We start from the raw sequence: 115343 nt of genomic DNA on the forward strand, positions 1-115343 counted from the left end.
GCGAACCGGAGTCGGCTTGTAACCGTGACGCTTTTCAAAAGATTCAATTTCTTTTGATTTCATTGCGCGACTCATAGGACCGAAGTTTGAGGTACCTTCGGTTAAAGCTGGAGGCGCGGTTGAAGAACCTGCCGCCTGCACCTGAATGTTCACACTTGGATAGTTGCGCTTAAACTCTTCACTCCAGAAGGTCACCATATTAGCTAAGGTATCAGAACCAACTGAAGATAAATTGCCTGATAAACCGCTGACTTTTTCGTATTCTGGTAAATCGTCAGTTGCCGCAGCTAACGAACTAAACGCCAGCGAACCTGCAACAACCAAACCGGTTAATGTTTTGTTCAAAGTTGATTGAAACATAGTGTATTCACCTCTAAGGGTTATTGAACTGTTTTCGAATTGTGGTCAGTTTAAGACGGTTATGTGACAACTTTATGACAATATGAAAATTTTATGACTAACTGACTAATAGCCCGCTCGGTATACGAAATGAGAAACGGCTGCCCTTTTCCAGCGAGCTATTAATGTCTAGTTGCGAGTTGTGATGTTCTATTGCGTGCTTCACTATCGACAGCCCCAACCCGGTGCCACCACTGGCACTGTTGCGATCATCCTCAACCCGGTAGAAACGTTCGGTAAGGCGCGGCAAGTGTTCTGCAGCAATACCTTTACCGTTATCTTTAACACTGAACTCAACACCACCGGCTACGGTTTTCCAGGTGACTTTTATTTCACCGCCGTCGGGTGTGTAATTAATAGCATTGGTTATTAAATTCTGCATCGCACTGCGCAGCAGGTTTTCCTTGCCGTAAATTCGCACGGGCGCAACGTCAAACTCAATTTTATGTTGTTTCACTTCATTTAAACGCTTCGCTTCAGACTCTAACTGTTCCAGCAAAGCTGGCATATCCACTTCGTGATCAAAGACATCATTACTTGGCGTTTCCATGCGCGACAGGGTGAGTAACTGATCTACCAGATTAGCCATACGAGTGCTTTGCGCATTCATGTTCTCGACCGCTTTTTTCAGCATAGCCGGTGGCGTCTGCTGCGGCTCATCCATCATTTCCAGATAACCCTGTAATACTGTCAGCGGCGTTTTCAGTTCATGAGACACGTTAGCCACAAACTCACGACGTAAGTTCTCAAGGCGTTTTACCTGAGTGACGTCACGGGCAACCAGAAGAAACTGGTCTTCGCTGTAAGGCATAATGCGAATTTCAATGTCCAGGCTTTCGCGAATGGGTGAAGGAATCGTCAGTTCTTCGTCAAAATTACCGGCGTTCAGGTAGGCATAGAATTCAGGATGCCGAATCAGGTTCGATAACCGCTGTCCGGCATCGTCCGGCCAACGCAAACCAAAATAGAACTGCGCCAGCTTGTTACTCCACAACAACGCGCCGTCAGCACGGAACACAATAGCAGCGTCAGGCAAAGCTTCAGCCGCTTCACGAAAACGGCGTAATAAGCGCGCTAAAGCCTTACGACGTTTTTGGCTGCGCCGCTGCGAGCGATAAATACCGTCGTAAATATACGACCAACTGCCCGGCGCGGAAGGCGGCATTAAGGTACGGCTTTGCCATAACCACTTAATAAGCTTTTGCTGGTAGTAATAGTGCCAGCAAACCAGTCCTAATAGGGCCAGAGCCGTTACCGGCCAGAACAGGTCAAACAGCCAGCCAATAAATAAAAACGGCAGCAGGAATAAGGCAAGACTGGTCAGTGACTGCCAGTTGGAGTAGTTCCTGTCCATACTAAATCAGCCTGCGCTTAGCGACTTGAAAAACGATAGCCAACTCCCCGAACCGTTTGAATCAAACGGTCATAACCATGTTCGGTCAGGGCTTTACGCAAACGGCGAATATGAACATCAACAGTTCGGTCTTCCACATACACGTTGGTGCCCCAAACGTGGTCCAGCAGCTGTTCACGACTGTATACCCGCTCCGGGTGTGTCATAAAAAAGTGCAGTAGTTTGAACTCTGTCGGGCCCATATCAATGCCTTTGTCATCGACCGAAATACGGTGCGATACCGGATCAAGTTTTAAGCCTTCAACTTCCAGCGGTTCGTCGAGCACGGTTGGCGCAACGCGGCGAAAAACGGCGCGCATGCGGGCCATAAGCTCTTTTGGGGAAAAAGGTTTGGTAATATAGTCATCAGCACCCACTTCCAGGCCTTTAACTTTATCTTCTTCTTCGCCTCTTGCGGTGAGCATGATGATAGGAATATTACGGGTAAAATCATCGCCTTTAATTTTTTTAGCCAGCTGCAGACCTGAGCCGCCCGGAAGCATCCAGTCCAGTAACACCATATCCGGATAGGGTTCGGCAATTTTATCGACAGCAGCGTCAAAGTCGTTGGCTTCCACAGCTTGATAACCGTGTTGTTCCATAACAAAGCTCAACATCTCACGAATAGGCGCTTCATCTTCAACAATTAGAATTCTACGTGACATGCATTGTTTCCCTAATATGAACTGATGGTTCAATTATTACTAAAGAATATGACACTTTTATGAATCTAGACACATCTCTGTCAAATTTCTTATATCAATGCGCAGAGAGCAACTGCAATAATTGGTAAACAATGGGCAAGGAAACAAAGGCAAACAAGATACCGTAACCGACCATAGCCGCCGACAAACGCGGCGCCAGCCCAGCCATAATAGCCACTGCTCCTGCTGTGATCATAGGCGGCATAGCACTTTCAAAAATAGTCACCTGAACCAGGGTGCTGTCAAAACCGAAACCATACAATAAGCCAACGGTAATCAGGGGCATTAGAACCAGTTTCGTCAATAAACCTATCGTTAATGGTGTTTTACTGCCCTTAGGCAGGCGAAATTTCAACTGAAAACCCACGGCTATCATAATAACCGGCACTAAAGTCACCGCCAACGAGTCAATAAGCCGCTGAAAAACTTCCGGATAAACCAGAGATTTCGTTAACAACGCAATAATGAGCGCGATAAAAGGCGGGAATGTCACAATTTGACGGGTAACACTGGCCACTGTGGGTTTATTGTCCTGCTCGCGATACAGGGCGATAACAATGGTCGAGTAAATTGCCAGACCAAAAAAGGAACCGAACTGATCGTATAACAGGCCATAGACAATAGCGTCACTGCCATAAAAGGCTTCTATCATCGGAAAGCCAAAGAACGAAGTATTGCCCAGTGGCACACAGATAAGTAACGCGCCAACCACTTCCCGGGGCCATTTAAAAGCTCGCCCTAACAACCATATGAAAACAGCACTAAAGGCTAAGAGAACCCAGGGAATAACAACCGGAATTAGCAGATCAGTGGAAAACTCCAGAGCCGGAACTTTACTGAAAATAACGCCAGGTAAGGCAGCGTAAATAACATAGAGATTAAGAACTTGCGCGCTGTTTTCCGGGCACTTGCCGGTACGCTTGAGGATAAAACCAATAAGTAAATAGAGCCCCAATACGGCGAGGTTGATCATAGCGTACAGATAGGTTGAGAGTGACCGCTATAGTGTAGCCTGACAAAGAGTGTCAGGCTACTTTTGTGTTTTTCTGCAGAGGAAACGCTTACCAGGAAAAGTCGTGGCGAATGCCGACTGCAACAAAGTCCTGCTCAATACCTGGCGTTGCGCCGCAACCCTTGGTTGAGTACAAGCTGATGTCGCACTCACGACCCGTGTACCAGGCATAAACACGAGTATCGCCACTGAAGAAGTAATCGGCACCGACAGATAATGAAGCGTCGTTATCGGTGTCATCATCTATTGCCTGATACTGTGCTTTAAAAACCCAGTTTGCATAAGGATGAGCAGCGCTGATTAAGTAACCGTCAGAATCATTTGAGCCATTAATAGTTTCAAATTGCTGCAAAACCACACCGACTCGGGTTTTGCCAAACTTAGTAGCGCCGGTTAATTGGGTTACGTCATAACCATTCACATCACGATCAAAAGCTAACGCAGCATAATAATTGGTTTTCTTCAGCTTACTGTCACCGTACAACAGACCAAAGGAAAGACCGTCGTCAACATTGTCATTTTCTGACGCTATATAAGTAACCCCGAAACTAAAGCCTTTATAAGAAGGTGAGTAATAGGTCAAGGTGTTGTCTGGACGGTTTTCACCCTTGAATAAACTTTTCAAGTCGGCTTCAAAGTCTTTAAACTCATCAACCGAGCCTTGAGAATCCTTTAAAAAAGTATCATAACGGCCAATCATCACTTCGCCAAAATTGCCGCGCAGGCCGACAACTTGGTTTCGATTCGTTACGGCGTCTTCTTCATCATCAGAGTCGGCTAAATCAACGCCAAACTCTATTTGATAAAAGACTTCTAAATCGGACTCCAGTTCGCTGGCACCTTTAAAACCGAAACGTGATGAATTACTTACCACCTCAGTTTCTGAACCAAAACCATAGTCATTACTTTGAAACGAAACATTTGCCCGGCCGTAAACCGTTAAACTGTCATCATTATTAGCGAAAGCCGAAAAGCTGGCTGCAGTGGCAGCAATCATTAACGGAACCGAGTACTTTGTCATCATTATCCTCACAAAAAAACAAAACCTGTATAAATTTCGCGCACATTATAATGAATGAAAAAATTATTACAGTTTTTTTTCGTTTTTTAGTCAATCACATGACATTATTGTTAGGATACAGTTATAAATACTCGCTTATTATAAGTTTGCCATTTGCTGTTGCTGCTTATACTGACTTTTCGCGTATTTAAGCCATTGTTTTGCAGAGCGTTCCGCCCCTTCAATTTCTGCAGCCTGCTCAAAAGACTCAATAGCCTGCTCATAACGTTTCAAGTTCAGTAACGCCATTCCTTCAGCCAGATACAAATTACCCTCGTTGTCCAGCTCACCTTTGCTAAAGGCCTGTTTCGCGTATTCTACTGCCTTTTCATTATTATCCAGTGCCAGATACAGCTGAGCTATTTGCGCCGCAAAGTTTCCGTGCTCAACCTTTTCTGACGCTTTCATATAGGCACTAATGGCTTTTTCATTTTCTTTTGCCTGAGTATAGGCCTGAGCAACAAATTTCAGGTTATCGACAGAGGCATCAACTTTGCCTTTAGACATGGCTTCCTGCATGGTTTCTGCCGCTTTGTACGGCAATTCATTAAAGTAATAAGCCTGAGCTAACTGCCTCCACTCACTGCCTGTTTCGATATACCCCTGTTGATGCGCGGCTTCCAGTACCGCCAGCTGTTTCTCGTCCTGTTCCAACTGCGCGTAAACACCAGCCAGTTGTACCCAATACTCCGGCTTGCTGTAACTGGTCACTAAACGCTCCATGACTTTGGCAACCTGCTCTGGCTGCTCCAGCTCGTAGTGCAATGCACGTTTTAAAATCAACCAGTTTTCATCTGGTATTTTGTTTTCTGCATCGACAGCTGCAATGGCTTTATCAATTAGAGACAAAGCTTCCTGGTATTTATCAGCCTGGTAATAAGCCTGTGCTTTTAACACCCAGGCTTTACCCATCTCACCTTCTTCCGCAAGGCCTTCCCATTGGTCTAAAAAGCTAATTGCGCGCTGGAACTGGCCATCACTTAAGGCAAGTTGAGCCAGGCTGTACAGCGTGCTTTTTTCCAAAGATTCAGGAATAGGCGACTCTTTTACAACCTTTTCAAAGTAGTTAATAGCCTCTTTGGTATTGCCCTGCTCGTAATACATGAAACCGTAAAAGTTCCACATCATGGCGCGCTCGTAGCTGTTCATGCTATCCGCTTTTTCCGCCACTTCGCCCAGTATCGAAATGCCCTCGGCGAGGTTACCGTTATCGGCTTGTTCCTGCGCCCGCGCCAGTTGTCCGTAAACTTTTTCCCGTAACGCCGGCACTCGTTCAGTCTGTTGTGCCAACACCGGGTGGGCAAAGGCCAGCCAGCAACTACAAGCCGCAAAAGTAATGAATTTAAATTTCATAAGTCACCCAATCAGTTCATTTCAAAGGTCATGCGGTTGCGGACACCATCCACTTCCACCGCTTCGCCATCAATAACCCGAGGTTTGTATTTAAACTTCAGTACGGCATCCATTGCGGCCTGATCAAAAATACCTTCCGGTTCTGCCTGGACAACCACCGGATCTCGCACCGACCCTTGTTTTGTCACCGTAAACTCCACCACCACGTAACCTTCTATGCCGCGCTGCAAAGCCCGGCGCGGATATGCAGCCTGAACCTTCACAATAGGCAGATACTCGCCGTCGCTTGCCTGCAGTGACATACCACTGCCAATGTCTGCACCGCTGTCCATATTGGCCGAAAAGTCATAACCTGATCCGCCGTCAGTATCCGCAATATCATTATTCATTTGCGGCTGGGGCAAATCTTCAGGTGGCTGCTCAGGCTCTGGGGGGCGTTCAGGCTTGCGCTCCTTCTCCTGAACTTCTTCAGGCTCAGGCGTGCGCACAAAGTCCAGCACGCTGCCCCGGGGCGGTTCGCTCATTGCGCCCTCGCCACCACTGATCAAGGACTGCATCAGGTAAAACAAACCAATGGTGACAAAAGCTGCAACCAGTAATGCTGCCAGGAATCTCATCATTTACTCTTCATCCGTTGCTACAGAAACGTCGTAAACCCCCGCTGAGCGGGCTGCATCCATTACCTTAATTAACACCCGGGTGTTTGACTCCTGGTCCGCCTGAATCACCACAGACCCTTGCGGATTTTCCGCGTACAAACGTTCGATGTTAGCTTGCACTGCCCGCACATCCACCTGGCGCTTATCAATCCAGATTTCGTTGCTTTCACTTATCGCAATTAAGATGTTGGCACGGTCTTTTTGCACTGCGGTGGCCGCATCCGGGCGGTTCACATCAATACCGGCTTCCTTCACGAAAGACGCCGTGACAATGAAGAAAATCAACATAATGAACACCACGTCCAGCATGGGTGTCATATCGATAGCACTTTCTTCTTCTTCAATTAAATTGGCAAAATGCTGCTTCATAATCCTGTCCTCGACATCACCTTAGTGACGCTCCAATAAAATTTTATCTTCCAGCTTCATGCGCTCACGGCGAGTCGTACGTTGCAGCCAGGTTGCGGCAAATACACCTGACAAGGCGCCAACCATACCCGCCATGGTCGGAATAGTGGCTTTAGAGACACCCGACGCCATTGAGCGCGCACTACCGGTTCCGGTTACCGCCATGACATCGAACACTTCAATCATGCCGGTTACGGTACCCATCAGCCCCAGCAGCGGACACAAGGCCACCAGCGCCTTAATAATCGGTAAGTTTCCGCCTAACGCCAAACTGACCCGCGAAATCATCGCCTGCCGAATTTGCTCTGCATTCCACGACGATTTATCTTCCCGCTGCTGCCAACGTTGCCGCGTTTCTTTCACATTTTTACGGTGCCCGTTGAAGTAATAAAAAATGCGTTCAAGAATCATCAGCCACATGGTAAAAATGAGGATTCCGATGACCAGCAGAACGTGTCCGCCGGACTCGATGAAATCTCTAATCGCATTACTGAATTCAATGAGGAATAACACGGTTACTCTCCTCGCTCAGACCGCTCCGCGATAATGCCGGATGCTTGTTCCTGCAGTATATGAATCAGGTTTTTACTACGCGTGTGTAACGTCGCGAACAGTAACGTCATGGGAATCGCAACCACCAGGCCCAGTACCGTCGTTACCAGGGCTTGTGAAATACCACCTGCCATCAGTTTCGGGTCACCCGTACCAAACAAGGTAATTGCCTGGAAGGTGTTGATCATACCAGTGACCGTTCCCAGCAGACCCATTAGCGGTGCGACCACTGAAATAATTTTAATGAACGTCAGGTTGCGGGTAATCTTCGGCACTTCACGCAAAATCCCTTCACTCAGCTTCAATTCCAGGGTTTCAGTGTCAGCCTGCGGATACTTGTCTTTCAGCAACATCACTCGGCCCAGCGGGTTATCATCGCTCGGCTTATCTTTTTTCAGCTGACGCTTCACTTTATTGCCCAGCAGCATCAGCGAAACAAAGCGTTCCAGTGCAAACAGCAGGCCAATAGCACCCAGTGCTAAAATGATGTAACCAACGGTTCCGCCCTGATCAATACGCTCACTCAGGCTTGGCGCCTGAACTAACAGACTCAGAATTGAACCACCAGTGGGGTCAAGACCAAAAGTCACAATGCCGCTGTCGGTTTGCTGAATCTCTTCTGCGGTACTCAGGTAGCGGCCTGCTGGCTGACGTACCAGTTCGGCAACCGAACCGGTTTCACCCACTCGTTCCAGATATTTACCGTCTGCAACCAGGTTGAATGCACCGACACGAACCACTTCTTTTTCTGACTTGTCGCCGTTTGCCGCGGTAACCTGAGTGGTAAATTCAGCAACTTTACCGGATTCCGTCATTTCCTGTTGCAAGGCAAACCAGACGCTTTCTATGTCTTCAATAGAGGCCAGCTTAGACGACGAGCCCATACGTTCAGCCAGTTCCGATAAATTCTCGGCACGCCCGGGATACTGAGCAGAAATAACCGAGTTATCAAAGTTACTTGAGGCGTCGTTAGCCACCTGCTGCAAAACACCGAACAGCTCTTTCAGTGAGCCCATGCGCTGCGTTAAAGTATCGCTCAAGTTACCCAAATCAACTTCATTCTGCTCGAACTGAGTTTCCAGTTGCTCTGCGCGCTGCTCCAGACGATTGCGCTCGGCAATGGCGTCTTCCAGCATAGCTTTTTGTTCTTGCTCTCTTTCACGAAAACGCTGTTCACGTTCTTTGTTGTTCTCTGACTGCGAGAACTTGCCCTGCTGCAACTGCTGCAGAAGCTCATCTAAATTAATGGGTTCCTGCGGAACCGGTGCCGCCAAAGCTGCGGAAGAAGTGATGGCCAGTAGCGTTACTGAGAACCATTTTGCAATCTGCTTACTTAATCTCATGGCTATCATTCCTTATTGGCCGCTGCCGTTGTTAGAAGAACTGGTCGATTTATTCGCGAACAGCGGCATCATCAGTAAATCTGGCGCCAGTTGTTTTCTGGCAATACGAATGGCTTCGTCAATTTCTGGTAAGTGCTTACTATCAAGCTCTTCCCAGCTGCGCGTTTGCTGGTTCCATAATCCCAGATGCTGACCGTCGCGGGTTTTGTAAATCAAAGCGACACGGCCAACACGCAGGAAGGTGACGTCTTGTTGCTGACCATCAATTTCGTGTTCAGCGGTATAAGCTTCAATGTTGCGGCCGTAGTCAGCTTCTATCTGGTAAGCTTCCATAACCCGACGGAACTTCTCAGAGACATCGACGTTGGCTCTTTCCATCAAGTCATTCAGCTGCTGTAAGCGTTCACTTCGCTCGGTCTGCAGAAACGGGGCGTCTAATTCAACAAAAGACTCAAGCGAGTCAATCATCCGCAACATTAGTGGAGTAATTTGGCGTTCGACATAACTGACCTGATCAATAGAGTTATTAATGTCGCTTTTTTCACTTTCCTGGCTATCGATTTGCTGCTCGACTTGCGCGGTATAAACCTTTAATCCATCAATTTCTTTCATGATGCGTTTATACTGTTGCAGTCGTTCCTGCATATCATCGGAAATCTGGTCTATAGTCAGTTGCGACTGACGGGCAGATTCATTAATAGAGGATGCCTGCTCAACCACAGGTTCCAGTGTGTCCTGTTGCGAATAAGCCGGAGCCGCAACTAAGGCTGCAACAGCTAAAGCGCCAGCAGAAGTAATTAACTTCATAAATTATGACCTTTGTGAATTAATTTGTGGCGACTTTAGTCACTTTTCGTGACAGCTTAATGACTGTAATATGTCATTTTTGTGTCAGTGCTTTTTATTGGCGGGATTGCTTTATTGCGTTATTTCAGTCAATGAATTAGTTTATCCCTATCTGTACAACTCGTTGACCTCAGTCTATGGCAATCAAAAGTATTTCATCCTCCTTATTAACTCGCGTGCTTTCCGTCTACTTTTTGTTGACGTTAATTGTGACCGCGATACAAATTGGAGCTGAATATTTTGATACCAAACGAGTACTGATTGCCGAACTACAGAACCAGCAAAGCACATTTAATGGCTCCCTGACGCGTTCGCTTTGGGAGTTCAACAGCAACCAGATTGATACCATTGCCGACGGCCTTATTAGTATTCCCGCTATTGCCGGTGTTCTTATCCGCGACGATGCCGGTAATATTTTGGTGCAGCTGGGCGAAACCACAGAAATGAGCGACTTGCCCGACGACAATAGCGAAGGAGCGTTGCTACCTGAACGTAACGGTATTTTTGGCTACTACGATTCACTCATATTTGAATTTTCGGGCCACTCCACCAAAGTGGGTGATGTCAGCCTGTTTTCGACCCGCGACATTGCCATTGACCGTATTAAAGTGAGCCTTGGCTTTATTATCGGTAACGCCATTATTAAAAGTATCTTCCTTATTGTGCTTTTCACTATTGCCTTTAACCGCATGCTGAACCGGCCACTAAGTGACTTAACTCAGCAAATTAAAGGGTTCCGGCTGGATAACTTAGAGCGCTCCAGAATTCGCTTAGACGACCAGCACAACAATGAACTGGTGCTGGTCGAGCAGGCCTATAACCAGCTGCTGGACAATATTGAAGAATATCAGTCGGATCTGGACCGTACCCAAAAGAAACTTAAAGCCGCTAACCGCCAGCTGGATGAACAAAATGCCATACTTGAACAGGAAGTGGCGCGCAAAACATCCAGTTTAAGTCAGGTTATGCTTGACCTTGAGCAACGCAAGAACGAGCTGGAAATGCGCCAGGAAAAACTGGAGCGCGAAGTTGGCCAGCGCCGTGCAATTGAAAACACATTGCGCCAGTCTAACCAGCGGCTGGAGTCCTCCCTTAATAACCTGCGGGAAACTCAGCAACAACTTATTGAATCGGAAAAAATGGCGTCGTTGGGTGGGCTGGTTGCCGGTATTACGCACGACGTGAATACGCCCATAGGTATTAGCGTTACGGCGTCTTCTTACTTACGCGAAAAACTCGACACTCTGGATCAGTCGCTGCTTAATAAAGAACTGACGCAAACGCAACTGAAGAAGTTTATAGAAGAAGGCCGCGAAAGCCTTAACTTACTGGACAGCAACCTGCACCGCGCGTCCGATCTTATTAGCAGCTTTAAACAAGTGGCTGTCGACCAGGCGTCGGACGCTATCCGCGACATTAACCTGAAAAGTTATATCGAAGACTTAGTTCAGTCTTTGCAGCCTCATCTTAAAAAGACCAACCACCAGGTGCGTCTTGAATGTGCCGATGACATTTTCATACGCTGCCCGGCCGGCGCTTTATCGCAAATTTTCACGAATCTGATTCTTAACTCGCTACGCCACGCCTTTGACGGGATTAGTGAAGGCCTTATGATCATTTCTATCCGGCTTGATGGCGAAACTCTTCAGGTGCACTATTCTGACAATGGTAATGGTTTATCCGAAGCTCAACTTAAGCGGTTATTCGACCCCTTCTTTACCACGAAAAGAGACCAGGGTGGCAGCGGCCTGGGTACGCATATTGTCAGAAACCTGGTCACTCAGACACTGTCTGGTGAAATCAGCGCTGAGAGCGAACCCGGTAAAGGTTTAAGCTATTTCTTTTCATTTTCTGTACAGGTTTTAAACTGACAGCTCAGCCCTAACGGGCTACAATCTCTGCCCTTATTTTTGTTTTATTTGTTGCGACAGGAACAGCTTACCTATGTGGTTTAAAAATCTTCGTTTTTATCAATTCAGCGAAACCTTTTCCCTGCCTGATGATTTCTCTGAGCAATTATCTGAGCACAGCTTTCACCCCTGTTCGCGCTCGGACCAAAGCTCATTTGGCTGGTCTTCGCCTTTTGGCGCAGACAATGAAGTACTGACTCACAGCCTGGGTAATTGCTGGTTGCTGTGTGCCAAACGAGAAGAAAAAGTACTTCCCAGCACGGTTGTTAACGCCCAGCTAGATGAAAAGGTACGCCAGATCAGTGAAGCTGAAGGCCGTTCGGTGCCGCGCAAAGAAAAACAAAACTTAAAAGAAGATTTAATACACCAGCTTCTGCCACAGGCATTCAGCCGTTTTCGCCAAAGCTGGGGTTACATCGACCTCGACCGCCAAATTATTGCTATTGATGAATCAGCAGCCAATAAAGCCGAAGACTTTTTAGGTTTGTTGCGTGGTTCGGTCGGCTCGTTACCTGTGCGCCCGGTAAGCCCTAGTGACGCAGTTGAAACTTACCTGACGGCCTGGTTACAAAGTGCTGAATTACCAAACCCATTCGAGTTTGGCGATGAAGCCGAACTGCGTTCGCCACAAGCTGACGGTGGCATTATTCGTTGCAAGCAGGAAGACTTAACCCGTGAGGACATTCAGGCACACTTAGCCGGTGGCAAGCAAGTCACTCGTTTAGGTCTGGTATGGCAGGAAAATTTAGAATTCATTATTGAGTCGGATATGGCGTTGAAACGAGTTAAGCCGACAGACCGTCTGCTCGACGCCAAAGATGATTTGGTTGACCCTAGTCCGGAAGAAAAAATCGACGCCGACTTTGCACTGGTTAGTGCCGAAGTCGGGCTTCTATTTGACGATTTAAAGAGAGCTTTTGGCTAAGAGAGCAAGTCCAGCATTTGGCGGTAGGATTTCTGCACAGACTCCTGCTGCCAAAAATCGTCGGTCTTAATTACCCCCAGCATTTGATACTCAACCAAAGTCACACTGTCCTTATTAGGTTTCACGTTTCCGGTTAACAAGCCAGCCAAATGCACAATGTCACAATAGTTCACGGTTATCGCATCGTTTAAGGTCATTCTGCCGTTGTAATAGCACAGCGGTACCTGCACCAGATTTGGCGTAAATTGCCAGTAGCTGAGAATATTACTGCCTAAAGTCGAGCTAAACTGGGTAATACACTCTTTAATAAAAGAAGGGTTGGCGAAACTGTCTTCAAATTCATTCGCCATATGCAAAATTGGGGCAACGCCAATGCGCGACACCATACCAGCTAACAATGCAACGTCCTGATGCAGCCGGTGCCCAATTCCTCTGTGTTGTAAGTCTTCGGTTATAACAACGGCTGCCGCCGCAATTTCTCTGCTTTCAACAATAAACTGCTGAGAAAACATCTGTACTATGTCATTGTCCGGCTTAAACACCTGCTCCATTGCCATTGCCAATGCCAGTGTCCGAATGCGCCGCATACCAATACGAGTTAACGCCTGCATTAAGCTCTCGGCTTTGTTTCTGCCGCCAAGGTACGCACTATTCGCCAGGCGAATAAGCCGTGCTGTCAACGCGGTATCTTGCTGAATAATATGACAGAGATCGTGCAGGTTGCAGTCCGGATCCATGGCTGCGTTGCGCACTTGCTCTGCCGTTTCAGGTAAGCCGGGAAGTTTTAATTCATCACGTCTGAGTCGCTCGTCAATTAGCATGTATAGTGCATTTTGCGATGACATTTTATTTCCTTATTATTATGGTTTTCTTGCTTCTGAAAAAGCTTGGAAGTAGATTAACAGAACTTTACAACAACTCAATTTCTAGAAACGTCATATTATGAAAAAAACACTTTTTAGCTTAGCACCACTAGCACTGGTTTTAATGGGTTGCAGCGAGCCACAAACCACCACACAAAACCCTGATAGCGGACAACAAAATAACTACGAATTAGTTGAGGGGGCAGAACAAAGACTTGATATCTACACACCCTACCAACTAAAAACGGACCTGTCGCATTTATCAAACGAGCAGAAAAAAATGGTCGGTTTACTCATAGACGCGTCAAAAATTATGGACAACCTATTTTGGCAACAAGCGTTTCCGGGTGATAAACAAAAACTTTTAAACCAAGTGGAAGAAAAAGCCCGTGAGTTTACTGTTATTAACTACGGACCATGGGATAGGCTAAACAATAACCAGCCCTTCTTAACCGGTTTCGAAGACAAACCTGCAGGCGCCAACTTTTACCCTGCCGACATGACCAAAACGGAATTTGAAAACGCCGAGCTTGCGAACAAAGACAGTTTATATACGTTGTTGCGTCGCAACGATGAAGGCGAATTGAAAACAGTAGCCTACTCAGAGGCTTATAAAGAGTCTTTAACTAAAGCCGCTGATTTACTCCGCCAGGCTGCCGATTTAGCAGAAAACAAAGATTTTTCAGAGTACCTGCGTTTGCGCGCCGATGCTTTTTTAAGCAATGAATACCAACCTTCCGATATGGCCTGGATGGACATGACAGGTAACGATATTGATGTGGTTATCGGTCCTATTGAAAATTATGAGGACCATTTATTTGGTTACAAAACCGCTTTTGAGTCTTACGTGTTAATAAAAGATAAGGCCTGGAGCCAGCGTCTGGAAAAGTATGCGGAGTATCTGCCGCAGTTACAGGAAGGTTTACCGGTTGAGCCCGCTTACAAAGCAGAAAAACCCGGCGCTAACGCTCAGCTAAACGCATACGATGTTGTTTACTACGCAGGCCATTCAAATGCTGGCAGCAAAACCATTGCCATTAACCTGCCTAATGACGAAGAAGTTCAGTTAGAAAAAGGCACACGTCGTTTGCAGCTTAAAAATGCCATGCAAGCTAAGTTCGATAAAATACTAGTACCAATTGCCGCGCAGCTCATTGTGCCAGAGCAACGTGAAGACATTACCTTTAACGCCTTTTTCGCTAACACCATGTTCCACGAAGTGGCTCACGGCTTAGGCATTAAAAATACCCTGAATGACAAAGGCACCGTACGTTCAGCATTAAAAGAGCACGCTTCTGCTTTAGAAGAAGGAAAAGCGGATATTCTGGGCCTGTACATGGTGACTCAGTTATTTGAGCAAGGCGTTTTAGCCGAAGGCGAACTGAAAGACTACTACACCACCTTTATGGCCAGTATTTTCCGCTCAGTTCGTTTTGGTGCCTCAAGTGCACACGGCAAAGCCAACATGATCCGCTTTAATTACTTCGCCGACGCAGGCGCTTTCGATCGTAACGCCAGCGGTCAATACGCCATTAATATGGACAAAATGCGCGAAGCCATGAACAGCCTGTCAGAAAAAATACTGACACTGCAGGGCGACGGCGACTACAACGGCGTAGCTGAACTGGTTGCAACGCTAGGCGTTGTCAGCCCGCAACTAAAAGCCGACCTGGACAAACTAACCGACGCCGGCATACCGGTTGACGTCACCTTTGACCAGGGCAAAGAGGTGCTTGGGCTTTAACTGGCATCGCGATACGTAGCCTGACATTTATGTCAGGTGGGATGTTGAACCAAGAGCGCTGAGGCTACAGGAGCTACTGTGGAGGACGCCCGTGAATACATCCCTGTAGGGCTTGGGCAGCGCCATCCATGGCGCTGCACACCTCCACAGTAGCTCCCGTAGCCGTCGGGCGCGCTCGTGGCTTAACATCCCACCCAACACCAGTGGCAGATAGGGCCGGTTGCTCACTTGTTTCGCTTGAGTGTTGAATCTCCTGTGGCGGAGTGTCGAAGGCCAAGGATGGCCTTCGTCAAGCGTTCATGGATGAACTCGTAGCGTCTCCGCCACAGGAGGTTCAATGCTCAAGCGAAACAAGTGACAACCGGCCCCTTCTCACTGTTGCACCTTCTACATATTCGATCTACCATATATATGAAATATCGAATATGTGATGATGCCCATGACCAAGAAGGTTCTGTTTCTCTGTACCGCCAACTCGGCTCGCTCTTTAATGGCCGAAGCCATTTTGCGACAGTTTGGTAATGATGAGCTGGAAGTTTACAGTGCAGGCACTGAACCAACCCAGCCTGAACCTAAAGCTCTTGAAGCGCTGCAAGCCCTCGGGGTTAGTACCGAAGGGTTAAGCTCAAAGGCCGTTTCAGATTTAAGCATCGATGAATTTGATTACGTTATCAGCTTATGCGACCGCGCCCGCTCTGAATGCCAGCTACAATACAAAGAGAACCACTTTATAGCCTGGGACTTTCCCGACCCGGTAAGCAGCAAAAAAACCAATGCCTTTAAGAAGACCGCTCATGAGTTAAGTGACCGCATTAAGATGTTTTTGCTCATTTTGCGCAAGAACAGTGACAAGCCACATTTATTTAATGCACCGGAAGACTTCTTCAAGATCATGGCAGACCCGCTACGCTTAACCATGATAAGCCTGTTAGCCAAGCACAAAGAGCTGTGTGTGTGCGAGTTTGTTGATGCTACCGCCATGTCGCAGCCTAAAGTGTCGCGCCACCTGGCTCAACTGCGCGAATATGGGCTGCTGATTGACCGCAAAGACCAGCGCTGGGTTTACTACCAGCTGAATCCGGCACTACCTGACTGGATGCGTAAAATCATTATTACCACCGCCGACTATAACCCCCAACTGATAAAGGATATCGATAATGGGTGTGTTTGAACGTTTTCTCTCTGCCTGGGTAGCCTTAGCTATTATTGCAGGAACGGCCCTGGGGAGCTTATTTCCAAGCGCTTTCGAATGGCTTTCAGCTTTTGAGTTTGCTCAGGTTAATTTAATTATTGCGGTACTTATCTGGCTGATGATTTACCCCGTCATGGTGCAGGTTAACTTTGCTGCTATCACACAAATAGCGAAAGAGCCCAAAGGTTTAATTCTGACGGTTGTTATTAACTGGCTGGTGAAACCTTTTACCATGGCGTTGGTAGGCTGGTTATTCTTCAAAGGTATATTTGCCGACTTTATTGAACCCGAAACCGCAAACGAATACCTGGCCGGAGTCATTCTATTAGGCGTTGCACCCTGTACTGCCATGGTTTTTATCTGGAGCCAGCTGACCAAAGGCGATGCTAACTACACGCTGGTACAGGTGTCGGTTAACGATATTATTATGATTTTCGCGTTCGCGCCCATTGCAGCCTTGTTACTTGGTGTTACCGATATCATTGTGCCCTGGCAAACCCTGCTATTAAGCGTTGGCCTTTACGTTATTGCTCCGCTTATTGCCGGGTTTATAACGCGCCGGTACATCACCCGCTCAAATTCAGACAGCGATAATGACAACAATAAAGCGCTGACCAATTTCGACCAGACTATGAAACCCTGGTCAATTGTGGGCCTGCTTCTTACTGTAGTGCTGTTATTTGGTTTTCAGGCTGAGGTTTTGCTGACCCGTCCGCTGGATATCGCCATGATTGCTACGCCATTATTGGTACAGACGTACGGCATTTTTGCTATTACCTTTATTATTGCGTTATTAATTAAGCTGCCTTACCGCATTGCGGCTCCGGCCTGCTTAATTGGTACCTCAAACTTTTTCGAGTTAGCAGTAGCCGTAGCTATTTCACTATTTGGTTTGCAGTCCGGCGCAGCGCTAGCCACGGTTGTTGGCGTGCTGGTAGAAGTACCGGTAATGCTCTCATTAGTCTGGTTCGCGAATAAAACCAAACACTGGTTTGCATCAAGTTAAGGCGTGGAGTGATGAGCGCAAAAAACCTTTAGATATGGGAGGGGGAGTTTGTTGTCTTGTAAGCGTTATGAGTGTTGCGCCCCCTATGGTGGAGTGTCGAAGGCCAAGGATGGCCTTCGTCAAGCCCTCATGGATGAGCTTGTAGCGTCTCCGCCATAGGGGGCGCAATGCTCAAGCGAAACAAGACAGCAAACTCCCCCCCAAGCCCAAAAGCAGGCAGGTAAGAGATACACAAAAGGAGTCTTTTATGACGATTAAGGTTGGAATTAACGGTTTGGGTCGTATTGGTCGTTTGGCGCTTCGCGTGGCATGGGAAAACCCTGACCTGGAAATTGTTCAGGTGAATGACCCGGGTGCTGATGCGGCTACTTTTGCACACTTGCTGAATTTTGACTCGGTGCATGGTCGCTGGGGTTATGAAGCCGAAGCTCAGGACAACGCCATTCAAATTGGTGATGAACGCATAGCTTTCACTCAACACAAAACCATTGCCGAGAACGACTGGAGTGGTTGTGATGTGGTTTTAGAAGCCTCCGGCAAGATGAAAACCGTGAAGGTGCTTAACGACTACCTGTCGCAGGGCGTTAAACGTGTGGTGGTATCAGCTCCGGTCAAAGAACCCGGCGCGCTGAACATTGTTTTGGGCGTTAACGACCACCTTTACGATCCGGAAAAGCATCAGATACTCACCGCCGCGTCCTGCACCACCAACTGTCTGGCACCTGTGGTCAAAGTACTGCAGGACAAAATTGGTATTAAGCACGCGTCAATTACCACCATTCACGATTTAACCAACACCCAGACCATTCTGGATGCACCACACAAAGACTTACGCCGTGCCCGTGCCTGCGGCATGAGCTTAATTCCTACATCTACCGGTTCAGCAACGGCCATTGTGGAAATTTTCCCGGAGCTGAAGGATAAAATCGACGGCCACGCAGTACGTGTACCTTTAGCAAACGCGTCATTAACCGACTGCGTGTTCGAAGTGAAGAAATCCACCAGCGTGGAGGAAATTAATGGCTGGATGAAAGAGGCCGCCGAAGGCGAACTCAAAGGCATTCTGGGATATGAAGAGCGTCCGTTAGTATCAATAGATTACAAAACCGACCCTCGCTCAAGCATAGTCGATGCTCTGTCGACTAAGGTTATTAACGGCACGCACGTGAAAATTTATGCCTGGTACGACAATGAATGGGGTTATGCCAACCGCGCAGTTGAACTGGTGGAAAAAGTCGGCTAATGCTCAGTCAGCTGTCGCCGGCTATACGCCAATACTTAATTGTTACGGGTAACTACTGGGCTTTTACCCTGACTGATGGCGCGCTGCGCATGCTGGTGGTGCTGCACTTCCACCAGTTGGGTTACAGTGCGCTGGAAGTGGCTATGCTGTTTCTGTTCTACGAGTTTTTCGGCATAGTCACTAACTTATTTGGTGGCTGGCTGGGCGCTCGTTGGGGGCTCAACAGAACCATGAATATTGGGCTTGGCATACAGATTGTGGCGCTTGCCATGCTGCTGGTACCGGGTTCTATGCTCACCGTCATTTGGGTGATGGCCGCCCAGGCGTTGTCTGGCATTGCCAAAGATCTCAATAAAATGAGCGCCAAAAGCACCATTAAGCTACTGGTGCCTGACGACAAACAAGGTCAGCTGTATAAATGGGTCGCGATACTCACCGGCTCAAAAAACACCTTAAAAGGCGTTGGCTTTTTCCTTGGTGGACTCCTGCTTACCTTAATGGGTTTTCAGGGCGCGGTACTGGCTATGGCAATAGTGCTGGCGGTTGTGTGGACAGGCAGTCTTATTTTCCTGAAAAAAGAGTCGGGCAAAGCTAAGTTCAAACCCAAGTTTAAAGACATTTTATCCAAAAGCCGGCCTATCAATATTTTATCGGGTGCCCGTTTTCTGCTCTTTGGTGCCCGCGACGTCTGGTTTGTGGTGGCCTTGCCGGTGTTCTTAGCCAGCCAGCTTAACTGGAACCACTGGCAAGTCGGCTGTTTTCTCGCACTTTGGGTTATTGGCTATGGCTTTGTACAAAGTGTTGCGCCTAAATTCACAAAAACGGGCAATGATGTACCGAAAACTCAGACTGTTGTATGGAATGCGCTACTGACTCTTAGCCCTCTAGCACTTGCTCTGGCGCTTTGGCAGGGCTTACCCGTTACCCAGAGCATTATTATTGGCTTAGGGCTGTTCGGCATTCTGTTTGCCATTAATTCGTCGCTGCACAGTTACCTTATTGTCTCTTACTCACGCGCCGACGGGGTATCTTTGGACGTTGGTTTTTACTACATGGCCAACGCAGCCGGGCGTCTAATGGGTACCGTTTTATCCGGCTGGGTGTATCAGCAATGGGGGCTGGTCGCTTGCCTAATGATATCAACACTGTTATTGCTATTATCCACGGCTGCAATTAGCTTTTTGCCCGAGCGGGAACAGCATCGCGTCTGATAAGTCGTAGTCTGACATTCATGTCAGGTGCGATATCTGACCTGACGTAAATGTCAGGCTACTATTAAGGAACCACAATGAAATATTTAGTGTTTTTAGGTACGGTACGTGACAGTACGCCACCCAAGCCAGCCAGATTGGGCGAACGTGTGGCAAAGGCCTGCGTTAATTACCTGGAACAAAGCTTCGATAACGCAGAAGTAGAACTTATTGACCCTTTAGATTACCCATTTGAGGATGTTTTTAAGCCACATTTTTCATACCATGAAAAAGACGTTCCCGAACAGTTAGACGCTCTGGCTAAAAAGATTGAAGCCGCCGATGCTTACGTTATGGTAAGCCCTGAGTACAACCACTCCATGAGTCCGGCTTTAGCAAATTTACTGAACCACTTCGGTGCGTCGTTGTACTCCTATAAACCCAGTGCCATTGTGACTTATTCGGCTGGTCAGTGGGGTGGCGTTCGCGCTGCGGTTAACATGCGCACCTTCCTGTCTGAATTAGGCTGCCTGCCGGTATCCGCTATGATCCACGTGCCTAAAGCGCAAACAGTATTTGAGGAAAACGGCAAATTCACTCAGGAGGTTGAGGACACTGAGCGCTGGATCCAGTATTTCGGGCGCACTCTGAATCAGCTATGCTGGTGGGCCGAGGCGGCACAAAAGCAACGCGAAGCACTGAACCCGCACAAGCTGGTCAGCGACTTTAAAAGTGACCCGTCACAACGCAATGCGCCAGACAGCGACCGAAAATAATTTTTCGGTTGTAGTTGGCACATTTTATGCTAAAATTCGCGCTCTTTTTTTGACCAGCCTCAAACCATAAGGAGCCACCTACGTGCTGACGCGTATTACGCCACCCTAGCCGTCACTTTCCTGTCACAGGTGCGCAGTAGGCTGTTCTCTGCTTTTCTGGCCATTCCGGCCGCTTTATATTTACGATTAAAATTTGGTGTTATCTATCTATGTTGAAGTCTATCCAGCAGAACTGGTTTTCTAATATACGTGGTGATTTGTTGTCAGGTATTGTGGTCGCTTTAGCGCTTATTCCTGAAGCCATCGCATTCTCTATCATCGCCGGCGTTGACCCTAAAGTGGGCCTGTATGCCTCTTTCTGTATTGCCGTTGTTATTGCTTTTACCGGCGGTCGTCCGGGGATGATATCTGCCGCAACCGCCGCCATGGCCTTGCTTATGGCGTCGCTGGTCAAAGAGCATGGGCTTGAGTACTTGTTAGCGGCCACCTTACTGACCGGGTTGCTGCAAATTGCTGCCGGCTACCTTAAACTGGACGAGCTGATGCGCTTTGTGTCGCGCTCGGTGGTCACCGGTTTTGTGAACGCGCTGGCCATTCTCATTTTTATGGCACAGCTGCCGGAGCTGACAAACGTCACCTGGCATGTCTACGCAATGACAGCTGCTGGCTTAACCATTATTTATGGCTTTCCTTACATACCTTTCATTGGAAGAATACTGCCGTCGCCGCTCATCTGTATTGTCACTTTGACCGTTGTTGCGGTTTTCTTAGAAATGGACATTCGCACCGTTGGTGATATGGGTAAATTGCCGGACACCTTGCCTATTTTCCTATGGCCTGACGTTCCGTTAAACTTCGAAACCTTAGCTATTATCTTCCCTTACTCGGCGGCACTTGCGGTTGTGGGCATTCTGGAGTCATTAATGACAGCGACTATCGTTGACGACCTAACCGATACCCCCAGCGATAAAAACCGCGAATGTAAAGGTCAGGGCGTTGCGAATATCGGCGCAGGTCTGTTAGGCGGAATGGCTGGTTGCGCCATGATTGGTCAGTCTATTATTAATGTGAAATCGGGCGGTCGTACACGGTTGTCTACATTAACTGCCGGTATCTTCCTGCTGATTATGGTTCTGGTTCTGGACAAACTGCTGGTGCAAATTCCTATGGCCGCACTGGTTGCCGTAATGATCATGGTCTCTATTGGTACCTTCAGTTGGAGTTCCATTAAGAACTTAAAGAAACATCCGCTGTCCACCAATATTGTCATGGTTGCAACAGTTGCGGTCGTTGTCGCAACACATAACCTGGCTTATGGTGTATTGGTTGGTGTGCTGTTGGCCGCTATGTTCTTTGCGAACAAAATTGGGCATTACCTGTACATTAAGTCAGAGATTGACTCTGACGGCATAAAACGCACTTATCGGGTCATTGGTCAGGTATTTTTCAGCTCATCTGAAAAGTTTCTTGGCGCATTTGATTTCAAAGAAGGGGTTGAGCAGGTTGTCATCGACCTCAGTCAGGCCCATTTCTGGGATATCACCGCCGTCGATGCACTTGACCGTGCTGTAGTAAAATTCCGCCGTGAAGGTGCTGAAGTGGAAGTTATAGGGCTTAATGAAGCCAGCGCGACCATCGTTGATCGCTTTGGCGTACATGACAAACCCGACGCTGTCGATAAGCTGATGGGCGGGCACTAATGGAAAAGGATTTAATAATGAAACATGTTGTTGCTTGTATTGATGGTTCTGCGTCAACTCAATCTGTCTGTGATTACGCCAGTTGGGCAGCATTACGCTTACAAACGCCATTAACGCTTTTTCATGTTCTGGACGAAGCGCGTTACCCCACCGAGACTAATATGACAGGTAACATCGGCTTAGGTAGCAGAGAGGCTCTGCTCGAGCAGTTAGCCGAGCTTGATCAGCAGCGCAGCAAGTTAGCCTTAGAGCAAGGCCACCACATGCTGGAAAGTGCCAAATTACGCGCGACACAAAGTGGCGTCGAACATATCAACTTACGCCAACGACACGGCGACCTGGCAGAATCCTTATTAGAAGTTGAGGATTCAATGAGACTGCTTGTTATGGGTCTCCACGGCGAAGAGACGACCCGTACGAACCGCGTTGGCAGCCAACTGGAAACCGTTGTAAGAACAATGCACAGACCTATTCTGATTGCGCCTGAAGAGTTTACAGAACCTAAAAATGTGATGTTAGCATTCGACGGCAGTGATTCTTCCCGTAAAGGTATTCGCATGCTTGCGGAAAGCCCTATTTTCAGAGGCCTTCCGTTACATTTGGTTATGGTCGGAGCTGATACCAACGACAGTCGCGCGTCCATCGAAGCAGCATCTAACCACTTGCGGGAGCTGGGACATAATGCGCGATTTGAAATACGCTCAGGCGAAGTTGAGCCTGCACTTCATGCGTACCAGGAAGAGCACAATATTGACCTTCTGGTGATGGGAGCTTATGGTCACTCGCGTATTCGTCAGTTTTTAGTAGGCAGCACCACAACTAGCCTGCTACAGACAACTAACTCCGCTTTATTGCTGCTACGTTAATTGCAGCAAACAAGACGATTTCAAGGAAAATAACATGACGCCAGACTGGGAAGAGTTTGATCTCGATGACCGCTTAATTGCGGTTCTTCGCGATGCTGAACTGAACAAACCAGCAAAAGTACAACAACAGAGTATTCCTGCCGCCCTGGATGGTCGCGACTTACTTATTAGTGCACCGACCGGAACAGGTAAAACTTTGGCTTTCCTGCTGCCGGCACTGCAACATTTGCTGGATTTCCCGCGTCAACAACCGGGACCAGCTCGTATACTGGTGTTGGCTCCAACCCGCGAACTGGCTGAACAAATCCATGAACAGGCTAAACAGTTTGAGGCCAAAACCGGGTTAACCTCTGTGGTTGTCACCGGAGGCATCAACTATGGTTCGCAGCTGTCGGTATTAGAGAAGACACACGACATACTGGTTGCGACACCGGGTCGACTAATGGACTTACTTGAAGCCGAACAGTACAACCTGGAAGGCATTGAGTGGCTGATTATTGATGAAGCCGACCGAATGCTGGATATGGGTTTTGCCGCAACGGTAAAAGAAATGGCTCTGCAGGCACGTCATCGTCAGCAGTCCTTGCTACTGTCAGCAACGCTGAATAGCTCCGGCGTGATTAAGTTTTCCCGCGAGTTATTAACCGAACCCGAGTACATTGATGTGCAGCCTCCCAAACGTGAGCGCGGTAAAATTCTTCAGTGGGTTCATTTAGCGGATACCGACGAACATAAGCGTAAACTGTTAATGAGCGTGCTTCAGGCGCACCCCGGGCGGCAGTTTGTCTTTGTCAGAACACGTGAACGCGTAGAGCTTATTGCAAACTTTCTGCGCAGCCAGTTTGGTACCGGCCGTAAAATTGTGACACTGCGGGGCGATATGCCGCAAAGTGATCGTCAGCGCATTATGAACGAGCTTAAACAAACGACGGAAATTACCTTAGTTGCTACTGATATTGCAGCGCGAGGGCTGGATGTAGACGACATCACTTTGGTGGTTAATTATGACCTTCCTAAGCAAGCTGATGTTTATCTGCACCGAATTGGGCGCACAGCCCGCGGCGGACAAAAAGGAACGGCCGTATCGCTGGTAGAAGCACATGATGCTTTACTACTGGGCCGTGTCGAGCGTTACCTGGACGCCAAACTAGACAGACGAACTATTGAAGGGTTAAAACCTCAATATAAGTTTCCGTCGACAGAAAAGTCCCGCTCGAAGAAAAAAGTGAAGAAGAAAACGGATAAAAAGAAGAAGTCGCGTTAACGCGACTTCTTGCTTAGTAAATGGTGCAAAATAAAATAAGCTACAACGCCACTGGCATCCGCTAACCAATCGTAAACATCGGCACTACGGCCAGGCGCATAAGACTGGGCTATTTCTATTAAAAAGCCGTAGCAAACTAAAATCAGTAACGACAGTTTAGCCGACAACGCAAAAGCTCTGTGAAACGTCAGTGCTAAGACAAAAAAGATTCCAAAGTGAACCAACTTATCCAGATGCGGAATGCTCTGAGCTCCGGTACTTGGAAACTGCCACAAAAACAGAAAGGTGGCTGTCGATAACACAACAAAAAATAGGGCTCTTGCCAGCATAGTTTACTTCTCTCTAAATTAGGGCTTATAAACCGATACGTTGTTATAACCATTTTCGTGCAATAACAAAGCCTGCATCCGGCTCATAATTCCTTGATCACAGTACAGCAAGTATTCCCGGCTTTGATCCAGTTCAGCAAACTGAGAGGCTAACTTGAAAAATGGAATTTCAATAACCTCAACTTCTACTGACAAGGGTGCTGCTTCAATTTCTTCATCGTTTCGAATATCTATGATGGTTGTGTCGGTACTGAGTTCCGTTGTGGTATCCGGCAGCGCCAGTTCTGCGTCTGTTTGCGTCGCTATATCCTGCATGCTCAGTACGTTTGACGCCCGTACCACCTGATCGAGTAAATCTTTGTTAAGCTTCGCTTCTTCGGCTTCGATAACCGCCGGAATGGCTTTAACCGTGGGCTTATTAGAAATAACGCCACAATATTCAGGAATGGATTTAGCCAATGGTTCGGTGCCAATACGCTTTGCCTCGTCCACAATTTCCTGTTTGTCTTTGGTTATTAGCGGGCGTAAAACTAATGCCGATGTAGCTTGATCGATCACCCTCAGATTAGACAGGGTCTGACTGGATACCTGCCCCATAGCTTCACCCGTTACCAGCGCCTGCGCTTTCACATAACGAGCGACTTTATCCGCAGCCCGCAGCATTTGCCGTTTTAGCACAACACCCATCTGGCCGTTATCGACATTTGTCAGAATGTCATCAACAATAGGGGCAAAATCAACACTAATAAACTTAATGGGGTGCGAGGAGCTGTAGCGCTTCCACAAATAATAGGCTATTTGACGCACCGCCACTTCATGGGCGTCGCCGCCTAAATTAAAAAAGCAAAAGTGAGTCCGCGCGCCGCGCCGGATAAAATCATAGGTTGCAACGCCAGAATCAAAACCACCACTTAACAATGACAGTACGGTTTCCTGAGTAGGAATAGGAAAACCACCTAAGCCATTCACTCGCTCCCCAACCAAGTGAACAATCTGATTAGTAATTTGCAGCGCAATGTCCAGGTCCGGATTAGAAAGGTTTACAGAAGTATCCGGAACACGCTCCAGCAAATAGCCACCAACATAGCGTTCTAACTGCTGTGAATTAAACTCGTGGTTACCTTTACGTTTAACCCGCATAGCAAAACTTTTTCCCGGTAAACGCTTTAACCAGTGCTCACCAACTAACTCGGCAATAGCATCAAAATCGGTTAGCGACCGCTCTATAACTTCGGCAAACCAGGAAATACCGGGGGTGTTTTGCAGAATCTCTTTGATTTCACTACGCACCTGAGAGTCGTCGCCATCAGCAGAAACTTCGATGCGATCCCACAGCCATTTGACGTATATCGAGTCATCGACCGGAGCCAGAATTTTACGCAGGTTATTGGTCAGTACTTTACCGTAACGCTTACGAACAGAACGGCTTTTAATGGTAATTTCAGCGTGCAGGCGAACAACAAACTTCATAGCTAAATCGTCAAGTCTTTAGGAAAGTGGGCAATTATACGTGTCCTGCCCGGCAGAAACCAGCGCTCAGTCTATTACATCAACCGGGTCAGATTCTGCCGCTTTACCTTGCATTATCGATATTTCAACACGACGGTTTCGCTTGCGGTTTTCTTCCGAGTTATTCGGCACCAATGGCTTAGTATCCGAGTAACCCATAACCACCAGACGATCTTCGCTAAAGTCATCCACTTTCAGCATTTCTTCTGCAACCGCAACCGCTCGCTTACTGGAGAGATCCCAGTCCGATGAGTAGATTTCCGATACCAGTTTTTCATTATCACTGTGGCCAGAAATAGTGACCTCACCCGGAATATCTTTCAATGCCCCGGCAACCTGCTGAATAATAGGCCGGAACTGCGGCTGTAAAAATGCCGAACCTTCAGGAAATGAGCCTTGTTCACGTATGCGAATAATAATTTGCTGACCGTGCTGCTCAAGCTCAATAGTGCCAGCTTTAATCTCATTCTCAAGCTGCCGCTCGATACGACGCATAAGCTCCTTAGATACCTGCGTCATAGCTTCAGTATTTTCCGCTTCTGCCTCTTTTTGGTCATCCGCGCTGTCGGACTCCTGACCGCCCCGCTCGGTTTGCTGACCACCGGCAAAGTCGGACTCACCTTCCTGAAATTCCAGCATCTGCTGCGTCATTTCTACGGTCTGCTGCTGGATAGTTTCAATGGGCGTTGGCTCTGGCCGCCCGGGACGGAACTCCTGAGCGATAACACTGGTACCCTTAGGAATGTCTTTCACTTCAATTTTATTTTGCACACCTAAAGCGTACTTCATTGAACCGGCTATTTGCTTAAACTTCAGCACGTCCATTTCGGAGAAAGCCAATAACAGCACGAAGAAGCACATGAGCAAGGTCATGAGATCGGCAAAGGTTGCCATCCACATAGGCAATCCCGGGGGCGGGCAATTGCAGTCCTCTTGTTCTTCGTCTCTGACTTTCTCTGAGGCCATAACTACTCGTCCTCATCCTCGTTACCAATACGCTTAGATTCAGCTAAGTAATTACGTAAAATACCTTCAATGACACGAGGGTTCTGACCGTCCTGAATACCTAAAATGGCGTCCAGTATCAGTTGCCGGTTCAGCTTTTCCTGTTCGGCCCGTAGCAATAACTTATTCGCGATAGGAATGGCAATAACGTTGGCTAAAAAGGCACCATAAAGGGTGGTTAACAAAGCAACGGCCATGGCTGGGCCTATCGCTTTGGGGTCATCCATATTAGACAGCATCGCAACCAGACCAATCAGGGTACCAATCATACCCATAGCCGGTGATACATCGCTCAGTATTTTGAATACCCGGGCGCCCTCTTCATGGCGGGCAAAGCTCATTTTTATATCTTTCGACAAGGTTTGGCGGACAACTTCGGCATCGTGACCGTCAACCAGCATGTCTACGCCTTTACGAAAGAATTTGTTCGGAATTTCCGCTTCTTCAAGCGCCAGAAAGCCACCTTTACGCGCCGAGTCAGCCATCTCAACAGCCGTATCGATAAGCTCTTGTGGATGTTCAATTTTAAAGAAAAACGCCTTAACGACCACTTTCCCCGTGCCCAGAAACTGGCCCAGAGAAAAGTTCGCTAAGGTTATAAATAATGAACCGCCGAAGACGATAAAGAACGATTGGGTATCTAAAAACAGGGTTATGTCCCCACCCAGAACCATAGCAACGACGACAAAGCCGATGGCCCCTATAATTCCTAAGAGCGTTGCTATATCCACTCAGCCTTCCTCCCCGATTTGAGTTTTCATTTATGCTGTTGTGCTCATTCTTAAACAATCGCGTCGCGCTTACAAGCGACATCTGTTCATCTTACACAGGAATAATGAGATCATCGGCTGACATTCAGGATTCTTTATCGGATAATTAACTTTCATTCTATTAGCAATGCGGCTCATAACAGATTTTAAGGCAGACTTAGCTATGGCAGACGAACAGAAACAGCAATCTTTCGAACAGGCTCTGGAGCAGCTAGAGCAACTGGTTAATGAACTGGAACAAGGCGACTTACCGCTTGAGCAATCGCTGAAAAAATTCGAACAAGCCATTGCCTTGTCACGTTCCAGCCAGCAACAATTGCAGCAGGCTGAGCAAAAAGTGACAACTTTGTTGGCTGAACAGCAATCTGGAAATGATGAAAGCAATGGAGAACTGATGTGACGATTAACTCGTTAACAGCAGCAACACGAGAACAAGTCGATTCATTCTTAAAGCAAGCGCTCGCGCAGTTAACCCTGAACCCGCGTCTGAACCAGGCCATGCAGCACGGAGTGTTAATGGGCGGAAAACGTATTCGCCCCTATCTGCTGGTGACCGTTGCCGATATTTGTGGCGCCAATAAGAATGACGCTCTGCAAGCCGCTGCCGCTGTTGAGTTGATACATGCTTATTCTTTAATTCATGACGACTTGCCAGCAATGGATGATGACGATTTACGCCGTGGTCAGCCGACTTGCCACATTGCTTACGACGAGGCGACAGCGATTTTAGCCGGAGATGCGCTACAGACACTGGCTTTCGAAGTCTTAACCGAAAACCGTATGGAACAATTACCCAGTGAACGACAGCTGCAATTAGTTCAGGTACTGGCTAAAGCCAGCGGTGCCCGCGGCATGTGTGCAGGTCAGGCAATAGACTTACAGGCAACAGCTAAAATCGTCACTGAAGACGCACTAGAGCAAATGCATTTAAGTAAAACCGGCGCGTTGATAACCGCCGCCGCCACTATGGGTGTATTGTGTGGTAATGACAATGCGCAACAATGGCGGGAAAAGTTTGAGCAGTTCGCTCATTATCTGGGGCTGGCATTTCAAGTACAGGATGATATCCTCGACGTAACAGGTAATACTGAAGCTCTGGGCAAACCTCAGGGGTCAGATACCGCGTCTGAAAAATCAACTTACGTGCGTTTGCTCGGTATTGAAGGTGCTCAGCAACGCCTGCAAAACTTACACCATAAAGCACTACAGTCGTTAAGCGATATCCCTTACAATACAGACAGACTTGAACAATTTTCCGACTTGCTGTTAAAGCGGGACCACTAACTGAATGACTCAACAATATCCGTTACTTGATAAAATTAACTCCCCCGCTGACCTGCGCCGTTTACCGCGGACGCAATTGCCGGAACTGTGCGCAGAAATTAGACAGTTTTTATTAACCTCAGTGAGCCAAAGCAGCGGCCACCTCGCGTCAGGTTTAGGCACCGTAGAGCTTACGGTTGCCCTGCATTATGTGTATCACACACCAGAAGATAAGCTGGTTTGGGACGTTGGCCATCAGGCTTACCCACATAAAATTCTGACCGGGCGTAAACAACGGTTGCACTCTATTCGTCAAAAAGACGGGCTTCACCCTTTTCCCTGGCGCGAAGAGAGTGAATACGATGTGCTCTCAGTCGGGCATTCAAGTACGTCTATATCAGCAGCGTTAGGCATGGCGGTAGCAGCGCAAAGGCAAAGTCTACGACAAAAAGTCGTCTCTATTATCGGCGACGGTGCAATGACCGCCGGTATGGCATTTGAAGCCATGAATCATGCTGGTGATATAAAACCAGATATGTTGGTGGTGCTGAACGACAATGACATGTCTATTTCAGAAAACGTTGGTGCTCTGAACCATCATTTCGCCCGCCTTTTATCTGGTCGTTTTTATACCTCGCTGCGGGAAGGCAGCAAAAAATTACTCAGCCCGCTGCCTCATATTCGTCATTTTGCCAGCCGTGCCGAAGAGCACATGAAGGGCATGATGGCACCGGGCACTATTTTTGAAGAGCTGGGATTCAATTACATAGGCCCGATAGACGGCCATGATGTTGATACTCTGGTTGATACGTTATCGAACATGCGCAGTTTAGGCGGTCCGCAGTTGCTGCACATTGTGACGCAAAAAGGCAAAGGTTACCGACCTGCAGAGAGAGATCCTATTGGTTACCATGGCGTGCCAAAGTTTGATCCCAAAGAGTCCAGCCTGCCTGAGAAAGCACCGGGTATTCCCAGCTATTCTGAAATTTTTGGCCAATGGCTGTGCGATACCGCAAGTAATGACAAGTCGCTAATGGCAATAACACCGGCGATGCGTGAAGGTTCCGGTATGGTGACGTTTTCACAGCAATATCCACAACAGTACTTTGACGTGGCTATAGCTGAACAGCACAGTGTGACTTACGCAGCGGGCCTGGCTATTTCAGGACTGAAACCGGTTGTCGCCATTTACTCCACCTTTTTACAGCGCGGTTATGATCAGCTCATTCACGATGTCGCTCTGCAAAACCTTGATGTGCTCTTCGCCATTGACCGTGCCGGTATTGTCGGTGCCGATGGCCCCACTCACCAGGGCGCATTTGACTTAAGTTACCTTCGTTGCATACCTAATATGGTGGTAATGGCTCCCAGTAATGAACAAGAGTGTCTGGACATGCTAACCACCGGGTATCAGTACAAAGGTCCGGCAGCAGTTCGTTATCCCCGTGGAGCCGGTGTTGGTCTGGAGCTTCGTAAGGGTAAAGTTATTGATATAGGAAAAGCTCAAACCCTTACTGAGGGGCAGAATATTGCTTTCCTTAATTTTGGTACCCTGCTGCCGGAAGTGGAAGCAGCGGCAGCCAAATTTAATGCCACCGTTGTCGATATGCGTTTCATAAAACCTCTGGACACAGCTTGTCTGGACCAGTTAATGACAACCCATTCAGTGCTGGTAACTGTAGAGGAAAATGTCATAGCAGGCGGCGCAGGCGGTGCCGTGAGCGAATACGTAGCCCAACACAAAGCAAGCCCGCAAGTGTTAACAATAGGCTTACCGGACGAGTTTATTAAACATGGTTCGCAAGGTGAAGTTCGTGCCGAACTGGGTCTGGATGCCGCAGGTATTGAGCGGCAGGTGAATGACTTTATAAAAAAAAGCTGAAGTATATGGCAAGGTCAGGTTTGCTTTAGCCCAGCAGACCTGACAACCACCAACCTAAATGCAGTAATACTGCCGAGAAAATACCCGCCAGCACGTCATCCATCATAATACCGTTACCGCCACTTAGCTTTTTATCTGCCCAGCCAATTGGACCTGGTTTCCAGATATCAAAAATGCGGAACAACACAAACGCCGCCAGCAACCAAAATGGCTCTACAGGCAGTGCGAACATGGCAACGGCATAGCCAACTATTTCATCCCAGACAATTGAAGGGTGGTCGTGTTCCCCCATTGCCTTAGCGGTATACTGGCATATCCAAATACCGGCCAGCGTCATTACCACCAGAGCCAGCAAATATTCCCACCAGTTAAGTGGAGCTAATAAAAAAACGGCCGGAATACCAATAAGTGTTCCAAAGGTACCCGGCGCTTTAGGAGCAAGACCGGAGCCAAAACCCAACGCAAGCCAATGTATGGGGTTAAACCATGAAAGTTTCGCATGAGACATGGACTAGTGGCTCCTTAAATCTCTTATTTACTGGCTTCGTTCTGCGGAAAGTGATTAAAGCTACTATAACCCTCAGCCAGTAACCAGTCTTCGCCATTATAGCGCAACTGAATGTCACCGGATTCACCGTTCGCTACGCGACCAATACATACCGGTCGGGTCTTAAGGTGCGTGGTTAAGGTTTCCATACGCCCCCGATGTTCCTCGGGCAAGGTAAAGCAAAGCTCGTAGTCGTCTCCGGCGGTCAAAGCCAAAGCAAGTGCGTCATCCACCTGAAGTGTTTCGGTTAACGCCAGTGACAGCGGCAGCTTTTCCAGTTCCAGTTGCGCCTGAGTGCCGGCTTCTGTCATTAAATGCCGTAAATCGGCCAGCAGACCGTCAGAAATATCAATGCAGGAACTTGCTACGCCTCGCAGACTTTGCCCTAAAGCGACTCTGGGGGTGGGGTAATGCAGGCGCTCTATCACCTGCTGCAAATGTCGTCCGGTTGTGCTCACTTTATTTTGCGTAACCTGCAAGCCTAGGCCAGCATCACCTAAAGAGCCGCTGACATAAATCCAGTCGCCCGCCTTTGCCCCGGAACGCGGTATCGCGCTGCCCGAAGGCAGTTGTCCATGAGCTGTAATAGTTATTGTCAGCGGGCCTTTGGTTGTGTCGCCGCCAATTAACTGGCAATCGTAATAACTGCAAATTTCATCCAGGCCACCACTAAATTCCTGTAGCCAGTCTTCGTCCATACGAGGAAGCGTCAAAGCCAGACTGATCCAGCACGGCTGAGCGCCCATAGCCGCTAAGTCGCTTAAGTTCACGGCAACACTTTTATGACCAATAGCACGGGGTGGCGTGGTCATATCAAAATGCACACCTTCAACCAGAGTATCGGTAACAATGACCAGGTCATGCTCAGGCATTGGCCGGACAACAGCGCCGTCATCTCCAATGCCCATAGCAACATCGCCCCGTTTTGCGGAGCGATGAGTGAAGTATTCATTAATTAGCGAAAATTCATCGCGGGGCATAAGTTACTGCCTGGTTGGGCGGAAAGTGTCTACTGCTTTATCGAGTACGCCGTTGACAAAACGATGGCTTTCATCGGCACCAAAAGATTTAGCCAGCTCTATTGCTTCGTTGATAGCCACTTTATAGGGTACATCAACGCGTTCACGCAACTCATAAGCCGCCAGTCGAAGAACAGCCAGTTCAATAGGGTCAAGCTCTTTAATCGGTCTGTCTAAAAAAGGTTCCAGCGCTTCATCCAGTGTCCGGTAATGCCCGCCAACACCACGGACTAACTCTAAAAAGTAGTCAACGTCCACTTTGCTGGTGTCATTTTCCGTTAAAAATTGAGCCTCAATATCGCTAAAGCTGTTTTGCGATAGCTGCCATGAGTAAATTGCTTGCACGGCCAACTTGCGGGCCTTTCTTCTTGCTGCGGGTTTCATTTGAAGTATCTCAGAGTTGTTTCAGTACATTGACCATTTCAAGCGCGCTTAATGCGGCTTCCGAGCCTTTATTTCCGGCTTTAGAACCACTGCGCTCAATGGCTTGTTCCAGCGTATCGGTAGTGATAACACCAAATGCGACAGGTAAATCAAACTCGGTCGCAACCCGGCCTAAACCACTATTACATTCACCGGCAACAAACTCGAAGTGTGGTGTTCCACCGCGAATAACCGCACCGACCGCAATAATTGCGTCATACTTACCAGAGCTGGCCAGACGTTTCGCCGTTACCGGCATTTCATAAGCACCGGGAACACGCACAACGGTTATATCGTCGTCCGCTACTTCGCCATAATGCTTTAATGTCTGCACAGCACCGTCTAATAAGCTTTCAACCATAAAATGGTTAAAGCGAGAAACGATAATGGCAAACTTTTTACCAGCCGCGTTTATTCCACCTTCAATTACCTGCATGAGTTTTCCTTATTAACCGTTCGTTAATTGCGCGCGATCATAGCACAATGTGGGGCTATTTGCGTGAAATTGAGTAGGAGAAATACCTTTCCTGGGCATCTAAGTCACGACCCAGCGAGCGGGCACTACTGCTTTCCAGTAGCTGCAAAGCCGTTTCGTTATTTTCTGATACCGGAAACAGCACTTGCCGCCAGGGCCAACTTGCTTCCAGCCAGTCTTTTAAAAGCACAAAAAAATCGTTATGCAAGTTATCGTCAATGGCCGATTCTAAAAGCCACCAACTGACCTCAGCATTATAAGCACTGCGTGAAATGCCGTTTCTTTCTTGTCTACTGGCAGCCACCGGTACCATATAAACGGCTCCAATAATGGACTTATCTGCCTTATCAATCACCAAATAAGTAAAAGCTGTTTGCGCTTTTGCCTGCTCCAAGTGGTAATTCACCATGGTTTCGTTTTGCTGAAGAGTGCTTTTTTCAGATGGCCAGGACCATCCCAGTCGCTTATAAAGCCACTTCTGCGACGTCATATAGCTGTGAAAGAAACGCTCGGCATCGGAGCTTTTAAGAGGACGAATAATTAAGCTATTACCTTCGGCATATTCGGGGACAACCCATTCTTTTTGCCAGAAGTCTGCTGCTACTGCCACATTAAATAGCGGCAGTATTAACAGGAGCAGAAAACTACGAAAAAGCGTTCTCAACACGCTTCTCCATGCTTACCGTGCGCATGCTCAAAATAAGATTTAACCCGGGCGAGCTCTTTTTCCAGTTCATCGCCAATCATCAGCGCGGGGCCTATATCGATAGCTTTACGTGCATAGTCAAAAGCTATGGGGACAACAGGTACACGAGCTTGCTGTGCCATATGTAAAAAGCCTTTTTTCCACTCTTTTACACGCTTTCTTGTGCCTTCAGGAGTTATCACTAGAATCAGTTCATTTTTCTCCCGAAACTCCCTCACCATATTTCCAACAACACCATTTGCGCTGCTTCTGTCTATGGGGAGACCGCCCAGTTTGGTTAACAAACCTTTCAGCGGAAAACGGAACAGACTGCTCTTAGCTAAATAATTCAGCTTTAACCCCATAGCTAGCATGACGCAGGCTCCAACCGGGAAGTCCCAGTTAGATGTGTGCGGCGCAACCGGAAGAATCGCCTTTCTCACGTGAGGCATTTCGCCATTAATTTTCCAGCCGCCCAGTACACGTAAGCCCAAACGACCTACCCAGCGCAAAAACCGGTTATGGCTAACAGGGAATTCGCCTTTAACAAATTCCGGAATTACTTGTTTATCGGTCATAAAATTACTGTAGTACCCGTCTTATCTCGCGTAATTTTTCTTTCACTCGCTTAATGTTTTCAGGGCCCATGCGAATCAGTTGTTTCTGCGCTGCAGGCAATGACTCATAAGACTCGTTAGCAAAAGTATACATAACGCTGTCGTCTTTTACCTGAACCAATCCCTCCGGAACCGGAGTATCAAGCATAACATTAATGGCTTCTATCAAGGTGTCATCAAAGTCTGACTCCGGATAGCCAATTTCTGCGTAGGCTTCTTGCACTAAAGGCTTAAATAACTCATAGTTTTCTGCCAGTGCGTCAGGTTGCAAACTTACAAACCAGTCAACTAAAGCGTCGTATCGGCGATAGCTGCTTTCATCAATATAGAGTTCACCATCTACCTCCAGCACACTAAAACGACCGTCGGGACGCTGAACAATAGTACGTTCACGAACAATGCTGCCGTTGCTGATATTGTCCATCAGCACAACTGCGTCACGAATAATCTGAGAGCTTTTTAATGGACGAATGTTAACGTCGGTTGAGTCAAGATTCTGAAGCACCGTTGGTGTGCTATTGTCCAGCTCTGGCAAGGCAATAGGTTCGGGCTCAGGTTCAGCAGGCTCTTGTTCCGGTTCAGATTCTGGTTCGGTTGGAATCGGTTCTGGCTCAATTTCAGGCTCAGGTTCTTCAGACTCTTGTTCATAACCCTCAACCTGAACTTCTGTTGATTGCTGCTGATCAACCTCTACCGTTTCGGTTTGTTGCTTCTTGTCTTCAGAAGCCGGCAGCCACCACCATACTATGGCAGCGATAACCGCCAGCACAATAAGCGTAACAACAACCCAAGTCGTTTTGCGACTCGCTTCTTCTGTTGCCGTTGATGTTTCAACCTGATCGTCACTCATTGTGCGCTCCTTTATTTTTGCTCAGCACGACAAAAAACCAATTGTTTATCGCTGGACATAGCTTCATTGAAACTATAGCCATTTGCATCGAATTCTTTTAGATCAGACACGGATTTTGGCTTTTGGTTCAGGATAAATCGCGCCATTAGTCCCCGCGCCTTCTTGGCATAAAAACTGATGACTTTATATTGACCATTTTTTTCATCTTTAAACACTGGAGTAATAATATCTGCATTAAGCACTTTTGGCTTGACCGCCGAGAAATACTCATTAGAAGCTAAGTTCACTAAAGTTGAGCTACCCAGCTCAGCTAAGTCTTTATTGAGCATCTGCGTAATGCTATCGCCCCAGTATTCATATAGGTTTTTGCCCTTTGGATTATCCAACTTGGTACCCATTTCTAATCGGTAAGGCTGCATCAAATCCAGTGGCCGTAAAACACCATAAAGACCAGACAAAATCCGCAATTGTTTTTGTGCCGTACCTATGGCCTCTGAATTCAGGCTGGCAGCATCTAATCCGGTATAAACATCACCGTTAAATGCATACATAGCCGGGCGTGCATTGTTTTCATTAAAAGGCCGTTGCCATTCCTCAAAGCGAGCCGCATTCAAACCCGCCAGCTTGTCGCTAATTTTCATTAGCGACCCGAGTTGTTGCGGGCTTAATTGCCGACAAACCTCAACCAGTTCTTCGGCGTTATCCAGCAACCGTGGCTGAGTAACATTCAGTTCCGGTAAATCACTTTCGTAATCCAGGTTTTTAGCAGGTGAAACAACGGCCAACATGTCTATGCACTCCATTCAAATTATACCGTAAGACTAACCCAGCGGATCTTGATCCGCGCCTTCTTTTTCCACTTCTGGCGGCATTAAGTCGTCTCGGCTAACACCAAATTTCAGGGCCACAGAACTTGCGATATAAATGGATGAATAAGTACCAATAACCACACCAAATAATAACGCTGTAGCAAAACCATGAATTAATGGCCCACCCAGGAAGAACAAGGTCAATAACACCAGTATCGTTGTTATTGAAGTAATTAACGTTCGACTCAGCGTATCGGTTAATGCCCGGTTAACAGTTTGCACTGGGGTTAACTTAGCAAACTTACGGAAAGTTTCCCTAATTCGGTCGCAAACCACCACCGTATCGTTAATTGAGTAACCAATAACTGCCAGCAAGGCCGCTAAAACCGTTAGGTCAAACTCTAACTGCAATATGGAGAACAGCCCTAAGGTTAAAATGACATCGTGCGCTAACGCTGCCACAGCACCTACCGCTAAACGCCATTCAAAACGCATCGCAATGTAAAGTAGAATACAGATTAAAGCGGTTAGCATAGCCAACCCGCCCTGCTCTATAAATTCGTCGCCCACATTTGGGCCAACAAATTCTATACGACGCATTTCAACGGTTTGGTCAAACTCGGTGCGCAGAGATTCAAGTATTGTGGTACCCAGCTGCTCCGCTTTTACTCCTTCCCGAGGCTCCAGACGAATCAGTATCTCTTCCTGCGAGCCGTAGTTTTGAACTACTGCGTCACTGAACCCTTCTTCATCTAATGCACCACGAACACGACTTAAATCTGCCGCGCTATCAAAGCCAACTTCAAGTAAGGTTCCGCCAGTAAAGTCCAACCCAAAGTTGAGCTTATTGACTGACAACGAAACTATGGAAGCCACTACCAGTACTGCACTGATAATGCCCATAATTCCGCGGAAGCGCATGAAGGGAAGTCGTTCATCGGTTTTAATTATCTCTTGCATGGCTCCCCCTAAATAGACAGTTTAGACAGCTTTTTGCCGCCCCAAACTGAGTTAACAATGGCACGGGTTCCGACTATCGCAGTAAACATGGACGTTATAATCCCGATAGCAAGAGTGATAGCAAAGCCTTTAATAGGGCCATTACCAATAGCAAACAAGATAAGCGCCGCAATCAGCGTGGTTACGTTCGCATCGGCAATGGTCGACAAGGCACTGTCATAGCCGTGATGAATTGCCTGTTGAGGGCTTCGTTTGGCTTTTATTTCTTCGCGTATGCGCTCGAAAATAAGCACATTAGCATCTACTGCCATACCAACTGTCAGTACAATACCGGCCATACCCGGTAAGGTCAGCGTTGCTCCCGGAATCATCGACATCACGCCAATAATAAGCACCAGGTTTGCTGCCAGAGCACAGTTGGCAACCAGACCAAACTTTTTGTAGTACAACAACATGAAGGCAAGAACTAAAACAAAGCCCCAAAAAATAGCCTGAGTACCAGCATCAATGTTCTGCTGACCTAAGCTTGGCCCGACGGTACGTTCTTCGACAATTTGAATAGGGGCAATCAATGCGCCAGCGCGTAATAGTAACGCCAAATTTTGAGCTTCGTTTGCGCCCACACCAGTAATACGGAAGTTACTCCCCAACCGCGATTGAATAGTCGCAACGTTAATCACTTCGGCATTTTTAGTGAACTGTAAGTTACCTTCTGCGTCGCGCTCATCTGTTGCTTTATATTCAATAAAGACCGTTGCCATCGGCTGACCAACATTGTCTTTAGTTGCTAACGACATCTTGTTACCACCAGCACCATCCAGGGTAATATTAACCTGCGGGCGGTTGTATTCGTCGTAACCAACACCTGCGTTAACAATATGGTCACCAGTCAGAATAACGTCTTCTTTCAGCAATTGAGCTGGACCGTCGCGCATTGGCATTAACTCGCTACCAAAAGGTACCCGACCGTTCTGGGCGTCGCGCACATCGTTCTCGGAATCAACCATACGGAACTCCAGCGTTGCTGTAGCCCCTAAAATCTCTTTCGCTCTTGCTGTATCCTGCACACCAGGTAATTCCACCACAATGCGGTTTGAGCCCTGACGCTGGATAACCGGCTCGGCAACACCTAATTCGTTAACCCGGTTACGCATAATGGTAATATTTTGAGATACCGCGTAATCGCGTGTTTCAGCAAGCTTCTGCTCGCTCATCTGTAGTTGCAGCAGTTGGTTTTCATCGTCTTCCAGAAGCGTATACCCCTGATAACGACCATCCAGATAGTTGGCAGCTTCTGCATAAGCTTCTTCATTACGAAGCTCAATTTCAACCGTCGTGTCATTAACACGAACAGCGCTGTAACGAATACGTTCTTCACGCAGTTCGGCACGAATCGTGTCCTTCATACCATCGACAATTTTACGAACGGCTTCGTCCATGTCGATTTCCATCAAGAAGTGTACACCGCCACGTAAATCCAGCCCCAGTTTCATTGGCTGAGCACCAACACTCTTCAACCACTCAGGAGTTGCGGGAGCAAGGTTCAGAGCGACTATGTAGTTATCACCTAAACTCTCCAGGATACTTTCCCGGGCTTTTAACTGCTCATCATCGGAATTCAGTCGAACTAAAAGCTGCTCTTCTTCTAAAGCTATACTTTTAGCTTGTATGCCAACGTTTTCCAGGCTGCTCTTTACGCGATCCATGGTGCTGGTATCGATGGTCGCATTTCGGTTTGCGGAAATTTGAACTGCTGGATCTTCGCCGTAAATGTTTGGCAGCGCATAAAGCGCTGCCACCAATACGACCAAAATAACCAGCAGGTTTTTCCACAACGGGTATTTATTTAACACGTCGTGCCCCTGTTTCTAATGTCAGAGATTAGAGAGACTTCATTGTTCCTTTCGGAAGAACGGAAGTCACAGAACCTTTCTGAATGGTTACTTCAAGCTCGTCAGTCAAAGCAATAACGAGAAAGTCTTTGTCTTCGCTTACTTTAGTGATTTTGCCGACCAAACCACCTTGAGTCAGCACTTCATCACCCTTGCTCAAAGCACCCATCAGCTCTTTATGCTGCTTGACACGTTTTGCTTGTGGACGATAAATCATGAAGTAAAAAATTAACGCAAACATGACCAGCATGAAAATCAGTTCCATACCACCACTGCCTTGGCCGCCAGCGTCTTGCGCGTATGCTGAGCTAATAAAAAAGTCCATAAAATTCCCTCAGTTAATTTAAATTTATTATTAAATTTCGGATAACCATCTCACGATATGGGGACAGTTACTCCAGAATGCAATTCAATTTTTCTAAGGCGGCTATACTATCAGAAAGTTTAACGCCGCTCAGTATTATCAAATATCATATCCCAAACTTTTAAGCCGACGCCGTAAACCTATTTGAGACACTTGCAAATCCCACATCATTTTTTCAGTATCGGAACGGTTCTGTTCATAACTCTTTTTAATCTCTTCTTCGGATAAATCCTGCGCTGTACGAACCCCTTCAAAGCGCTGAATAAGCTGATATACCGATGCCCGTGAGATGCCCAGAGCTTTTGCTGTAGCCTGTAGCTCAAACCGGCAGCTACGCAAGGTTTCCAGTAACTCATCTCGACTAACACTGTTGGGCTTACGATGAACGCTGGTTTCATCTTCCCAATGCCCGGGGTTGCTCGGCTTAAGCATAGATAAAAGTTGCGGGTCAAGGTGCAGTTGCTCTTGCTCACGGCTATCAATAACGACCTGCCGCGCTACGTTGCGCAACTGTCGTACATTACCCGGCCAATGAAAGGTCAGCAGCTGGCTCATCAATTCACCAGGAATTTTGACATCATGAGAGCGGTCAGCGTAAAGCTTACGCCACTGCTCACGTACAAAATAGTCGAATAACAAACCAATATCTTCGCGACGTTCGGTTAATGGCGGGATGAACAACTGATAAGCTGAAAGCTTTTCAATTAGCATGGACAGCGTTGAATTCTCTTCAAAGCCACGAGAGTCCTGATGACTGGTCAGCATAATACGGCAAGTAATTGGCAGCGTTTCCTCTGTACCAACAGGTACTACGGATTTACTTTGTAGAACGGTATAAAGCAAACGATGTAAGCCCGGCGAGGCATCCTCGATGTCTTCCAGCACAATAGTACCGCTACCGGCTTGCTCAAAATAGCCAGGTTGCCGGCTACCGCCTCGATAGCTACCAAATAATTCAGCTTCTGCGACTGCATCATGTATGGCAGCCAGATTAACACTAATAAAAGGTTGTTCCCGACGTTCGCTGGCCTGATGAATTGCGTAGGCCGCCTGTTGTTTACCCACTCCGGCAGCACCTCTAATCATAACAGGCAAGTCCATCCCGGCCAGTTGAGCAACGCGATTCCGAATGGCACGAATATCCGAGCTAATACCAAACAGCACATCGTTGTCATCTACCGAGGAGTCTTGCAGCGGCAATAACTTTAAAAGTAAAACGATGCGGTGGTTTAAGCCAATAACGACACCGTTATCCAAGTCACTTTCTTTTAGAATATATTCGTCCTGAGCACCACGTCCGGCAATAGTTACTGTTGTTTTGGTGCTATGCGCCTTTAGCTTAATACGGCCGCCTGATTCGCGCTGAAAAATGATTGGAGAACGGCTGATAAATTCATCAAGCAATGCTCTGCCAGCATTACCATTTTTGGCAAACTCAGGCTTTATCCTGCTTAGGTAGTCACTTCCTTCATTGTACAAATCCATTAACGCTGCGCGTTCACCAATCCGCGACCGATCAGGATGCGCTGCGATCACTAACATTGGAACTCGCTGATAGCTACTAACGAGATCGTCAACTACATGTTTTGTCGTGTATTCGGTTGCACTCATTTTGCTGTTCCTTAGCCCAACAGCAGCTTTTAAATTGGTGCCATCATAAAATTATGACGTCTAAATAGCCAATCAATTTGTGCTGGGAATCCATAAAGGTTAATGACAAACTAAGCCATACCATTGCTACTTTTTGATGACTCATGGAATTAATATTTTACTGGACAGACCATGCCGGTGTCGCGGTTTTTGCGGTAGCCGGTACGTTATTAGCGTTTCGCAAAAAGATGGATGGTTTTGGTGTACTCGTTTTAGCCTCAGCAACAGCAATTGGCGGCGGTACAACGCGCGACCTCATTCTTGGGTTACCGGTTTTCTGGACACATGACCCTGTCTATCTGTACACCATAATTGTCGCCGCCCTGCTCACTATTATATGGCTGCGGTTCAGAGCCTATATTCCTATGAACACACTAATGGTTGCAGATGCTATTGGTCTGTCGTTTTTTGCGACTATGGGCGCGGAGAAAACGCTATCAGCGGGGTTTCCGCCCTTTATCGCTATCATCATGGGCACTATATCGGCCTGTTTTGGCGGCATGTTGCGTGATGTTCTGGCACGCGATATTCCAATGGTCTTAAAAAGCGAACTGTACGCCACCACCTGTATTATCGGCGCTACCGTTTATGTCCTGATTGTGCCCTATCAACCTTTAATAGCATTAGCTGCGGGCATGACCTCAACTTTGCTCATTAGACTTGGAGCAATCAAGTTTAACTGGTCACTGCCCGTGTTCCGGGATCATCAGGACCATTAGTTATGTTGAGTATTGAAGTCACCGTTTTTGCTGCAATTGCTTATTTAACGATTCTATTCAGCATTGCCTATCGCGGTGACCGCGGCGCATCAAACCGAGTAAGGCCTTATCGTTACTCATTAGCCCAAGGGGTGCATTGTACTTCTTGGGCTTTTTTTGGAACCATCACTCAGTCTGCTTATTATGGCTGGGCTTTTGCGCCGACTTATGTTGGCGCTATTATCGTGTTTATTCTGCTCCACAGCTTACAGTTGAAACTTCTCAACTACTGTAAACACCAGAATATCACGTCAATCGCTGATCTTATTGGAACACGCTATGGCAAGTCTCCCGTGTTGGCTGGAGTTGTCGCTATTACAGCCTTTATTGCTGTGGTGCCGTATATTTCTCTACAACTCCGAGCGGTAACCTCAAGCTTTGCCACTGTTACGGGCTTTGATACTAACCCTTCATGGATATTTGACTTATCATTTCTGGTTGCCTTAACCATGATTGGTTTCGGGTTTCTCTTCGGTACACGTCGTTTGAGCCTGGCAGAACAACACTCCGGCTTAATGGATGCCATTGCTTTCGAATCTCTGGTGAAACTAGCGGCTTTCATTATTGTGGGTTTATTCGCCAGCTATACTGTGTTTGATGGCCTGGCAGACCTTTTTCAAAAAAGCTTCGAAACACAGCATACTCAAGACGTTTTAGCAGGACGAGAATACGGTGGTTATGTCTTCGCCGTGCACATGTTATTGGGTGGCCTATCGATGTTTTCTCTACCACGTCAATTTCACGTTGGTTATGTCGAAAACACACATTCAGATGAATTGAAAACTGCCCGTTGGGCTTTTCCTTTATATCTCTTCGCGATTAACTTTTTTATATTACCTTTGTCTTTAAGCGCCTTACATCTGGCTCCGGAGCTAGCAAATCAAGATACTTTCATGCTGGTAATACCCTTGATGATGGATCGCCCGGATATAACCCTTATTGCTTTTATTGGTGGGTTATCAGCCGCCACTAGTATGGTTATTATTGCCTTACTGGCATTGAGTATTATGGTTTCAAACGATGTTGTCATGCCCATTTGGCTGCGTATGACCCGGCAGAAACTACGGCAATTCAGTTTCACCCCAACCCGAATCCTCTCCATTAGAAGGATGACGATGGTTGTGGTCATGTTTATGGCGTACTTATACTATCAAGCCACCATTGAATCTATGCCATTAGTGAATTCCGGTCTTTTATCTCTAGCTTTATTAACCCAACTTACACCAGCGATACTCGCCACCGTATTATGGCGTAGTGCAACTCAAACCGGAGTATTAGTGGGACTGGTAGTTGGCACTGCGCTCTGGGTCATACTATTACTCGTTCCATCTATTGGACTACAACCACAAGTTACCGATATAGATATTGCCAATGGCGTGCTGATAAGCCTGGGCGCAAACCTCATCTGCTTTTGGTTGTTTTCTTTAATTAGTAAGAACGTTCAGACTGACCTACAAAGCATTCAAAGCAGCGACGACTATGAACAGCAACCCAGCCTCACTTGGGCCCGGTTACGCTCACTCTTGTCCAGGTTTTATGACGACCGGCAATTAGCTGCTATTCAACGGCGTTTAAGAATGGATCTATTAACTCCGGAAGGTCAGTCTATGGTGCCAGCCCCTATGTTAGTGCGTATCGAACGCGAACTATCGGCTGTCATCGGAACTTCGGCCAGCCGCTTGTTACTGGATACCGTATCTGAGCAACAAGAATTTCCAGTATCCCGTGTGGTTGACTGGGCCACAGAAGCTTCCAAACTCTATCAGTTTAATCGCGAACTGTTACAAGCTTCGGTAGAAAACATTCCGCAAGGTATCAGCGTCGTAGATCAAAAGCTCAGATTAGTCGCCTGGAATAGACGGTATCTGGAAATATTTGATTACCCCGATGGTTTAGTTCGTGCCGGTATGCCGGTTGAAGAACTATTGCGTTATAACGCCCGCCGCGGTCTGCTGAGTAACTCACAAAATACTGATGTAGAGGCAGAAATTCAAAAGCGTCTTAATTTTTTGCGTACTGGCAGTACCTATCATTATCAGCGTCAACAAGGTGAGTTAACTGTCGAACTGCAGGGAAGTCCAATGCCAGGTGGCGGCTTTGTTACAACCTACAGTGACATCACTGAGCGAGTGGAAGCACAAAGGCAGTTGCAAAAAATCAATCAGGAGCTTGAAGAACGAGTTGATGAACGCACACAGCAACTATTGTCAGCTAAAGAAGCAGAAGAAAAAGCTCATGAAAGTAAATCTCGCTTTTTCGCAGCAGTCAGTCACGACTTAATGCAGCCGTTTAATGCCGCCAGTCTATTTTGTGAAATGCTGCAATCCCGATTACCTAACGAATATCTACCCTTAGCAGTCAATATTCAACGTTCTCTTGATCACGCCGAAGAGTTGCTCACCATGCTGCTCGATATGACAAAACTCGATGCGGGAAATCTGAAACCTGATTATCAGGAATTCTCTATTGATCAGGCGCTCTTACCCTTGGTTGAGCGTTATCAGGCTATGGCAAAAGAAAAACAACTGCGTTTTCACTACCACAAAAGTTCCGCTTTAGTAAAAACCGACAGGAAACTGCTCAACCGCATTATTCAAAATCTCCTTTCTAACGCTTTGCGTTATACTCAGCATGGCCGCATTGTCTTGGGCTTCCGCCGACACCAGCAACACTTAACAATATGCATTATCGATACCGGTTCAGGTATTCCTGAACATAAGCAAACAGAAATATTCCGAGAGTTTCATCAATTGCAGTCCAGCGGAGACAATCCAGGCCTAGGGCTTGGCCTTTCTATTGTTGAGCGTATGTGCAGGCTGTTGAGAATTGACTTGAGTTTGTCCTCCACGCTGGATAAAGGAACTGCTTTCAGCCTAACTTTGCCTGTAATCGGCTGGCAAAAGGAACCTCAGCCAGTCGTTATAAAAAACGACTCAGTTGACGAAAAACTATTGAAAGATATGCGAGTTTTAGTCATTGATAACGATCCCGGTGTATTAAAAGCAACCGCAGGTTTATTGACCGACTGGGGTGCCGAAACGATGACCGCAAGCAGCTTTGATCAAGCCAGGAAGCACCCACCCTGCGATCTTATTTTGGCCGACTATCATTTAGACAATGGTAATACAGGAATTGAATTAGTCGTTAGCATCAGAAAACTATGGAACAGCAATACGCCAGCTATCATCAACTCAGCTGACCCCGATGAGCTATTACGGGAGCAAGCATTAGAGGCCAATGCTTACTTTATTCCCAAACCCCTGAAAAGTGGAGCTCTCAAACGGTTACTCAAGCGTATCCGGCGTATCTAGCATTTGACGAAAAAGAATACCCGCCTGAGTGCGGTTAACGCATTTAAGTTTACGTAAGATAGCCGATGCATGTTGCTTAATCGTCGTTTCCTGAACTCCAAGCTCATAAGCTATTTGCTTGTTCAACAAGCCGTCTGCGATACATTGTAAAACTTTAAACTGCTGCGGCGTCAATTGCTCTAGCTTATTGGCGAAGTCGCTCATTTCAACATCTGGCTCGGTTAAACTTACGGTACGCATAGATTCCGGTAACCAGTTATCTCCCGATAAAACGGTCGTCACTGCCGTTTGCCATTCAGGCAATGGAACCGATTTGGGGATATAGCCGCTGGCTCCCAGTGCCATAGCTTGACGTATGACTCGGGTATCTTCGTTAGCAGAAACAATAACAACCAGAATATCAGGGAATTGACTTCGTAAAACGCTAAGGCCAGTTAATCCCCGGTTGCCAGGCATAGAGAGATCGAGGAAAACCAATTCAATTTGAGGAAATTGTTGCAGTTGCTGCTCTAGCTGGGAGAAACTAGATGCTTCAATAATATCACTTTCTAAACTCTCACTTAGAGCCTGTTTCATTGCTGCCCTGAAAAGTGGGTGGTCGTCAGCGATAATTGCTCTGGCCATACTTCCTGCCGCGGTTAATTGATGTCTCATAACCATGCTATCGACTTAAGCAAAAAAAGCCAGCGTTACCGGTCAATCTAGTAACGCCGGCAAGGCAGTTAGAAACGATAACCGACTGAAAGCGATACGGTACGCGGATTACCGTAATACCCCGTCACAATATTTTCTCCAAAGGTCGAGCCAAAGTTATACCCTGATAAACGGTACTCTTTATCAAATACATTTTTTGCATGGAGACCAACCGTCCAGTTCGACGAACTTGAATACCACACTAGACTGGTGTTCACTAATGAATAAGATTCTTCATCTAATGGGGAAGGCTCTTCAAATATTTGAGTTTCATCACGATAGGATACAGCGCCTGACCAAACAAGCGCTCCACCTGACAACATGAATTCCTGATTAAAGCCCAGATTAGCGGTTAGCTCCGGAGTATTGGGAAATGACCAACGGTTTGAAACATCTTCAACCTGCTGAGTGTTTGGATTAAAGAATGCCACTTCATCGAACTCGGCGTTGATGTAGCCAACGGACCCAGTAAAGTTCAGCGTTGATGTTGCAGCAAAACTACCTTCAAACTCAACCCCTTTCACAGTTGAATCCGCTGCATTCAATACCTGTGAAGCCACACCATTAGAAACCGCGCGCTGTACCGTAACTTGCATATCCTGATAATCGGAATAGAAAGTCGAAGCGTTTAACCTTAAACGCCCATCAAGTAATTCACTTTTGACTCCAAGCTCGAAGGTATCAACAACTTCGGGGTCATAGGGGTTCTCAGCATCCGGGTTTAGTGATACATCAGCACGCATATCGACTCCACCCGATTTGAAGCCATTGCTGTAACTTGCATAAAACATCAAGTTTGGATCCATTTGATAACGGATACTGGCGTGCGGAGAGAACTTGCTCCAGTCGGCTTTTGTACTGAAATCTGAATTCACGGCAATGGGATCAGCTGAGTAATCGCCCCGATCTAAAAATTTAACCCCTGCATAGGTGTAACGGAAAACATCGGCATCTTTCTCATCTCGAGTATAGCGTCCGCCCAGGGTCAAAGCCCAATGATCATCTATTTGGTAAGTTCCCTGACCGAATAAAGCCGCACTTGAGGTATCAACGCAACCGCCGTTATCAATAGTTAAGTTCAGTAAGCCGAGTACGGTACCAAAAACTCCGCAAGCTTCGCCTTCATAGAAGTACAGACCACTGATAAAGTTGAATCGGGCGCTGCTGTAGTTAAGTTGAAACTCCTGCGTGGTCTGCTCATCTTCATAAACAGCAGGTACCAGCAGAACCGGATTCACCGTAGAATCAAAATCAATATTCGTGTCGGTATTACCTTCCCGATACGCCGTTACCGATTTAAATGCCCAGGCATTATCAATATCCCAGTCGACAGTTACTGAGTACCCTTCGGTTTCAACGCTGTTGTCGGTTGGCATTGCAGTGTAAGAATCAAACACATCGTCCAATGCAGGCTCTGTGCTTAATAGGCTCGGTTGTAAGCGATGACCACCTCTTGCATTCGAATCATCCTGCGTCCAGTCTGCCGCAAACTTCACGGAAACATCTTTGGAAGCCAGCCATTTAGCATTAATACGCCCAGTCATTAACTCTTTATTATAGTTTTCAGCACCGGTATTAACGAACTCACCAAAACCATCACGATTAAGAGTCGCAAATGCACCACCAATATAGAAGTTATCTGCTAAGGCTGTTTGCCCCGATACTTTCAAATCGCGCTGATTATGAGTACCGACCGTGCCTTTAACCTCAAATTCGTTGTAGCCCGTGAGCTCTCTGGTCACGTACTTCATGGCTCCGCCAATGGTATTTTTACCATATAAGGTGCCCTGAGGGCCTCGCAGAACCTCCACACGCTGTACATCCAGAACTTCTAATACAGCGCCCTGTGGACGGGCAACATATACATCGTCGATATAGATGCCAACGCCCGGTTCAAAGCCCCAAAGGGGATCTTGCTGACCAATACCGCGAATATAAGCGGTTAACGTAGAGTTAGTACCCCGGCTTACCTGAAAAGTGGTGTTCGGCATTTTGAACTGAAGCTCAGTAATGTCTTCAATTCCCCCCTGTTCCAGCTCTTTTTCGCCAAAAGCACTGACTGAAACCGGCACTTCCTGCAAACTTTCGGTGGTGCGGCGTGCAGTGACTTCAATTCGTTCTAACTTACTATCATCAGCTGTCGCGTTGTCATTTTGTTGCGCCAAAGCAGCAGGAGTTGCCAGAAAAGTGGTTACCGCTACTGCAATCAGTGATTTCTGAAAGTTGGGTTGTTTCATTGTTGTTCCCCTGACAAGTTATGTCATTTGTATTTGTTATTTCCGTTTACAGCAATTTAACGGTTCAGAGTCATGGTTGCTTAATAACCTAGCGCAAATTGTTAAGATTGTGATCTGTACCATAGTACTATAGGGACAAATTCCTTTATCACGCACAATACATCCATGCAGCGATTCAGAGCATGGCCCGTTTTCTTTTCGTTGCGAGGTAACTCATGTTAAGTATGATTGGTTTGGTTGGCGGCCTTGTGTTGCTTATCGTACTCACTTTAAGAGGGATGAACCTGTTTATCAGTGCCCCTCTATGCGCTGTTATAGTCGCTTTATGCAGCGGCGTTCCATTACTCACAGGTGATGTGAATTTTGTCAGTGCCTACATGGACGGCTTTGCCAGCTTTGTCGCCGCTTGGTTTTTTATGTTTTTACTCGGCTCAATGTTTGGCAAATTTATGGAGGATACCGGCGCTGCCGACAGTGTCGCCCGTTGGATCATCAACAAGCTAGGCCGTAAACAGGCAGTACTCGCGGTCGTTCTTGCTTGCGCCATTTTAACCTATGGTGGTGTCAGCGTTTTCGTTGTCGCGTTTTCGGTTTACCCAATGGCACTTAGCTTATTTAAAGACGCTAACCTACCTCGTCGTTTCATTCCGGCGGCGCTGGCTTTTGGCTCCGTCACGTTTACCATGACTTCAGCCGGTTCACCGGAAATCCAGAACTGGATCCCCGTAAAATACCTCGGCACTTCGCCTTATGCGGCCTGGGAAGTCAGTTTGGTGGTCGCAGTATTAATGGCAACCTTTGGCTACTGGTGGTTAAGAAAGATTATTAACCGCGCCATAGCTAATGGTGAGAAGTTTGAAGCACGTGAAGGCGACCCGATATTGCTGGAGCGGAAATTGCCCTCACCCATTAGTGGCTTAATTCCACTGTTAGTTGTTCTGGGGCTCTCTTTTACCTTTCACGACACCTTGCAACAAAACGCCCTGATAGTCGCTTTGCTGGGCGGTGTAATTGCTATTGCCGTTATTAACTTTAAGCATTTTCACAAACCCCAAACCGCCATTCATGAAGCTACCACAGGGGCTTTAGTGGCTATTGGTAATACCGCGGCAGTGGTTGGCTTTGGCAGTATCGCCAAGATTACGCCTGCCTTTGATGCCGCCGTTACTGCCATGACCAGCTTGCCAGGCAATGAGTTGGTCGGCGCAGCGGTTGCAGTGAGCGTTATTGCTGGGTTAACCGGTTCGGCATCCGGTGGTCAGGCAATCGCCTTACCTGAAGTCGGTCCGCATTATATGGCCGCAGGCGTTAACCCCGAACAACTGCACCGCATTGTCTCGATCTCCTCAGGAGCGCTCGACTCGCTGCCCCACAATGGCTACGTAGTTACCACTATTCGCGCTATTTGTAACGAGAAACACAGTGCCGCTTATTGGGCTGTCGCAGCCGTAACCGTTGTTGTGCCGTTAATGGGCCTCGCCGTGGCCATTGGCTTATTCATGTTGTAACCCAGCAGTAAGGGAAGGTAACCATGTTAGGAAATATGATGAAGCGGCCACTGCAAATTATCGATTTACTGAAATTTGCAGCAAACCGCCACCCTCGGCAAGAAATTGTCACCCGACGGCTGGAGGGTGACATTCACCGCTACTCTTATGCCGAATGCTGGCAACGAAGCGGACAATTAGCCCACGCATTACAAAAGCTGGGGGTACAACCCGGCGAGCGTGTTGCCAGTCTGGCCTGGAACACCTACCGTCACATGGAGCTTTATTATGCCGTAAGTGGCAGCGGCGCGGTCATGCATACCGTAAACCCTCGCTTATTCGGCGAGCAAATTGCGTGGATTCTGAACCATGCAGAGAGCGGCTGGGTATTTGTCGACCTAAGTTTTGTCGAGCTACTCGAGTCCATTGAAGACAAGCTGCCCGGGGTAAAAGGCTTTGTAGTGATGACCGACAAAAATCACATGCCGAATACCAAGCTTAAGAATGTGCTTTGTTATGAAGAACTTCTGGAATCAGAACCTAAAGACTATGACTGGCCAGACGTTGATGAAAACAGCGCGGCGCTGCTTTGTTATACCTCGGGCACTACGGGCAACCCCAAAGGCGTACTGGCCTCACACCGAGCTATGGTGCTACACGCCCAGGCAACCGTCAGTGCCGACATGCTCGACCTACGCAGCGATACCGTACTGATGCCTATGGTTACTATGTATCACGTAGCCGCCTGGGGGGCGCCCTACGCCGGTCCTTTATCCGGTTGTAAGTTAGTGTTCACTGGCGACGGTACCTCGGGTGAGGCAATGGCTGAGATGATACGCACAGAAAATGTCACTGTGGGTTTAGGTGTACCGACCATTTGGCTCACTTTGCACAATTATCTCAGTGAAAACTCACTGGATATTCCATCGCTGCAACGTGTTTGCGTTGGTGGTGCCGCTTCACCTATGGGGCTGGTAAAAACCTACGACCAGGAATATAACGTTTACTGGCAACCCATTTGGGGTATGACGGAAACCGGGCCTTTGGTTCATTCGGTGCCACCGCAGGCCGACGTCACTCACCGCCCTAAAGAAGAGCAATACAAGCTACAAACCACAGCCGGACGTCCAGTTTTCGGTATCGAACACCGCATTGTTGATGCCGAAGACACCCCTTTGCCAAACGACGGTGAAACCCGCGGGGAACTGCAAGTTCGTGGACACTGGATAGCCTCGCAGTACTTTCGTAATGACGATTTAAGTAGCTTTCCCGACGGTTGGTTAGCTACAGGTGACATTGCTGTTATCGACCCAGAAGGCTTTATGAAAGTAGTCGACCGTAAAAAAGATGTGATTAAAAGCGGTGGCGAGTGGATAAGTTCTCTAGATATAGAGAACTTTGTCAGCCAGCACCAGGCCGTTAATGAGTCCTGCGTTATTGGTGTAAAACACCCTAAGTGGGATGAACGCCCTCTGCTGCTGGTTGTACTGAATAAAGGCGAAAGTTTATCGAAAGAGGACATTAAAAACTTTTTAGATGGAAAAATTGCACGCTGGTGGATGCCGGACGACGTGGTGTTCGTTGACGAACTGCCACACACCGGAACTGGCAAGCTAATAAAAAATACATTACGTGAGCAATACCAGAATTACTTACAGGAGAATGAATTATGAAATGGCTACGGACAACTTTTATCAGCCTTACGGTGCTGCTCATCAGCTTGCCCCTAAGCGCAGACCAATGGGTTGAAAAACAAAGCTTTACTATAGACTCCTATACAACCCATGGAGGAGAAACAATTAAAGACATCAAAGTAGGTTGGGAAGCCTATGGCAAACTCAATGAGGCTAAAGACAACGTTATTCTGATTACTCACTTCTTTTCCGGGAACAGCCACGCGGCGGGCAAGTACAGCGAAGATGATCCACAAGCTGGCTACTGGGATGCCATTATTGGCTCGGGTAAGGCAATTGATACCGATAAATACTACGTTATCAGCGTCGATTCGCTGGTCAACGCCTACCCTAATCTTCCCAATGTTATTACTACAGGGCCTGCCAGTATCAACCCGGACACGGGAAAACCTTACGGGCTGGACTTCCCGGTAGTCACCATTCGAGATTTTGTGAACGTACAAAAGGCATTATTGGAAGATTTAGGCATTAATAAACTGCACGCGGTGATTGGCGCATCCATGGGATCACTGCAGGCCATTGAATGGGCAGCAGCTTATCCCGACTGGGTTGAACGCATGGTGTCGGTCATTGGTGCAGGCTCACTGGACGCATGGACCATTATGGGGCTAGAACAGTGGGCACAGGCCATTAAATTAGACCCCAACTGGAACGGCGGCAACTATTACGATGGCGATGCACCGCTCGAAGGTGTCACTCTGGCACAGGCAATGATCACTCAGGGTGCAATGCATCCGGAATACATTAACCAGGCAGTACCTAAACAGGAAACGCTACCAGCCAAAGGTCTGGAATCGGTCACCACTGAGCTTCCGGCAGTTGAATGGCTGTTTGGTGCGAGCCGGGCTCGTGCACCACTCGCTGATGCGAACCATATTCTCTACCTGGTCCGCGCAAACCAACTGTTTGTTGCCGGTCATCAGAACACTTTAAAAGATGGATTAAAAAACATTTCTGCAAAAACATTGTTTTTGCCATCCAGTAACGACCTGCTGTTAATGCCGTATATGGCGGAAAACACAGCTGAGCAACTTAGAGAAATGGGTAAAGAGGTTCAATACGAAGAAATTAGTGGTCCCTGGGGACACTTAAATGGATTGTTTTCTATTCAACAAAAAGCCGGGCTACTCAGCGAATTTTTAACGAAAGAGTAACCCGAGCGAGACTCAAGAGCCGCCCAGACGGCTCTTGAGTTTATCTTTAAGACTGTCTCCAACTTTGGCTTTTAACAGCTCTTCCAGTTGTTTGCTCTGTTCACCAGACTCATTGTCCCATTGAGTAAGGTTTTCCAGCAGGCCTTGCTGACCACCTAATTGCTCTGAAACTTTGGCAGTAAGGTCAGCTTTTATTTCGGCCAGTTTTTCGTCGGCCTCGCCCATCGCGGATTGAGCCAACGCATCGCCTAATTGGTCATCTAAATCGGATTCAAAACTCAGCGATGGCCGTTGAATATCGCCGCCAATGTTGGTGGTAATATCTAACCGCTGTAGTTGCTTTAAAGCACCTGCAACCGCAGAAGTCAGTTTGCTGCTGCCCTCGGCTTCTAAGTCAAGATTCAGCATGCGTACCATGGCTTTCCCGTCCAGTTTATTCTCACGAACTAGCACGGTTCCATCACTGTCCATCATGGACGATAAAATATTGGCACTGAGTTCGCTGCTATTACTAAGCTTCAGGTTATTCAGTTTTGCGCCTTTTAACTGCCATTGCTGCTTCGCATCAATGCCCAGGTCAGTCAGCGATAATTCGCCATTTAGGTTAAACGCATTCCACAAGTCGCTGTTATCGGCCCGAGCCTGATACGTCGTCGGCTGACCCAGTAAATTATGCTGGTGGGTAATATTTTGCCAGTCGACATCAATAACCGTACCGCCAACCATAAATTCGGTGCGCGCCTTTTTAATTAAAAACTCCGGTGGTGCGTTGTCATCGGCAAAGGAAATTCTCTGCCCCTCGCCACGCACCGGCTCTACCGTTGCAGAGTTGTCCGAACGCGCCAGCATAGGACCCAGCTGTTCATAGGCAAGGAGTACGTATTTACTCCACTCCCGCGCTTTTTCGCCTAATAACAAACCAGTCACGTTCTCTAAACCACTTCCGTCCAGACTGAAAAACGACTTAATTCGGTCAATGTCGTTACCCGGGGCGTTCTTAAGTTCGGCTATTTGCTGTTGCACCACCTCTTTCGCCTGCTTCACTTCATCACGAAAATTACTGACAGCTTCTTTGTCTGCCCGAATCGAGTCTTTTAATTCATCTAAAGCCTCTTTTCTCGCCGCAATATCAGCCAGGCCTTCTACTTTGCCTTCGGTAATTTGCTTAATTTTCTCTTCGTATTCTTTTATTTTGTCTTTACTCGGCAAAGCTTCTCTAGCTGCTTTAACCTCTTGTTCTTGCTGCTCGTAGGCAGCTTTGGCTTCATCAATCACCGTTTCTGTACGCAAATCAACCTGGCTGACAATATCGTCCACAGAAGGTAAAGACGTGGTCAGTTTATCCCAGGACTGACTGGCCCAATTCTGCACGTCTTCCTGATCCGGCATGACATAAACGTCACCCTCACTTTCCCGTGGCTGATTAACACGAACTCCGGTCATAGTCAGCTGTTCAATTAAGGTTCGGCCAAGCACAATTTCTGTAGGGCTGATGTCCGCTGAAGCTTCACCAACCTGTACCCGGTTATTTTTCGGTGCATTAGGGTCGGTGACCTGGATACCGGCCAAAGTCAGAGATAAAGGTACCCAGCTATGCTCAACTCGCTCAATATTAACTTCAGCGCCGTTCAGTCTTCCCAGCGTGTGCTCTAATGTAACTTTTATAATAGCGTCCAGAAACAACCAGGAAATAGCGACCAACAACAATACGAACCCGGCGAAAACGGCCAGTCCCGGCCAGCGAATGATACTGCGCTTCATACTCACCCCCTAAAGTCCGTATAGATCTGCCAGAAACGGCTACCGCGAATAACCTGCACCACGCGCATTTTCATTATTTGAGCCTGAATTCTTTTACGGTAATTGGCAATAACCCAGTAACTCAACGCAGCTACAATCGGCGCGGCAATCAACGCGATAACAAAGCTGCCCATAGTTATGGTGTGATTAAACATAGACAGGCGTCCTAAGGCAGTTGCATACAGTGCTTCATAAATGCCCTGCCAGCCTGACGCTTCTAATAAGCTCAAACCGACACTGTGGAACCAAGGGTCCAGCAGGTAAGCGATACCAGAGAAAATACCAAAAGACACAATGAATAGACTGAGGTTTACGCGGAATATTAATGCCGCCAATAAAATTATTAAGTTATGAATTCGCCATAGCGGGGTTATCCCCATAAACATTCCTAGTACTACAGCTAACGCCAGTGCCCAGGCGCTGGTTTCAGAATTCAAAGCTTTTAACAGCTTTGCCAGAATTGTCAGCATTCACCTGACTCCTTTGAAAAAGATAAAACAGCAAATCTGCTTGTTATCCGTCGTCTTTCTAATATAGTGTGAGTTGCATTTATTACGCAAATAATAAGCAAATAACTTACATTATTTTTAACGACTTCTGAGTACTTTACGACATGCAGCAACACGTTCACCTTATCATAGATAACGCCGCCGACTGGCAGCCTTATTACCCTAGTCAAAGCTTACTCACCGCAAGTGAATACTTACAATCGGCACACTTGCAGAGTCGTTATCATGTTCTAAATTTGTGTAACGACTTATCTTACCTGTCAACCGGCTACTACGTTAGTCTGCTGGCAGAGGCTCGCGGACAAAGAGTTATGCCGTCGGTTGCGACTATTAATGACCTGACCAACTTTTCCCATTATCAGTTACTGATTAATACCGCCGACCGATCACTCACTAAATATTTGCAGAATCGTGACGAAAAGTCGCTGTCGCTACTGATTTGTTTTGGCTTATGCGAACAGCCTGAACTGGCTTCTTTTGCACGCCAAATATTTGAGCGCTACCCATGCCCTATTTTAAAGGTTGAACTGGAATTTAACGGTCGCTGGCATATTAACAAGCTGACATCAGGTGCGTTGAATCAGTTAACTGATGAGCAACAAAGCTTTTTTGGTAACTCACTGGATCATTTCAGTAAACGTGTGTGGCGCAAAGCCCGCACCCGCAAAGAGTACCGTTTTGATTTGGCCATTTTGTATAATCCGGACGAGGCCATTCCGACCAGTGACAAAAAAGCACTGTCATTGTTTATAAAAGCCGCCAAAGAGGCCGATATTGAAGCTGAGCTGATTACGGCAAACGATTTCAATCGTCTGTTGGAGTTTGATGCGCTTTTCATTCGCGAAACCACCCGTATTAATCATTATACCTACCACTTTGCGAAAAAAGCCGAAGCCAACGGTATGGTAGTAATTGACCACCCGGACTCCATTGTTAAATGCGCTAATAAAGTGTTCTTAAAAGAGTTACTGGATAAACATAAGGTAGCGACACCAAAAACAGAACTCTTGTTGAGCCAATCAGATATCGACTACGAAGCAATAGGCGAACGTTTGGGTTATCCGGTTGTGCTGAAAATTCCTGACGGTTCATTTTCTATTGGCGTGGAAAAAGCAGAAGACTTAGCCCAGTTTAAACAAGTGGCAACGGAGCTTTTTAAGCAGTCCACTATACTGCTGGCACAAGAGTATATGAGAACCGACTACGACTGGCGAATTGGCGTGCTGAATAACCGCCCCATATACGCTTGCCAGTACTTTATGGCGCGTAACCACTGGCAAATTTATAACCACAGCGAGTCGTCCTCGCGAGGTAAAAGCGGTTCTTTTGCCACTTTAGGCGTGCACCAAGCCCCTAAAGATGTGGTGCGGCTGGCGTTACAGGCAACCCGCTTAATAGGTGACGGCCTGTACGGTGTAGATATTAAACAAACACCGCAAGGCCCTGTTGTTATTGAAATTAATGACAACCCGTCAATTGAATCTGGTGTGGAAGACAAACACTTAGGTTATGAGCTGTACCGGCTGATTATGGCTGATTTTGGACGACGCCTGGATGAATACTGAGTTTCGCATTGAGCGGGCAGACAAGAACGACCTTGAACAATTAGTTTCTTTAGAACGTGCAACTTTTAATTACAGTTGCATTAGTCGTCGCAGTTTTAAACGAGTAATTGAATCCAGCCATAACTATTGCTGGGTAGCACGTTCAGGTAACGATTTAGCCGGGTACGCTATTGCCTTTACCCGGCGTAACAGCAAAGTATGGCGCCTGTACTCAATAGCCGTAGCTCAGAGCTTTCGCGGTTTAGGGGTAGGTAATCTGCTTATGAATGAAGTGCTGAATTCGGCGAAAACCGCCGGCGCTAATGCCATGTCGCTGGAAGTGAAAAGCGACAACAAGGCCGCTATTCACTGGTATCAAAGCTGTGGTTTCGAAACCATCGATATTCTGCCGGAATACTACGATGACGGCAGCGACGGCTTCAAAATGCGCTTTACTTTTTGTCCGGAAAGTCAGTAAACACGCCCTCTACGCCAGCTTGTTTTAACCACTGGCGCAATTGCGCATGAGACTCCACGCCTTCGGGTAAGTCATCGGCCCGCAAGGTATAAACATGAACATCCAGACCTTTCTCTTCCGCTGACTTTAAAACACTGTCCCATTCAGGCTCACCGTTTTCATTCACTCCGGTCAATACGTGGTTTACCCACAAGCCGACACCTTCAGCGTAGCTTTTTACTGACTCCAGCCCGGCACCCGTGCGCATGGCGCTGTAATCAATATCGGTCTCTCCCCACTCATTGTCACCCACCAGCTGAATTAACGGAAAGTCCCAGTTAAATTCACGCTTTAAGCGACGTAACACTTCCGGGTCAAAAGACTGCAGATAAACCGGTGTTGGCCGTTTGTCGTGGTATCCGTTGTGAGCCAGGACAGACATCACTGCCGCCGTCGCGTCGTACCCTTGCTGCTGATACCAGCGCGGAGATTTGATCTCGATATAAATGCCTGTCGACATATCCCGAACGCGATTCAGCTCCTGAATCAGTTTGATTTCCTCATCCAGCGTTTGTATAGGAAAGTGAACATCGGGGTGAGAAAATCGCTTAGGGTAAACCAGCTCATAATCTTTATGCCGGGCGACCATAGTTAACTGTTTAAGCTCTTCCAGCGAAAAATCGACCACATAGTATTTACCATCGGGACGATGCTTTTCCGGAAACACTTCGGAGACATTGGTGACATGGTCCAGAATTTCATCATGCAGAACGACCGGAACGCTGTCACGGCTCAGTTGCACGTCTTGCTCTATGAAGTCCGCTCCCAGCCCATGAGCCATAACGGTGCTGGCCTGAGTGTGCTCGGGTAAATAACCGGAAGCACCGCGGTGCGCAATGTCCAGAAACTGCGGAACTTGAAGGTCATGGAACGGCGCATCCGGCGTCTCGTCCTGCGCCTGAACTGCGGTTGCTGATACCAATAAAAACAAACACCCAAAAATACGTTTAGTCATTGTTCCAGTTAACCTCTAGTACCTTATCGCCAAGCTCGCGATAACGCGTCATTAATACGTCAATGGGTTCCGGGTCAGGGTTTAACCCGCGTCCGCGCAAATATTCCGGGTTGTACAGCTTACTCACCGAACGTTCACCCAAGTCACAGGAAAAGGTCACAATGCGGTGTCCCGGACCTTTTCGTAAAGCTGCGGCCAACGCACCAGCCACGTTTAGCGCCGAGCTACTCCCCAGAACAATACCATCTTCGTCTCGGATATAACGTGACAAAGTCACTAAATCTTGATCGGGCAAATTAACCGCGTGATCAATACGTGCCTGGCGGAAATTATCCACTAGCCGCATAATACCAATGCCCTCCGTCATAGAGCCGCCATTCGACACATATTCGCCGCTGCGTAAAAACTCATAGATACCGGAACCATCCGGGTCAACCACCCAAACATCCAGTTCCGGGTTCTGCTCTTTTAAGAAGCGAGAGTTACCACCAATGGTGCCACCGGTTCCAGCCACAGACACCAGAGCGTCAATTCTCCCTTCGGTTTGTTCCCATATTTCCGGGCCAGTATGAAGGTAATGCGCACGAGCATTACTGGTGTTTTCAAATTGGTTAGCCCACCAGCAATCATCGCGTTCTTCCGCTAAACGGCGCGCCGTATGGTAGAAGTGATTTTCGTTCTTAAAAGGAACCGGATCAACCGCCATCAGTTCACCGCCATGCAAGCGGATCATGCGCTCTTTCTCCGGTGTCTGGTCATTGGGCATGACCGCTAACATACGCAAGCCGTAAGACTTTGCCACAACAGCCAGGCCAATACCGGTATTACCGGCGGTACCTTCAACCACCGTCATACCCGGCTTTAACTCGCCGCGTTCCATAGCGTCATCAATCAGTTGCTTAGCCGCGCGATCCTTAATGGAGCCGCCCGGATTCTGGAACTCGCATTTAATAAAGATATCGCATCCGGTTAAATCAGACAGCGACGGTATACGAAGTAAATCCGTCTGCCCGATAAGATCGCTCTGCCGCGCGCCAACTCTCATGCCACTGCACCCTTAATCATTCGCTACTGTAGGTAAATAGTATCTCCCCTGTACCCTTTTGGTTCAATAGCACTTTTGGTGCAATGCACAGAAGGGGCGCACGTTTTTTGTGCAGAAAAATTACGTAAATATTATTTATTCATAAATATCAGCTAGTTAAATTCTGGCACGCTTCGTGAAGTTAAAGGGTTGCTTAACAATATTTTAATAAGGAAAGCACCATGAAAATGCTCGTTGCGTTAATCAAACCCTTCAAGCTGGAGGATGTGAAGCAAGCGCTGTTTGAAATTGGCTGCAAAGGCCTGACAGTAACCGAAGTCCGGGGAGTAGGACGTCAAAAGGGGCATACCGAACTGTACCGGGGCGCCGAATATCAAGTCGACTTCCTGCCCAAAATGAAAATTGAACTGGCGGTTCCCGACGAAACCGTCGAACGAGCTCTGGAAGTAGTCATTGCCGCGGCTCATACCGGCAATATCGGCGACGGAAAAATATTCGTTATGCCGCTGGAGCAATGCGTTCGCATACGCACTGGCGAAACCGACCAAGACGCCCTTTAAGGAGCCCATCATGGAAGCACAAAACTTACAACAACTCACTTTCGCGGTAGACACCTTATACTTACTCATATCCGGGGCGCTGGTTATGTGGATGGCGGCTGGTTTTTCCATGCTGGAGGCGGGTCTGGTCAGAAGCAAAAACACCACCGAAATTCTGACCAAAAACATCGTGCTCTACGCCATCGCCTGTATTGTTTACCTGGTTATCGGCTACAAAGTCATGTACCCCGATCCTTCAACCTCAGCTTACGCGGCTGACGCTAATTTCTTTTTTCAGATGGTGTTCGTTGCTACTGCTATGTCGATAGTCTCAGGTGCCGTTGCCGAGCGTATGAAGCTAATGAGCTTTCTGCTGTTCTGTGTCGTGCTTAGTGCGGTCATTTATCCGGTACAGGGCTTATGGACCTGGGGCGGTGGAATGCTGACAGAATGGGGCTTTGTCGATTTTGCCGGCTCCAGCATTGTACATTTAACCGGTGCATCAGCGGCACTTGCTGCGGTTCTTTTACTTGGCCCGCGCTCCGGTAAATACCTGAGTGATGGCAGTATCAACGCTTTACCCGGCTCTAATATGCCACTGGCCGCGCTGGGTACCTTCATTCTCTGGTTTGGCTGGTTTGGTTTTAACGGCGGTTCACAGTTAGCGCTAAGCACCGTTGACGATGCCAATGCCATAGCCCGCGCCATGGTAAACACTAATACCTCGGCCGCAGCTGGCACTATCGCCACGCTGCTATTTACTAAGCTGTTGTGGAAAAAAGCCGATTTAACCATGATTTTAAACGGTGCCTTAGCCGGTCTGGTTGCCATTACCGCACAACCTGTTACCCCAGAACCCTGGCTTGCCGGCGTTATCGGCTTTATTGCGGGGCTTATTGTCGTGCTCTCCATTATTGGGCTGGATAAGCTCCACATTGACGATCCGGTCGGTGCTATTTCGGTACACGGTGTGGTCGGTATTTTCGGTACCCTTGTGGTGCCGCTCAGCGATGACGGTGCCAGCTTTGTTATTCAGTTAGCCGGTGTCGGTACCATTTTCTGCTGGGTGTTTTTCAGTAGTCTTATTGTCTGGGCTATACTGAAGCTAATATTGGGCATTCGTGTAACTAAAGAGCAGGAATATATCGGCTTAGATCAAGTCGATTGCGGCGTTGAAGCTTACCCTGAGTTTACGTCGAAAAAAGACGGGTAAAAGGCTCTTTATTGCCAGTTTCGCCCATTCTTGATAACGTTTTTAACCATCATTTTCCGGAATGGGCGAACAAATATGTCGACATCACGAGAGTATGTTGAAGAGCTTTTAGCAAAAGCAGATATCCGCATTAACGGTGACAGAGCCTGGGATATGCAGGTTCACGATGAAACCGTATTTGATCAGGCACTGTCGCGCGGTAATCTTGGTTTGGGTGAATCCTATATGGCTCGTTTGTGGGACGCCGAATCGCTTGACCAGTTTTTCTTCCAGCTACTGCGCTCCGGCATTCAGGATGAAGTTAACCCCGCCCGCCTTATTTTCCATTCCTTAAAAAGCCGAGTCTTCAACTTACAAAGTAAATCCAAAGCCTGGGAGGTTGGTCAGCATCATTACGACATGGGCAATGACCTTTATCAGTCAATGCTCGATGAGCGTATGGTTTACACCTGTGGTTACTGGGAAAAAGCCAAAGACGTTGACGAAGCACAACGGCATAAACTTGAACTGTGCTGTAAAAAGCTGGGATTGAAGCCAGGCATGCGCGTTCTTGATATTGGTTGTGGCTGGGGCAGCTTCATGCAGTATGCCGCTGAAAACTACGGTGTCGAATGTGTTGGTGTCACTATATCCAAAGAGCAGGTAGCCCTTGGCAAAGAACGCTGCAAAGGCCTTCCGGTAGAATTCCGGCTACAGGACTACCGCGAGCTGGACGAACAGTTTGACCGCGTTATCAGCTTAGGAATGTTTGAGCATGTCGGTCAGAAGAACTACGACGACTATATGGATGTCGCTCTGCGCTGCACCAAAGAAGACGGCCTGTTCCTGCTGCACACTATTGGTAAAAACGTCAGTGATACCGCAGCCGACCCGTGGATCAGCAAGTACATTTTCCCGAATGGCGAAATTCCGTCTATTTCACAAATAGGAACGGCACTGGAAGAAAAGTTTGTCTGCGAAGACCTGCACAACTTTGGTGCCGATTACGATAAAACCTTAATGGCCTGGTTTCAAAACTTCGATAGCGCCTGGCCATCCATTAAAGAGCAGTTTGATGACGAGTTTTACCGTATGTGGAAATACTATTTGCTGTCCTGTGCTGGTGCATTCCGTGCGCGCGACATCCAGTTGTGGCAATGGGTGTTATCCCCCAACGGCAGTGTTGGGGGATACTCGCGCCCACAACTTTAAGAAACGCTATTAAACTCGTTCATAAAGATATCCCAGAACACCAAAAACAGGGCCGCAACCAGCGGCCCTAAAACAAACCCGGTAATACCAAACAGCGATAAACCGCCTAAGGTAGAAAACAGCACCAGATAATCCGGTAATTTCGTATCACGCCCTACCAAAACCGGACGCAGTACGTTGTCGGCCAAACCAATGACTATTGCCCCGTAAGCCACTAGAATGGTACCGGCTATCCAGTTACCTGTCGCATACAAATAAATAGATACCGGTAGCCATACCAGACTCGCGCCAACCGCCGGGATTAACGACAAAAAGGCCATGACGACACCCCACAGCAGGGCTCCGGGAATACCCAGTAACGCGAAAATTATGCCACCCAATGTGCCCTGAACTATTGCCACAACAATGTTTCCTTTCACTGTTGCCCGAGTTACCTCTGCAAATTTAGTAAACAGCTTACGTTCTCGTTCATCGCCCAAAGGCAGCGCTTTTACTAAAAGGTCAATCAGCAAGTGACCGTCTCGCAAAAGGAAAAAGGTCAAATAAATCATTAGCGAGAGGCTAATGATAAAAGAGAATGTATTTTGACCGATGCTTAACGCTTCTTCTGCCAAAAACTTACTACCACTAACGGCTCCTGATGATATTTTCTCCCGTACATCGCTGGCTTTAATATCAAACTGAGCAAGCAAGTCACTAATAACCGGAAACGCCTTTTGAATATCATCAAAGAGCTTACCGGGGTTAATTTTGCCTTCGTCCAGCCGCTGATAAAAACTAACCCCCTCCTGCACAAAGGAATATGAAATACCCAGCGCCGGAATCACCACAATAACCAATGCAATCAGCAAAGTTACAAGAGCCGCTCTGTTTGGCTTGTCTCCAAACGTCTTTTTCAGTTTTTGTTGTAGCGGGTAAAAAATAACAGTCACCACACAAGCCCAAAAAATAGCTCCCCAAAACGGTATAAGTACCCAGGCGAAGGCGATACTAACTAAAATCAATGTCAGTAAAAATGACCGCCGTTCTAAAGATTCCCGCATAGCTGGTTCCTTGATGTTAATGATTCTCGGCTTAAATACTTGACAGAAGTTAAGATTGATAACAACCTCAAGATAGCTAACTGCCTAATTTATCACAACTGATAAGAATAAATGCCTAAATTGGAAGACCCAAACAGCTTTACCAGCTGGCTCAAAGAAAGTGTCGTCAACTTCACCGAGATGAACGCCGAAAAACAGGTGTTCATGGGCTTCGTGTTGGCGATACTGATTGCGGCTATTATCAGGGTCATTGAGATAACGGGCGGGCTTCCGAGCCTTTACGAGCACCTACTTTACTTTCCATTAATTTTTACCGGTTTACTGCTGGGGTCACGCATTGGTGCCCTGGCTGGTTTCATGTGTGGCCTATTACTCAGCCCCTTTTCTTTTTCCGAGTCGCTGATAAGCGGCAACGAAATTGTCGGCGGCTGGATGCTTCGCATGGTTGCTTATACTCTTGTGGCCACTATGGCGGGAATGGTTGCCAAAGTCATAAAAGAATTAAGTGGTGCCGAACAAACGGCCAAATTCAAATACCAGGGAACCGACCTTCCCAATATCAACGCCCTGCTAAGACAGTTAGAAAGCATTGGCCATGGAAAAGGCAGTTCACCCGATGACCTGGTCGATATTTTCAACTTCCGCTTACAGAATATGGACAAAATTCAGCAGCAAGTAGGAACTGAAAAAGCCAACGAACTTGTTAAGCAAATGGCTGTTCAACTGAAAAAACTCCTTGGAGACCAGGTGCAAGTTGGTCAGACATCAAGAAACGAATTGGTTGGGGTTCGCTCTGAAGCTGAAGAAAACTCAAAAGAACTTCAACAAAAAATAGAAAGCTTTTTGGAGCAACCCATAGTCATTGACGGTGTTTCTTATCAAATGGACAGCACCGCTGGTGTGCTTAGGGTGAAAAAAGAACAACTTAAAGAAGACCACCAGAAAGTTTTCGACGAAGCTCAGTCACACGCCTTCAATGCCTTTCAAAAGAAACAACAGTTTTCGTTTCTGGAACAAAATGAGGCCATTGATCAAATTGAAGAGGTCACTTTTTCGCGTCAGTTTAGCGAGGCAATGAAGAATAATGATATTCAGCTTTACTATCAGCCACGCCTGAACACCAATTCAGGCTACTTTTCGGTACTGGAAGTTTCAGCCAAGTGGGTGCACCCCAAGCGGGGGAGTATGAGTTTAGAAGAATTTAAGCCAATGATAGAAGAGGCTTCTTTAACTCAGCAATTTACGTCATGGATTATTCAACGCACATTTAAAGACCTGCGGGTATGGCAAAAACAAAAAGTGACTGTACGCGTCGCTATTAACGTGACCATTAATGACATTGTCGACCCGCTTGTACTTAATGTGTTAGCGCACGAGCTGCAGGAAACCAAATTTCCAGCACAAAATATTAATATCGAGGTCAGTGAACGAGCCTTAATGTCACTGTCAGACAAATCGAAACGCTATCTGGAACGTCTACGCAGCATTGGCTGTAATGTTATTGCCTCGCATTTTGGGGAAGGCCGCTCCACTATACAGTCACTTTTTGTGCTGCCTGTAGATGCGGTAAAACTGTCTGAGGAATTAGTGCAAAAAGCCACGTCTCACAGCGATCAAAAACGAGAGTTAGCCTCTATGATCAAAATGGCCAGAGCCCGAGGTTTAACAACCATAGCCACGGGCATCAATGATCGCGCCAAGCTGCTACTGTTAAAGCAAATAGGGTGTGAGGAATTACAAGGCTCTATTCTCAGTAAGTCATTGAAGAAATCAGAGATACCCTGGGCACGGATACGATAATGAGAGATGAAAGAGAGTTAACACTGCACAGAGCGTCGCACAAACGCTTTTTCAAACGGCCGGAAGTTGTTTTGGCGCTCAGCTATATTATTGCTGCTATTGTCTGGGAAATAAGCACTAACGCCCTAATTCCTAAGCTACCGGTAGAAGCCGACATAAAAACCACCTTAATTCAATGGGAACCCTGGGCATTTGTCGCATTATCCGTCGTTTTTCTGTTTTTCTTTATTCGCCGCATTTGGTTCTTACGGTTTAAAAAGTCTCGTGAGTTACTGCATAGCTATCTCGGCAACAGCCCAACCGTACACTATGAGCTTAGGGCTCTCGATTCCGGCTTCTGCGTCGACTGGGTAAGCACAAACTGCGAACGCATTCTGGGATACTCAACAGAAGAGGTAATGGCACCGGGCTGGTGGCTGAACAACATTCATCCTAACGACGTAAAAACAGTAAAGAAAACAGCTTTACGCGGCTTTGAAGAAGAACAATTTGTTTGTGAATACCGCTTTCGTCACCAACAGGGGCATTACGTTTGGGTTAGAGACGAGGTACGTCGCAGCAGTCAGAAACCGCTGCGCTTTCAGGGATCCTGGACGAATATTTCTGCCGACTACTATGATACCACCAGCATTAATTCCGGGAAAAGCTCAGAGCATGACGTGTTGTCAGGCATTGCGCTTTTGGACGGGCGCCGTCGGGTAATAGCGATTGATACACCATTTACCGACATTTCTGGCTTGAACGAATCAGCCTGTCTGAATTCAAGACTCGAGGAACTCCTATCAGCAACGGAAATTGATGATATTGACGGAGGCTTCCCCTGTAACCAGAGTATTTTGATAGTGGGTCGCGATATAGATAAACAGCGTTACTCTGCCATTTTAACCGTTCGTGAAGCCCCGGCTAGTTTCCCCGGGGAAGCGGCCTACATTGCGACATTAAGCGATGTCACCCGAATGAAATTGCAGCAGCGGCAATTGCAAAAGCTGGCCTTTTTTAACGACTTAACCGGTTTACCTAACAGCAACTCGCTGGCACTGGATTTAACCCGGTTATTAGATGAATTGCCCAGCGACAGGTTGGCTGCCGTCATTGTAATGAACGTTAATCATTTCCATCAGGTGAATGACCAGTATGGCCATCATATTGGCGATAAGATTTTACAACGCCTGGCGCTTAGACTGAAAAAAGCCGTTCCCTTCGGTACCAAACTTTATAACCTCGGTGGTGATGAATTTGCCGTCGTTTTGAATCATATTGTTGAATACATCGATATTCAGAACATTATTTTGGAAATTCAGGCCGCGTACGAACCGCCATTCATATTGTCGGACAGCCAGCGGCAGGTGCAACTGGCAGCCAGCATTGGCGCCAGCGTTTACCCACTCGACGGCTACGATGCCGAAAAGCTTCTGGCTCAGGCCAATTTGGCAATGAACTCTGCTAAAGACGAGCACAATGAGAGCAGCACTTACTTTAAACAAGAGCTGGAAACCCGCTCTTACGATGAAATTCAATTAGAAGAAGACGTCCGCAGTGTGTTGCAAACCGGGCAAATGCAGTTGGTGTATCAACCCGTGCTTAACATGCAGCATCAGGTGGTCGGCGTTGAGGCTCTGCTGCGCTGGGAGCACCCCGACCTTGGCTCATTAAAACCCGACCAGTTCCTGCCACAATTTGATGCCAATGGCATGCTGGACACCCTGGGAGTATGGGTGGTTGAACAGGTTATCGAGCAAATTGATCTCTGGCAGGAGCAAGACACCGTTCCGGGAAAAATCGGTATTAATTTGGCAACCGAGCAAATTTCACAGAAGCTTTATCAGACAGTCAGCCAGTTTGTTAAAAAGACCCCAAAGCTAGCGGCAAAACTGGAATTTGATTTAAGTGAAAGCAGCTTACAAGAACCGCTGCCGCACACTCTGGAAATTATTGAACAGTTGCATCAGCTTGGTATAACTCTGGTTATTGACCGGTTCGGTAAAGGTGTTGCCAGTATGCTGCATTTGAAAACCATGCCGGTGAGTAAAATTAAAATAGAAAGAGAGTTTATTCGCGATCTTGATACTAACGAACGCTCGCGCAATTTGGTGCGTGCGGTTATTCGCATGACCTCAGAGCTGGGGTTGGAAGTACAAGCGGTAGGCGTAGAAAACCAAGCACAGTTAGATACACTCGCCGAATTTGGTTGCCACTACTGGCAGGGTAAGCTTTACATGTTACCGCAAACCGCCGACACCGTATTTACTCAGGACACTAACTAGCCCGGTCTGCCATTAAGGCCTCATAAACCTGAGTAATATGAGGATCGTTGACGCCCAGTTGCTGTAGCGCCAACTGCAACTTGACCAGGTATTCGGCATTGGGCCCGCTGGGGCCGGACGAACGAGCGATATGGCTGGCAATTTCCGACGCCGTAGCCTCGCCAAGAAACGCTTCATTGTCTTCTGTCGCAATATAAACAAGGCCTTCTTGTTGGCTGCCGTCACGAAAACTCATCGGCGTAGTAAATCTTAAATAACCGTTTTTCTCACGATGATCTAAATGCTCGAACACATCGGGTGAGACTTTGTAGGCCATTCCCGTGCATTCTTCACCCGGAGTTTCTGTTAAAGTCAGTACCCTGCCCGGAGCTTCTGGTGTGCCTCGATGGTCGTGCGACCCTTGCCAAAAACGTCGTGACCAACCTTGTATTGAGGCAGCCGCCCGTTCCAGATACGGAAAGTCGACTTTATAAATCAGTGAGCCATAACCAAATAACCAGACAGCCTCCAGGCCACTTAAGTCCTGCCGCTCTTTATTCATTGCAATGGTATCGTGTGACATACTGCTCAGTTGCCTATTCTCGCTTGGTGCTTTGTAGCCTGACGTTTACGTCAGGAACTATATCTCACCTGACATGAATGTCATATATGGTCCCCTCCCGTTTTGCAACGGCAACTCGTGGTAAATGTCGGGGCGCTCGCATATATACGGCCTGTTTATGGTGCGCGCTTTGCGCACCTGGCCTGGATGAACTCCGCACGACAACTGGCTTATCAGGCTAACGTACTTTATGTACGGACGTTCAACAGTCTCAGTTGTCGTCGGTTTACCCTATTTTACCATCCTGTTGACGTTTGCAACTCCCGGAAGGAATGAACCTTCGCTGTGCTCTTTTACTGAATGCTGTTAAGCAGCAGTCATCCGGTAATCTTCTTTATTCTTTAACATCGCCCAGATTATCCGGGCGTGCTTGTTAGCCAGTGCCACCGCTGCAACGTTGTTGCCTCTGCGTTTAGCGACATCCTGTGCCCAGAGGCTCAGCCTGTCGTGGCGCTGTTGTGCCACCCGCAGTGCCGAGCGGGCGCCATGCACCAGCAGTGTCCTGAGTTTGGTGTTCCCTTTTTTGGTAATACCGCCTAAACGGTCTTTACCGCCACTGCTGTTTTGCCGTGGTACCAGTCCCAGGTATTCCGACAGGTTGCGGCCGCGTTTAAATTCACTCACATCACCTATCAGTGCCAGCAGCGAGGTCGCTGTTATCGGTCCGATACCCGGCAGGGTCATCAGCCGCTGACTGTCTTCATTCCTTTCGGCCTGTGTCGCTAAGTGCTTATCCAGCGCTTTAACTTCTTCATCCACCGCTCGCAGCATCTGATAGAGCCGGTTGATGAGGTCCCGTGACTGAAGCGTCAGCGCATTGCTGTCGTCTTCCAGTACCTCCGGTACTCTCTGTAATATCGTACCGACTCGCTTCGGTAAAAGAATGCCGTATTCGGCCAGTTGCCCCCGCAACCTATTCGAGAACTGCGTTCTCGTCTGCACGAAGCCTTCCCGCTGATTGACCATCAATGCTAAGTCCTGCTGCTCAATGCTTTTCAGCCTGACCGTCTGACGGTTGGGTCGTGATGCCGCCTCGGCTATTGCCCGGGCGTCATTCGCATCGTTCTTCTCACCCTGCAGGTACGCTTTGACGAAACGCGGTGGCAACGCCACCGTTTTATAACCCAGCTTTTCACATTCGCGGCGCCAGTAATGACTCATGCCGCAGGACTCAACCGCTACTTCACAGTCATCCGTACGGCTCAGCGTCGCCAGCTTCGCTAACACTTTATTGCTGCGCAGTTTTTTATTAAAAACTTCCTGCTCATTTTCATCCAGCGCCAAAACCTGAATAAAATCCTTTGCCAAATCCAGGGCAATTCTGTTTACAATAGCCATTGGTCCTCTCCACTCTGTTCTATAGAAGCTTGAACCTCTATATTGGCACATTGCGATGCCGCTTAGGAGGGAGGGGACCATCTCATCAGGCTACAGCGGCTTGTAGCCGATACGGAAGCCGCCCCAATGTTTTCCATTTACATAAACGGGTACCGATAAGTCGTGCATAACCTCGCCGGTATCGCGCTTATAGGTCTGTAACAATAACGTTTGCGTGTGAGCTCCGCAACGTGCCCCGGTTTTGTCATTAAATAGCCGACGCGAGCGGTTGCCGACCAGGTCTTTCTTCGGGTCACCTGTTAACGGTTTATTAAACGCGTCGTTGTGCCGCGCTACATAGCCTTTCGGGTCAGTGGCTATAGCGTAAATAATGTGTTCATGTCGTTTCAGAGTAGGCTCCTGAATAGCGGGTAATATACTCTCGAAAAACTCCGTGTATGGTGTCTTGTATTTTACCGGCTCGGTTCCGGGAACCGCTTGATAATCACGGGAAAACAGTTGAGCTGACGTCAGCTCGCCTTGCTCAACAGCCTGCTCCAAACGTTGGCCTAGTTGTTCAGCGGCGTCCGTTGCGGCCTGGTAAATCACTTTATGTTCAGCGTCGGCATCATTTTCAACCAGGTGCGCGAACAATTGCTCCGACTGCAATTCCAGTTGCTCGGCCTGCCCGCTTACGTCATCCAGTTGCTGGTATTGTTCAGATAAGTCTGAGTTTACAGAATGCAGAAGCTCACCATTACGGGAAAGATCCTCTGCGTTCTCACCCATTAATCCGGTAATTTTTTGCAGTTGCTGCTCCACGGTTTCGGCTTGTTCTACAATGCTGGCCAGTTGTTCAACAATGCCCTCGGTTGTTTCCGACTGCTGTTCAATGTGCTTTGACAGTTGCTCAATATTATTGACCGCAACCGTGGTTTCATTATGAATCGCTTCCACCAAATTACTCACTTCTACGGTTGCATCCGAAGTTCGTCCGGCCAGCGTTCTGACTTCATCGGCTACAACCGCAAAGCCACGACCATGTTCACCGGCACGCGCCGACTCTATCGATGCATTCAGCGCCAGCAAGTTGGTTTGCTCTGCAATACTGTCAATAACCTGGGTCACTTTACGAATATCATCGGCTTTAGCCTGCAGACCTCTGACCGCTTCCGCACTTTCTCGGCTGTCCGCCACTACCAGAGCTATCTTCTGAGTGAGTTGCTTTATTCTCTCGCGGCCTTCGTGGCTTATCTGCTTGGTTTGCTCTGCAGCAACAGCCACTTCCGATGAAAAGCTTTCTATTCCCTTCGCCCGTTCGCTCACTCGTGACGAGTTATCCACACTCTCTTTCAAACGCTCGACAATATCCGCCAAAACGGTTTTAAAACGGCTTATCGCAAAACTAAGCTCTGCCGTTGCTATTGCATTTTTACCGGAGTTTTCGGCCAGCTGATCCGTGCCCTCTCCCTCAGAGGGCTCTTCATCATCCGCTATTCCGGCGGCGCTAAAATAACGGGCATAAAACCAGCTCAGGGCAATAAATAATAAGCTTTGCAGACATAACTGCAGCCACAACCAGGGCACAAAAGCAAGGACAAGGACACCGGCGGCTATTGCCAAAGCCGTTATCAATAAAGGAGGTTTCACATCAACTGTGGACATTTATCTGCTTCCGTAAGGCGTAAAAAACGCAACGTACCATGTATAATTATCGAACAGTTTCCATGAAACTTTATGGTGCTGCACTACGACCTTGGTAGCAGGTGCAGACGGGCAACGCACCCGCCTGCGGTTTTTAAGGTTGGAAATTAACGATTTTTGTCGGTATCAGAGTCGTTGTCTGAGCCCAATTCTTCCTGCTGACGAAGGTAACCAGCGGCCTCTTCATCAGAAGTCTTCGACTGCGATTGCTGCAGTCTGTCCTGGTCTGTTGGAATGGCGCGGGTCTGCTCATTTAACTGATGTATCTGTGAGGCATTGCCCAAATCGCGATTACTGGTTATAGAAGCAATAGACTCGCGGTCTTTCAGGAAGTCGATAACATCCTTACGGATAGACGCCATTTCGTCATCCGATTTATGCATTTCCAGAATATGTCGCGGATGCTCCAGATTTTTCATTCCGGTTGCAGCAAAAGTTGTCGACACAATACGTGACACGATAACCCAGGGAGTAATACTACTGCGAACGAGCGTATTCTCTGAGCGAGTACTGTCGTGAATACCGGTACCGGTTGAAATTTTAGACTCAGTAAAGGTTCCTTCGCACTTAAAGTAAATAAGCATGGATTCAAACTGAATTTCCGCATAAAAAAGATGCGCGATATTAGCGGCTAAACCCGCAAATGCCCGCAGGACATAGCCAATAAGATAAAAATGAACGGCAGTCATGACTACGCCTGCTAAGGTCATTAAGTCGCTATAGGGAGTCTCTTCAGTCAGCCTATAGTTCATGCTATCAAGAAGTTTGACCACATCGACTGCTGCATAGGCTAAGAAAAACGTAAAAACCACACCGATAATGAACAAGCTATTACCCAGCAACAAGCTGACCAAGCGCGATTTATCAAATAACCCGCCCAGTCCCATAGGTTTTACCTGAGGCTGAATTTCCTGAATCATCTCCCCGCTAAAGGCACCTTTGCCGTCAACGTGTTCCTGCAAGTTAGGATCCAATTCACGATACACACGGTTTGGCACTTCGCGATAACGACGGTTTGCCATGACCAGATTGTCCAGGTTGATAAAAATCTCTTTAGGGTGCACCGACTCCTGCCAGTTTTCCCGTAATTCAGAGACTTCAGAAACCGGATTCGCATGAGCCAAACGTCTTTTTAGCAACACCACAGTGACAGCCGTGCAAACTAAAGCGCCAACAAAAATACCAAATAAGTACCAACCTGCATGAAAGTCCGGCAACGCTGCATAATACTGCTCAACCGTTGCCGCCGTTACGTCTGTTGCAGCCATCCACCAGCTCACTACCAGCCCTACCACAACAGGCAATAACAAGGCGAAAGCAATAATCTTGACCAGGTCGCCGCTGCCCATAGAATCGATAGTCTGCTCCGCACCACGGGATATCGCCTTACCAGCGGCCTTCCATACGTGCATGATGTAAAGCGTCAATAAAACAGTGTAGACAGGGAAAGCCAGCACGCCTGCATCTCCGGCAAAACCAGCCAGGGACACAAAGGCAGCAAAGCCAAACGCAACCATTGCCGTAAGAGTACGCACCCAGGCGCCTAACAGGCGTTGCGCCATATTACGAATGGGATAAGGCATAAACAGTAACTTGGGAAATACCGTGTGAGCTATTCTCGCCAGTAAGCCTTTGGGCTCTATAAAGGTGCTGTTTTTGCGGCCCATAAGCATTTCTTCCAGAGCCTGATCGTTATAAGCAACATAACGCGACTCTTCCTGAGCGGTACTACGCTCAGACTTACTATAGTTAGGGGCCAGTGACGTAGGGTGATTACGACCAACAAAGTAACGCAGCATTGCCATAATGCCGCCGCTCAGTACTTTAATGCCGACTGCCAGAAGCGAAATACCGAAAATAGCCAGCACCCACCCCATAATCGGATCTTGCTTTACGGAACCAGCACCTGCTACCAGCAAATATACACCAAACAGCGATTGCACAACCCCACGAATACTGGTTACCAAGCCCTCTGTTTTAAACGGATTTTTTAATCCAAGATCAATCGAACCGTAATCAAACGCCACCGAACTTCCCCTACTCTATATGCCTATAAAAAATAAAGGCTTTAGGTTAGCGGTAAGTTAACTGCTGAGCAATAGAAAAATAAAAGCCTGAAAGCATTGAGCTCCATTGACATCAAGCCATGTGCGTAGCAATCTAAGCCTCTATTTTGTTACCAAGCGGCACAGACTATGAAAACCATCGTTGAGCACCTGGCACAGTATGCGGCTTATCATCGGAACCGTAAGAATGTAATGACTCATATTGTCGGTATTCCGCTGATTGTTGTCGGCATCATTAGTTTATTATCACGGCCTGCGCTACCCTTGGACTACTTTTTGATTACCCCCGCCAACTTAGTTGTTCTGGCGGCGGTTATTTTTTATATCCGTCTGGATATCAAGTTAGGTTTGCTCATGACCATTTTGCTATGGCTGTCGCTGTCAGTTGGCCGCGACATAGCCGCATTACCAACCAGCTTATGGCTTAGCTGGAGCATTGGTCTGTTTGTTGTCGGCTGGGTATTTCAATTTATCGGCCATTATTTTGAAGGCCGCAAACCGGCTTTCGTTGATGATATTATGGGCTTAGCCATTGGCCCCTTATTCGTCGTAGCAGAAGTCGTATTTATGTTGGGCTTTAGAAAGGACTTAAAAGCAGCGGTGGAACAAAAATTATGATGGAACTGGATTACCCGCAGTGGTTTCATGATTGGGCGGCAACCCAACCCTGGGCCTACACAATTGGAGCCTGCTTTTTCCTTGTTATAGCGGTTTGGTTGTCTCAGCTTGTGACCAAACACGTTTTACTGCGTGGTATTTCCCGTCTGCTGTCTCAAACCCAGTTAGGCAGTGACCCGGGTATAGGCATTCGCGTTATTGTCAGCCGCCTGGCTCAGGTTGTTCCTGCGTTAGTGCTGTCCGGCGGTATTTATCTGGTACCGGATTTACCGGAAACCGCCACCACCATCATACGCAACATCAGTATTGCGTACCTCATCCTGACTCTGGCGCGTTCGTTTAGCGCGGCCATGACTAGCGTTAACGAAATATACAGTCGGCAGCCTGACGCGCATACAAAGCCAATAAAGGGTTATCTGCAAATTGCGAAGATAGTGGTCTATGTGGTGGCGACTATTCTCATTATTGCCTCATTGCTGGACCGCTCTCCGGTTATTCTGCTATCAGGAATTGGTGCCATGGGTGCGGTTGCCATGCTGGTATTTCAGGACACCATTCTGTCACTGGTTGCCAGTATTCAGCTCTCATCTAATGACATGCTTCGTGTCGGCGACTGGATTGAAATGCCCCAGTTAAACGCTGACGGCGATGTCATTGATGTGGCACTGCATACGGTTAGGGTTCAAAACTGGGATAAAACCATTACGAACATTCCCACCAAACGTCTTATTTCCGAGTCGTTTAAAAACTGGCGGGGCATGCAGGAAAGCGGTGGACGCCGTATAAAACGAGCGTTATACATTGACCAGAACAGTATTCACTTTTTGTCCGCTGAGCAGAAGAAAAAGCTGAAACGTTTCTCGCTACTTAGCGATTATCTGGAACAAAAAGAAAAAGATATATCTGAATGGAACGCGGGTCTGGAAAAGAAAGGCTTCGACCCTATAAACGGACGTCAGGTAACCAATATTGGTACCTTTCGCGCCTACGTGAAACAGTACCTCAAGCAGCGACCCGACATACACGAAGGAATGACACTGATGGTTCGTCAGTTAAACCCGGGGCCTCAGGGTTTGCCCATTGAAGTGTACTGCTTTAGTAACGATACCGCGTGGGAAATCTACGAAGGTATTCAGTCCGACATTTTTGATCACTTGTTTGCCATACTGCCACAATTTGACTTACAGGTTTTTCAGGAAACCTCAGGGCAGGACGTTCGTTCAGCAGTACAAGCGCTGGAGCTTAAACCCAAAAGTGATGATGAATAAGTTAAGACTGAACTAACACTTTACTGTCATTAAGTCTTCATGTTTACGGAGTAATTTCTTTTACTCTGGGAAAAATGCATGGAGTAAAACAGTGAAGCAATTTAACCGACGTGACTTTTTAAAGCTATTTGCAGCAACGGGCGCAGCAGTCACCGTATCAACCGCATTACAGGGCTGTGCAAGTGTTGGCAAAACCAGTGAGCGCAGCTCCGTCAAGTTTGACCATGGCGTAGCCAGTGGCGATCCAACTTCAAACGCCATTTTGTTGTGGACGCGCGCCGTGCCGGAAAATACCGCAGAAAAACAAGTAACGCTGGGCTGGGAACTGGCCGCCGATGAAAACTTTTCAAGTATCATTCGTTCTGGAACAGCCACAACAAGCGCCAGCAGAGACTACACAGTTAAAGTCGACGTTACTCAATTATCGCCAAACCAGCGTTACTACTATCGTTTTTTAGGTAAGAACAGCAAAAGCCCCTCTGGCAAAACGCAAACGCTTCCTGAATCTGGCTTAAAACCGCTGAAGTTTGCGGTTTTCTCCTGCTCTAACTACCCCGCCGGTTACTTTAACCCATACTCCGAAGCAGCAAAGGACGATTCTATTGATGCGGTCATTCATTTAGGTGACTACATTTACGAGTATGGCGCAGGCGGTTACGCCACCCAAGGTTCGCAAGAAATTGGCCGCGGCTTACCCGACAACAATAATACAGAACTTTTTACCCTGACTGATTATCGTCGCCGCTACGCGCTTTACCGCACCGACGAAGGGTTACAGGCACTGCACGCACATGCCCCTTTTATTGCCGTGTGGGATGACCATGAAATTAGCAATGACACCTGGAAAAACGGTGCAGAAAACCACCAGGAAGATGAAGGCAGCTTTATTGAAAGACGCGCAGCCGCGGTTCAGGCGTACTATGAGTGGCTGCCTATTCGTCCGCCACAGGGCGAAGCCAACCTCACTATTTATCGTGATTTCAAATTCGGTGACTTAGTTGATTTGATCATACTGGATACCCGCGTTATCGGACGTGATAAACAGCTGAATTATGACGACTACCGCGATGCAGAAAGCGGTCAGTTCAATACCCAAAAATTCCAGCAGGACATGTCTTCTGACCGCAGCATCATGGGCAAAAAGCAGTTACAGTGGCTGGTTAATAAACTGAATAACAGCTCAGCGCGCTGGCAAGTTTTAGGTCAACAATTGCTTATGGGGAAAATGAACTTTCCTGCGGCCGCATTCGCGGCAGATGACCGCAGTAAAGTCACACCACTGCTGTTACAAATAGCAGAGCTTAAAAAGCGCCTGCAGAACGGCGAAGAGCTAACAGCACAGCAACAGGCAATGGTCACTCAGGTTACTCCCTATAACCTTGATGCATGGGACGGTTACCCCATTGAACGTGAAATGCTCTACCGGGCGGCGCAAAAAGCCAATAAACAACTGGTGGTTATTGCCGGTGACACTCATAACGCGTGGCACAGCGAACTGCGCAGTTCAGACGGAGCTCACATTGGGGTGGAGTTTGCCACGTCTTCGGTATCATCTCCGGGAATGGAAACTTACCTAAGTCTGGACACAAAAACTGCAGAACAGCTGGCAAAAGCACTTCCTACGCTTATAGAAGACTTAAAATATACCAACCTGCATCAGCGCGGTTATATGAACCTCTTTGCATCCGAGGACGCGGTAGAAGCGGAATGGGTATTCGTGGACACGATTCGCAGCAAAGACTATCGGGTAGTGAATAAGCACAGAGCGCGCTATACGGGAAGTTAGTTTCTAGCTCGTAAAATAAAAAAGGGAACCATGACACAGGTTCCCTTTTCTCGTTTTAGCACAGTTTTACATGCCAAACTTCTTGGTAAACTCTAAATAAAACAAACGCGGTGGACCAGAAATAAAGGTTGGGTTACCAAAGCTTCCGCCCGTATTCCCGGCATCAACCAGGTATTCTTTGTCGAATAAGTTGGTTGCTTTCAACGCCAGACTCCAGTCGGCAGAGTCATTATAAAGACCCAGCGACGCATTCACTAAAGAGACTGAATCCTGGCTAATATCGAGACCCGCTACCGGCGCATTTTCTGGCTCAAAGAACACTTCAGACCGATAGGTGCCGACTACAGAGCCACGCAATGCGTATTGGCTGGAAAGCGCTGCTTCGTATATCACCCCAAGGCTTGAAGTCCATTCAGGCTGAAGACGGAAGCGGTTACCGGCTAAACTGCCGTTGGTGCTGTCGTCATCAATTTTGGCATCCAGGTACGCCAGGTGCCCAAACAGCTCAATGCCTGCGCCTAAATTCGCATTAATTTCAGTTTCGACACCAAAGTTCGTCGCAGAGCCTGCGTTTGCGGTGTAAAAGTTGCCCGAATCGTCCTGCAGCGTTACCTGAAAGTCTGAATAGTCCTGATAAAACACAGACGCAGAATAACGTACACGGTTTTCCGTTAAGTTTCCTTTAAGGCCGGTTTCATAGTTCCAGATAACTTCCGCCGGAATTAAACCAAAATCTCCCGCCGCTTCACCATCTGCATCAAGAGTCGAGCTCACATCAACAACTTCAGAGCGCCGGCCTTTTGAAATTGTAGCGAACCAATTGTTATTGTCGTTCAACTTATAAAGAATATTAAAGCGAGGCAACCATGCGTCTGAACTGTTACTAGCAGTGAACACTTCTCCATCCGTTGAAACAGTCGGCAACAAGGTTTGTGTTGGAAGGCCCAGCAAAGGCAGCAATTGGCTGTTCGGCATGGTCGCAGCAAAGCCACTTTCACGATCTTCTGAAACATAGCGGATACCCGCAGCAACTTCGGTTTTATCGTTTAACTGGTAAGTAAAATCGACAAAAGCCGACCAGGACTCATTGTCACCAAAGTTTGTAAACTCGCCTGCGTATGGAATTTCCTGCAAAGCGCCACCTGTTAATACCGGCGTTAACTGATTAACCGAACCATCAGCATTAATACAAGGTAAGCCACTTGGCAAAGCACCAGCACAGTTCAGGAAAATAGATTCTTCTGTGCTAAACGGCACACGTTGGCTGCCGTCTTCTGTGAAGTAATTTATGCCCCACAGCATTAAGAGGTTATCGCCGGCGTAATTAAAGCGAAACTCCTGACTGAACTGGTCACCTTCTGCATCTTCCCCAAACTCCAGGAACCATGCCTGGGTGCCGTCTGCGTCGAACACTTCCAGTGAGTCGAAGCTGCGATAACCACTCACCGAGGTAAAGCTTAAGCGCGGGCTAATAGTCCAGTCTACGGTTAAATTAATGTCATCGACGGTTCTGTCCAGACCCAGCTTTTCACGGCCTAATACCGAGGCCGAGTAAGGGCTACCTGTCATTTCAACAAAACTGTAGGGGCTGGTGTCGCCGCCGGTCGGCGCGAAAATGCCATTCTTAAAGGAGGTTCCGGTATCTTCGTTTTTCTCATAGCTGTAAATTAAGTCAGCGGTCACCGCATCGCTGGGCTGAAAGCGAAGAGAACCACGCAAGGCTTGCCTGTCAATACCGTTCATGTCGTCCTGACCCGGCGCAATGTTCTCAATAAACCCGTCGCGTTCGCGGTAACTGAACGCCAGCCGTCCACTGACTAACTCGCTACCACCATTAATGAAACCACCCAGTCGTTTCTGAGATTCATTTCCTGCACCAGCGCTTAGCTCGGCGGAGAAGCCAGGCTCTGGCTTACGAGTTATGACACTAATGGCGCCAACCGATGCAGCCGTACCAAATAACGTTGCCTGCGGGCCTTTAACCACCTCAACACGCTCTATATCAAACAGTTCAAAGTAGGAGCCACGTGAGCGTGAGACATCCACTCCGTTGTAATAAACCGACACCCGCGGAGATGCCTGAGCCGAACCGCTGTCCGAGGTAATGCCACGAATAACAAAACCAGGGTTGTTCGGGCTTTGTTCCTGAATAACCAAACCCGGAGTCAGATCGGAAATCATATCCAGTTCGTTTAAGCCCAGCTCGTCCAGACGGCTTCCTTCAAACGCACTGATACTGGCAGGCACATCATTAATAGACTGCACACGCTTTTGTGCAGTCACTTCAATTCGCTCAAGTTCATCTGAGGTGTCCTGTTGCGCAAAAGCAACCGGCGCACTTAACGCACAAAGCGCAGCAACAACAGAGTTTAATACTTTATTTATTGGGAACGGTAATGCCGATGTTTTCTTATAAGTAGTCATAACCCTTAAAACCTTAATGTGAGTGGTTAACGCGTTAACGCCGGGCTAATGTACTGAGGTCAGTTGACGATACGATGACGAATAAATGACGCATTTGTTGCTAATCTGTCAATTTTGTTGAGCCGCCTTATAAATACTTGTATGGTCTCTAGTCCTTTATATTTAAAAACATTAAAGCGGGTGGTATTACTTGATAAAGCTTCCTCCAAAACTGGCAGTCTGCGGGCTTATTATTTTCTGCCTGACTTATTCTCATGCCTCTGCTGGTGACAACTCTTTGCAGCAAGTGTCTTTCCAGTCAGTGCTCGAACTGCCTTCCGGCAGCTCCGATAACAGCTACAGTTACGGGTCTCACCCCTCCCAGTTTATTCAGTACTGGAATGCACCAAAGCAGTCAGGCACGGCCGCAAATGTGATTTTTATTCACGGTGGTTGCTGGCTAAAAGAATACGATATTACTCACACCAACCCGGCAAGCAGCGCAATGAGAAAAGCGGGTTTTAATGTCTGGTCTGTTGAATATCGCCGTTTGGGCGAGCAAGGCGGAGAGTGGCCAGCGAGTCTCAATGACGTGAAAACCGCAATTCGCTTTATACAGCAAAAGCTCAATAACCAGCCGGTAGCGGTTATGGGCCACTCTGCCGGTGGACACCTCGCACTTCTGGCTACCACCCGGAATACGCCCTCGGCTGAAAGTATAAACGCAGTTATTGGTCTGGCCGCCATTACTAATATGGTCAGTTACACTCAGGCGCAAGGCAGTTGTAACCGCGCCGCCAGCAACTTAATGAAAACAGCTTACACCAGCGAAGAAGACTATCGTGCTGCCAGCCCAACAGCACAAAAGCTCCACGCCAACACTTGGCTGATGCAGGGTACCAAAGACAAAATTGTCCCCATGAGCCAAACCGCTGATATCAACGTAAAAAAAGAACAACTAGAAGGCGCAGGTCATTTTGATTTGATACACCCGAATTCCTCCGCGTGGGAAGCCATTATTCAGCGACTGAACAAAGAGCTAAAACCATGAACCTCACTGACATAAGAGAACTCGACAACATTGACCCCTTTGCCCGGCACCGTAAACAATTTCAGTTGCCGGTTAATAAGGTTTATCTGGATGGTAACTCGTTGGGTGCCATGACCAAAGCAACGGCAACCCGCTTACAGCAGGTTATCCAGCAGCAGTGGTCGCAGGATCTTATCAGTAGCTGGAACGAGCATAACTGGATTAATTTGCCGCAACATGTCGGCGAAAAAATTGCCCGCCTGATAGGCGCAGCACCAGAGCAGACTATTTGCTGTGACTCAATATCGGTGAATTTATTTAAGGCGCTGGCAGCGGCACTGTCACTGGCTCAAAGCCATGACTCTGAGCGCAACATAGTGCTATCCACCAAAGACAACTTCCCGACAGACTTATACATGGTGCAGGGAATTTCACAGTTTGTTGGTGAACACCGTTGTCAGCTAAAGCTGGTTGATGAAAACGAGCTGGAGCAACAGATTGACGATAAAACCGCAATAGTTTTAGCAACTGAAGTGAATTTCAGAACCGGAAGACGGCTTGACGCTAAACAACTTATTACCAGCGCACACAGCCACGGAGCCCTGGTTATTCTGGATTTAGCCCACAGTGCAGGGGCAATGCCCGTGCACCTGGATGACTGGGAAGCAGACTTTGCGGTTGGCTGTACTTATAAATACCTAAATGGCGGCCCCGGCGCGCCAGCCTTTATTTATGCCGCAAAACGCCATCATCAGAATATGAGTCAGCCTTTAAGCGGCTGGTTCGGACATGCCCGCCCGTTTGATTTCACACCAGACTACGAGCCCGCTACCGGCATTCAACAAATGCTAACCGGCACTCCTTCCATTCTCGCTATGGCCGCGATCGACTCGGCGCTCGAAGCTTTTGAGAATGTGGACCTGGAAAAGTTAAGAGAAAAGTCTTTACAGCTGGCTGAGGTTTTTCATCAATTATTAGAAGACGCGGCACTGGGTAGCAGCCTACAGCTTATTTCTCCACAGCAACGTGAACAGCGAGGCAGTCAGTTGTCGTATCGTTACGAGCACGCTTATGGGTTATGTCAGGCACTTATTCAAAGAGGCGTAATAGCTGACTTTCGTGCCCCTAATTATATCCGCTTTGGGTTTACCCCTCTTTATAACAGCTTTGAAGATATCTGGAAGGCCGTTGAGCAGTTGCGGCAAGTTATTGAAGCCAAAGAACATCTCGATTCTCGTTGGCAAAGTCGTAATACCGTAACCTGAAACAAAAAAGCCTCAGCCGATGTATTCGGCTGAGGCTTTTCATTACCATCTTTTTATCACCAAACAATAATTACATCATTTTCGCGATTGGAATTTTCTGACCGTTCAGTACACCTTCACCGTTTTCCATCTGGAATTCGCTGCGGTACTCGTCATCTTCTTCCTTCAGCAAACCTTGTTGTATGTACATATCAATCATCATTGGTGCTTGTTGTTCAGCCATTTTCTGCAGTTCAGCTTCATCGGCACCAGGCATTTGCATACGCATTGTTGACAACATCTGCTGTTCAGCGACCCATTTCAACAACGGCTTATCAATAGCAATAGATGAGTCAACAATCAGGCTGGAAAGCCAGAATTGCGTGTCTTCCATATTGTCCGGCATTTGGTTTACACCCGCCAATTTAGCGCTTAGGTCACCTTTAAATTCGCCCGGCTCCATTTTCCCGCTAAATTCACTAATAACGAACTCAGGCTCTGCCTGCAGTAACTTAGGTAGGTTTTCCTTTACCAGCTTTTGCGTCGCAACTTCTATTTCGTCGGGGTTCTGGTCATAAATCTTTTGCATCATTTGGTTATAAGCAAGCAAGAACTCAGAATCGATGTTATTAAAAGCCATCTTTAACTTCAGATCGTCAAGGTCAAAGTCTTCGGCTTTCAGCGACTCTACAGAATAGTTCATATCAATATTCATGCTTTCTTTGTCGTCGCTGAAATAACTAACGAATTCAATTCCAAGATCTTTCAATTCAAACAGGTCGACATCATCCGGCTGGCCTACAATGATTTTATCAAGCTTCATAGACATTTCGCCTTCATAAAGCTCGCCCTTCACAATTTCCAGCATGTTGCCTTTAGCTTCAGTGCTTATTTCAAACTCACCAATGCTGATAGCCTGGCCCTCAATAAGACCTTCTGCGCCTTCCAGTTTTCCTTCGTAACTGAACTCATCCGAAGAAATGGAACCTTCACCTTCATAGCCAGTAAAGGTCAGTGACGTTTGCTCATCATTCGGTTTAGAACTGAACGCGACAATTTCATCGTCATAACTAACACCACCAAAAAAACCTGCTGAACCAGTCAGGTGATAAAAAGGCGTGTTCTCTTCCCATTCAATATACTCACGTAACCCATCGTCCTTGGCATGAGCTTCAAACGAGGCCATACCCAGACCAGGAGAAAATTGAGTCAGAACCGGACCGTGCTGAACATCAATAACCACTTCAAAAGACAAGTCATCAGGTGCTGACCCTTCCGGGTAAATAGAACCGAAATCTACGCCCAGCGATATTGTTGCAGTTGAACCGAACCAGCCACTATCAAACGAGACCATACGAGCGTTATAAGCGGGTAATTGATTTATCACTTCAACGTGTTGCTTTAACGCACCCTCAACTTGAAGGCCAACGAATTTAGGGCCAATTAGAGCGCCTGCAACTATGACGATACCGACGCCACCAAGGAGTCCTTTCTTATTCATAATATACCTTTCATTTATAGGACTGGATTGTAATTATAATGTTGTAAATGATACAGAAACTTTTTAATAACGGCAAAGTTTTTGAGTGTAAAGGAAGGTTAATGAAACCCACGCGGATAATGATCAATAAGTAAAAAAATGGGATAATGGTACCTATTGCTCGCTGACAGCAGTCAACTTATCAACCGCGGTGCCCCTTAAATGGAAATCAATGTAAACTTTCTCGACAATATGCGCCTTGAGGCGAAATTCGATGACTTCACAGTTATTTCGGATCAGCCTATTCGGTACAAAGGCGATGGTTCTGCCCCCGGTCCTTTTGACTACTTTCTGGCGTCTTCCGTTATGTGCGCGGCGCACTTTATTCGTTTGTATTGCGACGCCCGCGATATTCCAACCGAGAATATCCGCGTCTCGCAAAATAACGTGGTCGACCCGGAAGACCGCTATAAGCAGCTGTTTAAAATTCAGGTTGAGTTACCGGCCGATATTTCCGAGAAAGACCGCAAAGCCATTATCCGGGCAGCCGAGCGTTGCGCCGTTAAGCGCGTTATCGAAAACGATTTAGAGTTTGACGTCGAAGCGGTTGAAAGCATCACTCAAGACGCTCAGGCGTTACTGACCATACGCCCTGACAGCGACAGCCGAACCTATATTGAAGGTAAAGACTTACCGCTGGAACAAACCATAGCCAATATGACGGCGATACTGGCGGACTTAGGCATGAAGATAGAAATATCCTCCTGGCGTAATATTGTTCCGCATGTGTGGTCGCTGCACATTCGCGATGCCGCTTCTCCTATGTGCTTTACCAATGGCAAAGGCGCCACCAAAGAAAGCGCATTATGCTCCGCGCTGGGTGAGTTTATTGAACGCTTAAGCTGTAATTTCTTCTATAACGACCAGTACTTTGGTGAAGAAATAGCAAACGCTGAGTTTGTGCACTACCCCAACGAAAAGTGGTTTAAGCCCGGCACAAACGACGAGCTTCCCACGGAAATTCTGGACGAATACTGCCGTGAGCTTTATGACCCTGAAGGTGAATTGCGCGGTTCACACTTAATTGATACCAACTCAGGCCGGGCTGACAGAGGGATCGTTTCATTGCCGTTCACGCGTCATTCCGACGGCGAAACAGTTTATTTTCCGTCAAACTTAATTGAAAACCTGTATTTAAGTAACGGTATGAGCGCAGGTAATACCTTGCCCGAAGCTCAGGTTCAATGCTTATCGGAAATTTTTGAGCGCGCCGTTAAAAAGCACATTATTGAAGAAGAAATTGCTCTGCCCGATGTGCCGCAAGAGGTGCTTAACAAGTACCCGAATATTCTGGAAGGAATAAAAGCCTTAGAAGAGCAAGGCTACCCAGTGTTAGTTAAAGATGCTTCGCTTGGCGGTCAGTTCCCGGTAGCTTGTGTTACTTTAATGAACCCACGCACCGGCGGTGTTTTTGCTTCTTTTGGTGCGCACCCAAGCTTTGAAGTGGCGCTGGAACGTAGCCTGACGGAGTTATTGCAAGGGCGCAGCTTTGAAGGTTTAAACGACCTGCCAGCCCCAACTTTCAACTCCATGGCCGTAACCGAGCCAAATAACTTTGTTGAGCACTTTATTGATTCGTCGGGTGTGGTGTCCTGGCGTTTCTTTAGCGCTAAGTCCGACATTGAATTCGTTGAGTGGGACTTCAGCGGCTCTAACCAGGAAGAAGCCGATACGCTGTTTGGTATTTTGCAGGACATGGGCAAAGAAGCTTACATAGCCGTGCACGAAGATTTAGGCGCGCCAGTATGCCGTATTCTGGTACCAGGCTATTCTGAAGTTTACCCCGTGGAAGACCTTATTTGGGACAACACCAATATTGCTCTGCAATACCGTGAAGACATTCTCAACCTGCACCGCTTAACCGACGATCAGTTAGAAGACTTAGTTGAGCGCCTGGAAGACAGTCAGCTTGATAACTACATGGATATTATCACCCTGATTGGTATTGAGTTCGACGAAAACACGGTTTGGGGTCAGCTCACCATTCTTGAGTTAAAACTGCTTATCTACCTTGCGCTGCAACGCCATGACGACGCTTTCGAATATGTAGAAATGTTCCTGCAGTTCAACGACAACACCGTTGAGCGCACGCTATTCTACCGTGCCATTGAAGCCGTACTGGAAATTACTCTGGACGAAGAGCTAGAGCTGGATGACTACCGCTACAACTTAGGCCGCATGTATGGCGAAGAGACCATAGAAGCCGTTATAGGCTCTGTTAATGGTACTACACGCTTCTACGGTCTAACGCCAACCAATATGCAACTGGAAGGTCTGGACAGACACTTACGCTTAATAGAGAGCTACAAGAAACTGCACGCGGCACGGGCTGAACGGCAGGTTTAAAACTAAAAGTTCAGCCCGACAAAGGCTCCGCGGTTACGTTTAGCAACAGCCTGCATGAAGGCAGCAAAGGTTTCCGCGTTGCCTTGCGCGCGGCTAAAGCCTATTCCATGAATACGCATTACCGGCTTGCCATCGGCTCCCTGGTTCTGACTGGTTATCTGCCGAACTATGGCGTCTAAGTCACTGGCCCGGTAGTCGTCACCAAAAACGTACAAGCTGGTTGTGCCTTTGGTTTTTTTATAAAGGTTAATGGCTTTCAGAATACCCAGCTCAGGCGCACTTTTACCGCCGGTAAAGTTTGGCATTTGTTGCATGGCCATTTGTCTGAACCGTTTGCTGTCCGGTAACCAGTCACCCGCTTTACTGCTGAACATAAAGTCACCGTCGGCGGCCATAATCTGAAAGCCCTTCATTTTCGGGTGACTTTCTATAATGTCGTTAACAACGCTAATAACCCGGCTCCAGCCGCGGCCTCCCGACATAGACCCGGAATTATCAATAACAAACACCACGTACTCAGCGTCAGTTGGGATACCGCCTACATCATCATCAGGTGTGTCTGTGCTGTTCGGCGTGTTTAGCATTGCAGTGGCTTGCCGTATTTCAGCCCTTAACGACGAGGCTTTATCCTGCAATTGTTGCAGGGTTTTCTGTGCCCGCGGAATAGAGCTTTCTAGATTCTTTTCCTGCTCAGTGACTGATGCGGTCTTTTGCTCGGCGGCCTTAAGCTCATCCTGTTTGTCGGACAAAGCCCCTTTTAATTCCTCAACCGACTGCTGCGCCTGCAATACTTCTGCAACTAAGGTACTGAGGTTAGCTGGCCCACGCTCGGTATCTTCAGTACCGTTTTTCGCTAACAACACCAGCATAATCACCGCACCAAAAGCACAGGAAATAATATCCAGAAAGGCCAGGTTGAAAACCTCTACTGGCGCACGCTGAATTTTTTTCATTATGGCCACTCCGGAGCTGGCGATAAGAATGTGCCGCCGCTTACCCGCGACCAGTTCCAGTAAAGCGGAGAAGCGTAGGGGTCACCTTCTATAGGCAGCAGTATAATATTGTAACGAACACCTTTAGGAGCGCGCTTGATGGTCTCAACCATCAATGCCTGACGGCAGTCTGAGGAGATAGATTTTTTCGTCGAAATAAAATTACGACAGGAAAGCGGCAGGCCGTCTCCCAATGTTGGCAGGCCATCCGTTACAATGTAGACATCGGTAATATTCGGATTCGTCTCAAATAACGTGCTAATGCCCAGCTGAAGGTTGGTTCCGCCCTCTGGCACAACCGCGCCTAAGTCTTTCACTATAGAATTCATAGAGCCGCTGACTGAGGCAGTGCTAACGTTCCGTTGCCCTAAACGGTTTGCCGTATTGGAAAACGTCACCACACTCACTTTTGAGGTTTGCGGCAGTCTTGCCAGTAACCACTGAGCAACCCGCCGTGTTCTTATCCACTTAGCGGTAGACACTTTTTTGCCATCGCTCAAAGCCAGTTTGCTCAGCACGTCAATTAAGTTATCGCCCATCATAGAGGCGCTTTTATCGACCAGAATGCCTATTTGTTCGCCTTCCACTTTCATGCCGGTGATAAAGTTCTGCTCACCCGTACCCGAAAGCTCAACGTTGGCTGACTTCTCAACTTCTTTGGACAAGGCCGCTAACTGGTTTTCCAAATCGGCAACTACGGCCAGCTGAGTCGACAAGTCCTGCAAAGCTTTGGTTTGATCCTGGGTGGTGTCGTTTTTCGCTTCTTTAGAGTCTTCCTGCTTAGCCGACTCCAGCGCAATTTTGTCATTAATTTCGTCAATGGACTTTTTCAGACGCTGCTGCTCGTCCATTGATGCCGCCAGCTCCTGCTCAAGCTTTTCTTTCTCTTCTGAAGGGTCGGGCGTAAAAGCTTTAAAATCTATCAGGATAAAAATAAGGATAACGGCGCCCAGCCCGCATGCCATGACATCCAGAAAAGATAAGTTAAAGCCGTCGCCAGCCTGGCGTGGTCGTCGCATCTGAGTCGCTCAATTAACTGTGTAAATGAGACAGCAAGTGCTTCTCGCAGGACTCTTGCGTGCGGATAACCATCTTGTCCTGACGGCTGTTCAGCAAGTGCATAAACAACATCAGAATCAAAGAAATAAACAGCGCCACCAGCGTTGAGTTAAAAGCCACACCCAGCGATGCAGTCATACCGGCAATGTCACCATCCAGTGCCTTGTCGGCCTGCGCCAGCGCCGAGCCAATACCGCGCACCGTACCCACGAAGCCAATAGACGGAATAGCCCAGATAATGTAGCGGATCATGTTGTTGCCGCTTTCTAACTGAATGGCAATATTGTCTACCGACGACTCGATGGTGTCAGCTGCGTGCTGAACGTTTTTGGTGTTCTTAAAACGACGAATACAGTTAATCCAGGTGCTGTATGCGGGGGTTTCTTTATAAGCCGAGCTTTCTAAGTCATTTAATGCGGCATCAACGTCCAGCGCTTCGGACTTGTCGTAGCTTTCCAGTAAGTCGCGCGAATAAATTTCTTCTTCGTCAATTAACCGCCACAACTTATACAACATAAGGAACAGACAGAACAACATGAGCGAAATACACACCTGCTGTTCAACATCTTTGAAGATAACCGAAAATGCAGTTAAAGCTTCTGTCCCTTTCTCTGCCATTGCCACTTCGGCCGCCGGGCGAATAAGTCCCGCATACAGCAAATGTATCAGGGTAAAAATAGCCAGTAGCACACCACCACTGACAAAAAAGTTAGGGCTCATTGAAAGCGTATTATTTTTAGACATTATGCATTCCGGGCGTTAAATGTTGGTGGGGAAGTCTTGTGGTGCATCCAAAGACACAAAATAAGCCGTCGCGCTGCCGGCCAGAGCCAGCAGTATGACGCCCAAAATCACGCGTTTTTTCATGATGTTTCTCCTCATCACTCATGATACCGGGCTATTCTAAAGCCGATATCCTCTGCCGAAGTGCTTTCGCCGTCGCGAACGCTGGCACGAATATTCTTCATGCGTCCGGTTTTATAAGACGCACCTTTTACCACATTCCCATTACCACGAGCCGCACCCTGGTAATCGGTGTAAACCCGGTCAAGGTCAGGCGGGTTTAAAGTGTAACTGTCGTGTACCCACTCTTTGACGTTGCCGTCTAAATCAAAAAAGCCGCCACGCTCTGCTTTAAAACTGCCTACCGGTGCTTTACCGGCAAAACCGTCATTGTAACCACGTAAAATGAAAGTCTGCTGACCTTTTGCAGACTCATCGGCAAAGTTGCCCTGCTTGTCACGCAGGTGTTCCTGGCTGCCCCACACGTAAATAGTGGAGTCGGCTCTGCGATTAATTTTGGCAATGTATTCCCACTCGGCTTCAGTCGGCAAGCGGTAACCACGCGAGCTAGCATCGGTTCCCACCACTTTACCGTTACTGACTTTATAAAAAGGCTGCAAGCCTTCCTGTTCGCTCAGCCAGTTGGTAAATAACGCAGCTTCGTCCCAGGACACATTCGTAACCGGCATTTTGGTTTTACTACCCGAGCCTTTAAACGCGGCAAACTGCGCCTCGGTAATTTCATGGCGCGATATCCATACGTCCCGTGAGAAATCCACTTTCACCTGATGCTCATTACGTCCGCGGTTTGGCTCATTAACCGGCGAGCCCATAGTGAATTTTTTCGGCGACAGACGGTTCATTTCAATGCCTAAAGTACTGACAAACAACGGTCTGCCTTCTTTTCTTCTGGCATCAAACTCGCGCAGCATCTCGGCTTTTACGTTCACCAGCCGCTCGCTGCTAGGCTGAAACTCCTGCTTAACCGTACGGTAACCGGTTTTACGAAACTCAACGTTAGAAGGCAAAGCTTGCAAAGTGGTGCGAAGCGGCGTTACGCCCTGCTTTTGTCCGTTAATGTAAACGTCGCTGGGTTCGTTGGAGGTAAAAGCTACGTCACCCATTTCCGGGTCTAAGTTAAAGGTCAGCTGCTGATTCTCGGCTGGACCCAGCTTAATTGTCCGGCTTTGCTTAATGTAGCCGGCCTTTTCGTAACGAATAACATGTTCTTTATTGGCATCAACGCTAACTAGATTTTTTGCCGGCGCGCCGTTAACCAGCAACGCTCCGCCCTTCGGGTTCACCGAAACATTAACGGTTGCCTGCACTGGCTGTAGTCGATAATTACGCTTAGGTTCTTTATTGCGCACGGTTAAAGACACGGTGTCCGTTACCGGTTCATACCCCGGATAATTCACCACCACAGGGTAGTCGCCACCCACTTTAGCAACGGTTACCGGCGTTGAACCCACCTCTTTGCCGTCAAGGGTAACCGACGCGCCAGCCGGGCTGGAGTTAATAGAGATAGTGCCACTAATAGGGGTTAGCCGAAGTTGATATTCAACTTTACCGTCTATTAACGCCTCAATTGCCACTGAAGCAGGCTCGTAAGCCGGATGCGAGGCCGACACCGTATACGTTCCGGGAGCAAATTCATCCTCAAAGGTAGAAGCGGTTTCTCGCTGCTCACCGTTAACTGACCAGACAATATCATTTGCGCCCGGCTCTGTTGTTATCGTCACTTTTGCCGGTTTAGGCTCCAGCTCAACTTCAATAGTTGAAGGGCTGTTGTCGTTTACCTGCACTTCTTTGGTTTGGTACTTGTCGGCCGAAACCGCCACGAGGCCACCAGAGCCTACCGCGTAATATTTATTGTCGATGAAAAAGCCAATACCGGAATTAACCGCAAAGCGCTGAGTTTGCGCAGCTTCTGTTGGCTTTACGGTAAAACTGTAGCCTTTGGTTAGAAACAACCAGCCAAAGTAAATAACCAGCAGTGCAAGAATACTGACCGAGAAGCCAATAGCCATTAGCCGTCGTTTACGTCGTCCTTTCTCAATGGCTTCGTCAAGTGTGGCCACGAAGTCTCTCCTGTTTTTTTAATTATTCTACGCTAAATTATGCTAAACGCGTTCGTTACACTGAACGTTAATAACAATTGGCGTGCCCGACTTCTCCACCACAACATCGACAATGATTGAGCGGTAGCCATCGCGGCGGCCTTCTAATTGGTATTTACCCGGCTTTAACTGGATGGTTTTCTCTCTTACCTCACCCACAACACCAACGCCCAGTACTTTTATATAAGTGCGGTTGTCGGAGCGAATGGTCACATCTATGGGCTGATTTTCCTTTTCAATAAGCTGCTCAACCTGGTTTATTTTTTCACCCAGCTTTGCGCTCAATTGCGTGAGCCCACTGTATTTGGACACCGCATTCACGGCATTTTGGCGAATGTTGTTGTCAGCAAGCCGGCCCGGTCTTTCAATATAAACATCCAGCGCACTGCTGGCGGCTAATATTTCTTCCGCGCTTTGTTTAGCCTGCTGCACAACCCGGCTGTCCGGATAATCGACCAAACCCTTTTCTGCCAGCATCTGTACCGTCTGCCATTCGTCGGCACCGGCAAAGACCTGAATGCGTTTTTCTAACGACTTCACACCCTGACTTTTTAACTCAGCGTCAATTTGCGCCTGCAGGGTTGCCAGTTCCGGCCGGTTGTTGTCTATAGCCGAAGCTTTGGTTAATGCCTCCTGGGCGCGATCAAAGTCTTTTTTATCAATGGCATTCACCGCCGTTGCCAAAGCACCGGCAAAACGTTGTTGTTTAATTTGCTGTTCCACTTTCGCTAAGGCTGCCTTGGCATCCTGCTGTTGCGGATCAAGCTTTAGAATTTGTTGATAAGCAGCACGCTGCTTCTCTATATTGCCTTCTACACCGCCTACTCTGGCCTGTTCATACAAATCAGCGACTTCATGGTAGGTATCTATACGTTTCTGAAACGCCAGCGCGTCGCTAAAATCGCCTTTTACCTTTAACGCCTGAGCATTCAACTGAGCGGCATCATCAATGTCGTCGGCAGCAAAGGCTTTTGCTGCGTCCGCATAAGGTTGTCTATAAGCCTTTTCAAACGCGCTTTGGTACTCTGTAATATCTGTGTTGAGTTGCTCAATAGTGGTTTGCGCCTGGCTGTAATTACTGGCGCCATAGTCATTAAAAGCCTGATCTATGTCGGTCTGAAAAGCCTCAACTTTGGCGGGCTGCCACGTCGATATATACGGGGTAGCAACAAGCTCAGAAACGCGGTGATTGGTCTCATTTAAGGCCGTTTGCAGCGCTTTTCTGTCTATTGCCTGGTTAGCGGAACTTATCTGCGGCTCGCTTTTCTCTTGTTTTTCCGCGACTACCGGCGTGTTACCCGAAACCGGAAAATAAGCGAGCAAAGTAACGACAACGCCAATCAGCAAACAGGCAAAAACAGAGGCAATTACACCGGTTATTATGACTTTTTTCTTTTTAGCACGGTTTTCTGCTATTTGCTGATCAACAGACGACATCGTTACCTTTCCTTAGGTGAATTAAAGCTGAGTTAACGGCGTTGATTCGAGATCATAAATCTCTTTCAGCTTTTCACGTAATTGCGCGTATTGCTCACCAGCGGTACCGGTTAATTCAATGTTCTGGTCATTAAGTTCTACCACCTGCGGAGTTACTTTTATGTCCAGGTTTTGTCCCATTTCATCAAGCAGCGCACGTTGAGTGCCTAATTCACGGTTGGTTTTTATTGCTTCGCTTAAGCTGTAAACCGCACCTAAACCTGCCGCCGCACTAGCCACCTGGCCAGCGGTAGAGCCTGAATTTTTACCCAGCAAAATAGCGGCCGTAGCTAAAATACCAGCACCAACCTGCGCGCGGGTTCTCTCTGCTTTCTTCTGTCGAATATCAATAGCAACCGGCAGAGTCTCTTCCTGATAAGTACGGTATGCATCATGGGTCGTTGCATAGAAGGTGTCGTAACTGTCCTGCAATGAGTCAACAAACTGCTGGTCTTTCGCTTTAATCACATTAACCCGCTGATACATAGGGTCTGATTCAGCCGGAGCGCCGTTCAGCGTAATAGTTGAACGGCTCGAAAAGATACTACTGGACTCACCCAGATAACCACCAAAGGCTTCAGGACTGTACATTGCGGCATAGCGCATATCTGAAACCGCCTGAATGGTTTTCTTCTCTTCTTCAGATTTTTTAATTAGCAAGTCATAAACATAACCCGCAATGCTTTCAAAAATTGGACCGTATGGGTTTTCACCTTTTCTTAACGCGTCACGGTAAAAGCCTGCGCCTACCTGATACTCAAACTCTTCCTCGCCCCAAATTTGGTTACTGGCGTCCATAACACGAACACCAATTTCAACGGTTTCGGTGTCTGAGTAGTTAATTTTTCCCAGCACGTAAACATCGGCACTGACGTTAGCATCGGGAGTCACATTCACTGCACCAAAGGCTTTAGTATCAGAAAGTGCTTCGCGGGTATTTACCGCAAAACGGTTCGCCTCTAAACGACGCACCTGTGGCCAAATGTCTTCTTCAACTATGGCTTCATCATCAATATTGCCGGAACTGTCTTTCGGCAACCCCGGGTCAAACACCGGAATAGCCACATTAAGATAAACATTAGAGTTGTAACTGTAGCTACGCTCTTTTTTGCCCAAGGCTTTAGAGTCTGACGGACCATTCATGCTTGGGCCAACGCTGGTAACATTAGTTTGGGTTGACTGGCAGCCGGCTAATGTAAACATTGCAGAAAGCGTCATAACGACTGAAAATCGTTTTAGTTTTTTTAGTTGAGCTAGTGTATTCATGTTCTTCTTCCGTTAATTATTAACATCCGTACTCGGCCATTAAGCCTTTAAAATGTTCCTTTTCAGCTTCGGTTGTTGCCGAAGCCATGCCTTCTTTCACTGCGTCGCATACGGCAGAACTGCCGCCACCGCTGTTGCCACGCTTATGATCTTTTGTATCCACCGAACTTTCCGATGCCGTAGATGTAGATTGCTGTTGTTGCTCACTGGAGTTTGCGCCGCTATTACCTGAACTACCAGCCGAACCCGAAGCTCCACCTGCAGCACCAGAACCGCTGCCGCTGGCAGCATCAGCAAGGCTGCCGGAAGCCGACACAGTGGCCTCTTCCATACACTCGGCAGAGTCATCTAAAGAGGCAAACAGCGCAGCCTCCTCAAGCGCAATGCGTTCTTGCAGAGTAAGCGTGCTGGGGTCGACGTCGTCGAACTCTATGTAGGCACAATCGGAATAGCTTTTCTCCTGAGCTTCAGCCACACCACTGCCCAAGCACAACACCGCCAGAAAACACACAGGCGCATAGGCAAAGAAGTTGATGAGTGATGAACTGATTTTATCCACGGTAGGAACCTATAAAATGACTTGAGGGCAGTACTCAGATAACGTTAAGTTAAGGTTATTATATTCCTGAATGTAAATAAACTGTAAATGTAAAATTTCTGTGGGTAAGCTGGCTGATTGCTGCTATTTACATCACACCATCATTACTTTTGAAACGCTGTAGCATAAAATCAATAAACAGCCTTACCCTGTATGGAATATTTTCTCTGTCCCGGTAGAGCATTTCACACCCGCGAGCCTGGTTGCTCCAGGCCGGTAAAATGTGTTGAATTTTGCCTGACTCGAGCAGAGGTTGCGCGTGGTAGTCGGGAATAAAGCCAACGCCTATGCCACCCGCTATCACTTCAGTCAGTAAACTCATGTCATCCACTTTTAAGCGTATGTTGTCGGTAGCCGTATAAGCCTGCTTTTCACCCGAGTGAATATGCTGCAGACTCCAGGTCAGCATAGGCGAACACAGCACCGTGGGTAACCCGGCTAAGTCGGCGGGAGCCTTTATGTGGGATACATCCAAATTTGCCGGACCGCAAATAGCAAAACGAATATTGGTTAACTGTCGGCCAATCCAGTGAGTTGCGCTGTGATGACCAATGCGAAAAGCCAGGTCCATGGCTTCTTCATCAATGTCTATAGTTTGGTTGGATAGCTTTAAGTCGAGCTCAATGTCCGGATACTGCCTCATAAACGCATTAAAATGATGAACCAGTACCTGAACGCTGAAATTAATTGGGGCAGAAATTCTTATCGTACCCTTGGCCTCGTTTCTGTCCTGCTGCAGGCATGCAGCCACATTGTCCAGCTCGTCGAAAATGGGCGCACTTCTGCGATAATACCGTTGCCCCGCAAAGGTTAGTTGCACACGGTGAGCGTCCCTATTAAAAAGCCGCAACGCTAAGTCTTGTTCCAGCTTGGCAATTCTGCGACTGAGTGTGGAAAGCGGCATTTGTAAGGCAACCGCCGCTTGTTTAAAACTGCCATACTGCGCCACCATGCAGAAGCAGCGCATGTCATCCAGTGAGTAATTAGGTTTCATATTTGGAATTTTAATTCCCATTTTCTCTTATTTATACCGTAAATAGAATCTATACACTGTCAGCCATGATTTCTCAAGTTTCTTCCTGCGGAGATACCTATGAACCGTTCAGCCAATACAAACGCTGTTTTGCTATTACTATTATGCGCTTTTTTCTGGGGAGCTTCCTTTCCCGTAGGCAAACACGCTCTGGGAGAAGTTCACGCCCTGACGTTAGTTATTTGGCGTTTTGCTATAGCCGCCGCGTGTCTGTTTGCCTTTATAAAGTGGAAGCGCATACCCATACCCGAGTTAAAAGCTAAACAATGGCTGTGGGTAGTTGGTGTTTCCATTGTTGGCGTAGGCGGACTCAACCTTGGGTTATTCACTGGGCTGGCTCAAACCAACGCCAGTAATGGCGCTTTGATTATGGCGCTAAGCCCGTTAACCACATCGCTAATTGGCTCTTTATTACAACGTAAGCTGCTGACCCGCGGAGCCGTATTCAGCCTGGTGGTGTGCTTGTCGGGTGTATTGCTTGTGCTCACCAACGGCGAACTGAAACGCTTACTCAGTTTCGAATTCAACCACGGTGACCAGATCATCTTCTTAGGTATGCTGTGCTGGAGCCTGTATACCTACTTAACGCAAGGCATTAGCCGCTGGATGCCTATGATCCCCTACACCTTTATTGGCATGCTAGCCGGCCTTGGCGTTATTTCTGTAGTAGCGGCGTTTAGCGCAGAAGCCCACCCTGTCCAGGAAAGCCTGGCAATAAGCCAAATTGTCTTAGCCGACTTACTCTTCATTGGTGTTTTTGGCACCGTGGGTGGTTATTTACTGTGGATTTCCGGCGTTAAACAGCTTGGTGCCGCAAACGCCTCTTTGTTTTTCAACTTCGTGCCCATTTTTGCTGCACTCACGGCTGTAACTTTTGGCCAGAACGTGGCCAGTTTACAGCTACTGGGTATGGCTATTGTCATCTCCGGATTGCTGCTGCCGCGACTAACTCATTGGCGACAGCAGCGTTTTGCGCGGATGGGTTAAGCAAAGTTGCTGGTGAGAATTGTTGCTTGTCATATCTAGCCACTATTCATAAAACCAATAACACTTAATACAAACTATCCATTATACAAATAGCACGACCGGCGCAATACTAAGAACACTGTTTCAACCGGAGTGCTCTAATGTCAAAAACGCTTATCTTACTTTTTCATCCCGATATAGCACGCTCAAGTGCCAATGCAGCCCTTTCCTCTGCCGCTTCAAGAATCGAAGATTTCGACATCTTCGATGTACAGCGAGCCTACCCCAATGGCGAAATTGACACCGACGCCGAGGTACATCGCTTGTTGAACGCAGAGCGAATTGTCCTGCAGTACCCTATGCAGTGGTACGCTACCCCACCGATATTAAAAGCATGGCTGGACGCGGTGTTAACACGACTTTTCTACATTAACTACGAGTCGGAGGGGCGCAGACTAGTAGGTACGCCAATAATGGTCTCGGTTACCGCCGGCAATACGCCTGATGCTTATAGCGAAGGCGGACGTAATATGTTCACCATGCTTGAGCTACTTGCTCCAATGCGAGCTACAGCCCATCGCTGTAACCTGACCTGGCACAGACCCTTTATCGTGTACCGTGCTAATCAGCTATCTCCGAGTGAGCTCAAAGTGGAAGGACTCCGCTACACAAAGGTATTAAAATCCTGGATTTCATCATCCGCGCCGCAGAAGGCTTAATATTATTGAATAGAAGTTGCGATACCCTCTTTTTGGAAGAGATGTTGTAGCGTTTCGATTACATGTTTTACAACCAAATCGCTATCTCTTCGTGCATGCCAGGCTAAATGCAGACTGAAGCCTGGCACCGCGATGGGCGGCTCAAAAATAGCCAGCCCCTGGGGGTCAGAAAGACAATTCATGGGCGTGGTCGCAATCATATCGGTGGCTTTAATCAAGGGGTCGATCATAGTGAAATTTGGTACAACAGCACCAACATGGCGAACTTTTCCTTGTTGAGCTAGTACTTCTTCCACGGACCCGCGTGCATTCCCCTCCCCGGAAACAACGATATGTGGCCAAGCCAACCATTCGTCCGCGTTAAACTTCTGCGCGGCAGGATGCGAGGCCCGCATGGCCACAACATAGCTTTCATATGCAATTTGTTGCCGATAAAATTTTGGAGGCAACGCAGGAAAGGTTGAAATTGCAATGTCGGCCTCGCCATTCTCAAGACGATGAAGTGCGTCCTTACTGCTGCGCCATGGCAATAACGATAAATTCACTTTTGGCGCACTGGTACTTAATTTAGTTAAAAGATGGGTCATGACGATAAGTCCTGGTTGATCCGCCATTATTAAGCGAACCGTTTGCCGAACTTGCGTCAATTCAACTTTAGGTATCTCCACAATAGCCGTTATAGCAAGCAAAGCCTGGGACAGCGGCTCTTTTAACGACTGTGCTTTAGCCGTTAATCGCATCTCACCGGCAACACGCTCTAATAATGGATCATCAAAAATATGTCGACACCTGTCTAGAGCATTACTCGTTGCTGGTTGCGACAAAGCAAGACGTCGAGCGGCCCGCGTTACATGTTGCTCTTCTAGCAAAGCATGCAAAATTACCAGCAGGTTAAGATCCAAAGAGCGAAGATTGACCATATCAATTACCAAGGTTAAAAGAGACTGAATCGAACCGGTAAATTCGGAGGTGTATCTGTTTAAATCATGCTGCCTCATCTTCTGCTAATTGTCGATAACGGCTACTTTTATATTCGGCAGGTGTGATATCTCTGATGATATTGAACCGTTTCATAATCCAAGAATGCATCGTGGACTGGCAAAACACGAGTAGCGGTTTAGTGCGATTTTAAACCGGACGAGATAAGGGGGGGGAGAATCCGAGAGAGCTTCGCAAAGTCAAACAGGAACTCCCCGAATCTTCACCATTTCACCTCTCACATACGGCTGCTGACTCAGGTGATTGTGCGAGCTACATAAGAGCCATTGGAGAAGTTTGTATTCCCGCCTGAAAACATCCTATCAAATTTCTATACGACGCTAACTTTGATATGGAAACAGGGGAGATAAGGTTAGGCCAGTACGACCGAAAGCCGTTATTTAAAGTTGTTGGTTTGCAGTCCAATGGTAAGCATCTTTTAACCAGAACTGAAAGCTGGCATCGGTGTTCCGAGTCTGGGGCGGCATAGCCGCCTTCCTTGGAGTACTGGGAATAACTGTACTAATTTTTTAACGCAAGGTAAACTTTGCCCATCTTTAAGGCTGTAAATTAATGAGCAAGATGCTACGTGACATCGACATTAGACAATCCCTAATCGAACATTTAACTACTAGGTTTAAGTCTGAATATAAGTTGGTTGAGGAGCTCAGCATCTCTGACAAAAGAGCAAGAGCCGACGTCGTCGTTTTAGCAAAGAGCCTCTTCAACTACGAAATTAAAAGTGACGTCGATTCACTTTCGCGCTTCACAACTCAAATGTTCTTTTACGATAGAGTTTTTGAACGAAATTTTATCGTCACTACAGACAAGCACTTAGCGAAGGCAATAGAGCTCTTGCCAAGCCACTGGGGGCTCCTCTCTGCTTCTCCGAATAGACAAGGGAGTGTAAAAATAAAAACTATTAAAGCCGCAAAAATGAGCCCTCACTGGGAGCCCGCCACGGCGCTTTTTACACTTTGGAAATCGGAGCTAATCGATATATATGAAGAGCTAAAGCTCACAGGGCCTACAAAATCATTAAGCAGAGAACAGTTGATTGAAGAAATTTCCACTAGCTCAAAACGAGGTCTTAAGCAGTCCTTTAAGAAAGCTTTAACAACCAGGGACTTCACTAGTAGTTTAAGAAAGTAGTCTACCCATATATGTAATATGAGCCAATGTAGTTACTTCTACCCATTTTGACGCCCCACCGCAGGAGGGAACTTTTCCGCGTCTAGGTTTATATACAAGGTTTTCGCGCTTTGCCACTTTTTCAATATATTCTTCAGCTTCGCAGTAGTAAGCGCGGAAAAAATCAACGTTTATAACTTTCTCAGCCAAATCGAAAAACTGACCGGTTCCGAACCTACGCATCCCTCCACCTCGAACTACATATAATTCCCGTTCATCAGTGTAAATTATCTTGGGGGTTTGAACGTCATACATTATTTCCGGAGCGATATCTGCATCCGAATACTCAGGCGAAACAACCCCATAATCTCCATAAACTAAACCGAGCTCTCTGTATTTTTCCCAAAGAACCCACTCAACTCGTTTTTTTCTTAGTTCAGAGTGAGGTTTCAATAGCTCAGATATAGATTTAGGAATTGAGGACGATGTCAATATAAAGTAATTAAAAGTTATTTTGCTTTCACTTATTAAAGTAAAAAAATCTTCGAGGTTTATTTCTTGATCAAAACTCTCAAGGTCTAATTGAACTCGGAAATCTATAATCAGGGCTAAATCAATATGGCTAGGAATTTCAGAAACCAAATCCTCCAGCTCCTCTGTAAGAGTTCTAGGAGCGCTAAATTCGCTTGAGTCGACCCTGACGAAAATAGTATCAAAATTATCAACTCTATCGATCACAGCCCTGTTATGATTTTCGGTACGGTCCAAACCAATAACTGGGGAGCAATCTAAATCTGAAAAGGTTTCTAGTACATAGTCATAAAGATGCGTTTTTTCAATTAACACATCTTCATCCAAGTCGTATATATCAATAACAAACGGAAAATAGGCCTTATCTTGTGCTGCTTTCATTTGTCTATAAGAAAGATCAACTTTGCCTTTAATCGCTTCTTCTGTCTCTTCCTCTGATTTCGGGATATCAAAAAAGGGAGTGCAAAGTCCGTCATTTTCTTTCGTCAACTTTACAAAAGCAGAAAGCTCGTTTTTTTTTAACTTTAGAAAAGAAACGTAGTTGTTAATATCCAAAATAATCCCTTATATTTATCCTGTTTACTATATCTGAAAATATCGTGTAGTTATTAGTTTCCTTTCTCACTCGGCCAGCCACAATTGCAGGATGCACGCCTGCTTTATCCGCTATCAAGTGTAAATTTTTAATAGACGGTTTGAAGGTACTTATATTTTGAGCCTTTCTCCAGATACTTCTTGGAATAAGGTTATTTTGGGCAAATATATCTGCCTCACTCTCCAGTTTAGAGTCATTATCAAACTCCATATCCTTTGAATCTAGTATTGGTTCACTTATATTTTCTAGATGTTGGCTAACATGACCTAGCTCATGGAACAAAGTAAACCAAAAATGATCTATTCTTGGATATCTAAGGCTTAGCCCTATATATGGCCTGCCATCTATTGTTTTTCCCGTCACCCCATCAGTTTTTGATTTTGGTAGCGCTTTTTCCACAATTAATATTATTCCTACGCTCTCTAATACATCTATGACATTACTGTAGTTTTCCGGGTCTCTACTTAAAACTTTAAGCTCATTTAAAGTATCCTTACTGAGCTCATCATATCTAGCAATACTCTTTTCTATACACGTTTTATTTGCTTTATCCTCTACAATCTTTGCCCATAAAAAAGACTCATCCCTCTCTTCTTCAAGGTTTCGTCTAAATAGTCTGGAGCCCGAGGTCGAGTTTCGTAATAAAAATTCTCCAATACTTCTCGTTGAGTTGTCTTTTATTACACCTGTGCTAATTAAATCTTTTACTAAACTCTTATTACTAAGCCTCTTAGCATAAGACCATAATTTTGCTAATTCTCGTATAGAACAGTCGTTCTCGCTAGGCCTATGACCATTAATCTGAGATAAGTGAAAGTCTAGATCATTCATTACAAAGCTCCTCAGCAACATTTTGAGGCATCTCAAAATATGTCAAACCTTGCTTATCTGAACTCGAAGGAATACGCTGCATTCCGATTTTGGTGTAATACGGGCATGACTGCGGTAGAGAGTGCAATGAGCAACCTTGTCGATACCCCTCGCTTTCGTTGAAGTATTTAAGTGTAACCTTAATTAACCCCGTACCAAGCCCTTTTTTAGGTGTTGTAGTTTGCGAGACTTTAGCTCTGTTCCAAGGCGCTACACAGATATACTCTATATAAAATATATTTTGTGTATCTATCTCGGACGTAACTGGGTGCTTTGTAATGACTACCGCTTCAATTGATTCGCCACTCTCAGCGGAAAACCATTTATACTCATCGTTAGAGAAGGCTAGCGCTTTACTAGCCCAATTCCAATGAAAATCCTGAAAGCCCTCATCCATTAAGCATTCAATGATCTCTTCTTCAGTCTCGGCCTGATGTTTTTCACAGACATCGTTAATTAACAATGCTAGAGAAGCACTCCACTCGTCGTTAAATTTTAAAACCTTCTTTATATCTTGTCCTTCCAGGTAATCAATACCCAATCCATTATCTGAGGCGATATTGTTGCGCATTTTTAATCCTTTAACTAAAGCGTCTCAATTTTTAGAAAAAACGAGGAGTATCTTTGGGACTTAATAATGAGGATGTAGCTTCAATATACATGTGCTGTATATTTTTTCAACGTAAAATCGAATAAAGCAGCTACAACAGAGCTACATAAGCGCCATTAAATTCAAAAAAGTTGGCGGATACTAACTAGGTAATCTTTTAAATAAGTGGTGGCCCCTCCCAGATTTGAACTGGGGACCAACCGATTATGAGTCGGGTGCTCTAACCACTGAGCTAAGGGGCCATTTTTGATTGGAAGCTGTGAAGCGGCGCAAATTATACGAACTTTTTAGGCTTTTGTCATGGGTATCAGCACGTTAAATCGTGAAGTTTTATCAACTTTTTCATAACTGATGTCGCCACCCTGGCTGTGCAGCGTGTCCCGCACTACCTTAAGGCCTATGCCATACTGTGTTGGTGACAGCTCGTCGGCGTGGAAGAGTAAATGCTTGTTTTTCTCTTCTATCCCCGTGCTTTCGTCGCTAACGGCAATTTTTATAAAGTTTTCTTCGGTGGTTGCCTGCAGCATAATTTCGGAATTTATCGGCACAAAGCTCATTATATGGCGTATTAAGTAGTCCATTGCAAAGCGCACAAGTAAGGGGTCAGCCTCTAGCTTCAGCCCTTTTTCTGCTATGGCGGTTAACGTAATATCTTTTTCGTTACCATGGCCTTCGTGGTAGTCGGCCAGATTATGCAGAAAGTCTTCTACATCCATTGAAACGGCTTTGCCATTGCCCATTTCTGAGGTGACTTTTTCAAACGAATTAAACAGCTCGGTTAGCTGCGAAACCTTGTGCTTAATGTCGTCTTCACTCATTTTTGAGAGCTTGCGCTGCATGTCTTCCAGGTCAGCTAATGCCAGCGCTGTCATAGAGCGGGCAATGCGCCCCACCAGGGTTTTCTGGTTAGCCATAATCACTTTGTTCATCTGCTGGCTAAGCTCACGCTCTTTGGCCTGAATTTTCTGACGCGCCTGATACAGCAACAGCAATAATGGCTGTATTTCTGGTATTTCGGTGGTAACGGTAACGGCCTGAGAACTGTCTTCAGCCTGCGCCACAATGCGGTCACGTTCAGAGTGCCAGTTGCGGTTAAATACCGACTCGCACACCACCAGTATGCCGCCAATAATGGCAAGCAACACAAAGAGTACGCTTACAATAATAGAAAAGTCGGGCGGTACCAGCTGCACTTCTTTTTTTAGCCAAATGCCCAGGTTGTAATGGTTTGTCTCGGGGCAAGCAGCGACTACTGCCGCGACCCGGTCATTCGACTGTACCGAAACCACCTCGCGCTGCTGCTCTAACGAGCGCTGTACTGCAGAACGAACAATAGGAACATCGTCATTACTAATGCCAATTTCCGAGGCGCTACTGCCGCTGGTAGGGAATGCAAAGCCCATAAAACCTTGGGCTGTGTGCCAGAAGCCACCTTTAACACCCTTAGTGTCGCCTATAGCGTCGCTGAGTGCCTGATGCATTAAGTCGGGGTTGGCCACTTGTTGCTGCGGTGATTCAGAAGCAGGGAAAAGGCTATTTACCGCTAACTGCACATTCTGGCAGGAACGACTCATGGCATTTTGGTTGCGCTGCAGAGTTTCACTTGCCGAGAACCAGAACGCAACTAACAAACCGCCGACAGCTACTGCAATTATGGCAATAGCTAACCAGCGGTTATGTTTAGTGTGAGATGAGAGAGACTGCACTTACCTCACTCTCTGTTTCTAAGGTAAATTGTAAAAGCTGCGGGCATTTTGATAAAAAACTTTATCAACGGCCTCTTCGCTATCCAGAGCATTCACAATATTAGTGATGTCTGAAGGCTCGAATGAACGGTTACTACGCGTGCCTGGTAAATCGGTGCCAAACATCAACGCGTCCGGGTTCGTTTCATTCAGGGTTTTAATCGCCTCTTCAATATTCACTTCAGTACGACCAAAACCACTGGCTTTAATTTTTACGCCACCTTCGGCTAAACGACGAACCTGAGACAGGCCAGACTTCGCCATACCTAAGTGGTCGACACTGAGTTTCGGCAATTTAAGCAGAGTAGGAACCATGTCGTCCAGCTCGCGGCTGTCAACATAGATTTCCAAATGCCATCCGGCTAAGTCCCAAATGCGCTTACCAAAATCAACAATACCTTCAATATCACGATGTACACCGCGCTTTAAATTAACGCGCACACCGCGAATGCCGTGCTCTTTCAACTGCTGAATTTTTTCATCGCTAACAGTTCCCGGCAACTGGGTAACACCCACAAAATTGTTGCCCAGGTTTTCCAGCGCGGCTTTCAGGTAGCGCTGTTCAAAACCCTGGAACGAACCTGACACAATGACTCCGCCTTCAATAGGCATGCCACGTACCAGGTTACGATAGTCATCAATGTAAAAAGGCTCAGGGATATGACCTTGGTTTTCAATTAGCGGAAACTCGTCATCATAAATGTGTAAATGCGAGTCAATAATACGTTTCGGCCAATTGTCACGGTTGTTACCCATGCTGCCTCCTTTGTCAGAGAATATCTTACTCATCCAAGAACGATTTAAGCTGCTCTGAGCGGCTTGGATGGCGAAGCTTTCTTAATGCTTTGGCTTCAATTTGACGGATTCGTTCACGCGTCACATCAAACTGCTTGCCCACTTCTTCTAAAGTATGGTCGGTATTCATATCAATACCAAAGCGCATACGCAATACTTTCGCTTCACGTGCCGTTAAACCACCCAGTACATCGCGAACCGAGTTACGCAGGCTTTCTGATGTTGCCGAGTCAATTGGCAAGTCCAGCGTGTTGTCTTCAATAAAGTCACCCAGATGCGAATCTTCATCGTCGCCAATTGGGGTTTCCATTGAAATAGGTTCTTTCGCTATTTTCAGTACTTTGCGAATTTTGTCTTCCGGCATCATCATGCGCTCTGCCAGTTCTTCCGGCAGTGGCTCGCGACCCATTTCCTGCAACATTTGGCGAGAAATACGGTTCAGCTTATTGATGGTTTCAATCATATGAACCGGGATACGAATAGTACGTGCCTGGTCCGCAATTGAACGGGTAATTGCCTGACGGATCCACCAAGTCGCATAAGTTGAGAACTTATAACCACGGCGGTATTCGAATTTGTCCACGGCTTTCATCAAACCAATGTTACCTTCCTGAATTAAGTCCAGGAACTGTAAACCACGGTTGGTGTATTTTTTAGCAATAGAGATAACCAAACGCAGGTTAGCTTCAACCATTTCTTTTTTCGCACGACGCGCTTTGGCTTCGCCAATGGACATGCGACGGTTAATTTCTTTAACTTTACCAATGGTTAAGCCAGTTTCGCGTTCTACGTCAACCAGCTTGTTTACGCAGCGTTCAATTTCGCCGCGAACTTCTTTCAATGTGTCGGAGTAGCTTGCACCAGAGTCAATTTCTTTATCAACCCAGGCCATGTTGTTTTCATGGGTGGCAAAAGCTTTCATGAAGTTGCGTTTAGGCATTTCGCCCTGTTCAACGCTTATCTTCATAATAATACGTTCCTGCACACGGACACGCTGCATCATGGCACGCATGTCTTTAACCAAACGGTCAAATTGCTTAGGAACCAAACGGAACTGTTTGAATAAGTCGCTTAACTTGTCGATTTCAACACGAGCACCTGCACCATCACGACCATGCTTAGCAATGGCCTGACGTGTAGCTTCGTATTGTTCGCGCAGTGCATTAAATTTGCTGCGTGCGAATTCCGGATCAATACCGGTATCCGCTTCTTCCTCGTCTTCGTCATCATCGTCGTCTGATTTTTCCAGCTCTTCGCTTGGAAGTTCAGAACCAACGTTAGTAGCAGCTACAGGCGCTTCGTCTACTTCGTCTGGGTCGATGAATCCGGAAATAATGTCGGTTAAGCGCAGCTCTTCGGCTTCGTAGGAGTCCCACTGCTCAAGCAAGAAGTTAATGGCTTCCGGGTACTCAGCAACAGAGCACTGAACCTGGTTAATGCCTTCTTCAATACGCTTGGCAATATCAATTTCGCCTTCACGAGTCAGTAGCTCAACGGTACCCATTTCACGCATGTACATGCGCACTGGGTCAGTTGTGCGACCAATTTCGCCATCGACAGAGGCTAATGCTTGCGCGGCTTCTTCGGCAGCGTCTTCATCTGCAGCACTTTCTGCCATCATCAGATCATCGGCATCGGGTGCGCTTTCAAACACGCGAATACCCATGTCGTTGATCATGCGAATAATGTCTTCAACCTGATCGGAATCAACAATTTCCTGAGGTAAATGGTCATTGACCTCAGCAAATGTCAAAAACCCTTGTTCTTTGCCTTTCGCAATAAGGACCTTAAGTTGCGATTGCCGATTCTGCTGCATACAGACGTTCCACCTGTGACTGTGAATGTAGAGTATCCAAAATGACCAAATAGTATATCAGAATACTGATTTTGAAGCTAGCGTAAGGCGTACCCAGATGTACTATCTTGCCTTACTCAAATACTGAATCAGCGTCTGATATTCCTGACGCTCAACTCGTGTTAATGCGCCTTCCTGCTCTTTCTTTAAAAGTGCGTTCGCGCGCTGCTCAAAATATTGGTCAATTAGATAAATAAATATATCGTTAAATTCTTGCTCAACGTTGTCTTCGTCAAGCTGATGTTGCCATAACGCGAGTTTCTGCAAAGGCTGGTAATACTCAGTATCGCGCCAGCCTTCTAACACCTGCGCCGTGGTCATTTGGCGTTCTGCACACTGCTTGTGCAAAGCAATAAGTAAATCAATGCCGCTAACCTGTAGCTCTCGCAGTTCTTCACGAACCGGAACCGATTGCGCCAGTTGCGGGTATTGCAATAACAAAGCAATGGCCTTGCGTAACGGCGTCATTTTTACGCTTTCTTTTGGTCGCGACTGACGTTGCGGCTTTTCAAACTGACGTTCCAGTTGCGACGTTTCGCGGCGAAGCTTTTCTGCTAAACGCTGCATTAAGGTGTCGCGATAATATTCACTCGCCACTTTCTCAATTAAGGGTTTCGCAATATTCAGTAATTGCGAGCGTCCGGCGTCGCTACTAACGTCAATATCGGCCTGTAAATGCTCGAAGAAATATTCAGTGAATGGTGTCGCCTTTTTTAATTCACGCTCAAAGGCTTCGGCACCGTGCTCGCGCACAACTGAATCTGGGTCTTCGCCTTCCGGCAAGAACAGAAACGCCATATCCAGGCCATCGCGCAACAGTGGCAAGGCATTTTCTAATGCACGCCAGGCGGCGTCGCGGCCTGCGCGGTCACCGTCGTAACAACAAACAATTCTGCCACTAGTACGGAATAAACGCTGTAATTGTTCACTGGTAGTAGCCGTACCCAAAGACGCAACGGCGTAGTGAATGCCTGCTTCGGACAAAGCCACCACGTCCATATAGCCTTCGACAATACAAACCTGTTCTGGTTTCCTTACGGCCTGTTGCATATGCCAGTAACCGTATAGCTCACTGCCTTTGTGAAACAGGCGGGTTTCCGGAGAGTTTAAGTACTTAGGTCCGTCGCCATCAATAATGCGACCACCAAAGCCCACCACCCGGCCACGCCGGTCATGAATAGGAAACATGACCCGGTCACGAAAAAAGTCGTAATGCCGGCCTTTCTCGTTACGGTTAATAAGCTTTAATTCCAGTAACTGCTGGCGTTGCGGGGCCGAGCTGCCAAATGTGCTTAGCAGGCCGTCCCAGGCGTCGGGTGCATAGCCAATTTGAAAACGTTTTACCGTTTCGCCGCTTAAACCCCGACCTTTTAAGTAGTCTATAACCCGATTTGAGTTTTCATGGTGCTTTAACTGATGCTGGAAAAAACGAGCTGTTTTACTCATAAGCTCCGAGTCGTCCTGCATCTGTTGCTGTTTCTTTTGTGCTAACTGAGGGTTCTCCGGTTGTTCCCGCGGAACCTCAACTCCCATAATGCCGGCCAGTTCTTCCACCGCATCGGGGAAGTTTAAACCGTCAAATTCCATTAGAAAATCAATAGCGTTACCGTGCTCCCCACAGCCAAAGCAATGGTAAAACTGCTTGTCCTGGCTAACGGTAAACGACGGCGTTTTCTCATTATGGAACGGGCAACAGGCCTGATGGTTTCTACCGGCCTTTTTCAACGGTACGCGGCTATCAACTATTTCAACAATGTCTGCTCGTTCGAGCAAATCATGGATAAAGCTTTTGGGGATCAGGCCTGCCATATTGTTTCAATACCGAAGTTGCGAAAACAAGAAAGTTGCGAAAACAAAAAGTAGCAGAAACACGAAAGCCGCGACGATATAGTCACGGCTTTCAGCACTTTACGGAAAAGTGAACACTCAAATTGTCGTAGGTATGGTCTTAGTAAAGACGAGTACGACGAGCGTTATCACGAGACAGTTTTTTCGCGTGACGCTTTACCGCAGCAGCTTTCTTGCGCTTACGCTCTGAAGTCGGCTTTTCATAGTGCTCGCGACGACGAACTTCAGAGAGAACACCTGCTTTTTCACAAGAGCGCTTAAAGCGACGCAAAGCTACGTCAAACGGCTCGTTTTCTTTCACTTTAACGACTGGCATTAAAAAATCACCTCGGGTAAATTATCTGTTTCGGTTAAAAATTAACCACTACGGGTTCAATTGGTGCTGAATTGTACCGACTCAGATTCGCCTTGTAAAGTGTTATCCGAAGCATCCCATCCAGGGTCATTATCGCTAAGCAGTTCGCGGACTGGCGTAGAGTGAAGGAAAAGCTTACTGACTAAATCCTGTAAATTATTTGGTTTTTCTTTGTACGACAAACCGAGTTGCCATAACTGCGGGCCGACCGACCGAATACTTCGGGTTATCAGTTGCTGAAGCAAAATGGTTTCGTCGTCTGTTTTGACTCTGACTTCAGCTTCTAAACCTCTGCTGTCCTCGATATTAACCGGCGAGGTGCCAAAGTAATTAAATGCGATACCTTTATTGGAAATATCCACAATTTTACCGGTAAGAGGCTCACCGAGTTTATCTTTTAGCTGCAGCTGGAGTCTTGCATCGCAATTTACGCCAACCCTTGGTGACGACCGCAGAATTTCCACACTGGCATTTCTGGGGTAACTGACAAACAAAAGTTTTTGTGGGTATTGGGTAATGTGGAGAATGTCGACCACGCCGGTTACCTGCTCGCCTTTCGGAGAGACCGTTTTTATTGCAACATTCTTTTCTGTAGCCAGCATTGGCAAGATATCTTGCCAGCAATACTGTCTGGAAAGTTCCAGAATAAGATAATCAGGATGCTGTTGACCCACTAGCGTCATATTTAAGCGTTTATAGCTCTGCTTATCTTTAATCTGGACTTCGACGGACTGCCTGAATCCACTGTTTGCCAAAACATCGCTGTTCTCCCGCATCAGTGTTAACCCCTGCTTTATTATTTTTATGAAACTCATCATAGCTTATATCTAAGGTTTTTTAAGCCACAGACTAATTATTTTTGTTTGATGTCAATTGACGTCATTTAATGCATACACTGTAAGCTCTTCCTCAAAACCTGTTGTTTGGTGTTTGTCATCGTTAGACTGGATTTGAGCTTAAGTAGTAAGGATACGAGTTTGGCTGAAGTGCATCCGGACAACAATTTTCCCTATCCAATACCAGCGCGTTACCAGTCAATAAAATTGCTGGGACAAGGTGGTAGTGGCCTGGTCTATAAAGCCTACGACCAGCGTTTAAAACGCACGGTTGCGATTAAGTTTGCCCGCTCGCCCTCTATTGTCAGCCGCCACAGGCTGGTAAATGAAGCGCGTTTGTTATCCAGTGTTGACCACCCTGCTCTTTGCCGCGTGTTTGATGTTGGCGAACCGGAAGTTTCTTCCTCTTCACTGTTTATGGTGCTTGAGTACATTGAAGGCAAACCTTTAAGCAAGCAACGCAGCTGCCTGTCTGTTTATGACGCCGCCAAAGTGGTTAAATCTCTTACTGACGGGGTTTGTCGTATGCACGAGGCTGGTTACGCTCACAACGATATTACCGCCCAGAACATTATGATCCGCTCAGCAGACAATGCTGAAGGCGAGAGCAATAATTCCGCGGTTCTGGTTGATTTGAGCATTGCGGCACCGAGTTCACCCACAACCATTAAGCGCGATATATACCAACTGGGCGCGTTACTTTTGTCGTTACTGACTAACATGAAGCCGGAGCATTTTTTTCAGCACCCAATAACGCACCGCAACCGGCTTCCTGCCGAACTCAGTCGCATAGTAAAGAAAGCGCTCTCGGCTGAGCCAAATGAAGGTTTTCAGCATTGCCGTGAGCTTCAGCAGGAGCTTGATGGCTGGCTCCGTAACTATCAGTTAAGAAAACGTTTCTTCTGGCTGGGGGCTGGTGGTGCTGCCATTTTGGTTATTATTTTTGTCTTGTTCATTTTTTTGCGGGAGCAGACAAACCGACATTTGCTGGACGGTTACTCGGTTGAACAGAACCAATACGCACATGCGCTTGTTTTTGCTCATTATTCACGACATCTTGCCAACGGCGGCCAGCTTCAACAGGCAGCGGAGCAGGCTGAGTTAGCGCTTACCCACTTCGACGACGCTGTAGCAAGCAGTCCTGAGCTGCTGAAGTACCACTCTGAACGCGCTCATTTTGTGCTAAGTTCAGACAATATTTTTACCCGCTCACAACGCACGACTATGCTGCTTAATGCCATTAATGAACTGGGTAACCCGGATATCTATGAAGAAAAAGCGGCTGCCCATTATTTGCGGGCAGAAATGTATTTAGGTCTCGCTGAACTTAATAGCGAACAACCACATTTAGTTGAACGATGGAAAGCATCTGCGCTGAGTTCAGTAGAAGCAGCGATCAAGCACCAGCCTGATGTCGATCGCTACCAGCAATTACGTACTGAAATCGATAAGTCTCAGTCCAGTGCCGGGACGGATTGATCTCTTAAGCGGTAAAACTCTTTTACATAGTCATCAAAAGTACCGGCATCCAGTGCGTCGCGCATATCACTCATTACTTTTTGATAAAAGCGCAGGTTATGAATGGTATTCAGGCGTGACCCCAACATCTCATTGGTACGATCCAAATGGTGCAAATACGCCCGCGAATAATTTTTGCAGGTATAGCAGTCGCAGTTTTCATCCAGCGGAGAGGTGTCTGTACGGTGCACCGCATTACGGATTTTTACTACGCCAGTGCTAATAAATAAGTGACCGTTACGCGCGTTACGCGTTGGCATAACGCAGTCGAACATATCAATGCCGCGACGTACGGCTTCAACTAAGTCTTCCGGCTTGCCCACACCCATTAAATAGCGAGGTTTTTGCTCGGGCATTTGCGGCGCAGTGTGCTCTAAAATGCGCATCATATCTTCTTTCGGCTCACCTACCGACAAACCACCAATAGCGTAACCGTCGAACCCGATATCGGTCAGACCTTTCAGAGAAATATCGCGCAGCTCTTCGTACATACCGCCCTGAATAATACCGAATAACGCCGCTTTGCTCTCACCGTGCTCTTGTTTAGAGCGTTCGGCCCAGCGCAGCGAAAGCTCCATTGAACTGCGCGCTTCTGCCTGCGTGGCAGGAAACGGCGTGCATTCATCAAATATCATGACAATATCTGAACCCAGCTCGCGTTGAACCTGCATAGACTTTTCCGGGGTCAGCAGTATTTTCTCACCGTTAATGGGCGAACGGAAAGTCACGCCCTCTTCGGTAATTTTACGAAGCTCACCCAGACTGAACACCTGAAAACCGCCGGAGTCGGTCAGAATAGGCTTGTCCCAGTTCATAAAGTCGTGCAAGTCGCCATGCTGCTGGATAATTTGCGTACCCGGACGCAGCATTAAGTGAAAGGTATTACCCAGGCAGATTTGTGCGCCGGTGTCTTTTACCTCTTCTGGTGTCATACCTTTTACGGTACCCAGAGTACCTACCGGCATAAACGCTGGCGTTTCTACGGTTCCACGTTCAAATACCATGCGCCCACGACGCGCGCGACCACTGGTTTTGTCTAATTCAAATTTCATTGTCATAAGTATTCACTTCAGTGTATTAAGTTTAGCGCTGTAACAGCATGGCGTCGCCGTAGCTAAAAAAGCGATAGCGCTCTTTAATGGCTTCATTATAAGCCTTCATAATTAAATCACGACCAACAAATGCCGAAACCAGCATAATGAGCGTGGACTCGGGCAGGTGAAAGTTGGTTATCATGCTATCGACCACTTTAAATTCATAACCCGGATAAATAAAAATATTGGTGTCATCAAAAAACGGTTCAATGCTTTCATTAGTTGATGCCTGAGCGGCCGATTCCAGCGAACGAACCGAGGTTGTGCCTACAGCAATAACCCGGCCACCCGAGGCTTTGGTCTGCTTAATGGCATTGCAGGTTTCAGCACTGACTTTCGCGTATTCGCTGTGCATAACATGGTCGTTAATGTCTTCCACTCGCACCGGCTGGAAGGTTCCGGCGCCTACGTGCAGGGTAACATAGGCAGAGTTCACGCCTTTATCGCGCAGCTGTTGCAGTATTTCGTCGTCAAAATGCAGACCGGCAGTAGGGGCAGCAACGGCACCCGGCTCGCGGTTATAAACGGTTTGGTAACGCTCTTTATCAGAGCTTTCATCCGGACGGTCAATGTACGGCGGCAAAGGCATATGCCCGTATTGCTCAAGCAGTTCCAGCACGGTTTCATCGTGTTCAAACTTCAGTTCAAAGAGTGCGTCGTGGCGCGCCAGCATCGTTATCTTTACGTGACCTTCCAACAGCAATTCAGCACCCGCTTTGGGAGCGCGGTTAGCACGGACATGCGCAAGCACCCTATGGTCATCCAGTAGGCGCTCGACCAGAACCTCGACTTTACCACCGGACACTTTTTCGCCCAGCAAACGCGCAGGAATAACCCGGGTGTCATTAAACACCAACAAGTCACCGGCGTTTATCTCATCCACAATATTTTTAAAGTGTTTATGCTCAATGCTGTTTTCATTGGCTTTTACCGAGAGCAACCTACTGGCACTACGTTGCTCCTGCGGATAGCGGGCAATAAGCTCATCGGGTAGCTCAAATGAAAAGTCACTGACTTTTAAAGTAGAATGATTGGTATCTGACATATCCGTGCTGTAATTGCGAGATGTAGTGAAGCGCGGATTTTACTGGAAAGTAGGCAGCCTGTCACTGTTGCAGGCTGCCCGTTTATCGCAAGTTTATGCTACGCCGAAAATTGCTTTTAAAATGTAGAAGAAAATAATCGACATAATGGCACCCGCCGGCAAGGTAACGACCCACGAAATAACGATGTTGCGAACAACACCAAGATTCAGAGCGGCAATACCGCGCGCCATGCCGACACCTAAAACAGCACCTACCAGAGTTTGCGTGGTTGATATTGGCAACCCGGTACCTGAGGCAAGAACCACGGTTGACGCAGCAGCAAGTTCCGCCGCAAAACCACGACTGGGGGTTAAGTGCGTAATACCATTACCAATGGTGGCAATAACACGTTTACCCAGCATGGCAAGACCAGCCACAATACCAACAGCGCCTAAAGGTAATACCCACCAGGCTAATGTCGCTTTACTACCAATATCACCACCGCTGGTAACCACGCTCACTACAGCGGCCAGTGGCCCGATAGCGTTAGCAACGTCGTTTGAACCATGAGCAAAGGCCATAGCACAGGCGGTTACTACCATTAATATCGCGAAGACTTTCTCCACGTTGGTGTAGTGCATGTCTTTGTCGTCTGAAGGGTTAAACTTAAGACGTCCAATTGCCATCTTACCTATAACAAAGACCAGTACCGCAATACCTAATGCCCACAGGTAACCTTCAATGCTGCCAAGGTTTAACCCTACGTGCTTAAGACCTTTTTTGATGGTGACCAGCGACAACACAAAACCCGCTAACCCCATATAATAAGGAACATAACGCTTAGCCATTGCTAACGGATTAGAGCGGTCAAAAATGAGCTTTTGTGCGCTCATAAATATGAGGTAGGCGATGAACCCGGATATAGCCGGAGTGACGACCCAGCTTCCAACGACACCTCCAACTTTCATCCACTGAACCGACTCCATGCTAACGCCAACGGCGGAGAAACCAACAATAGCGCCAATAATGGAGTGAGTGGTTGATACCGGCCAGCCCAGATAAGAGGCAATTAAGAGCCAGAACCCGGCAGCTAGTAACGCCGAAATCATGCCGAACACAAGCAATTCAGGCTGATCGACGAAGTAAGCGGAATCGATAATGCCTTTTCGAATGGTTGAGGTAACTTCACCACCAGCCAGGTAAGCACCTGCAAACTCAAAAATCATGGCAATAAGAATTGCCTGTTTTATTGTCAGTGCTTTAGAACCAACCGACGTTCCCATAGCATTGGCAACGTCATTGGCCCCGATACCCCAGGCCATAAAGAAACCGAAAACCGCGGCCATCCCGATAAGCAGGACGCTATAGCTAGAAATAATATCCATAAATCAGACTCCGCTTAGACGCGCGCTAGCATTAGTTCGAAACGTGCACCGACTCGTTCAGCCAGGTCAGCTAAGTCGCCAACCCAGTCAAGAATACGGTATAAGAACATCGCATCTACAGGGTTCATATCGAGCTCGATTTTACGTAGATCCTGACGCAGTTTAATTTGAAGTTGATCGGTGTCGGCTTCAATGGCATCAAGTTCTATAATGAAGTTATCGACAAGGTCTCGTTCGCGTCCTTTAAAACCAGTTTCCAGCAAGTCATCAAACTCGCCGATGGTTTCGCGGGCTTTATCGGTCGCATCCAGACAACGGTTTAAGTAAGCATCAAAATCTTTAATCAGTGGTTCCGGGATAATCAACTCACGCCCCGTAACCAGACCGGAGATGTCTTTGGCTTTATTGGCAATTTTGTCCTGCTGAGAAACCAGCTCAAGCAAGTCCGCTCGCTCTACAGGCATAAATAAGCCACTGGGAAGGTTCAGACGGATTTTACGCTTCATATCATCCGCGGTTGATTCGTGTTTTACGATGGTTGCACGAGCCACTTCTGCGCTCTTCCAATCCTTCGAATAAACCGCTTTAAAGAAATCTTTAAGCGCATAGGCGCAGCGGTGCACTTCGTCCATGTGCTCAATCATCGGTTTAATAGGGGACTTTGCAAATACCCCAAGAAATGAGTTCACTGACATAACATTATCCGATTTTTTTCAGCCGATGTTAGCTGCGGCGAATGTTAGCGAAATCTAAAGGTAAAGGGAACCGTAAGATTTGATTAATTCATCACTCGCTGAACGCCCGTTCTATTTGAGTTCGCTGAGTATCCACTTCAGCTTCCACTTGTCTTAACAACTGGTGTGCGTTGTCCATTTCGTTTACTAATTGCTGTAACTGCACTGAGAATCCGTTAACTTTGTCTGTTTGCTGTTCCGCCAACCGAAATGAAGTTTTAGCTTCCTCGGTTGAAGCCTGCGCCTGAGCAGAAACCTCATTTGCAGTTTCTACCAAGCGTTCAACGAATTGCTGTTGCGAATGACTTGCCTCGGCAATGTCCTGGTAGCCTTTTTCAATGGAAAGCGATGCGTCCGTCAGTTGGTTCAGAGAGTCGTTAATACCACCAAGAGAGGACTGTGTTTTCTGCGCCAGCTGCCGGACTTCGTCAGCCACCACTGCAAAACCGCGCCCTTGCTCGCCCGCTCTGGCAGCTTCAATGGCGGCATTCAGCGCCAGTAAATTGGTTTGATCGGCAATGCCTGAAATAATGGACAGCGCGTCTTTTACCTCTTTTACCGAATGGTCCAGCTCTTCTGCCGAGCGCTTGGCCGTTTCTATGGCTTTTTCATTTTGCTCTGAGGCGTCTCTCAATTTCAGAATATGCTGGCGGCTCTGCTTCATTGAGTCCTGGGTATCGAGCGCATTCTTTTCCAGGGTATTGGTGCACTGGTTTAATTCTTCGGTCAACTCGCTCAGTTCAGTAATACCGTGAATAGTGACCGAAGCGGATGACTGCGTATCGGCAGAGGATTGCACAATCTGCTGCAACTCTTGTATTACCCGCTTCAACGCTTCATTGACCACCGTCATTTGCTGAGACTTTTCCTCGTCGCTACGCTGAGTCTGTTCGAGAATGCCGTTAAAGAATCGGGCTATCTCTGCCATCTCGGTATCGCGATCGGCGTTGGGTAAATAATTGAGCTCCTGCTTAACCAGTAAAGTTTCCATGGCGTCGCGTAAGCTTCGCAGAGGAGTCAGAACCATGCGTTTAAGTAACACAAAGTTCAGTATTGCAAACACCAATAGCACAGCCACCAAGGCTACAAGACTCAGCTTCATCTGCATCAGGCTGGCTTGCTGGTCTTTCAAGAGACTCTGCTCTACCTTTACCGCCAGCGACTGAATGTTGGCAATGTCATCGGAGATTGAAGCAAAGGCTTCACGTCTCGACTGAATAAGCTGTAATGTAGAGGACAGCTCTTTTGGGTACCGCTGAATTAAGCTGTTCATTTCTGAAATGATTTTCGGC

The 115343-nt window shown here is 47.2% G+C and carries 100 protein-coding genes and 1 tRNA gene (2 of these 101 cut by a window edge); 36 read left to right on the forward strand and 65 right to left on the reverse strand.

Annotated elements, in window-relative coordinates; translation table 11 throughout:
- From IL_RS10835 to IL_RS10885, 11 genes are all read right to left on the reverse strand, one after another.
- A protein-coding gene (locus tag IL_RS10835) for a PstS family phosphate ABC transporter substrate-binding protein (protein WP_011235337.1) crosses the window boundary here: on the reverse strand, positions 1–360 show its start. 618 nt of this gene lie to the left of the window's left edge; the window shows 360 of its 978 coding nt (coding positions 1–360); it begins with the start codon at positions 358–360; its stop codon lies off the left edge, out of view.
- Positions 361–457: 97 nt separating this feature from the next.
- Complete coding sequence (gene phoR / locus IL_RS10840) at positions 458–1753, reverse strand: phosphate regulon sensor histidine kinase PhoR (RefSeq protein WP_011235338.1); 1296 nt, start codon at positions 1751–1753, stop codon at positions 458–460.
- A 17-nt stretch (positions 1754–1770) separates the two neighbouring features.
- Positions 1771–2457 (reverse strand): phosphate regulon transcriptional regulator PhoB, encoded by a 687-nt coding sequence (phoB, locus tag IL_RS10845; protein ID WP_011235339.1) that lies wholly within the window; start codon positions 2455–2457, stop codon positions 1771–1773.
- A 94-nt stretch (positions 2458–2551) separates the two neighbouring features.
- Positions 2552–3469, reverse strand: coding sequence for an AEC family transporter (locus IL_RS10850; RefSeq protein WP_011235340.1), 918 nt, complete (start codon positions 3467–3469; stop codon positions 2552–2554).
- Between the two features lie 88 nt (positions 3470–3557).
- Complete coding sequence (locus IL_RS10855; protein ID WP_231378591.1) at positions 3558–4532, reverse strand: porin; 975 nt, start codon at positions 4530–4532, stop codon at positions 3558–3560.
- 135 nt (positions 4533–4667) lie between these two features.
- Positions 4668–5921 (reverse strand): tetratricopeptide repeat protein, encoded by a 1254-nt coding sequence (locus IL_RS10860; protein ID WP_011235342.1) that lies wholly within the window; start codon positions 5919–5921, stop codon positions 4668–4670.
- An 11-nt stretch (positions 5922–5932) separates the two neighbouring features.
- A complete protein-coding gene (locus IL_RS10865) occupies positions 5933–6541 on the reverse strand; it encodes an energy transducer TonB (protein WP_011235343.1) in 609 nt (202 codons plus the stop codon).
- Positions 6542–6949, reverse strand: a complete 408-nt coding sequence (locus IL_RS10870) for an ExbD/TolR family protein (protein ID WP_011235344.1) — start codon at positions 6947–6949, stop codon at positions 6542–6544.
- 21 nt (positions 6950–6970) lie between these two features.
- The gene (locus tag IL_RS10875; protein ID WP_011235345.1) at positions 6971–7501 is read right to left on the reverse strand and encodes a MotA/TolQ/ExbB proton channel family protein; all 531 of its coding nucleotides are present in this window, start codon (positions 7499–7501) and stop codon (positions 6971–6973) included.
- A 2-nt stretch (positions 7502–7503) separates the two neighbouring features.
- The gene (locus IL_RS10880) at positions 7504–8883 is read right to left on the reverse strand and encodes a MotA/TolQ/ExbB proton channel family protein (RefSeq protein WP_011235346.1); all 1380 of its coding nucleotides are present in this window, start codon (positions 8881–8883) and stop codon (positions 7504–7506) included.
- Positions 8884–8895: 12 nt separating this feature from the next.
- Entirely contained in the window at positions 8896–9690 is a 795-nt protein-coding gene (locus IL_RS10885; RefSeq protein ID WP_011235347.1) for a DUF3450 domain-containing protein, read from the reverse strand.
- A 176-nt stretch (positions 9691–9866) separates the two neighbouring features.
- Between IL_RS10885 and IL_RS10890 the strand changes: the two genes are divergently transcribed.
- Positions 9867–11600, forward strand: coding sequence for a sensor histidine kinase (locus IL_RS10890; RefSeq protein ID WP_011235348.1), 1734 nt, complete (start codon positions 9867–9869; stop codon positions 11598–11600).
- 73 nt (positions 11601–11673) lie between these two features.
- The gene (gene rdgC / locus IL_RS10895) at positions 11674–12564 is read left to right on the forward strand and encodes a recombination-associated protein RdgC (protein ID WP_011235349.1); all 891 of its coding nucleotides are present in this window, start codon (positions 11674–11676) and stop codon (positions 12562–12564) included.
- On the opposite strand, the gene IL_RS10900 is transcribed toward rdgC, so the two are convergent.
- Complete coding sequence (locus tag IL_RS10900) at positions 12561–13409, reverse strand: HDOD domain-containing protein (RefSeq protein ID WP_011235350.1); 849 nt, start codon at positions 13407–13409, stop codon at positions 12561–12563. The genes rdgC and IL_RS10900 overlap by 4 nt on opposite strands.
- 97 nt (positions 13410–13506) lie before the next feature.
- Between IL_RS10900 and IL_RS10905 the strand changes: the two genes are divergently transcribed.
- From IL_RS10905 to srmB, 9 genes are all read left to right on the forward strand, one after another.
- Complete coding sequence (locus IL_RS10905; RefSeq protein ID WP_011235351.1) at positions 13507–15171, forward strand: dipeptidyl-peptidase 3 family protein; 1665 nt, start codon at positions 13507–13509, stop codon at positions 15169–15171.
- A 439-nt stretch (positions 15172–15610) separates the two neighbouring features.
- Positions 15611–16342: a metalloregulator ArsR/SmtB family transcription factor gene (locus IL_RS10910; RefSeq protein ID WP_231378592.1), complete on the forward strand. Its 732-nt coding sequence runs from the start codon at positions 15611–15613 to the stop codon at positions 16340–16342.
- Positions 16329–17369, forward strand: a complete 1041-nt coding sequence (arsB, locus tag IL_RS10915; protein ID WP_011235353.1) for an ACR3 family arsenite efflux transporter — start codon at positions 16329–16331, stop codon at positions 17367–17369. The genes IL_RS10910 and arsB overlap by 14 nt, the downstream gene beginning before the upstream one ends.
- 247 nt (positions 17370–17616) lie before the next feature.
- Entirely contained in the window at positions 17617–18612 is a 996-nt protein-coding gene (locus IL_RS10920) for an ArsJ-associated glyceraldehyde-3-phosphate dehydrogenase (RefSeq protein ID WP_011235354.1), read from the forward strand.
- Positions 18612–19823 carry an organoarsenical effux MFS transporter ArsJ gene (gene arsJ, locus IL_RS10925; RefSeq protein WP_011235355.1) on the forward strand — a complete coding sequence of 404 codons (1212 nt, stop codon included), beginning with the start codon at positions 18612–18614 and terminating at the stop codon, positions 19821–19823. The genes IL_RS10920 and arsJ overlap by 1 nt, the downstream gene beginning before the upstream one ends.
- Positions 19824–19900: 77 nt before the next feature.
- Positions 19901–20578 carry an NADPH-dependent FMN reductase gene (locus IL_RS10930; RefSeq protein ID WP_011235356.1) on the forward strand — a complete coding sequence of 226 codons (678 nt, stop codon included), beginning with the start codon at positions 19901–19903 and terminating at the stop codon, positions 20576–20578.
- 209 nt (positions 20579–20787) lie between these two features.
- On the forward strand, positions 20788–22278 hold the full coding sequence (locus IL_RS10935) for a SulP family inorganic anion transporter (RefSeq protein ID WP_011235357.1): 1491 nt from the start codon (positions 20788–20790) through the stop codon (positions 22276–22278).
- 17 nt (positions 22279–22295) lie between these two features.
- Positions 22296–23144 carry a universal stress protein gene (locus tag IL_RS10940; RefSeq protein WP_011235358.1) on the forward strand — a complete coding sequence of 283 codons (849 nt, stop codon included), beginning with the start codon at positions 22296–22298 and terminating at the stop codon, positions 23142–23144.
- A 34-nt stretch (positions 23145–23178) separates the two neighbouring features.
- A complete protein-coding gene (srmB, locus tag IL_RS10945) occupies positions 23179–24408 on the forward strand; it encodes an ATP-dependent RNA helicase SrmB (RefSeq protein ID WP_011235359.1) in 1230 nt (409 codons plus the stop codon).
- Here srmB and IL_RS10950 read toward each other — a convergent pair.
- The 4 genes from IL_RS10950 to pomA all read right to left on the reverse strand — a co-directional run bounded on the left by IL_RS10950 (position 24405) and on the right by pomA (position 27982).
- On the reverse strand, positions 24405–24737 hold the full coding sequence (locus IL_RS10950; RefSeq protein ID WP_011235360.1) for a VanZ family protein: 333 nt from the start codon (positions 24735–24737) through the stop codon (positions 24405–24407). The genes srmB and IL_RS10950 overlap by 4 nt on opposite strands.
- Before the next feature lie 18 nt (positions 24738–24755).
- A complete protein-coding gene (thiI, locus tag IL_RS10955) occupies positions 24756–26207 on the reverse strand; it encodes a tRNA uracil 4-sulfurtransferase ThiI (RefSeq protein WP_011235361.1) in 1452 nt (483 codons plus the stop codon).
- Between the two features lie 66 nt (positions 26208–26273).
- A complete protein-coding gene (locus IL_RS10960) occupies positions 26274–27212 on the reverse strand; it encodes a flagellar motor protein MotB (protein WP_011235362.1) in 939 nt (312 codons plus the stop codon).
- 2 nt (positions 27213–27214) lie between these two features.
- Positions 27215–27982: a flagellar motor protein PomA gene (gene pomA, locus IL_RS10965; protein WP_011235363.1), complete on the reverse strand. Its 768-nt coding sequence runs from the start codon at positions 27980–27982 to the stop codon at positions 27215–27217.
- A gap of 202 nt (positions 27983–28184) precedes the next feature.
- On the opposite strand from pomA, the gene IL_RS10970 reads away from it, so the two are divergent.
- Genes IL_RS10970 through dxs form a run of 3 tightly spaced genes read left to right on the forward strand, consistent with a single transcriptional unit; the run spans position 28185 to position 31166 of the window.
- Positions 28185–28421: an exodeoxyribonuclease VII small subunit gene (locus tag IL_RS10970; protein ID WP_011235364.1), complete on the forward strand. Its 237-nt coding sequence runs from the start codon at positions 28185–28187 to the stop codon at positions 28419–28421.
- Positions 28418–29305, forward strand: a complete 888-nt coding sequence (locus IL_RS10975; protein ID WP_011235365.1) for a polyprenyl synthetase family protein — start codon at positions 28418–28420, stop codon at positions 29303–29305. Before IL_RS10970 ends, IL_RS10975 begins: the two co-directional genes overlap by 4 nt.
- Before the next feature lie 4 nt (positions 29306–29309).
- On the forward strand, positions 29310–31166 hold the full coding sequence (dxs, locus tag IL_RS10980) for a 1-deoxy-D-xylulose-5-phosphate synthase (RefSeq protein WP_011235366.1): 1857 nt from the start codon (positions 29310–29312) through the stop codon (positions 31164–31166).
- Between the two features lie 25 nt (positions 31167–31191).
- On the opposite strand, the gene IL_RS10985 is transcribed toward dxs, so the two are convergent.
- From IL_RS10985 to IL_RS11040, 12 genes are all read right to left on the reverse strand, one after another.
- On the reverse strand, positions 31192–31674 hold the full coding sequence (locus IL_RS10985; RefSeq protein WP_011235367.1) for a phosphatidylglycerophosphatase A family protein: 483 nt from the start codon (positions 31672–31674) through the stop codon (positions 31192–31194).
- A 23-nt stretch (positions 31675–31697) separates the two neighbouring features.
- Positions 31698–32693: a thiamine-phosphate kinase gene (gene thiL, locus IL_RS10990; RefSeq protein WP_011235368.1), complete on the reverse strand. Its 996-nt coding sequence runs from the start codon at positions 32691–32693 to the stop codon at positions 31698–31700.
- Between the two features lie 3 nt (positions 32694–32696).
- Complete coding sequence (gene nusB / locus IL_RS10995) at positions 32697–33116, reverse strand: transcription antitermination factor NusB (RefSeq protein WP_011235369.1); 420 nt, start codon at positions 33114–33116, stop codon at positions 32697–32699.
- 10 nt (positions 33117–33126) lie between these two features.
- Entirely contained in the window at positions 33127–33591 is a 465-nt protein-coding gene (ribE, locus tag IL_RS11000) for a 6,7-dimethyl-8-ribityllumazine synthase (protein ID WP_011235370.1), read from the reverse strand.
- 55 nt (positions 33592–33646) lie between these two features.
- Positions 33647–34297: a GNAT family N-acetyltransferase gene (locus IL_RS11005; protein ID WP_231378593.1), complete on the reverse strand. Its 651-nt coding sequence runs from the start codon at positions 34295–34297 to the stop codon at positions 33647–33649.
- Positions 34291–34893, reverse strand: coding sequence for a 1-acyl-sn-glycerol-3-phosphate acyltransferase (locus IL_RS11010; protein WP_011235372.1), 603 nt, complete (start codon positions 34891–34893; stop codon positions 34291–34293). Before IL_RS11010 ends, IL_RS11005 begins: the two co-directional genes overlap by 7 nt.
- Before the next feature lie 4 nt (positions 34894–34897).
- A complete protein-coding gene (locus IL_RS11015) occupies positions 34898–35782 on the reverse strand; it encodes a DUF3014 domain-containing protein (RefSeq protein ID WP_011235373.1) in 885 nt (294 codons plus the stop codon).
- Positions 35783–35793: 11 nt separating this feature from the next.
- Positions 35794–36570 carry a peroxide stress protein YaaA gene (gene yaaA / locus IL_RS11020; protein WP_011235374.1) on the reverse strand — a complete coding sequence of 259 codons (777 nt, stop codon included), beginning with the start codon at positions 36568–36570 and terminating at the stop codon, positions 35794–35796.
- Between the two features lie 33 nt (positions 36571–36603).
- On the reverse strand, positions 36604–37551 hold the full coding sequence (gene secF, locus IL_RS11025) for a protein translocase subunit SecF (RefSeq protein WP_011235375.1): 948 nt from the start codon (positions 37549–37551) through the stop codon (positions 36604–36606).
- A gap of 8 nt (positions 37552–37559) precedes the next feature.
- Positions 37560–39404 (reverse strand): protein translocase subunit SecD, encoded by a 1845-nt coding sequence (secD, locus tag IL_RS11030; protein WP_011235376.1) that lies wholly within the window; start codon positions 39402–39404, stop codon positions 37560–37562.
- 28 nt (positions 39405–39432) lie between these two features.
- Positions 39433–39768, reverse strand: coding sequence for a preprotein translocase subunit YajC (yajC, locus tag IL_RS11035; RefSeq protein WP_011235377.1), 336 nt, complete (start codon positions 39766–39768; stop codon positions 39433–39435).
- A gap of 138 nt (positions 39769–39906) precedes the next feature.
- On the reverse strand, positions 39907–41418 hold the full coding sequence (locus IL_RS11040; RefSeq protein ID WP_011235378.1) for a sigma 54-interacting transcriptional regulator: 1512 nt from the start codon (positions 41416–41418) through the stop codon (positions 39907–39909).
- Positions 41419–41561: 143 nt separating this feature from the next.
- Between IL_RS11040 and IL_RS11045 the strand changes: the two genes are divergently transcribed.
- Positions 41562–42176, forward strand: a complete 615-nt coding sequence (locus IL_RS11045) for a trimeric intracellular cation channel family protein (RefSeq protein WP_011235379.1) — start codon at positions 41562–41564, stop codon at positions 42174–42176.
- A 2-nt stretch (positions 42177–42178) separates the two neighbouring features.
- Positions 42179–45526 (forward strand): PAS domain-containing hybrid sensor histidine kinase/response regulator, encoded by a 3348-nt coding sequence (locus IL_RS11050; RefSeq protein ID WP_011235380.1) that lies wholly within the window; start codon positions 42179–42181, stop codon positions 45524–45526.
- Here the strand turns inward: IL_RS11050 and IL_RS11055 are convergent.
- Both IL_RS11055 and IL_RS11060 read right to left on the reverse strand, forming a co-directional pair.
- Complete coding sequence (locus IL_RS11055) at positions 45500–46150, reverse strand: response regulator transcription factor (RefSeq protein ID WP_011235381.1); 651 nt, start codon at positions 46148–46150, stop codon at positions 45500–45502. The genes IL_RS11050 and IL_RS11055 overlap by 27 nt on opposite strands.
- A gap of 98 nt (positions 46151–46248) precedes the next feature.
- Positions 46249–48456, reverse strand: coding sequence for a TonB-dependent receptor (locus IL_RS11060; protein ID WP_011235382.1), 2208 nt, complete (start codon positions 48454–48456; stop codon positions 46249–46251).
- 215 nt (positions 48457–48671) lie between these two features.
- Here IL_RS11060 and IL_RS11065 point away from each other — a divergent pair, with 215 nt between their 5' ends.
- The 3 genes from IL_RS11065 to IL_RS11075 are packed head-to-tail and all read left to right on the forward strand — an operon-like array spanning position 48672 to position 52791.
- Positions 48672–49964, forward strand: coding sequence for a GntP family permease (locus IL_RS11065; protein ID WP_011235383.1), 1293 nt, complete (start codon positions 48672–48674; stop codon positions 49962–49964).
- A gap of 23 nt (positions 49965–49987) precedes the next feature.
- A complete protein-coding gene (locus tag IL_RS11070; protein ID WP_011235384.1) occupies positions 49988–51616 on the forward strand; it encodes a long-chain fatty acid--CoA ligase in 1629 nt (542 codons plus the stop codon).
- Positions 51613–52791 (forward strand): E22 family MetX-like putative esterase, encoded by a 1179-nt coding sequence (locus tag IL_RS11075; RefSeq protein WP_011235385.1) that lies wholly within the window; start codon positions 51613–51615, stop codon positions 52789–52791. Before IL_RS11070 ends, IL_RS11075 begins: the two co-directional genes overlap by 4 nt.
- Positions 52792–52803: 12 nt before the next feature.
- Here the strand turns inward: IL_RS11075 and IL_RS11080 are convergent, their stop codons facing one another.
- Positions 52804–54552 (reverse strand): TIGR03545 family protein, encoded by a 1749-nt coding sequence (locus IL_RS11080; protein ID WP_011235386.1) that lies wholly within the window; start codon positions 54550–54552, stop codon positions 52804–52806.
- Between the two features lie 2 nt (positions 54553–54554).
- Positions 54555–55061, reverse strand: a complete 507-nt coding sequence (locus IL_RS11085) for a DUF2062 domain-containing protein (RefSeq protein ID WP_011235387.1) — start codon at positions 55059–55061, stop codon at positions 54555–54557.
- A 143-nt stretch (positions 55062–55204) separates the two neighbouring features.
- On the opposite strand from IL_RS11085, the gene IL_RS11090 reads away from it, so the two are divergent.
- Both IL_RS11090 and IL_RS11095 read left to right on the forward strand, forming a co-directional pair.
- On the forward strand, positions 55205–56665 hold the full coding sequence (locus tag IL_RS11090) for a RimK family protein (protein WP_011235388.1): 1461 nt from the start codon (positions 55205–55207) through the stop codon (positions 56663–56665).
- Positions 56655–57122: a GNAT family N-acetyltransferase gene (locus IL_RS11095; RefSeq protein WP_011235389.1), complete on the forward strand. Its 468-nt coding sequence runs from the start codon at positions 56655–56657 to the stop codon at positions 57120–57122. Before IL_RS11090 ends, IL_RS11095 begins: the two co-directional genes overlap by 11 nt.
- Here IL_RS11095 and glpQ read toward each other — a convergent pair.
- Positions 57097–58116, reverse strand: coding sequence for a glycerophosphodiester phosphodiesterase (gene glpQ, locus IL_RS11100; protein ID WP_011235390.1), 1020 nt, complete (start codon positions 58114–58116; stop codon positions 57097–57099). The genes IL_RS11095 and glpQ overlap by 26 nt on opposite strands.
- Positions 58109–59161 carry a cysteine synthase A gene (locus IL_RS11105; protein ID WP_011235391.1) on the reverse strand — a complete coding sequence of 351 codons (1053 nt, stop codon included), beginning with the start codon at positions 59159–59161 and terminating at the stop codon, positions 58109–58111. Before IL_RS11105 ends, glpQ begins: the two co-directional genes overlap by 8 nt.
- 221 nt (positions 59162–59382) lie before the next feature.
- Between IL_RS11105 and IL_RS11110 the strand changes: the two genes are divergently transcribed.
- From IL_RS11110 to cfa, 3 genes are all read left to right on the forward strand, one after another.
- Positions 59383–59721 (forward strand): P-II family nitrogen regulator, encoded by a 339-nt coding sequence (locus tag IL_RS11110; RefSeq protein ID WP_011235392.1) that lies wholly within the window; start codon positions 59383–59385, stop codon positions 59719–59721.
- A gap of 10 nt (positions 59722–59731) precedes the next feature.
- Entirely contained in the window at positions 59732–60913 is a 1182-nt protein-coding gene (locus IL_RS11115; protein WP_011235393.1) for an ammonium transporter, read from the forward strand.
- Between the two features lie 75 nt (positions 60914–60988).
- Positions 60989–62104 carry a cyclopropane fatty acyl phospholipid synthase gene (gene cfa, locus IL_RS11120; RefSeq protein ID WP_011235394.1) on the forward strand — a complete coding sequence of 372 codons (1116 nt, stop codon included), beginning with the start codon at positions 60989–60991 and terminating at the stop codon, positions 62102–62104.
- On the opposite strand, the gene IL_RS11125 is transcribed toward cfa, so the two are convergent.
- On the reverse strand, positions 62101–63147 hold the full coding sequence (locus tag IL_RS11125) for an AI-2E family transporter (protein ID WP_011235395.1): 1047 nt from the start codon (positions 63145–63147) through the stop codon (positions 62101–62103). The genes cfa and IL_RS11125 overlap by 4 nt on opposite strands.
- Positions 63148–63258: 111 nt before the next feature.
- Between IL_RS11125 and IL_RS11130 the strand changes: the two genes are divergently transcribed.
- Positions 63259–64947 carry an EAL domain-containing protein gene (locus IL_RS11130; protein ID WP_011235396.1) on the forward strand — a complete coding sequence of 563 codons (1689 nt, stop codon included), beginning with the start codon at positions 63259–63261 and terminating at the stop codon, positions 64945–64947.
- On the forward strand, positions 64947–67211 hold the full coding sequence (locus tag IL_RS11135) for an EAL domain-containing protein (protein WP_011235397.1): 2265 nt from the start codon (positions 64947–64949) through the stop codon (positions 67209–67211). The genes IL_RS11130 and IL_RS11135 overlap by 1 nt, the downstream gene beginning before the upstream one ends.
- Here IL_RS11135 and IL_RS11140 read toward each other — a convergent pair.
- From IL_RS11140 to IL_RS11155, 4 genes are all read right to left on the reverse strand, one after another.
- Positions 67204–67773, reverse strand: a complete 570-nt coding sequence (locus tag IL_RS11140; protein WP_011235398.1) for a gamma-glutamylcyclotransferase — start codon at positions 67771–67773, stop codon at positions 67204–67206. The genes IL_RS11135 and IL_RS11140 overlap by 8 nt on opposite strands.
- Positions 67774–68118: 345 nt before the next feature.
- Entirely contained in the window at positions 68119–69150 is a 1032-nt protein-coding gene (locus IL_RS11145; protein ID WP_011233734.1) for an IS110 family transposase, read from the reverse strand.
- A 90-nt stretch (positions 69151–69240) separates the two neighbouring features.
- The gene (locus IL_RS11150; RefSeq protein WP_011235399.1) at positions 69241–70794 is read right to left on the reverse strand and encodes a methyl-accepting chemotaxis protein; all 1554 of its coding nucleotides are present in this window, start codon (positions 70792–70794) and stop codon (positions 69241–69243) included.
- 146 nt (positions 70795–70940) lie between these two features.
- Positions 70941–72860, reverse strand: coding sequence for a hypothetical protein (locus IL_RS11155; protein ID WP_011235400.1), 1920 nt, complete (start codon positions 72858–72860; stop codon positions 70941–70943).
- A gap of 168 nt (positions 72861–73028) precedes the next feature.
- Between IL_RS11155 and IL_RS11160 the strand changes: the two genes are divergently transcribed.
- From IL_RS11160 to IL_RS11170, 3 genes are all read left to right on the forward strand, one after another.
- Positions 73029–73517 carry a DUF962 domain-containing protein gene (locus tag IL_RS11160; RefSeq protein WP_011235401.1) on the forward strand — a complete coding sequence of 163 codons (489 nt, stop codon included), beginning with the start codon at positions 73029–73031 and terminating at the stop codon, positions 73515–73517.
- Entirely contained in the window at positions 73514–74785 is a 1272-nt protein-coding gene (locus tag IL_RS11165; protein WP_011235402.1) for a mechanosensitive ion channel family protein, read from the forward strand. Before IL_RS11160 ends, IL_RS11165 begins: the two co-directional genes overlap by 4 nt.
- Before the next feature lie 91 nt (positions 74786–74876).
- The gene (locus IL_RS11170; protein WP_011235403.1) at positions 74877–76571 is read left to right on the forward strand and encodes an alkaline phosphatase D family protein; all 1695 of its coding nucleotides are present in this window, start codon (positions 74877–74879) and stop codon (positions 76569–76571) included.
- Positions 76572–76637: 66 nt separating this feature from the next.
- On the opposite strand, the gene IL_RS11175 is transcribed toward IL_RS11170, so the two are convergent.
- Positions 76638–78995 (reverse strand): TonB-dependent receptor, encoded by a 2358-nt coding sequence (locus tag IL_RS11175; RefSeq protein WP_011235404.1) that lies wholly within the window; start codon positions 78993–78995, stop codon positions 76638–76640.
- 190 nt (positions 78996–79185) lie between these two features.
- Here IL_RS11175 and IL_RS11180 point away from each other — a divergent pair, with 190 nt between their 5' ends.
- Entirely contained in the window at positions 79186–80025 is an 840-nt protein-coding gene (locus tag IL_RS11180; RefSeq protein WP_011235405.1) for an alpha/beta hydrolase family protein, read from the forward strand.
- Positions 80022–81269 carry a kynureninase gene (gene kynU, locus IL_RS11185; protein ID WP_011235406.1) on the forward strand — a complete coding sequence of 416 codons (1248 nt, stop codon included), beginning with the start codon at positions 80022–80024 and terminating at the stop codon, positions 81267–81269. Before IL_RS11180 ends, kynU begins: the two co-directional genes overlap by 4 nt.
- Positions 81270–81339: 70 nt before the next feature.
- Here the strand turns inward: kynU and IL_RS11190 are convergent, their stop codons facing one another.
- Positions 81340–82749, reverse strand: coding sequence for a YdgA family protein (locus IL_RS11190; RefSeq protein ID WP_011235407.1), 1410 nt, complete (start codon positions 82747–82749; stop codon positions 81340–81342).
- A 201-nt stretch (positions 82750–82950) separates the two neighbouring features.
- On the opposite strand from IL_RS11190, the gene IL_RS11195 reads away from it, so the two are divergent.
- On the forward strand, positions 82951–85134 hold the full coding sequence (locus tag IL_RS11195) for an OsmC domain/YcaO domain-containing protein (protein WP_011235408.1): 2184 nt from the start codon (positions 82951–82953) through the stop codon (positions 85132–85134).
- 2 nt (positions 85135–85136) lie between these two features.
- Here IL_RS11195 and IL_RS11200 read toward each other — a convergent pair whose 3' ends face one another.
- The 8 genes from IL_RS11200 to IL_RS11235 all read right to left on the reverse strand — a co-directional run bounded on the left by IL_RS11200 (position 85137) and on the right by IL_RS11235 (position 94422).
- On the reverse strand, positions 85137–86087 hold the full coding sequence (locus IL_RS11200) for a vWA domain-containing protein (protein ID WP_011235409.1): 951 nt from the start codon (positions 86085–86087) through the stop codon (positions 85137–85139).
- Positions 86087–87145 (reverse strand): VWA domain-containing protein, encoded by a 1059-nt coding sequence (locus IL_RS11205; protein ID WP_011235410.1) that lies wholly within the window; start codon positions 87143–87145, stop codon positions 86087–86089. Before IL_RS11205 ends, IL_RS11200 begins: the two co-directional genes overlap by 1 nt.
- Positions 87146–87158: 13 nt before the next feature.
- Positions 87159–87929, reverse strand: coding sequence for a MotA/TolQ/ExbB proton channel family protein (locus IL_RS11210; protein ID WP_011235411.1), 771 nt, complete (start codon positions 87927–87929; stop codon positions 87159–87161).
- Between the two features lie 137 nt (positions 87930–88066).
- Positions 88067–90049, reverse strand: a complete 1983-nt coding sequence (locus tag IL_RS11215) for an SUMF1/EgtB/PvdO family nonheme iron enzyme (protein WP_016341393.1) — start codon at positions 90047–90049, stop codon at positions 88067–88069.
- A 42-nt stretch (positions 90050–90091) separates the two neighbouring features.
- Entirely contained in the window at positions 90092–91525 is a 1434-nt protein-coding gene (locus IL_RS11220) for a tetratricopeptide repeat protein (protein ID WP_011235414.1), read from the reverse strand.
- Positions 91526–91546: 21 nt separating this feature from the next.
- Complete coding sequence (locus IL_RS11225; protein ID WP_011235415.1) at positions 91547–92830, reverse strand: hypothetical protein; 1284 nt, start codon at positions 92828–92830, stop codon at positions 91547–91549.
- 19 nt (positions 92831–92849) lie between these two features.
- On the reverse strand, positions 92850–93389 hold the full coding sequence (locus tag IL_RS11230; RefSeq protein WP_016341394.1) for a hypothetical protein: 540 nt from the start codon (positions 93387–93389) through the stop codon (positions 92850–92852).
- A gap of 127 nt (positions 93390–93516) precedes the next feature.
- Positions 93517–94422: a LysR family transcriptional regulator gene (locus tag IL_RS11235; protein ID WP_041291785.1), complete on the reverse strand. Its 906-nt coding sequence runs from the start codon at positions 94420–94422 to the stop codon at positions 93517–93519.
- 99 nt (positions 94423–94521) lie between these two features.
- Here IL_RS11235 and IL_RS11240 point away from each other — a divergent pair, with 99 nt between their 5' ends.
- Positions 94522–95448 (forward strand): DMT family transporter, encoded by a 927-nt coding sequence (locus IL_RS11240; RefSeq protein WP_011235418.1) that lies wholly within the window; start codon positions 94522–94524, stop codon positions 95446–95448.
- 140 nt (positions 95449–95588) lie between these two features.
- A complete protein-coding gene (locus IL_RS11245) occupies positions 95589–96146 on the forward strand; it encodes an NAD(P)H-dependent oxidoreductase (protein ID WP_011235419.1) in 558 nt (185 codons plus the stop codon).
- A 2-nt stretch (positions 96147–96148) separates the two neighbouring features.
- Here IL_RS11245 and IL_RS11250 read toward each other — a convergent pair whose 3' ends face one another.
- Entirely contained in the window at positions 96149–97066 is a 918-nt protein-coding gene (locus tag IL_RS11250; RefSeq protein WP_231378594.1) for a LysR family transcriptional regulator, read from the reverse strand.
- Between the two features lie 631 nt (positions 97067–97697).
- Between IL_RS11250 and IL_RS11255 the strand changes: the two genes are divergently transcribed.
- Positions 97698–98276 (forward strand): sce7726 family protein, encoded by a 579-nt coding sequence (locus IL_RS11255; RefSeq protein ID WP_016341395.1) that lies wholly within the window; start codon positions 97698–97700, stop codon positions 98274–98276.
- On the opposite strand, the gene IL_RS11260 is transcribed toward IL_RS11255, so the two are convergent.
- The 10 genes from IL_RS11260 to IL_RS11305 form a co-directional block, all read right to left on the reverse strand.
- Positions 98265–99341: a beta family protein gene (locus IL_RS11260; RefSeq protein ID WP_011235422.1), complete on the reverse strand. Its 1077-nt coding sequence runs from the start codon at positions 99339–99341 to the stop codon at positions 98265–98267. The two genes, IL_RS11255 and IL_RS11260, sit on opposite strands and share 12 nt — an antisense overlap.
- Positions 99331–100212, reverse strand: coding sequence for an ImmA/IrrE family metallo-endopeptidase (locus tag IL_RS11265; protein ID WP_016341396.1), 882 nt, complete (start codon positions 100210–100212; stop codon positions 99331–99333). Before IL_RS11265 ends, IL_RS11260 begins: the two co-directional genes overlap by 11 nt.
- On the reverse strand, positions 100205–100822 hold the full coding sequence (locus IL_RS11270) for a GNAT family N-acetyltransferase (protein WP_011235424.1): 618 nt from the start codon (positions 100820–100822) through the stop codon (positions 100205–100207). The genes IL_RS11265 and IL_RS11270 overlap by 8 nt, the downstream gene beginning before the upstream one ends.
- A gap of 205 nt (positions 100823–101027) precedes the next feature.
- Positions 101028–101103: transfer RNA gene (locus IL_RS11275), tRNA-Ile, on the reverse strand.
- 45 nt (positions 101104–101148) lie between these two features.
- Positions 101149–102567, reverse strand: coding sequence for a sensor histidine kinase (locus IL_RS11280; protein WP_011235425.1), 1419 nt, complete (start codon positions 102565–102567; stop codon positions 101149–101151).
- Positions 102568–102585: 18 nt separating this feature from the next.
- Complete coding sequence (locus tag IL_RS11285) at positions 102586–103362, reverse strand: amidohydrolase family protein (protein ID WP_011235426.1); 777 nt, start codon at positions 103360–103362, stop codon at positions 102586–102588.
- A gap of 25 nt (positions 103363–103387) precedes the next feature.
- The gene (gene rpoD / locus IL_RS11290; protein ID WP_011235427.1) at positions 103388–105217 is read right to left on the reverse strand and encodes an RNA polymerase sigma factor RpoD; all 1830 of its coding nucleotides are present in this window, start codon (positions 105215–105217) and stop codon (positions 103388–103390) included.
- A 102-nt stretch (positions 105218–105319) separates the two neighbouring features.
- Complete coding sequence (gene dnaG / locus IL_RS11295; protein WP_011235428.1) at positions 105320–107065, reverse strand: DNA primase; 1746 nt, start codon at positions 107063–107065, stop codon at positions 105320–105322.
- Between the two features lie 139 nt (positions 107066–107204).
- The gene (gene rpsU / locus IL_RS11300; RefSeq protein WP_011235429.1) at positions 107205–107420 is read right to left on the reverse strand and encodes a 30S ribosomal protein S21; all 216 of its coding nucleotides are present in this window, start codon (positions 107418–107420) and stop codon (positions 107205–107207) included.
- Positions 107421–107476: 56 nt separating this feature from the next.
- Entirely contained in the window at positions 107477–108277 is an 801-nt protein-coding gene (locus IL_RS11305) for a glycosyltransferase (protein ID WP_231378595.1), read from the reverse strand.
- Between the two features lie 168 nt (positions 108278–108445).
- Between IL_RS11305 and IL_RS11310 the strand changes: the two genes are divergently transcribed.
- Positions 108446–109774: a serine/threonine protein kinase gene (locus tag IL_RS11310; RefSeq protein ID WP_227016325.1), complete on the forward strand. Its 1329-nt coding sequence runs from the start codon at positions 108446–108448 to the stop codon at positions 109772–109774.
- Here IL_RS11310 and tgt read toward each other — a convergent pair.
- The 5 genes from tgt to IL_RS11335 form a co-directional block, all read right to left on the reverse strand.
- A complete protein-coding gene (tgt, locus tag IL_RS11315) occupies positions 109750–110865 on the reverse strand; it encodes a tRNA guanosine(34) transglycosylase Tgt (RefSeq protein WP_016341397.1) in 1116 nt (371 codons plus the stop codon). The genes IL_RS11310 and tgt overlap by 25 nt on opposite strands.
- A gap of 31 nt (positions 110866–110896) precedes the next feature.
- Positions 110897–111952 carry a tRNA preQ1(34) S-adenosylmethionine ribosyltransferase-isomerase QueA gene (queA, locus tag IL_RS11320; RefSeq protein ID WP_011235433.1) on the reverse strand — a complete coding sequence of 352 codons (1056 nt, stop codon included), beginning with the start codon at positions 111950–111952 and terminating at the stop codon, positions 110897–110899.
- 93 nt (positions 111953–112045) lie between these two features.
- Positions 112046–113317: an inorganic phosphate transporter gene (locus tag IL_RS11325; protein WP_011235434.1), complete on the reverse strand. Its 1272-nt coding sequence runs from the start codon at positions 113315–113317 to the stop codon at positions 112046–112048.
- A 14-nt stretch (positions 113318–113331) separates the two neighbouring features.
- Positions 113332–114012, reverse strand: coding sequence for a TIGR00153 family protein (locus IL_RS11330; protein ID WP_011235435.1), 681 nt, complete (start codon positions 114010–114012; stop codon positions 113332–113334).
- A gap of 91 nt (positions 114013–114103) precedes the next feature.
- Positions 114104–115343, reverse strand: partial view of a methyl-accepting chemotaxis protein gene (locus tag IL_RS11335; protein ID WP_016341398.1) — the 3' portion only. The gene runs 683 nt beyond the window's last position; only the last 1240 of its 1923 coding nucleotides appear in the window; its start codon lies beyond the right edge, outside the window; its stop codon occupies positions 114104–114106.

Source organism: Idiomarina loihiensis L2TR, from assembly GCF_000008465.1.
Classification (GTDB): Bacteria; Pseudomonadota; Gammaproteobacteria; order Enterobacterales; family Alteromonadaceae; genus Idiomarina; species Idiomarina loihiensis.

Excerpts from the sequence above, each read along its gene's own strand:
- phoR (WP_011235338.1), bottom strand. The coding sequence starts at position 1,753 with ATGGACAGGAACTACTCCAACTGGCAGTCACTGACCAGTCTTGCCTTA.
- phoB (WP_011235339.1), bottom strand. The coding sequence starts at position 2,457 with ATGTCACGTAGAATTCTAATTGTTGAAGATGAAGCGCCTATTCGTGAG.
- IL_RS10850 (WP_011235340.1), bottom strand. The coding sequence starts at position 3,469 with ATGATCAACCTCGCCGTATTGGGGCTCTATTTACTTATTGGTTTTATC.
- IL_RS10855 (WP_231378591.1), bottom strand. The coding sequence starts at position 4,532 with ATGATGACAAAGTACTCGGTTCCGTTAATGATTGCTGCCACTGCAGCC.
- IL_RS10860 (WP_011235342.1), bottom strand. The coding sequence starts at position 5,921 with ATGAAATTTAAATTCATTACTTTTGCGGCTTGTAGTTGCTGGCTGGCC.
- IL_RS10865 (WP_011235343.1), bottom strand. The coding sequence starts at position 6,541 with ATGATGAGATTCCTGGCAGCATTACTGGTTGCAGCTTTTGTCACCATT.
- IL_RS10870 (WP_011235344.1), bottom strand. The coding sequence starts at position 6,949 with ATGAAGCAGCATTTTGCCAATTTAATTGAAGAAGAAGAAAGTGCTATC.
- IL_RS10880 (WP_011235346.1), bottom strand. The coding sequence starts at position 8,883 with ATGAGATTAAGTAAGCAGATTGCAAAATGGTTCTCAGTAACGCTACTG.
- IL_RS10885 (WP_011235347.1), bottom strand. The coding sequence starts at position 9,690 with ATGAAGTTAATTACTTCTGCTGGCGCTTTAGCTGTTGCAGCCTTAGTT.
- IL_RS10890 (WP_011235348.1), top strand. The coding sequence starts at position 9,867 with ATGGCAATCAAAAGTATTTCATCCTCCTTATTAACTCGCGTGCTTTCC.
- rdgC (WP_011235349.1), top strand. The coding sequence starts at position 11,674 with ATGTGGTTTAAAAATCTTCGTTTTTATCAATTCAGCGAAACCTTTTCC.
- IL_RS10900 (WP_011235350.1), bottom strand. The coding sequence starts at position 13,409 with ATGTCATCGCAAAATGCACTATACATGCTAATTGACGAGCGACTCAGA.
- IL_RS10905 (WP_011235351.1), top strand. The coding sequence starts at position 13,507 with ATGAAAAAAACACTTTTTAGCTTAGCACCACTAGCACTGGTTTTAATG.
- IL_RS10910 (WP_231378592.1), top strand. The coding sequence starts at position 15,611 with ATGACCAAGAAGGTTCTGTTTCTCTGTACCGCCAACTCGGCTCGCTCT.
- arsB (WP_011235353.1), top strand. The coding sequence starts at position 16,329 with ATGGGTGTGTTTGAACGTTTTCTCTCTGCCTGGGTAGCCTTAGCTATT.
- IL_RS10920 (WP_011235354.1), top strand. The coding sequence starts at position 17,617 with ATGACGATTAAGGTTGGAATTAACGGTTTGGGTCGTATTGGTCGTTTG.
- arsJ (WP_011235355.1), top strand. The coding sequence starts at position 18,612 with ATGCTCAGTCAGCTGTCGCCGGCTATACGCCAATACTTAATTGTTACG.
- IL_RS10930 (WP_011235356.1), top strand. The coding sequence starts at position 19,901 with ATGAAATATTTAGTGTTTTTAGGTACGGTACGTGACAGTACGCCACCC.
- IL_RS10935 (WP_011235357.1), top strand. The coding sequence starts at position 20,788 with ATGTTGAAGTCTATCCAGCAGAACTGGTTTTCTAATATACGTGGTGAT.
- IL_RS10940 (WP_011235358.1), top strand. The coding sequence starts at position 22,296 with ATGAAACATGTTGTTGCTTGTATTGATGGTTCTGCGTCAACTCAATCT.
- srmB (WP_011235359.1), top strand. The coding sequence starts at position 23,179 with ATGACGCCAGACTGGGAAGAGTTTGATCTCGATGACCGCTTAATTGCG.
- IL_RS10950 (WP_011235360.1), bottom strand. The coding sequence starts at position 24,737 with ATGCTGGCAAGAGCCCTATTTTTTGTTGTGTTATCGACAGCCACCTTT.
- thiI (WP_011235361.1), bottom strand. The coding sequence starts at position 26,207 with ATGAAGTTTGTTGTTCGCCTGCACGCTGAAATTACCATTAAAAGCCGT.
- IL_RS10960 (WP_011235362.1), bottom strand. The coding sequence starts at position 27,212 with ATGGCCTCAGAGAAAGTCAGAGACGAAGAACAAGAGGACTGCAATTGC.
- IL_RS10970 (WP_011235364.1), top strand. The coding sequence starts at position 28,185 with ATGGCAGACGAACAGAAACAGCAATCTTTCGAACAGGCTCTGGAGCAG.
- dxs (WP_011235366.1), top strand. The coding sequence starts at position 29,310 with ATGACTCAACAATATCCGTTACTTGATAAAATTAACTCCCCCGCTGAC.
- IL_RS10985 (WP_011235367.1), bottom strand. The coding sequence starts at position 31,674 with ATGTCTCATGCGAAACTTTCATGGTTTAACCCCATACATTGGCTTGCG.
- thiL (WP_011235368.1), bottom strand. The coding sequence starts at position 32,693 with ATGCCCCGCGATGAATTTTCGCTAATTAATGAATACTTCACTCATCGC.
- nusB (WP_011235369.1), bottom strand. The coding sequence starts at position 33,116 with ATGAAACCCGCAGCAAGAAGAAAGGCCCGCAAGTTGGCCGTGCAAGCA.
- ribE (WP_011235370.1), bottom strand. The coding sequence starts at position 33,591 with ATGCAGGTAATTGAAGGTGGAATAAACGCGGCTGGTAAAAAGTTTGCC.
- IL_RS11010 (WP_011235372.1), bottom strand. The coding sequence starts at position 34,893 with ATGACCGATAAACAAGTAATTCCGGAATTTGTTAAAGGCGAATTCCCT.
- IL_RS11015 (WP_011235373.1), bottom strand. The coding sequence starts at position 35,782 with ATGAGTGACGATCAGGTTGAAACATCAACGGCAACAGAAGAAGCGAGT.
- yaaA (WP_011235374.1), bottom strand. The coding sequence starts at position 36,570 with ATGTTGGCCGTTGTTTCACCTGCTAAAAACCTGGATTACGAAAGTGAT.
- secF (WP_011235375.1), bottom strand. The coding sequence starts at position 37,551 with ATGCAAGAGATAATTAAAACCGATGAACGACTTCCCTTCATGCGCTTC.
- yajC (WP_011235377.1), bottom strand. The coding sequence starts at position 39,768 with ATGGACTTTTTTATTAGCTCAGCATACGCGCAAGACGCTGGCGGCCAA.
- IL_RS11040 (WP_011235378.1), bottom strand. The coding sequence starts at position 41,418 with ATGAGTGCAACCGAATACACGACAAAACATGTAGTTGACGATCTCGTT.
- IL_RS11045 (WP_011235379.1), top strand. The coding sequence starts at position 41,562 with ATGGAATTAATATTTTACTGGACAGACCATGCCGGTGTCGCGGTTTTT.
- IL_RS11050 (WP_011235380.1), top strand. The coding sequence starts at position 42,179 with ATGTTGAGTATTGAAGTCACCGTTTTTGCTGCAATTGCTTATTTAACG.
- IL_RS11055 (WP_011235381.1), bottom strand. The coding sequence starts at position 46,150 with ATGGCCAGAGCAATTATCGCTGACGACCACCCACTTTTCAGGGCAGCA.
- IL_RS11060 (WP_011235382.1), bottom strand. The coding sequence starts at position 48,456 with ATGAAACAACCCAACTTTCAGAAATCACTGATTGCAGTAGCGGTAACC.
- IL_RS11065 (WP_011235383.1), top strand. The coding sequence starts at position 48,672 with ATGTTAAGTATGATTGGTTTGGTTGGCGGCCTTGTGTTGCTTATCGTA.
- IL_RS11070 (WP_011235384.1), top strand. The coding sequence starts at position 49,988 with ATGTTAGGAAATATGATGAAGCGGCCACTGCAAATTATCGATTTACTG.
- IL_RS11075 (WP_011235385.1), top strand. The coding sequence starts at position 51,613 with ATGAAATGGCTACGGACAACTTTTATCAGCCTTACGGTGCTGCTCATC.
- IL_RS11080 (WP_011235386.1), bottom strand. The coding sequence starts at position 54,552 with ATGAAGCGCAGTATCATTCGCTGGCCGGGACTGGCCGTTTTCGCCGGG.
- IL_RS11085 (WP_011235387.1), bottom strand. The coding sequence starts at position 55,061 with ATGCTGACAATTCTGGCAAAGCTGTTAAAAGCTTTGAATTCTGAAACC.
- IL_RS11090 (WP_011235388.1), top strand. The coding sequence starts at position 55,205 with ATGCAGCAACACGTTCACCTTATCATAGATAACGCCGCCGACTGGCAG.
- IL_RS11095 (WP_011235389.1), top strand. The coding sequence starts at position 56,655 with ATGAATACTGAGTTTCGCATTGAGCGGGCAGACAAGAACGACCTTGAA.
- glpQ (WP_011235390.1), bottom strand. The coding sequence starts at position 58,116 with ATGACTAAACGTATTTTTGGGTGTTTGTTTTTATTGGTATCAGCAACC.
- IL_RS11105 (WP_011235391.1), bottom strand. The coding sequence starts at position 59,161 with ATGAGAGTTGGCGCGCGGCAGAGCGATCTTATCGGGCAGACGGATTTA.
- IL_RS11110 (WP_011235392.1), top strand. The coding sequence starts at position 59,383 with ATGAAAATGCTCGTTGCGTTAATCAAACCCTTCAAGCTGGAGGATGTG.
- IL_RS11115 (WP_011235393.1), top strand. The coding sequence starts at position 59,732 with ATGGAAGCACAAAACTTACAACAACTCACTTTCGCGGTAGACACCTTA.
- cfa (WP_011235394.1), top strand. The coding sequence starts at position 60,989 with ATGTCGACATCACGAGAGTATGTTGAAGAGCTTTTAGCAAAAGCAGAT.
- IL_RS11125 (WP_011235395.1), bottom strand. The coding sequence starts at position 63,147 with ATGCGGGAATCTTTAGAACGGCGGTCATTTTTACTGACATTGATTTTA.
- IL_RS11130 (WP_011235396.1), top strand. The coding sequence starts at position 63,259 with ATGCCTAAATTGGAAGACCCAAACAGCTTTACCAGCTGGCTCAAAGAA.
- IL_RS11135 (WP_011235397.1), top strand. The coding sequence starts at position 64,947 with ATGAGAGATGAAAGAGAGTTAACACTGCACAGAGCGTCGCACAAACGC.
- IL_RS11140 (WP_011235398.1), bottom strand. The coding sequence starts at position 67,773 with ATGTCACACGATACCATTGCAATGAATAAAGAGCGGCAGGACTTAAGT.
- IL_RS11145 (WP_011233734.1), bottom strand. The coding sequence starts at position 69,150 with ATGGCTATTGTAAACAGAATTGCCCTGGATTTGGCAAAGGATTTTATT.
- IL_RS11150 (WP_011235399.1), bottom strand. The coding sequence starts at position 70,794 with ATGTCCACAGTTGATGTGAAACCTCCTTTATTGATAACGGCTTTGGCA.
- IL_RS11160 (WP_011235401.1), top strand. The coding sequence starts at position 73,029 with ATGAAAACCATCGTTGAGCACCTGGCACAGTATGCGGCTTATCATCGG.
- IL_RS11165 (WP_011235402.1), top strand. The coding sequence starts at position 73,514 with ATGATGGAACTGGATTACCCGCAGTGGTTTCATGATTGGGCGGCAACC.
- IL_RS11175 (WP_011235404.1), bottom strand. The coding sequence starts at position 78,995 with ATGACTACTTATAAGAAAACATCGGCATTACCGTTCCCAATAAATAAA.
- kynU (WP_011235406.1), top strand. The coding sequence starts at position 80,022 with ATGAACCTCACTGACATAAGAGAACTCGACAACATTGACCCCTTTGCC.
- IL_RS11190 (WP_011235407.1), bottom strand. The coding sequence starts at position 82,749 with ATGAATAAGAAAGGACTCCTTGGTGGCGTCGGTATCGTCATAGTTGCA.
- IL_RS11195 (WP_011235408.1), top strand. The coding sequence starts at position 82,951 with ATGGAAATCAATGTAAACTTTCTCGACAATATGCGCCTTGAGGCGAAA.
- IL_RS11200 (WP_011235409.1), bottom strand. The coding sequence starts at position 86,087 with ATGAAAAAAATTCAGCGTGCGCCAGTAGAGGTTTTCAACCTGGCCTTT.
- IL_RS11205 (WP_011235410.1), bottom strand. The coding sequence starts at position 87,145 with ATGCGACGACCACGCCAGGCTGGCGACGGCTTTAACTTATCTTTTCTG.
- IL_RS11210 (WP_011235411.1), bottom strand. The coding sequence starts at position 87,929 with ATGTCTAAAAATAATACGCTTTCAATGAGCCCTAACTTTTTTGTCAGT.
- IL_RS11220 (WP_011235414.1), bottom strand. The coding sequence starts at position 91,525 with ATGTCGTCTGTTGATCAGCAAATAGCAGAAAACCGTGCTAAAAAGAAA.
- IL_RS11225 (WP_011235415.1), bottom strand. The coding sequence starts at position 92,830 with ATGAATACACTAGCTCAACTAAAAAAACTAAAACGATTTTCAGTCGTT.
- IL_RS11235 (WP_041291785.1), bottom strand. The coding sequence starts at position 94,422 with ATGAAACCTAATTACTCACTGGATGACATGCGCTGCTTCTGCATGGTG.
- IL_RS11240 (WP_011235418.1), top strand. The coding sequence starts at position 94,522 with ATGAACCGTTCAGCCAATACAAACGCTGTTTTGCTATTACTATTATGC.
- IL_RS11245 (WP_011235419.1), top strand. The coding sequence starts at position 95,589 with ATGTCAAAAACGCTTATCTTACTTTTTCATCCCGATATAGCACGCTCA.
- IL_RS11250 (WP_231378594.1), bottom strand. The coding sequence starts at position 97,066 with ATGGTCAATCTTCGCTCTTTGGATCTTAACCTGCTGGTAATTTTGCAT.
- IL_RS11255 (WP_016341395.1), top strand. The coding sequence starts at position 97,698 with ATGAGCAAGATGCTACGTGACATCGACATTAGACAATCCCTAATCGAA.
- IL_RS11265 (WP_016341396.1), bottom strand. The coding sequence starts at position 100,212 with ATGAATGATCTAGACTTTCACTTATCTCAGATTAATGGTCATAGGCCT.
- IL_RS11270 (WP_011235424.1), bottom strand. The coding sequence starts at position 100,822 with ATGCGCAACAATATCGCCTCAGATAATGGATTGGGTATTGATTACCTG.
- IL_RS11285 (WP_011235426.1), bottom strand. The coding sequence starts at position 103,362 with ATGGGTAACAACCGTGACAATTGGCCGAAACGTATTATTGACTCGCAT.
- rpoD (WP_011235427.1), bottom strand. The coding sequence starts at position 105,217 with ATGCAGCAGAATCGGCAATCGCAACTTAAGGTCCTTATTGCGAAAGGC.
- dnaG (WP_011235428.1), bottom strand. The coding sequence starts at position 107,065 with ATGGCAGGCCTGATCCCCAAAAGCTTTATCCATGATTTGCTCGAACGA.
- rpsU (WP_011235429.1), bottom strand. The coding sequence starts at position 107,420 with ATGCCAGTCGTTAAAGTGAAAGAAAACGAGCCGTTTGACGTAGCTTTG.
- IL_RS11305 (WP_231378595.1), bottom strand. The coding sequence starts at position 108,277 with ATGATGAGTTTCATAAAAATAATAAAGCAGGGGTTAACACTGATGCGG.
- tgt (WP_016341397.1), bottom strand. The coding sequence starts at position 110,865 with ATGAAATTTGAATTAGACAAAACCAGTGGTCGCGCGCGTCGTGGGCGC.
- queA (WP_011235433.1), bottom strand. The coding sequence starts at position 111,952 with ATGTCAGATACCAATCATTCTACTTTAAAAGTCAGTGACTTTTCATTT.
- IL_RS11325 (WP_011235434.1), bottom strand. The coding sequence starts at position 113,317 with ATGGATATTATTTCTAGCTATAGCGTCCTGCTTATCGGGATGGCCGCG.
- IL_RS11330 (WP_011235435.1), bottom strand. The coding sequence starts at position 114,012 with ATGTCAGTGAACTCATTTCTTGGGGTATTTGCAAAGTCCCCTATTAAA.